Annotated in this window: 100 protein-coding genes (2 of these 100 cut by a window edge); 31 read left to right on the top strand and 69 right to left on the bottom strand. The window is 39.7% G+C overall.

The features are described 5' to 3' along the window. The 12 genes from ABJK37_RS12335 to ccoN form a co-directional block, all read right to left on the bottom strand. A protein-coding gene (locus tag ABJK37_RS12335) for a DUF1232 domain-containing protein (protein ID WP_215928106.1) crosses the window boundary here: on the bottom strand, positions 1-37 show its beginning. It extends 515 nt beyond the left edge of the window; only the first 37 of its 552 coding nucleotides appear in the window; it begins with the start codon at positions 35-37; the stop codon falls past the left edge of the window. 81 nt (positions 38-118) lie between these two features. Further along, entirely contained in the window at positions 119-1,129 is a 1,011-nt protein-coding gene (locus ABJK37_RS12330) for a patatin-like phospholipase family protein (protein WP_348353997.1), read from the bottom strand. A gap of 14 nt (positions 1,130-1,143) precedes the next feature. Next, positions 1,144-2,055 (bottom strand): tRNA 2-thiocytidine(32) synthetase TtcA, encoded by a 912-nt coding sequence (ttcA, locus tag ABJK37_RS12325; protein ID WP_348353994.1) that lies wholly within the window; start codon positions 2,053-2,055, stop codon positions 1,144-1,146. 185 nt (positions 2,056-2,240) lie between these two features. Next, positions 2,241-3,170 (bottom strand): universal stress protein UspE, encoded by a 930-nt coding sequence (gene uspE, locus ABJK37_RS12320; protein WP_348353991.1) that lies wholly within the window; start codon positions 3,168-3,170, stop codon positions 2,241-2,243. A gap of 102 nt (positions 3,171-3,272) precedes the next feature. Continuing rightward, positions 3,273-3,944 (bottom strand): sulfite exporter TauE/SafE family protein, encoded by a 672-nt coding sequence (locus tag ABJK37_RS12315; protein WP_348353988.1) that lies wholly within the window; start codon positions 3,942-3,944, stop codon positions 3,273-3,275. After that, positions 3,937-4,128, bottom strand: coding sequence for a cbb3-type cytochrome oxidase assembly protein CcoS (gene ccoS, locus ABJK37_RS12310; protein WP_348353985.1), 192 nt, complete (start codon positions 4,126-4,128; stop codon positions 3,937-3,939). The genes ABJK37_RS12315 and ccoS overlap by 8 nt, the downstream gene beginning before the upstream one ends. A gap of 12 nt (positions 4,129-4,140) precedes the next feature. Beyond that, positions 4,141-6,510, bottom strand: a complete 2,370-nt coding sequence (locus ABJK37_RS12305) for a heavy metal translocating P-type ATPase (protein ID WP_348353982.1) — start codon at positions 6,508-6,510, stop codon at positions 4,141-4,143. 4 nt (positions 6,511-6,514) lie between these two features. After that, complete coding sequence (locus tag ABJK37_RS12300; RefSeq protein WP_348353979.1) at positions 6,515-7,006, bottom strand: FixH family protein; 492 nt, start codon at positions 7,004-7,006, stop codon at positions 6,515-6,517. An 82-nt stretch (positions 7,007-7,088) separates the two neighbouring features. Continuing rightward, a complete protein-coding gene (gene ccoP, locus ABJK37_RS12295) occupies positions 7,089-8,045 on the bottom strand; it encodes a cytochrome-c oxidase, cbb3-type subunit III (RefSeq protein WP_348353977.1) in 957 nt (318 codons plus the stop codon). Continuing rightward, entirely contained in the window at positions 8,038-8,211 is a 174-nt protein-coding gene (locus tag ABJK37_RS12290; protein WP_348353974.1) for a cbb3-type cytochrome c oxidase subunit 3, read from the bottom strand. Before ABJK37_RS12290 ends, ccoP begins: the two co-directional genes overlap by 8 nt. A 1-nt stretch (position 8,212) precedes the next feature. After that, positions 8,213-8,818 (bottom strand): cytochrome-c oxidase, cbb3-type subunit II, encoded by a 606-nt coding sequence (ccoO, locus tag ABJK37_RS12285; protein WP_348353971.1) that lies wholly within the window; start codon positions 8,816-8,818, stop codon positions 8,213-8,215. 12 nt (positions 8,819-8,830) lie between these two features. After that, on the bottom strand, positions 8,831-10,261 hold the full coding sequence (gene ccoN, locus ABJK37_RS12280; RefSeq protein ID WP_348353968.1) for a cytochrome-c oxidase, cbb3-type subunit I: 1,431 nt from the start codon (positions 10,259-10,261) through the stop codon (positions 8,831-8,833). A gap of 303 nt (positions 10,262-10,564) precedes the next feature. On the opposite strand from ccoN, the gene ABJK37_RS12275 reads away from it, so the two are divergent. After that, positions 10,565-10,966, top strand: coding sequence for a hypothetical protein (locus ABJK37_RS12275; RefSeq protein WP_348353965.1), 402 nt, complete (start codon positions 10,565-10,567; stop codon positions 10,964-10,966). 37 nt (positions 10,967-11,003) lie between these two features. Here the strand turns inward: ABJK37_RS12275 and bfr (ABJK37_RS12270) are convergent, their stop codons facing one another. From bfr (ABJK37_RS12270) to ABJK37_RS12255, 4 genes are all read right to left on the bottom strand, one after another. Continuing rightward, positions 11,004-11,471 (bottom strand): bacterioferritin, encoded by a 468-nt coding sequence (gene bfr, locus ABJK37_RS12270; RefSeq protein ID WP_348353962.1) that lies wholly within the window; start codon positions 11,469-11,471, stop codon positions 11,004-11,006. 1 nt (position 11,472) lies between these two features. After that, positions 11,473-11,946 (bottom strand): bacterioferritin, encoded by a 474-nt coding sequence (bfr, locus tag ABJK37_RS12265; RefSeq protein WP_348353959.1) that lies wholly within the window; start codon positions 11,944-11,946, stop codon positions 11,473-11,475. 130 nt (positions 11,947-12,076) lie between these two features. Further along, on the bottom strand, positions 12,077-13,654 hold the full coding sequence (locus ABJK37_RS12260) for a cation:proton antiporter family protein (protein WP_348353956.1): 1,578 nt from the start codon (positions 13,652-13,654) through the stop codon (positions 12,077-12,079). Positions 13,655-13,758: 104 nt separating this feature from the next. Beyond that, complete coding sequence (locus ABJK37_RS12255; protein WP_348353953.1) at positions 13,759-14,124, bottom strand: hypothetical protein; 366 nt, start codon at positions 14,122-14,124, stop codon at positions 13,759-13,761. Between the two features lie 450 nt (positions 14,125-14,574). Between ABJK37_RS12255 and ABJK37_RS12250 the strand changes: the two genes are divergently transcribed. The 13 genes from ABJK37_RS12250 to ABJK37_RS12190 all read left to right on the top strand — a co-directional run bounded on the left by ABJK37_RS12250 (position 14,575) and on the right by ABJK37_RS12190 (position 27,237). Continuing rightward, positions 14,575-16,671, top strand: coding sequence for a type VI secretion system tip protein VgrG (locus tag ABJK37_RS12250; RefSeq protein ID WP_348353950.1), 2,097 nt, complete (start codon positions 14,575-14,577; stop codon positions 16,669-16,671). Between the two features lies 1 nt (position 16,672). Beyond that, entirely contained in the window at positions 16,673-17,140 is a 468-nt protein-coding gene (locus tag ABJK37_RS12245; RefSeq protein WP_348353947.1) for a hypothetical protein, read from the top strand. A 39-nt stretch (positions 17,141-17,179) separates the two neighbouring features. Beyond that, on the top strand, positions 17,180-17,638 hold the full coding sequence (locus tag ABJK37_RS12240) for a DUF4150 domain-containing protein (protein ID WP_348353944.1): 459 nt from the start codon (positions 17,180-17,182) through the stop codon (positions 17,636-17,638). A 2-nt stretch (positions 17,639-17,640) separates the two neighbouring features. Then, a complete protein-coding gene (locus ABJK37_RS12235; RefSeq protein ID WP_348353941.1) occupies positions 17,641-18,783 on the top strand; it encodes a hypothetical protein in 1,143 nt (380 codons plus the stop codon). Further along, positions 18,764-19,525, top strand: a complete 762-nt coding sequence (locus ABJK37_RS12230; protein ID WP_348353938.1) for an AHH domain-containing protein — start codon at positions 18,764-18,766, stop codon at positions 19,523-19,525. The genes ABJK37_RS12235 and ABJK37_RS12230 overlap by 20 nt, the downstream gene beginning before the upstream one ends. Before the next feature lie 26 nt (positions 19,526-19,551). Then, on the top strand, positions 19,552-20,130 hold the full coding sequence (locus ABJK37_RS12225; RefSeq protein ID WP_348353935.1) for a DUF1629 domain-containing protein: 579 nt from the start codon (positions 19,552-19,554) through the stop codon (positions 20,128-20,130). Positions 20,131-20,154: 24 nt separating this feature from the next. Then, positions 20,155-20,922 carry a hypothetical protein gene (locus tag ABJK37_RS12220; protein WP_348353933.1) on the top strand — a complete coding sequence of 256 codons (768 nt, stop codon included), beginning with the start codon at positions 20,155-20,157 and terminating at the stop codon, positions 20,920-20,922. A gap of 39 nt (positions 20,923-20,961) precedes the next feature. Continuing rightward, positions 20,962-22,308: a hypothetical protein gene (locus ABJK37_RS12215; protein ID WP_348353930.1), complete on the top strand. Its 1,347-nt coding sequence runs from the start codon at positions 20,962-20,964 to the stop codon at positions 22,306-22,308. Positions 22,309-22,423: 115 nt separating this feature from the next. Next, positions 22,424-22,585, top strand: coding sequence for a hypothetical protein (locus ABJK37_RS12210; protein ID WP_348353928.1), 162 nt, complete (start codon positions 22,424-22,426; stop codon positions 22,583-22,585). 12 nt (positions 22,586-22,597) lie between these two features. Beyond that, positions 22,598-23,659, top strand: coding sequence for a DUF2169 domain-containing protein (locus ABJK37_RS12205; protein WP_348353925.1), 1,062 nt, complete (start codon positions 22,598-22,600; stop codon positions 23,657-23,659). A gap of 228 nt (positions 23,660-23,887) precedes the next feature. Continuing rightward, positions 23,888-24,562, top strand: coding sequence for a hypothetical protein (locus ABJK37_RS12200; RefSeq protein WP_348353923.1), 675 nt, complete (start codon positions 23,888-23,890; stop codon positions 24,560-24,562). Between the two features lie 323 nt (positions 24,563-24,885). Next, positions 24,886-25,953: a magnesium/cobalt transporter CorA gene (gene corA, locus ABJK37_RS12195; RefSeq protein ID WP_348353920.1), complete on the top strand. Its 1,068-nt coding sequence runs from the start codon at positions 24,886-24,888 to the stop codon at positions 25,951-25,953. Between the two features lie 204 nt (positions 25,954-26,157). After that, positions 26,158-27,237, top strand: coding sequence for a mechanosensitive ion channel family protein (locus tag ABJK37_RS12190; RefSeq protein ID WP_348353917.1), 1,080 nt, complete (start codon positions 26,158-26,160; stop codon positions 27,235-27,237). A gap of 175 nt (positions 27,238-27,412) precedes the next feature. On the opposite strand, the gene ABJK37_RS12185 is transcribed toward ABJK37_RS12190, so the two are convergent. Both ABJK37_RS12185 and ABJK37_RS12180 read right to left on the bottom strand, forming a co-directional pair. After that, positions 27,413-27,691: a hypothetical protein gene (locus ABJK37_RS12185; RefSeq protein ID WP_348353914.1), complete on the bottom strand. Its 279-nt coding sequence runs from the start codon at positions 27,689-27,691 to the stop codon at positions 27,413-27,415. 20 nt (positions 27,692-27,711) lie between these two features. Beyond that, a complete protein-coding gene (locus ABJK37_RS12180) occupies positions 27,712-28,233 on the bottom strand; it encodes a GNAT family N-acetyltransferase (protein WP_348353911.1) in 522 nt (173 codons plus the stop codon). A 475-nt stretch (positions 28,234-28,708) separates the two neighbouring features. Between ABJK37_RS12180 and ABJK37_RS12175 the strand changes: the two genes are divergently transcribed. Next, positions 28,709-29,710, top strand: coding sequence for a sodium:calcium antiporter (locus ABJK37_RS12175; protein ID WP_348353909.1), 1,002 nt, complete (start codon positions 28,709-28,711; stop codon positions 29,708-29,710). 111 nt (positions 29,711-29,821) lie between these two features. After that, the gene (locus tag ABJK37_RS12170) at positions 29,822-31,786 is read left to right on the top strand and encodes an LTA synthase family protein (RefSeq protein WP_348353906.1); all 1,965 of its coding nucleotides are present in this window, start codon (positions 29,822-29,824) and stop codon (positions 31,784-31,786) included. Between the two features lie 71 nt (positions 31,787-31,857). Here ABJK37_RS12170 and ABJK37_RS12165 read toward each other — a convergent pair whose 3' ends face one another. From ABJK37_RS12165 to ABJK37_RS12150, 4 genes are read right to left on the bottom strand one after another with little or no spacing between them, the layout of a single operon-like run. Next, positions 31,858-32,214, bottom strand: a complete 357-nt coding sequence (locus ABJK37_RS12165) for a rhodanese-like domain-containing protein (RefSeq protein ID WP_348353903.1) — start codon at positions 32,212-32,214, stop codon at positions 31,858-31,860. Between the two features lie 28 nt (positions 32,215-32,242). Beyond that, complete coding sequence (locus tag ABJK37_RS12160) at positions 32,243-33,292, bottom strand: efflux RND transporter periplasmic adaptor subunit (RefSeq protein WP_348353900.1); 1,050 nt, start codon at positions 33,290-33,292, stop codon at positions 32,243-32,245. Further along, entirely contained in the window at positions 33,289-36,603 is a 3,315-nt protein-coding gene (locus ABJK37_RS12155) for an efflux RND transporter permease subunit (RefSeq protein ID WP_348353897.1), read from the bottom strand. The genes ABJK37_RS12160 and ABJK37_RS12155 overlap by 4 nt, the downstream gene beginning before the upstream one ends. Positions 36,604-36,612: 9 nt before the next feature. Beyond that, positions 36,613-36,912, bottom strand: coding sequence for a metalloregulator ArsR/SmtB family transcription factor (locus ABJK37_RS12150; protein ID WP_215928173.1), 300 nt, complete (start codon positions 36,910-36,912; stop codon positions 36,613-36,615). Between the two features lie 118 nt (positions 36,913-37,030). Between ABJK37_RS12150 and ABJK37_RS12145 the strand changes: the two genes are divergently transcribed. Beyond that, a complete protein-coding gene (locus ABJK37_RS12145) occupies positions 37,031-37,219 on the top strand; it encodes a DUF2892 domain-containing protein (RefSeq protein WP_348353894.1) in 189 nt (62 codons plus the stop codon). 129 nt (positions 37,220-37,348) lie between these two features. On the opposite strand, the gene ABJK37_RS12140 is transcribed toward ABJK37_RS12145, so the two are convergent. Together ABJK37_RS12140 and ABJK37_RS12135 are read right to left on the bottom strand one after the other, a co-directional pair. After that, the gene (locus tag ABJK37_RS12140; protein ID WP_348353891.1) at positions 37,349-37,774 is read right to left on the bottom strand and encodes a universal stress protein; all 426 of its coding nucleotides are present in this window, start codon (positions 37,772-37,774) and stop codon (positions 37,349-37,351) included. A 65-nt stretch (positions 37,775-37,839) separates the two neighbouring features. After that, positions 37,840-38,604, bottom strand: a complete 765-nt coding sequence (locus ABJK37_RS12135; protein WP_348353888.1) for a helix-turn-helix domain-containing protein — start codon at positions 38,602-38,604, stop codon at positions 37,840-37,842. Positions 38,605-38,846: 242 nt separating this feature from the next. Between ABJK37_RS12135 and ABJK37_RS12130 the strand changes: the two genes are divergently transcribed. From ABJK37_RS12130 to ABJK37_RS12095, 8 genes are all read left to right on the top strand, one after another. Further along, positions 38,847-40,052: an ATP-binding protein gene (locus ABJK37_RS12130; protein WP_348353885.1), complete on the top strand. Its 1,206-nt coding sequence runs from the start codon at positions 38,847-38,849 to the stop codon at positions 40,050-40,052. Further along, positions 40,045-40,692 (top strand): response regulator, encoded by a 648-nt coding sequence (locus ABJK37_RS12125; RefSeq protein WP_348353882.1) that lies wholly within the window; start codon positions 40,045-40,047, stop codon positions 40,690-40,692. The genes ABJK37_RS12130 and ABJK37_RS12125 overlap by 8 nt, the downstream gene beginning before the upstream one ends. Before the next feature lie 115 nt (positions 40,693-40,807). After that, positions 40,808-41,185 carry a response regulator gene (locus ABJK37_RS12120; RefSeq protein ID WP_348353880.1) on the top strand — a complete coding sequence of 126 codons (378 nt, stop codon included), beginning with the start codon at positions 40,808-40,810 and terminating at the stop codon, positions 41,183-41,185. A 35-nt stretch (positions 41,186-41,220) separates the two neighbouring features. Beyond that, positions 41,221-42,174, top strand: a complete 954-nt coding sequence (locus ABJK37_RS12115) for a DnaJ C-terminal domain-containing protein (protein ID WP_348353877.1) — start codon at positions 41,221-41,223, stop codon at positions 42,172-42,174. A gap of 2 nt (positions 42,175-42,176) precedes the next feature. Next, complete coding sequence (locus ABJK37_RS12110) at positions 42,177-42,476, top strand: chaperone modulator CbpM (protein WP_348353874.1); 300 nt, start codon at positions 42,177-42,179, stop codon at positions 42,474-42,476. 125 nt (positions 42,477-42,601) lie between these two features. Next, the gene (locus ABJK37_RS12105; protein WP_348353871.1) at positions 42,602-43,564 is read left to right on the top strand and encodes an HlyD family efflux transporter periplasmic adaptor subunit; all 963 of its coding nucleotides are present in this window, start codon (positions 42,602-42,604) and stop codon (positions 43,562-43,564) included. Continuing rightward, a complete protein-coding gene (locus tag ABJK37_RS12100; RefSeq protein ID WP_348353868.1) occupies positions 43,561-44,499 on the top strand; it encodes an ABC transporter ATP-binding protein in 939 nt (312 codons plus the stop codon). The genes ABJK37_RS12105 and ABJK37_RS12100 overlap by 4 nt, the downstream gene beginning before the upstream one ends. Further along, a complete protein-coding gene (locus tag ABJK37_RS12095) occupies positions 44,496-45,644 on the top strand; it encodes an ABC transporter permease (RefSeq protein ID WP_348353865.1) in 1,149 nt (382 codons plus the stop codon). The genes ABJK37_RS12100 and ABJK37_RS12095 overlap by 4 nt, the downstream gene beginning before the upstream one ends. 21 nt (positions 45,645-45,665) lie before the next feature. On the opposite strand, the gene ABJK37_RS12090 is transcribed toward ABJK37_RS12095, so the two are convergent. Further along, on the bottom strand, positions 45,666-46,703 hold the full coding sequence (locus tag ABJK37_RS12090; protein WP_348353862.1) for a mechanosensitive ion channel domain-containing protein: 1,038 nt from the start codon (positions 46,701-46,703) through the stop codon (positions 45,666-45,668). A 433-nt stretch (positions 46,704-47,136) separates the two neighbouring features. Between ABJK37_RS12090 and ABJK37_RS12085 the strand changes: the two genes are divergently transcribed. Further along, entirely contained in the window at positions 47,137-48,429 is a 1,293-nt protein-coding gene (locus ABJK37_RS12085) for an NAD(P)/FAD-dependent oxidoreductase (RefSeq protein ID WP_348353859.1), read from the top strand. A gap of 60 nt (positions 48,430-48,489) precedes the next feature. Here ABJK37_RS12085 and ABJK37_RS12080 read toward each other — a convergent pair whose 3' ends face one another. Both ABJK37_RS12080 and ABJK37_RS12075 read right to left on the bottom strand, forming a co-directional pair. Further along, complete coding sequence (locus ABJK37_RS12080) at positions 48,490-49,209, bottom strand: heparan-alpha-glucosaminide N-acetyltransferase (RefSeq protein WP_348353856.1); 720 nt, start codon at positions 49,207-49,209, stop codon at positions 48,490-48,492. Position 49,210: 1 nt separating this feature from the next. Further along, positions 49,211-49,462 carry a hypothetical protein gene (locus tag ABJK37_RS12075; RefSeq protein ID WP_348353853.1) on the bottom strand — a complete coding sequence of 84 codons (252 nt, stop codon included), beginning with the start codon at positions 49,460-49,462 and terminating at the stop codon, positions 49,211-49,213. A gap of 126 nt (positions 49,463-49,588) precedes the next feature. Here ABJK37_RS12075 and fabA point away from each other — a divergent pair, with 126 nt between their 5' ends. Then, positions 49,589-50,107: a 3-hydroxyacyl-[acyl-carrier-protein] dehydratase FabA gene (gene fabA, locus ABJK37_RS12070; RefSeq protein ID WP_348353850.1), complete on the top strand. Its 519-nt coding sequence runs from the start codon at positions 49,589-49,591 to the stop codon at positions 50,105-50,107. A 73-nt stretch (positions 50,108-50,180) separates the two neighbouring features. Here fabA and rmf read toward each other — a convergent pair whose 3' ends face one another. The 37 genes from rmf to ABJK37_RS11885 all read right to left on the bottom strand — a co-directional run bounded on the left by rmf (position 50,181) and on the right by ABJK37_RS11885 (position 104,285). Next, positions 50,181-50,357: a ribosome modulation factor gene (gene rmf, locus ABJK37_RS12065; protein WP_215928204.1), complete on the bottom strand. Its 177-nt coding sequence runs from the start codon at positions 50,355-50,357 to the stop codon at positions 50,181-50,183. 428 nt (positions 50,358-50,785) lie between these two features. Beyond that, on the bottom strand, positions 50,786-52,519 hold the full coding sequence (locus ABJK37_RS12060; RefSeq protein ID WP_348353845.1) for a DUF3466 family protein: 1,734 nt from the start codon (positions 52,517-52,519) through the stop codon (positions 50,786-50,788). A gap of 58 nt (positions 52,520-52,577) precedes the next feature. Continuing rightward, on the bottom strand, positions 52,578-54,479 hold the full coding sequence (locus tag ABJK37_RS12055) for an ABC transporter ATP-binding protein (RefSeq protein WP_348353842.1): 1,902 nt from the start codon (positions 54,477-54,479) through the stop codon (positions 52,578-52,580). Further along, complete coding sequence (locus tag ABJK37_RS12050) at positions 54,476-54,709, bottom strand: glutaredoxin family protein (protein ID WP_348353839.1); 234 nt, start codon at positions 54,707-54,709, stop codon at positions 54,476-54,478. The genes ABJK37_RS12055 and ABJK37_RS12050 overlap by 4 nt, the downstream gene beginning before the upstream one ends. 15 nt (positions 54,710-54,724) lie before the next feature. Beyond that, a complete protein-coding gene (gene rlmKL / locus ABJK37_RS12045; RefSeq protein WP_348353836.1) occupies positions 54,725-56,836 on the bottom strand; it encodes a bifunctional 23S rRNA (guanine(2069)-N(7))-methyltransferase RlmK/23S rRNA (guanine(2445)-N(2))-methyltransferase RlmL in 2,112 nt (703 codons plus the stop codon). Between the two features lie 138 nt (positions 56,837-56,974). After that, positions 56,975-57,484 (bottom strand): cell division protein ZapC domain-containing protein, encoded by a 510-nt coding sequence (locus tag ABJK37_RS12040; RefSeq protein WP_348353833.1) that lies wholly within the window; start codon positions 57,482-57,484, stop codon positions 56,975-56,977. 127 nt (positions 57,485-57,611) lie between these two features. Further along, positions 57,612-58,619: a quinone-dependent dihydroorotate dehydrogenase gene (gene pyrD, locus ABJK37_RS12035; protein WP_348353830.1), complete on the bottom strand. Its 1,008-nt coding sequence runs from the start codon at positions 58,617-58,619 to the stop codon at positions 57,612-57,614. A 133-nt stretch (positions 58,620-58,752) separates the two neighbouring features. After that, positions 58,753-63,591 carry an NAD-glutamate dehydrogenase gene (locus ABJK37_RS12030; protein ID WP_348353827.1) on the bottom strand — a complete coding sequence of 1,613 codons (4,839 nt, stop codon included), beginning with the start codon at positions 63,589-63,591 and terminating at the stop codon, positions 58,753-58,755. Between the two features lie 533 nt (positions 63,592-64,124). After that, positions 64,125-64,346, bottom strand: coding sequence for a DUF2835 family protein (locus ABJK37_RS12025; protein ID WP_348353824.1), 222 nt, complete (start codon positions 64,344-64,346; stop codon positions 64,125-64,127). 31 nt (positions 64,347-64,377) lie between these two features. After that, complete coding sequence (gene pepN, locus ABJK37_RS12020) at positions 64,378-66,993, bottom strand: aminopeptidase N (protein WP_348353821.1); 2,616 nt, start codon at positions 66,991-66,993, stop codon at positions 64,378-64,380. Between the two features lie 73 nt (positions 66,994-67,066). Continuing rightward, positions 67,067-68,566 carry a Na+/H+ antiporter NhaC gene (gene nhaC / locus ABJK37_RS12015; RefSeq protein WP_348353818.1) on the bottom strand — a complete coding sequence of 500 codons (1,500 nt, stop codon included), beginning with the start codon at positions 68,564-68,566 and terminating at the stop codon, positions 67,067-67,069. A gap of 37 nt (positions 68,567-68,603) precedes the next feature. After that, positions 68,604-69,941 (bottom strand): sodium-dependent transporter, encoded by a 1,338-nt coding sequence (locus ABJK37_RS12010; RefSeq protein ID WP_348353816.1) that lies wholly within the window; start codon positions 69,939-69,941, stop codon positions 68,604-68,606. A gap of 67 nt (positions 69,942-70,008) precedes the next feature. After that, positions 70,009-72,048 carry a carboxy terminal-processing peptidase gene (gene prc, locus ABJK37_RS12005; protein ID WP_348353813.1) on the bottom strand — a complete coding sequence of 680 codons (2,040 nt, stop codon included), beginning with the start codon at positions 72,046-72,048 and terminating at the stop codon, positions 70,009-70,011. 4 nt (positions 72,049-72,052) lie between these two features. Further along, positions 72,053-72,697, bottom strand: a complete 645-nt coding sequence (proQ, locus tag ABJK37_RS12000) for an RNA chaperone ProQ (RefSeq protein WP_348353810.1) — start codon at positions 72,695-72,697, stop codon at positions 72,053-72,055. Positions 72,698-72,717: 20 nt separating this feature from the next. Then, complete coding sequence (locus ABJK37_RS11995; RefSeq protein ID WP_348353807.1) at positions 72,718-73,005, bottom strand: hypothetical protein; 288 nt, start codon at positions 73,003-73,005, stop codon at positions 72,718-72,720. Between the two features lie 5 nt (positions 73,006-73,010). Next, complete coding sequence (locus tag ABJK37_RS11990; protein WP_348353804.1) at positions 73,011-73,502, bottom strand: GAF domain-containing protein; 492 nt, start codon at positions 73,500-73,502, stop codon at positions 73,011-73,013. A 28-nt stretch (positions 73,503-73,530) separates the two neighbouring features. Further along, positions 73,531-74,229, bottom strand: a complete 699-nt coding sequence (locus tag ABJK37_RS11985) for an SIMPL domain-containing protein (protein WP_348353800.1) — start codon at positions 74,227-74,229, stop codon at positions 73,531-73,533. Positions 74,230-74,373: 144 nt separating this feature from the next. Further along, positions 74,374-76,527: a prolyl oligopeptidase family serine peptidase gene (locus ABJK37_RS11980; protein WP_348353797.1), complete on the bottom strand. Its 2,154-nt coding sequence runs from the start codon at positions 76,525-76,527 to the stop codon at positions 74,374-74,376. A 46-nt stretch (positions 76,528-76,573) separates the two neighbouring features. Further along, positions 76,574-77,758: a 2-methylaconitate cis-trans isomerase PrpF gene (prpF, locus tag ABJK37_RS11975; protein ID WP_348353794.1), complete on the bottom strand. Its 1,185-nt coding sequence runs from the start codon at positions 77,756-77,758 to the stop codon at positions 76,574-76,576. Positions 77,759-77,770: 12 nt separating this feature from the next. Further along, on the bottom strand, positions 77,771-80,377 hold the full coding sequence (gene acnD, locus ABJK37_RS11970) for a Fe/S-dependent 2-methylisocitrate dehydratase AcnD (RefSeq protein ID WP_348353791.1): 2,607 nt from the start codon (positions 80,375-80,377) through the stop codon (positions 77,771-77,773). Between the two features lie 65 nt (positions 80,378-80,442). After that, complete coding sequence (prpC, locus tag ABJK37_RS11965) at positions 80,443-81,567, bottom strand: 2-methylcitrate synthase (RefSeq protein WP_348353788.1); 1,125 nt, start codon at positions 81,565-81,567, stop codon at positions 80,443-80,445. 92 nt (positions 81,568-81,659) lie between these two features. Beyond that, entirely contained in the window at positions 81,660-82,541 is an 882-nt protein-coding gene (prpB, locus tag ABJK37_RS11960) for a methylisocitrate lyase (RefSeq protein ID WP_348353785.1), read from the bottom strand. Next, a complete protein-coding gene (locus ABJK37_RS11955) occupies positions 82,538-83,212 on the bottom strand; it encodes a GntR family transcriptional regulator (protein ID WP_348353782.1) in 675 nt (224 codons plus the stop codon). The genes prpB and ABJK37_RS11955 overlap by 4 nt, the downstream gene beginning before the upstream one ends. Positions 83,213-83,313: 101 nt before the next feature. Beyond that, positions 83,314-84,438, bottom strand: a complete 1,125-nt coding sequence (locus ABJK37_RS11950; RefSeq protein ID WP_348353779.1) for an alanine--glyoxylate aminotransferase family protein — start codon at positions 84,436-84,438, stop codon at positions 83,314-83,316. Between the two features lie 364 nt (positions 84,439-84,802). Further along, positions 84,803-85,330 (bottom strand): gamma carbonic anhydrase family protein, encoded by a 528-nt coding sequence (locus ABJK37_RS11945; protein WP_348353777.1) that lies wholly within the window; start codon positions 85,328-85,330, stop codon positions 84,803-84,805. Further along, complete coding sequence (locus ABJK37_RS11940; protein ID WP_348353774.1) at positions 85,327-86,190, bottom strand: acyl-CoA thioesterase domain-containing protein; 864 nt, start codon at positions 86,188-86,190, stop codon at positions 85,327-85,329. Before ABJK37_RS11940 ends, ABJK37_RS11945 begins: the two co-directional genes overlap by 4 nt. 39 nt (positions 86,191-86,229) lie before the next feature. After that, positions 86,230-88,086, bottom strand: a complete 1,857-nt coding sequence (locus tag ABJK37_RS11935; RefSeq protein ID WP_348353772.1) for a protein kinase — start codon at positions 88,084-88,086, stop codon at positions 86,230-86,232. Positions 88,087-88,100: 14 nt separating this feature from the next. Next, complete coding sequence (gene rlmJ, locus ABJK37_RS11930) at positions 88,101-88,976, bottom strand: 23S rRNA (adenine(2030)-N(6))-methyltransferase RlmJ (protein WP_348353770.1); 876 nt, start codon at positions 88,974-88,976, stop codon at positions 88,101-88,103. 101 nt (positions 88,977-89,077) lie between these two features. Further along, the gene (locus ABJK37_RS11925) at positions 89,078-90,307 is read right to left on the bottom strand and encodes a 2-oxo acid dehydrogenase subunit E2 (RefSeq protein ID WP_348353767.1); all 1,230 of its coding nucleotides are present in this window, start codon (positions 90,305-90,307) and stop codon (positions 89,078-89,080) included. Positions 90,308-90,328: 21 nt separating this feature from the next. Further along, positions 90,329-91,306: a transketolase C-terminal domain-containing protein gene (locus ABJK37_RS11920; RefSeq protein ID WP_348353764.1), complete on the bottom strand. Its 978-nt coding sequence runs from the start codon at positions 91,304-91,306 to the stop codon at positions 90,329-90,331. Position 91,307: 1 nt separating this feature from the next. Beyond that, positions 91,308-92,492, bottom strand: coding sequence for a thiamine pyrophosphate-dependent dehydrogenase E1 component subunit alpha (locus ABJK37_RS11915; RefSeq protein ID WP_348353762.1), 1,185 nt, complete (start codon positions 92,490-92,492; stop codon positions 91,308-91,310). Positions 92,493-92,856: 364 nt separating this feature from the next. After that, entirely contained in the window at positions 92,857-95,727 is a 2,871-nt protein-coding gene (locus ABJK37_RS11910) for a TonB-dependent receptor (protein ID WP_348353759.1), read from the bottom strand. A gap of 117 nt (positions 95,728-95,844) precedes the next feature. Continuing rightward, a complete protein-coding gene (locus ABJK37_RS11905) occupies positions 95,845-96,897 on the bottom strand; it encodes a FecR domain-containing protein (RefSeq protein WP_348353756.1) in 1,053 nt (350 codons plus the stop codon). Further along, positions 96,894-97,454 carry an RNA polymerase sigma factor gene (locus ABJK37_RS11900; RefSeq protein ID WP_348353753.1) on the bottom strand — a complete coding sequence of 187 codons (561 nt, stop codon included), beginning with the start codon at positions 97,452-97,454 and terminating at the stop codon, positions 96,894-96,896. Before ABJK37_RS11900 ends, ABJK37_RS11905 begins: the two co-directional genes overlap by 4 nt. Before the next feature lie 151 nt (positions 97,455-97,605). Next, positions 97,606-100,179 carry a TonB-dependent receptor gene (locus ABJK37_RS11895; RefSeq protein ID WP_348353750.1) on the bottom strand — a complete coding sequence of 858 codons (2,574 nt, stop codon included), beginning with the start codon at positions 100,177-100,179 and terminating at the stop codon, positions 97,606-97,608. Positions 100,180-100,547: 368 nt separating this feature from the next. After that, positions 100,548-101,585: a protease SohB gene (gene sohB, locus ABJK37_RS11890; protein ID WP_348353747.1), complete on the bottom strand. Its 1,038-nt coding sequence runs from the start codon at positions 101,583-101,585 to the stop codon at positions 100,548-100,550. Positions 101,586-101,684: 99 nt separating this feature from the next. After that, positions 101,685-104,285, bottom strand: coding sequence for a VolA/Pla-1 family phospholipase (locus ABJK37_RS11885; protein WP_348353744.1), 2,601 nt, complete (start codon positions 104,283-104,285; stop codon positions 101,685-101,687). 277 nt (positions 104,286-104,562) lie between these two features. On the opposite strand from ABJK37_RS11885, the gene ABJK37_RS11880 reads away from it, so the two are divergent. Then, a complete protein-coding gene (locus tag ABJK37_RS11880; protein WP_348353741.1) occupies positions 104,563-105,306 on the top strand; it encodes a YciK family oxidoreductase in 744 nt (247 codons plus the stop codon). Positions 105,307-105,373: 67 nt separating this feature from the next. On the opposite strand, the gene glnS is transcribed toward ABJK37_RS11880, so the two are convergent. Beyond that, complete coding sequence (gene glnS, locus ABJK37_RS11875; protein WP_348353738.1) at positions 105,374-107,041, bottom strand: glutamine--tRNA ligase; 1,668 nt, start codon at positions 107,039-107,041, stop codon at positions 105,374-105,376. A gap of 248 nt (positions 107,042-107,289) precedes the next feature. Here glnS and ABJK37_RS11870 point away from each other — a divergent pair, with 248 nt between their 5' ends. Further along, positions 107,290-108,315 carry a LacI family DNA-binding transcriptional regulator gene (locus tag ABJK37_RS11870; RefSeq protein WP_348353735.1) on the top strand — a complete coding sequence of 342 codons (1,026 nt, stop codon included), beginning with the start codon at positions 107,290-107,292 and terminating at the stop codon, positions 108,313-108,315. A gap of 4 nt (positions 108,316-108,319) precedes the next feature. Here the strand turns inward: ABJK37_RS11870 and ABJK37_RS11865 are convergent, their stop codons facing one another. From ABJK37_RS11865 to ABJK37_RS11850, 4 genes are all read right to left on the bottom strand, one after another. Beyond that, positions 108,320-109,984: an alpha-amylase family glycosyl hydrolase gene (locus ABJK37_RS11865; RefSeq protein ID WP_348354435.1), complete on the bottom strand. Its 1,665-nt coding sequence runs from the start codon at positions 109,982-109,984 to the stop codon at positions 108,320-108,322. Between the two features lie 58 nt (positions 109,985-110,042). Continuing rightward, positions 110,043-111,551, bottom strand: coding sequence for an MFS transporter (locus tag ABJK37_RS11860; protein ID WP_348353732.1), 1,509 nt, complete (start codon positions 111,549-111,551; stop codon positions 110,043-110,045). A gap of 135 nt (positions 111,552-111,686) precedes the next feature. Further along, positions 111,687-112,154, bottom strand: a complete 468-nt coding sequence (locus ABJK37_RS11855; RefSeq protein ID WP_348353729.1) for a thioesterase family protein — start codon at positions 112,152-112,154, stop codon at positions 111,687-111,689. Between the two features lie 8 nt (positions 112,155-112,162). After that, positions 112,163-112,684 (bottom strand): rhomboid family intramembrane serine protease, encoded by a 522-nt coding sequence (locus ABJK37_RS11850; protein WP_348353726.1) that lies wholly within the window; start codon positions 112,682-112,684, stop codon positions 112,163-112,165. A 281-nt stretch (positions 112,685-112,965) separates the two neighbouring features. On the opposite strand from ABJK37_RS11850, the gene ABJK37_RS11845 reads away from it, so the two are divergent. Then, positions 112,966-113,475 carry a hypothetical protein gene (locus ABJK37_RS11845; RefSeq protein WP_348353724.1) on the top strand — a complete coding sequence of 170 codons (510 nt, stop codon included), beginning with the start codon at positions 112,966-112,968 and terminating at the stop codon, positions 113,473-113,475. A gap of 443 nt (positions 113,476-113,918) precedes the next feature. Further along, positions 113,919-115,343: the 5' portion of an SHOCT domain-containing protein gene (locus tag ABJK37_RS11840; protein WP_348353721.1), read on the top strand. The gene runs 570 nt beyond the window's last position; only the first 1,425 of its 1,995 coding nucleotides appear in the window; the start codon lies at positions 113,919-113,921; its stop codon lies beyond the right edge, outside the window.

Raw genomic sequence — 115,343 nt, 5'->3', positions numbered from 1 at the left:
CACTATCAGATAATTCAAAACTTATTTGAATGGGCATGGTTCTCAATCCTTATTTTATTTTAGTTGCATACCTTAAAGAGCAGCTAAGACTCTGTCAATCGTACTGATTAAATATCGCTTATTCAGAAGCTAATTGATACTTAATTTGTTCAGAAATTCTATGAACACTTGCGCGGCCATGTTCTATAAGTTCAGTTGCTCGATAAAACTCCATCATGCCAAAATCTCGCAGTTGGGGTTCAATTAGAATATCAGGAGGATCCCCTGCTAATCGGGAACGAGTCACCCTAGCGGCCAAAATATCCAATGACCCAGACATCGCGTTAATGATGGATGGGGCAGGAGGCACTTGCACTTCTGTTTGGTTTGGCAATCCTTCAGTATTTTGGTTTTCTACGTTGGTTGGTTCGATTATATCTAAGAAGTCTTGATCTTCAGAAGAGTTTGGTGAATTGTCTTCCTGACTAGAAATACCGTCTTTGGTAAACCATTGCCTAATTTGCTGTTTGCTACGTGTAAAAAACTCAGAGGTTTTCTTTTGATTATTGCCATGATCGATTTGATTATTGACGATGGATTGAGGTCTAAAATCTGCGCTTAGATTAACGGCAATGACAATATCAGCACCTAACATTCTGCACATATTGACTGGTACAGGATTAACCACGCCGCCATCTACTAGCCAACGGTTGTTATATAACAGCGGTGGGAAAAGACCTGGAATGGCGCAGGAGGCTTTTACAGCTTCCACTACTGAACCACTGGTAAAATTAACTTCACGGCCACTGTATAAATCTGTAGCAACGGCAGCAAATGGTTTATTTAATTGCTCAAAGTTATCATAACTAAAATCGTCTTGTAGCGCTTTAAACACCTTAAGACCACTGACTAAGCCTCCTTTATGGAAACCCACTCCCATTAACGCTATGACCTGCCACTCCGTAAGACTTGTAACCCACTGCGCTAACTCTGGTAATTTACCAGACGCATAAGCCGCTCCAACATAAGAGCCAATAGAACAACCAGATACAATATCTATTTGAATGCCCATTTCTTCTAAGGCTTGGATGACGCCAATATGAGCCCAACCACGGGCTGCGCCACTACCTAGTGCTAGTCCTATTTTCATTGTAGTCTTGGGTCCTAAATGTTGGTAACGTCGAGTGAATCAGCATGACGGTTTTTATTGACGGGAGTATTAACAAACTCAGGAGGATCAAACCCAATATCACCATCTACAAATGGCGCTGCTTGAGTTTTTAAGCCGATGAAGTCATATTGGCTACTATCGGCTAGGTGTGACGGAACCACATTCTGCAATGCTTTGGCCATAGACTCAATTCTTCCAGGGAACCGTTGCTGCCAATCTTGTAACATGCCTTTAATTACCTTTCTTTGTAGGTTTTCTTGGGAGCCGCATAAATTACAGGGGATAATTGGAAACTCCGAAAATTGTGAATATTCAGCGATATCTTTTTCGGCGCAATAAGCTAAAGGGCGAATAACTATCTGTTTTCCATCATCACTCACTAACTTTGGTGGCATAGCTTTAAGTTGTCCGCCATTGAACATGTTTAAAAATAATGTTTCTAACATGTCATCTCTATGATGGCCGAGAGCAATTTTAGTTGCTTGTAAGCGTGTTGCAGTTTTATACAAAATCCCACGACGAAGCCGGGAACATAATGAACAGGTCGTTTTACCTTCCGGTATTTTATCAATAACAATTGAATAGGTATCTTCTTCGACAACTTCAAAATCGACACCTAATTGCGTGAGGTATTGCGGTAACACGTGTTCCGGAAACCCAGGCTGTTTCTGGTCGAGGTTAACAGCAATTATGCTAAAAGATATCGGGGCCACTTTTTGCATGTGTAATAATATATCCAACATAGTGTAGCTATCCTTGCCACCCGATAAACACACCATTACCTTGTCGCCATCTTCGATCATATTAAAGTCAGCGATCGCTTTACCCGTATTATGCCTGATACGTTTTTGCAATTTAGTAAAGCTAGCAGAGTGTTTTTGATTAGTACTGGATAAATGATTCATGAATACGGCTTATATATCGTTTTGCGAAAAGGGCGGTTAAAGTTATTGCGCAATTATACTGAAAAAACTTCGCCTTTCTAAACTAAACCTCACTTTATTGAAGAGCATGTTACCTACGGATAGGTTTGAACTTAAAAAGTCCAAGTTATATTCAGCCAAAAACAAAAAATGTGTGAATTTTAATCCTAACATTTTACAGGAGAGACAAAACCTTCAGGCTTTATTGCTAAAACATCACAATTAAGTTTGTCTATAACATGTTCGGCTGTGTTACCTATCAATGCCGCAGAAATGCCTTGCCTACCTACGGTTCCCAGCACAACCAATTCAGCATCTAACTGTTCGGCGAATTTGGGAATAACATCTTCTGGTAGGCCTATATGAACATGACAGCAGTCATCGCTAATGTGATGTTTTTCACTGTGTATTTGCATACTGCGTTCATGGTGTTGCCTAGCGGATTCATCATAAGTAGTCGGATCAAACTCTGGAATTTCAATGACAATATTGGCAGGGGTGCCCGGATACGAATTGACTAAATGCACGTTTGAAGTTAATAATTTCCCAAAATGTAAAGCTTGTTTGGTTATTTCTTCATTTAAAGAAACGTGTTCTTCAACGTCAACACCTACGTTAATTGCAGCAATAATTTGACCACCAATTGGCCAATCATGCTCCTTAACGAGTAACACTGGAACTGGTGCTTTACGCATTATATGCCAGTCGGTAGGTGTAAATATGACAGATTTTAAAGAATCATGCTGCTGAGTACCCTTAACGATTAAATCAAAACCTTGTTCGATTACTTCATAAATAATGCTTTCGTAAGGCCTATTATGCCAAACAATTTTTACATCAATACTTACACCTTGATTACCAAAATTCTCAGAAACTAAATTAACTAACCAATCCGTTCTATCATCTATTACAGCCTGGCGCATATTTTCACGTTCATCCATGGATAACATGGTGGTCATTTCATATGAAAAATCATAGATAGTTAAGAATGCAGTAATGCTAGCACCATTCATCCGAGCTATTTCAATCGCTCTAGCTAAAGACTTTTGAGAAGAGAGTTCTGGTTCAATAACCGCGAGTATTTTCTGATAATTCATATCCGACCTGCACGTTAGATAGCTAAGAAGAACTAAGCTAAGCTTATGAAACTATTTAAAGTTTTACCAGCCAAAATGCAACACTATCAAAATGGGAGGTGTTTATTTAATGGAGCCAGACATGGCGTGGAATAATTGTATTGTGGCAAACAGCAGCAATAATACACCCATGAAAGTTTTGACTTTAGGCTTCTGAATGAGCGACTGAACTTTGTTGAAACCGGTCGCCATTAATATCATTATTGGCAAAGTACCTAATCCGAATCCAGCCATAATTTTTGCTCCCTGTATGGCAGATCCACTCGCTAAAGACCAAGTTAAAACTGAATACACTAAACCACATGGCAACCACCCCCAGACCATGCCATACGGTACGGCATGTAATGGACTCCTAAACGGTAAAAGTTTTTTTGACCAGGGCCGAATAACTTGCCAAAACTTGCTCCCTAATTTTTCTATTTTCGTTAGTCCTTGCCACCAACCTGCGATATATAAACCCAATAAAAATAGAAAAATACCACTAACAAACTCTAAAACCACAATCCCCATATTAACTTGTCGGGTGAATAAGTAACCAGCCCAACCTGTTAGGGCACCGGCTAGGGTATAACTGCATATTCGCCCCAAATTGTAGGCCAAAGTATAGGGGAGCATAGCGGCATTTTTAGGCACCGCATAGGCAAATGCGCCTACGATACCACCACACATTCCAACGCAATGAACACCTCCAGCTAAGCCAATAACAAAGGCTGAAAAAAAACTCAGGTCATTCATTAGCTTTATCGATGTCAGCTTGGGTTTTATTTACTTTTTTAGGTAAATCGTCGTCGAATAAAATACTGCTACCGTGACGCTCTAGATCCTCGAACTGATTTGATTTAACCGCCCAAAAAAATACCGCTACTGCGATAAACACAAGTAACAGTGCGATGGGGATCAACACATAAATAATACTCAAAACTACTCCTAGTTATTTTAAAAGCCTAATGGAGTTAACTACTACTATAAACGAACTCAACGACATACCTACAACAGCCATCCAAGGGCTCAACAAACCACACACAGCTAAAGGTAAAACTAAAAGGTTGTAAGCAATTGCCCAACTCATATTTTGGATAATCTTAACTTTGCAGCGTTTGGCAATCGTAAATACCAAGCTAATTTTTTCCAAAGAGTTATCCAGCAAAATTACATCGGCTGAGGACTTTGCCAAATCTGAACCTGCCCCTAAGGTCACAGACACATCTGCTTGTGCCAAAACTGGACCGTCATTAATGCCGTCGCCTACCATCAATACTACATGTTTCTGTGACTGGGCTTGTTTAATGAAATTTAATTTTTCTTCAGGTGTTTGTTGTGCCAACCAATTAGGGATCTTCAAAGTGTTAGCGACATCTTCAACCACACTTGGGATGTCGCCACTAAGCAAAGTTAAATGCTTAGATTTAATTTCTTCTAGAAAGGTTACACTGGTTGGACGAATTTTGTCAGTTAACAAAAAGCCGCATAGTACAAAGTGTTGGTTTGAAAGGAATACATTGCAACCTTGCATTTCTATTGGAATGTCTAAATTGACGTAGTTTAATGAACCGAGTTTATAACGGACATCACCAATGACTCCTGTTACACCTTGTCCAATTTTTGCAGAAAAATCGGACACTTGATATCCACTTGGTAGTTCTGTGAAAGCGTTGGCTATGGGGTGGGATGAATATTTTTCTAAACTTGCCGCCAATTCTAGACAGTGTTCTTTGTTGTGTGTTTTATCACAAAAACTGTCAACAATAGTGAATTTTCCTTCCGTCAAAGTGCCTGTCTTATCTAAGGCTATCCAATCTACTTGCGATATTTGTTCAAGGGCATCCGCACGCTTAAGCAATATTCCTTTACTATTTAAATGTGCAACAGCGCAGGATAGGGCAGACGGCGTGGCCAGTCCCAAAGCACAAGGGCAGGTGGCGATGAGAATGGAAATAGTGATCCACAAAGCTTGTGACGCGTCTATTTGCGTCCAAACAACATAACTACTCAAAGCAATGACCAACACTCCCACAACGAAATATTGTGAAAATTGATCTGCCAAGGTGGCTATTTTCGGCTTATCTAACAACGCTTTGTTTTGAAGAATATTGATCTGACTAAGCATAGATTGTTTTAAGGACTTATTAACCTTAATGGTTAAGGTACCTAACTGATTAACAGTGCCTGCATACACGGTTTCACCAATAGTTTTGCGAACCAATTCAAATTCACCCGTTAACAATGCTTCATCTAACTGCCCTTGCCCCTGAATTATTTCACCATCGACCGGTACCATTTCTCCAGACTTAACCAAAACGATTTGTTCTGCTACTAGTGACTTGGCTAATACCGGCAACAACTCGTTGCCCTCTATCAAAGTTGCAGTAGTTGGCATGTACTCCAACATGTTGGCTGAAAGTTGCGACGCTTTATAGCGAGAACTGTGCTCTAAATAACGACTGGTGAGCAAGAAAAACACAAACATACATAAAGATTCAAAATAGGTTTGCCCGCTATTTTGTACGGTGGCAAACACCCCAGACACATAAATTAGTGTGAGTGCCATGGTAATTGGCACGTCCATATTGACAACTTTGGCACGAAGCGCCCTGAATGCACTTGAGTAGAATTCAGAGGCAGAATAGAGAATAACAGGGGTAGTTAAGAACAAACTTATCCAATTGAAATATTGTTTAGTTTGCGCATCAATGTGCCCAAACAAGTCAAAAAACACCCCGATGTTTAGCATCATAACTTGCATAGTCATCAGACCGGCTAGACCAAGTCGCTTTAAAAACGCGTTATTTTCTTGTTTAAATGAGGCTTCGTGCTGTTCAATTTGAAACGGCTTGGCGTGATAACCAATCTTTTCAATATAACCCAATATTTGACTGAATTTTAATTTTTGATTGTCCCAAGAGACTGTGGCGCGTCTAGCTGATACGTTAACTCCTACTTTATTAATACCTTGTACTTTAGCAAGTTGTTTTTCGATTAACCAACCACAAGCAGCGCAATTAATACCGCTAATTGTTAGCTGGATTTCACTCCCGTTGGCACTTGATTCAGTAAATTCTTGTAAAATACTATCATCATCAAATACTTTGAGTTTAGCTAATAATTCATCTTCGTTTTCAGAGGCTTTCTCTGCAAATTCGCTACGATAATGATAATAATCCTCCAAACCATTGCTGATTATTGCTTCGGCTACCGCGCAACATCCCGGACAACAAAAGGTTTGTTGCTCTCCGAAAACCGTAGTGTGATAAGTAAACTCTGGGGGAACGTCTAAACCACAATGGAAACAATCAGTATGCATCGAGTCAGGGCTTTAAATCAAAGGCGTTAGTTTGTGGAAGAGCAACCATTTTTTGAATTTTCCAACTTCCGTCAAAGGGATGTAAACTCAATTGCCATTTACCTAAAACGTTATTATTCAGTGGTGCGCGGTATATTCCATTGGCATCACGTATCAAAGTCACTGAGAAGTCTTTAAATTTTTGAGTGGCATGCAAAAAGTCTAAGGTCAATGCTTCGCCATTTTCTGGACTCCCACTTATAAAAGTCACTTCCACATAATCCGTAAATACCTGAGTTTTAGTTACGATATTTAGGTTTTTGGCTTGTTGTAGCTTTTGGATTTTTAAATTGATTCCTTTACCTTCCTTGTAATAATCATCAATCACCATGCTATCTTCGCCGTTAAAAGCAAGGTTCATCATTGTAAAGCTGAGGATCATTGAAGTGACAGGCACAATTATTAGAAACCAAGGCCAGAATTGTTTGTACCAAATTTTTGGAAGTTCAGATTTCATGTAACGAAAATACTCAAGGTTAAAAGAACTAAAAAATAAAAAAGCCCCGTAATCACGGGGCTTCTAGTATATCACTTTGTGACTAATTTTTTTGCGACAAACTGTATACGTAGGCACCAACTAGGTGGATTTTCTTTTCACCTAATGTGTCTTTGAACGAAGGCATTACACCGTTACGTCCATAAGTCAGTGTTTCTGTAATTGCTTTGTTTGTTCCACCGTATAACCACGTTTGGTCAGTCAAATTAGGTGCGCCCAATAACTGATTGCCTTTGCCATCCTGACCATGGCAAGCAGCACAAATGGCAAACCTTGCTTGACCTGCATCTACTTTAGCTTTATTCAAGTCTGGTCTATCACTTAGGCTAAGTACATAAGCGACTAATTCCTGAATCCCTTTTTCACCCATGGCGTCAAGCTGTGCAGGCATCATCGCTTGGCGGCCATTAATTAGGGTTTCGGTAATTTTTTCAGGTGTACCACCGTATAACCAATCATCATCGGTTAAATTTGGAAACCCTCTTTGACCACGAGCATCAGAACCATGGCACTGAGAACAATTTTGACTAAATAATCGTTGACCAATTTTTAACGCCTCAGGATCTTTAGCTAATTCAGTGATGGGTTGTTTGTAATAATTATCAAAAATGGGAGCAAAAAGTTCATTCGCAAATTCGACTTCTCTATCATATTGATTAATTACACCATTAGTTTTATTTGCTTCAACAGCTGCTCTCGATTCTTCCAATGATTTAATCGTTTGGTTAGAGCTCTGCCAATTCCATAATCCTTTGTAGTTACCTAATCCAGGATATAAAACTAAGTAAATGACTCCCCAAACAATACAAATGTAAAATAAGATAGTCCACCATCTAGGCAACTGGTTGTTGAGTTCGACAATGCCATCAAACTCGTGATGCATATCATCACCTTCTTTAATGCCAGTGTGATTTTGCAAACACCAACGCAATAATAAATAACAACCTAATATTGACCCCAGTGTTATGACAGAGATCCAGATACTCCAAAAACTACTCATCTACTTTAGACTCCCGCTTGTCTTGCTGTGGCTCATCATCAAATATAAGCCTTTCAGCTTCGTCAAAATTGGCTTTTGACTTTTTACTATAGGCCCACAACACAATTCCAATAAAACATACGAACACTATTACAGTGTAGATACTGCCACTCATTGCATAGTCCATACTATTTCAACGCCGTGCCAAGAGATTGTAAATAAGCGATAAGCGCGACCATCTCAGTCTTGCCTTTAACCGCATCTTTTGCACCAGCAATATCTTCATCCGTATACGGCACACCAAAGTCTCTAAATACACTCATTTTCTTAGCAGTTAATTCACCATCAAGAGTATTTTCAAGTAACCATGGAAAACCTGGCATGTTAGATTCTGGTACCAAATCTCTAGGGTCAGTTAAGTGTATTCTATGCCAGTCATCGCTATAACGACCACCCACACGAGCTAAGTCTGGCCCCGTACGTTTTGAGCCCCATAAGAATGGATGCTCCCATACTGACTCACCTGCTACTGAATAGTGACCATAACGTTCTGTTTCAGAGCGGAAAGGGCGGATCATTTGGCTATGGCATCCTACGCACCCCTCACGAATATATATGTCGCGACCTTCCATTTGTAACGCTGTGTATGGTTTCAATCCATTTACCGGTTCCATGGTTTGTTGTTGAAACATCAGCGGAGTAATTTGCGCCATGCCACCTAAACTTATGGCAACTAGGATAAGGATAGTCAGTAGACCAACATTCTTTTCAATTAACTCATGTACATTCTTCATAATCTGACCTCCTTACGCTGGCTGAGCCGCTGGTTCGATAACAGCTTCGTTTTTATTTCTAATCGTTTTGTAAACGTTGTATGCCATGATTAGCATACCAACTAAGAACAACGCACCACCGATGAATCGAACTAAGTAGAAAGGTTTAGAAGCTTCAAGCGACTCTACAAAACTATAGGTTAGCGTACCGTCAGCGTTAATCGCGCGCCACATTAGACCCTGCAATACACCCGACATCCACATAGCAACTATGTACAACACGGTTCCAATAGTGGCCAACCAAAAATGAATATTAATGAGGTAAATACTGTGCATTCTTTCTTTATTAAATAACACAGGAATAAGGTGGTAAATGGAGCCAATAGATACCATTGCAACCCAACCCAAGGCACCAGAATGTACGTGACCGATCGTCCAATCTGTATAGTGTGACAATGCGTTAACTGTCTTGATTGCCATCATTGGTCCTTCAAATGTGGACATCCCGTAAAAAGAAAGGGAAACAACTAAGAAACGTAATATCGGATCGGTACGCAACTTATGCCAAGCACCCGACAGCGTCATAATTCCGTTTATCATACCGCCCCAAGAAGGTACGAATAAAATGATAGACATCACCATTCCCAAAGACTGAGTCCAATCGGGTAATGCGGTGTAATGAAGGTGGTGAGGTCCAGCCCAAATATACAGAGATATTAATGCCCAAAAATGTACAACAGATAAACGATAGCTATAAACCGGGCGTCCAGCCTGTTTTGGTACAAAGTAGTACATCATGCCTAAGAAACCAGCGGTTAAGAAAAAACCAACTGCGTTATGCCCGTACCACCACTGAATCATTGCATCAACAGCGCCGGCGTATATCGAATAAGATTTTGTTAAGGAAACTGGCACAGCCATACTGTTAGCAATATGCAATACCGCTACAGTTAGCATAAATGCCCCAAAGAACCAGTTCGCCACATATATATGCGACACTTTTCTGATGATCATGGTGCCGAAGAAATTAATAATATAAGCCAGCCAAACAATGGTTATCAATATATCAATTGGCCATTCAAGCTCGCCATATTCTTTTGAACTGGTTAATCCCATTGGAAGGGTTAAGGCTGCAAGCACGATTACTAATTGCCACCCCCAAAAGGTAAACGACGCTAACTTATCGCTAAACAGACGCACATTCGAAGTGCGCTGTACAACGTAAAAAGACGTTGCAAATAGAGCACATCCACCAAATGCGAAAATAACCGCATTGGTATGAAGAGGTCTTAACCTTGAAAAGGTTAGCCAAGGAGTATCAAAGTTCAATGCTGGCCAATACAGTTGTGCGGCGATTAATACCCCGACAGCCATACCAATAATTCCCCATACTACGGTCATCACCGCAAATTGCCGAACTACTTTATAGTTGTATTCGGGATGTACTTGAATAGCTTCACTCATTTAATGAATCTTCCACTCTTGTTAACGATAAATTTACAGGCTCTTTACAAACAAACATAATGTACGTTTGTTATCTAGTGTTGATAGCTAAGCAACTGATATTAAAAATAATATGAACTATAACCCTACTTATTTTAAGGTCATAGACTCGAAAAAGAAAGACAAAAACACACTTGCTAGTTATCTTTTTTTTTATCACACTTAACAGTAGTTTAGTTTAACTCTTGTGCCATTTTGAATCCTACTTTTTTTACCAAAATATTGCTTCCTTTGCTGGTTTTTGCGGCAATTATCGGTTTTTTTTTGAATTATACAGATTCAAATACGCTTAAACCCACAAAACAGTGCAATATTGATCTAACGCAAGAATGCATTGTTTTACATAGCAATCAGCAAATCTCTGTTCGATTTTTACAAGCAATTGAAGTAGAGGAAGAATTACTACTTAGCGTTTCGGTGCCCAGTGGCACAAACATTGAACAAATGTGGGTGCAAGGTATCAACATGTACATGGGTAAAACAGCAGTTTTGTCTGATTCAATTGAAATGGATGGGGAATCTAAGGTGTATAATGCGCGACTTTTCTTAGGGTCATGCAGTGAACCTAAGATGAAGTGGCAGTTGGTAGTTCAAACTATTGATGTTGAGGGGGTGCAACAGTCTTGGTTCTTCAATTTTTCAACTGATAGAAACCAAAAAAGCTGAACGAATATAATTCATTCAGCTTTTCAACGCTTTTATTTTACATCTGTGATTGTAGATAATTAGATAAACCTAAACGTTTTATCAGACCTAATTGTTGTTCAAGCCAATGTGCGTGATCCATTTCGGTGTCATCTAATAGCACTAACAACATATCTCTAGTAACGTAATCTTGCTCAGACTCACAAAGACTTATGGTATCTTTTAACGCCTGAGCAACCGCGTATTCAACACGTAAATCGCTTTCAAGCATAGAAGGTACATCAGTGCCAATTTGTAAACCGTCTCGATCCACCATATTAGGTGTGCCTTCTAAAAACAGCATACGTTCAATTAGCTTTGTTGCGTGGCCTTTTTCGTCATCAAATTCATGTGAGATACGTTCGTAGAGTTTATTTAAACCCCAGTCTTGATACATCTGTGAATGTATAAAATACTGATCCATCGCTGCTAATTCATAGGCGAGTAGGGCGTTGAGTTGCTCAATAACGACTTTTTTACCTTTCATGTTAATCCTCTTCTACTTGGCTTTGTAAATAATTTTCAAGACCTAAGTGTGTAATCTGGTGCTGTTGGGTTTCTATCCAATCAATGTGATCTTCTTCATAACTTAAAATTGATTCAATTAAATCTCGAGAGACAAAGTCCTGCAACTCTTCACAAATTTTAATCGCACTTTTTAATAAGGGTATTTGAGAGCTTTGGAATGCCATATCACAATCCAACATTTCGCGGGTCTCTTCACCAATCATTAATTTACCCAGCATTTGTAAGTTTGGTAATCCTTCCAAAAATAAAATGCGTTCAATTAGTTGATCCGCTTGTTTCATGTCTTTAATCGATTTTTTGTAAGCGGTGTTATTGAGTTTTTCAAATCCCCAATTTTTGAACATTCGCGCATGTAAAAAGTATTGATTAATTGATGTAAGTTCGAAAGTAAGAATTTCGTTAAGCACTGCTAGTACTTTTTTGTCACCTTTCATTGTTTGTTTCTCATGTAAAAACTCATGCACTGAGTATAGTCTTTAGTGGTCCATAAAACCACCAAAACATAAAAAATATCTTATAAAACAATGTGATAGTCAATGATAACGATTACTATTTTGATCTCTATTAAGACTTCAAATGTTCTGGAAGCAATTGCAAACTCTCCTCAGCAAAACCGGTTCCTGCTTCAGTAAAGAAGTTGAATACTTTGTCTGAGCCAGCATCGAGTAGCGGTTGAATTTGATCTTCATAGCGTGCTATTGATGCGATCTTTCCCGAATAATTGGCGTGTTGTAACTGTTCGGTGATGTTACAAATATCCTCAATAGAAGGTAAGGCCATTAAAATGAGTTCTACCTGACTCAAATCCATGTTTTCCCACAGGTCTGCGTCTTCACCATCACCAACCATGGCTTGATAACCCGCTTTTCTCAACGACCTTATACGAACAGGATCCGCATCCATTCCCCATACCTCTTTGCCTACCATTGAATTAAGTGACGTATAGGCACCTTTACCAACTCGACCAAGACCAATTACTACTATTTTTGCACCAATAGGTTGAACGTAAATATCTTCAGGTAAACGACTAGGGTTTTCAAAAGATTTAAGTCGGTCTTTGAACTTGGTGTATTGATTGTGAGATGTTTTATATACCAAGCTGGTTAGCACGAAAGAAAACGACACTGCCAATGCTAAAACCACTAACCACTCGGCGGTAAGCCATCCCAAACTGACCAATAAAGCCACAACAATTAAGCCAAATTCGCTATAATTAGATAATACTAGGCTAGCTAAATAACTTGTGCGTGCTCTTAGTTTTAAAAGCGTAAACAATCCAAAAAACAATACAAATTTGATTGGAATAAACAAGCAAAGCAATAGAGCCGTAAGGGTTAAGTCTAGGGTAGGGAGTGCACTAAACCCTATCGTTAGAAAAAAGCCAACAAGAAAGATATCTTTGAAGTTCATCAGTGCTTTAGACATTTCAGCAGACTTCACATGTGTTGCGATTATCATTCCAACGATTAACGCACCTAAATCACCTTTAATGCCAACCAATGAAAATAGTTCATACCCTCCAAAAGCGAAGATAAAACCTGACAAGATTAATAATTCACCATGACCTACACGCTCTAGAATACTTTTCCAAACGGGTCTGACGAAAAATAGAAGCAAAAGTAGTAAAGCCCATATTGAAGGAACCTTCCCGGTAGCAATGACTAAAAACAACACTGCAATGATGTCTTGCATTATCAACACGCCAATTGCTAACTTTCCATGGCGGGTTTTCATTTCACCGCTTTCTTCAAGTATTTTAACAATACACACTGTGCTACTAAAACTTAGCGAAAAGGCTAAAAGTGCCTGGGTAAACCAGTCCAAATTCGTAAAAGCATCAAGACCTATCCAAGTAACAATCAATAAAAGTAAATTAACAACCGTTACCCAGATACCTGTATGCAATAGACTGCCTAACCACACTTCTTTTTTATAAAGGTCGCGGACGTTGAGTTTTAGTCCAATGCTAAATAACATCAAGGTTATCCCTAAATTAGCAATGGTTTGTAAGGCTTCGGTTGACTCGAATCCCAAGTAATTAAGTGCGAATCCAGCTATTAGGTAACCTATCAATGGCGGTAAACCGAGCAATTTAAGGCCTAGGCCACAAACAAATGCTAAAAGGATAAAAGCGAATTCCATATGAAATCTTTAACTACTGATAAGTACTTAATATGGTAACAATTTTATTGAGGAAAGCTAGGTGAACAGTTAAACACCATTGTTATATTTAACGTTTATTTACTCTAGTTGAATTGTTTAGAGTCTAACAATTTGGACAGCTCATTGAGTTCTTCCATAAGTCTATTTTCTTTAATTTTTAGCTCTCCCAATTCGAACGTTATCGCTGTCTCTCGTTGTTTAACCTGCTCGTAAGTGAGTGCTTTTTTTAGCTGGTTTTTTTCTTGTTGCAACTGTTCAATACGCTTGGAACGGTCAGCTCTGTCTAGCAACTCGAGTTTTTCAGTAAAACGTGTCAAAGATATGAGATTAACGCTAATACCCACGTTGATACATTGTTCGTAGGTTTTCTGACAATCTTTATAATTATTAGCGCGGATCAGGTTTTTAATCATTTCCACTTTGTCAGAACGGGACTTGTCACTAAGCATTGGGTTAAATTTGCCTTTTACTCGCTAATTACAGATTAAGAACATTGATAGCATGCTTTGGTATTACAATAACGGAAATAGCAGCTAGTTCATATACAAGCTTAGGGTATCTAAAAATCATCTATTTGTAACGAAAACGGGGGTATCTACTGCCAAATTCAGTGAGCCTCAATTAACTATGTTTTTAAATTTAGATGTTGAACGCTAATTGAGCTTGCCTACTTGGTGTCACTATTGTTTTTTGTAATAATAACAGAAATCACATTTAACCTTAGACTAAATCTATCGATATTCGTCATGCGAAAATTGTTGACCGAAAACTAGTTTGCTCTATATTGTGATAACCGAATTTAGTACAACTTATTTAAACAAAGTGATGATTAAATACCTATCAATATTAATTATTTCTCAGTTTTGTTTAAATGTTAACTGGGCTAAGGGAATGAAAGGATGCTTGAACAAGAAAATCGCTTAATTGCTATCGCCACACCATTGGGTGATAACGAATTAGCGCTATATAAGGCAGAGATTAACGAAGAACTTGCCAGACCATTTTCGATAGACGTCGAGTTAGTCAGTGAAAATGACAATATTTCACTTGACGATATAATGGGGCAGAATGTCACGATTCGGTTGGATACAGCTGGTGATGTACGTTTTTTCAATGGCTATATTACTGAATTCCACCAGTTGCCTAACAATGACAGATTCAGTCGTTATGGTGCAACAATCCGACCTTGGCTTTGGTTAATGGACCTAAGCGAAAACTGCCGAATTTTTCAAGAGAAAAGCTACCCTGATATCGTGCAACTCATATTTAATGAATTAGGATTTTCGGATTACGAGAATAAACTAACCGGCACGTATCAACCTCAAGAATATGTAGTTCAATTCAACGAAAGTGACTTTAATTTTGTTACAAGACTGATGGAACAAGAGGGGATTTATTACTACTTTGAGCATGCCGATGGTAAACACACATTAATCTTATCTGATGACAGTACGACGCTACCAAACAGTGGCGATGTTGAGTTTCATCAACAAGGCGGCGCTAACGATGTCACGAATATCGAATCGATCACTAAGTGGGAGAACTACAGGAAGATAGTGACTGGGGGAATTCGCTTATCAGATTTCGATTTTGAGACCCCGTCGAAAAACTTGGAGTTTGTGTCTACTGATCCAAAAACAAGTTTGTTGTCGTCAGTCGAAAAATTCAATTATCCAGGCAAATATAAAGAGCGCGGCAAGGGCACAGAATACGTCCGTTTATTAATGGAAAAAGAAAATGTCGCCTACGAAACTAAAATTGCGAAAAGTAATGTGCGTACGTTGTCTATTGGTAGTCACTTTACATTAAAAGATCATCACCGCGACGATCAAAATAGCGAATACCTGATTACTAAATTCCGTTGCAACTTAAGCTCAGACGAATATATATCGAATGCTAATCTTGATGATTCTGACGTATTTAGCAGTGAATTTACCGCGATCCCTTCGGCAGTTGTTTATCGGCCTCAAGTTAGCGCAACTAAGCCTAAAATGGTTGGTCCGCAAACCGCTATGGTAGTCGGCAAAGCGGGTGAAGAAATTTGGACCGATAAATATGGTCGAGTCAAAGTTCACTTTCACTGGGACAGATATGGAAAAGGTGATGAACAAAGTTCTTGTTGGATCCGCGTAGCGCAAACCTGGGCCGGTAAAAACTGGGGTCAAATTCAAATTCCACGTATTGGACAAGAAGTATTAGTTGATTTTTTAGGTGGTGATCCAGACCGGCCTATTATTGTTGGTAGTGTATATAACGGTTCAACTATGCCTCCCTACGATTTACCTGCAAACGCCACCCAAAGTGGAATAAAAACCAGAAGTACCAAAGGTGGCAATGCGAGCAACTTTAACGAAATTCGCTTCGAAGATGAAAAAGGTAGCGAAGAGCTCTATATGCATGCTGAAAAAGATCAAAACACTGTAGTGGAAAACGATCATTCAGATACGATAGGTAGAAATCGAATGATTGAAGTGGGCGTTAACCATACGGAAATAATTGGCGAAGCGATGTCGTTGACTGTAGGTAGCACCAAAACTGAGTTGGTCAATGTTAACTCTACTGAAACCGTTGGAGTAGCGAAAACCGTTTCAGTAGGCAGTGCGTTAATGGTTACTGTAGGTGCTGCTTCAGCAGAAGTGGTCGGTGCCGCTAAGTCGGAAAGTGTTGGTGCTAGTAAGTCAGTCAATGTTGCACTTAACAACAGCTTAAATGTTGGTGGCGACTCTTCGACGGATATTAGTAAAAATAGCAATATTACAGTAGGCAAAGATCAAGAAATAAAAGTAGCAGGAAAACATATTGAAGAAATTGCTAAAGAGTATGGAGTGACTGCAAAAGAAATACAGCTGACGGCAAAAGATAAAATCACATTTAAAGTAGGAAAAGCCTCCATAACTATGTTGAAAAATGGTGATATTACTGTAAAAGGTAAAAAAATTAACATCAAGGGTAGTGGCGATATTGTGATGAAAGGCAGTAAGATTAAGGAGAATTAACATGAAGACTCAACTAAAATTAGTTGAAACAGCAGAAGTCCCAAATAATACCATCGGTTCCATCCATAGCTTTTCTGAGCAGGGACAAATTTCTATAATTTCTGAGTTTCACGTATTGCCAACTGCAGCTATTAGCACGCAATATTTTGCAGACCCCAACGCCTTAATTGGAGAAAAGGTACTGATATCGTTTATTGATAATGATGTCAACCAACCTGTTATTGTAGGCTTAGTTGCTCAGTCTGTGAAAAACGAAGTGTTGATTCAAAACCAGTCCAAACAACAAAAAAAGCTTTCGTTATCAGTAGAAACCTTTCAATTAACAGCTTCAGAAGAGATTGTGCTAAATGTCGGACGTAGCCAAGTCGTCTTAGATCGATTTGGCAAAGTTGTCATTAAAGGAAAAGATATTACTTCACGCGCGTCATCAAAAAACAAGATGAAGGGTGGAAATATTTCACTAAATTAGCGTTTTATTTTTAACTTTGAAATTACGAGATAATCTAGAATGAGTGTCACAGTTGGAGTCAATTTTCTATCGGTAGTTCATAAATCGAGTAGTGGAGTCACTATTGCGTTTCCTGACGTTTGCAAAACGCCTTCACCTGCAGGTCCAATTCCCATCCCTTACCCTAATATAGCCATGTCTTCTGATACGGCTAAAGGTACTAAAAAAGTAAAATGTGACGGGAATCCTGTTTGTGTAAAAGATTCAAATTTTAAAACTAGTACAGGTGATGAAGCGGGTACTGCTGGCGGTGGCATTATATCGAGCAAAACTAAGGGTAAAGCAGAATTCGTCAATTACTCATTTGACGTCAAGTTTGAAGGTAAAAATGTTGCTCGGGCGTTTGATTTGATGCTTCATAATGATAAAAACACACCACCTTTCCCTGTATTGCAAGGTCCAATTATCTCATCTGGTTCGGACAAAAGAACTTGTATCATCTGTAAAAAAGATTACTAGACATGCATTGTTTTGTTCCGCCTTCACCTGTTTATGTTAATGATACCGTCGTCATCAGTTCGGTTGGTAATACTTCTGAAACTACGGCTGCCTCACTACGAGCAGGCATCGCTCGTCCAGAACAGTTAGATGGATTCGCCGAGGAAACGGAAGACGGTGAAGAGAATATTGTTGGATACCCGATTAGATTGTTAACACATGGATTTGAAGGAGCAGGTCGCTATATTCAATTGATGCGAAGTGGTTTCGAACAGGTAGCCCAAAAAATATCTGCAGACGAACAAAACAGTCACAAGGATGAGTATAGAGAAATTTACTTATTAATGGCTGTGCCTGATGTCTCCAGATATTTACAAACGCTTGAAGTTGAAGAGCAGTTAGATGAAAACCCGTTTCAGTTTTATAATAAAGGCTGGGATGAGACTGTGAAAGTTGCATTGGATCAATCAGGATTGGGCGAATTATTATCAGGTTACACGGTGATTTCAGCAGCACCGTCTTCTATTAGTGAATTGATACAGCAAAGTGCTGCATTATTAACGCAAAAGCCAAATGCACTTGTTATTGCTGGTTTCGTAGATTCGCTAACTGATTTTGCAGGACTCACTTGGTTAAATAATATGGCTAGATTAAAATCAGCAAGCAATCCAGTGGGCCTGATCCCAGGAGAGGCAGTAAGCTACTTGTTTTTAACGTCTTTAGCTAAACCTGGATCAGTCGAAGTTATTTCAGTGAACACTACGGAAGAAGAACACCCTTTGCATAGTGACATCCATCCTGAAGGAAAAGCACTCAATCAATTACTTGTTGAATATAGCAAACAAAATCCTGTGCCAGTTGAGGGGGAATTTTGGAGTATAAACAACTTAACAGGTGAAGAAATACTGGCAATGGAATGGGGCAGAGCGCTTAATTTTTATCAAAAAGATACTAAAACCAATCCGGAACCAGACGTCTGGCTACCAAACGTATCACTGGGAGAAGTGGGGATTTGTTTTGTTTCTATCGCTATTGCTTGGGCACAACAAGCCTTCCGCAGAAATTACGCGCCAACACCCACTTGTGCAGTTGCGGTTTTTTGTTATTCAAATGTACGCACCCTATTAACCATTAAAGGAGTTATTGATGGCACAAGGACATACTAAGGGGGTTAAAAAAGGCAAGTTTTGTGCACAGCGAACGACCTCTAAAGCAAAATGTAAATGTGAATCTCCAAATAATTATGTAGACAATTGTGACATCACGGGAAATTTTTTTCTTCAGGGTAGAAAGAGAAAAGTTAAGAAAAAATTCGAAGCTCACCATTTGTTATGTATTGCCTCGGTCACTGAATTTGTTGGCAAGGATAAGAAAATTCAAGACATTGTTAAAGTGACTCGGTGGTGTATAAACGATAGCCACAATATGCTTGGCATGCCCTTATGGGGGCACACTATTAATCATTATTGCACTTTTATCGGTGCTCTTTTTTCAAAAGAAAGAGATGCGCCTTGGTTTGAAAATACTCCTATGCATGATTATGACCACAATAGTACAGATGGTTATAAGGATGAGTTAGATGACTCTTTAAAAGAATTAGCCAAGCAAATAAAAGCGCTTGCTGATAAAGAACATGAAATGCCAGAGAAAAAATTAGCTGATTCATTGGAAGCTAAATCAACGAGCTTTAGGAGTAAGCTCTTAGTAAGAGGTAAACGTTCTGGAGGAACACATAAAGCTTGGCAATTGGGTATGGAAAAACCAGATTCTGACTGGTATTTACCTTTTTCCATGGCAAAAACCAGAATGGTTGGAAAAAGACGTTTTGCCGCAAAAGGGTTTGATGATTCAGGAAAAATGGCAGAAAAAATGCAAAAAATGATGGATGCATTCAAACGTTGGGGATAGTTATTAATGTATAGAGGAATGAATAGATGACAAAAAGATATTTGGCGTGGGTCCACAAAATTGTTCCCAATGCTTGTTCATTATATCACTTTGAAGGTTTTGATAAATCTTACCTTCTTCATGAGGGAATAGAGCTAGCAAATAAGTTTCCCGATGATGTCTATTTTGATATGCATCCAGATAGGCCTCACGATACGTTACTCGTTGATAGCCTCTTTAATACTGATAAAGAACGCGTGATTTCAGAATCGTTAAAGAAATTTTTAGTCGCAAAAAAATCACCTAACCTAGAATTTCTACCGGTTAAAATAATGGATCACAAAGGCAAGTTTATTGAAGACAAGTACTTTATTATGAATGTACTCGACCACCAAAATTGTCTGGATTATGACGCCAGTGAAGCAGAGATATCTCTAATCAATGACAAAACAATTGACAGCGTGGAACAAATTGTCCTGCTTGATGAAAAAGTGAATGATAACTTTGATATTTTTAGAATTTGTGATTTCCCATCTGCAACCTTAGTGAGCGAGAGTTTAGCAAAAGAACTTGAAGACAATGGTTTTACCGGGATTGAATTTCTTCCATTAGATGAATTTGATTGAATATAAAATGGAAGCAAGTTACATATGAACTATAACGACGCTGCTGAAGCCATTGCTCATGATGCGATATTTTGGTCATTGGCTTTTGATGACGAAGAATATCCAGTAGAGCAGTTAGGCCCTTTAGCCCTAGAAACAGGGGAGAAATTTAGGGCTTTGGGTATTTTGGGCCTGTTGGCAACGGCAGATAAATCGCATCTTTACGTTAATCTGAGTCAGTCGGCGAGTTTACGTATTAAATACTTAGAAAAAGCTAGTGCTGAAAACAAGCAAGATGACCACCATTTTGTATTAGGTAGACTTGAACCAATATTAGATTTGCTAGCTTGCAAAGACTTTTCGTTGTTAGCTAAATTACAGCAACTTTCGCCTGTCGATTTTAGTAAAAATCGTGAATATATGGATGACTATTGCTATAGCAAAATACTTATGACCCTGGGACTAAACAAAGGCATGACTCAGTGTGCCAGCAAAGACGTACCAGCACTAGACGACTTGTTTAAAACGCTTGAATTACTAGAAAATTATTTAACAGAAGATTTGTTTTCCAGAGCAGCGCTTTGTAGAGCCCTACTTGAGAATAATGCTGGCGATTTCAGCGAGGCTTTTCATAATTTTATTGATCAAACCGTATTTGCGATTGATGAAGCCAAGGCAAACGAGCTGGAGACCGCGACTTTAGTTGCAAAACGCTCGATCTCAGTTGAAGCATTAGCGTTGCTTGCAGTTGCCCAACAACAAGGTTTCAATTTAAATCAAAATTTTCAACTTTGCCCGCTTATTGCTCAATGAATACAGCAATAACATGGAAACGGATTAAATTGGCAATTTATGGCTATTAGCGAAACCCAATTTTTGCATGACCTATTTGACGAACATGTAGATGAAGCCTCATTCTTGCATCAACAAAAGATATCGCAACTTAGAGCACAAGAAATTACCTGGGCGGAAATCCATGATGATGAACAGAGATTTGCAGCGCATGTTGATGCACTGATAATTAACGGGGTAGAAGCGGAACCCTATCTAGCTAAAAAGACAGGCGATTTCGATAGCGAACAACTATTTGTATATGTGAGTTTTCTTATTCGAGCTGATAAATTCGATAGGTTTCTAAATTTGCTTGAAGAAATCGATTTTGAAGATTTAGAGATTGTTGAAAACGTGTCATTAGCACTTGTTTTTGACATACCACTGCAATGGTTAGACAAGCTTAAAAATACTGACTTTAAAGCATACCCGCATTATTTACCCATTTTTTTACCTGCATTTGTGTTTAGGAATTCTGATTTGAATCCTGAATGGTTTTTGAATAACCAACATGTAACCTTGTCGGAGCAACCTTTAAACATAGAGGTGCTAGGTAAGAGTAACAGTCAGGTCGCTTCGGATATATTAGCGAAGCAATTACCTACAATGGAAGGTGGTATACGTAAGCTATGTATATCAGCGTTATTTAAATTGGGCCATGAAAATATTTTGGATTATATACAACAATGCAATCCACAAAAAGAATGGCCTTTTAGCGTTCTAGCACTAGGATGTGGTAGTTCTTTTGCTCAATATTGCAGAAACATAGCAACTGCCGATTATAATGAAGAATTAGTAGAAGCAATCGGTATTATTGGACTAACTGAAAACATCCCCTTGCTAATTACATTGCTGGAAGATGAAGCACTGGCGCAAAAAGCTGCAGAAGCAATTTATACTATTTCAGGTGCTAAATTTACGACAAAGGTATTTATTCCAGAAGAATGGGAGGAAACAGAATTATTCGATGATGAAAAAGCCAAATTTGAAGCAGGTGAAGGTCCATGTCACGCAGATGGACGACCCTTTGGAGAAACTATAGAACTTATTAGCCTCGAACCAAAAGATTGGACGCAATGGTGGCAACATAGTAAAGACAAATTTAACTCAGACCTTAGATATAGATTCGGTAGACCTGTATCTCCCATGACGCTTATCGATGTTGTTTCGTTGCCAAATATTACCAATAATATTCGTTCACTCTGCCTCGATGAATTAGAAATACGCTATGGTTTGCAGTGTTTTGTGCATTTAGAAAGTAGTTTTATTCAACAAGATTACTATTTGAAGCAATTAGCTAAATGGGGTGAAATTAATGACCATAAGTTTAAAGCTGGAGCATGGTATTTTAATGCTAAACAGATGTAAAAATTGACTGTGACATACCCAAAAACGAGGCGAGAAACCTCTAATTATAATCAGCTATCCGATATCAGTTTAGTTCGACTATTAGCTTAGTTACTCTATTCTCGGGAGAGTGAAAATGTATGCCATTACGATATTATACGCTACCTCAATCATTTTAATTATTTTGAGTGTTGCAACAAAAAATAAACCTGAAAAACAGTTGGCACGCAAAGTGTGGCTAAAAATTGCTGCTATGTTCATTGTCGTTGCATCAGTTACTTGGATGATGATTACATAAATAGGAATGTAAATGGGTCACCCCAATATTAACAATACTACCACTTTTCACTTTGAACCACTGTTTCTTCAAAATGAAGAGACACTTCCTCTGTTTGTGGGTCTGGTTAAAGCTGCATTTAGGATCCAACCCGATAATCTTGGCCCTGTAATTCCTTTGAAAGAGCAAGTGGCTCCCGTACTTGCAGGCGAACAATATGGCCCACCAGAAACCAGTAGCTACAAATATGAGCCAGAGTGTGTGCCTTTTAAGCAAAATACCGATATCGTTCTTATTGCCACAGCACGTGCACCAAAACAAAACATCACCGAATTTGATTGTGGTTTCAGGGTAGGGGACAACATACAAGTTGCACGTATTTTCGGTAATCGAGTCTGGCAAAAGGGTGCCGCAGGTATGCGTATTTCAGAGCCAGAAATAGTCTCCGAAATTCCCCTAAATTATGAAAATGCATTTGGTGGAGTGGATACCAGTGTAGAAACGAAACACGGTCATCCGTTTGAACAGAGGAACCCCGTTGGAAAGGGATATCATAAAAATAGTAAAGACTGCATTGAAAACTCACCGTTGCCTAACATTGAAGATCCCAACCATCTTATTACCCATTATACCGAATGTCCTACACCAATTGGTTTTGGATTTACATCTCCCAATTGGTTACCAAGGCGCTTACTAGCCGGTACCTATGACAAAAAATGGGAAGATACCAGATCGCCAAAGTTACCTTTAGACTTTAATCCATTATTTTTTAATGCTGCATCCAATAAGTTAATGGCTAAAGGTTACCTACAAGGTAACGAACCCGTTCAGGTATATAACGCATCACCGTGGCCTAAATTAAAGTTCTCTTTACCTGACGTATCGGCTCCCGTCATAACAGTAAAACTCAATAATGGTAACCTAATTGGATTACAAAGCGTTTTGGACACTGTAGTAGTCAACACCGACGACATGTTGCTGTTTCTTCACTATCGATGCAGTCATGTACTAAAGCGTGGTGCTCATGATATATCTACAATCGATGTAACTATTACCGACTACGAAAACAAGCTAAGTACTAAAAGAGACATATAGGATTGGTTTGTATAAATACCTAGCCAAACCATGTTTCATGATACATCACGTTTTTACCATTGTAGTTTCAACCTGACAGTACTCACAAATATCCAAGATATGATAAGCAATTCATAATACCCATTGCATAAATATAAATAAGTCGAAGTACAGACCAATTTCATGATGTATCATGAAATCAGACGATAAATCACATTCTTATAGGAAGCCTATTTATGTATATTATTAATGTTGGGAATGATGCTTAAACACCAGAAAATTGACTATGAATGGCAAATGTACCGAAAAAACGTCCTTGATTTTCTCACTGAATTAAAATCAGAGAGTTTTATTAAAATAGAGGATTCAGAAGCATTAACTACCCATATCCACTTGTTATGGGCTCAGGTTAAAGAGGCTCAAACAGCAAAACAAGCCTTCAAACTACTAAAATTGTACATTGCCGCTGACAAACTAGAAGTATTTAGAACCCGTTATAGAAGCTATAAATACAGATCAAGAAATAATAGAAAAACAATAGTCGTGTCAGAATTTATTAGGCAAAGGCTTAGTGACACCATGAAATCTATTAACTCAGAAAGTGTAGATGAATGCCTAGACTATTTAATGTCAGAGCTTTACATAGAGCATAGAGATGAAGCAGTAAATAACATTAGAAATAATGTTTATGGAAATGAAGTAGATGCTTTACATAGTTTAATGCAGCGAATTTCTTTTAGAGACAAGGAAGTAATAAAAGCCAGTATCGAAGCTTCATTTATGGCAGGTTGGGAGGCATCAAATACTTCGGTAAGTAGAAAAGCTGGCCATAAGGAGTTAGCCAGAAATCAGTATGTTGAAAAACAGGTATTATCAAAATTCATGGAAGACGGAAAATTAATAGCACCCGTAAAAAACAATTAAAAGAGCATTGGCAAGCAAACGAGTTCATTTACTGAATCGTTTGCTATTGAGAGGTTCTGGCAATCACAATACATTCAATTTAACATAATATACATTATAGGAACTTAGGTATATTTTAATTTGTGGACCTTTTACCGCTTAGAGTTTGCTTAACCACAATCAACGATTTTAATTTGCTTACTGAAAGTTGCTGATAGTCTCGTTTAAATAACAAACCAAATATAGCATAACAATAATTTTAACTGCTAATGCGTCATTGAAACCATGGGGTTTGCGCTGCATGATACTCAATAAGAAATGACATGATGTTTTAAGGATTTTATATGAAACTGTTTCATAAACGCTATCATCAGCCTGGTACTCGACCTGGAGAATTAGCTGCACCTAAAAGTGATATTTTTTCAGTTGATTTACTCAATTACGACGCAACAAGCATAACTGTTAACAAGCATATTAGCGTTCATGATTGCCGACCTTTTATTGACAGCCCGAGTGTATCTTGGATACATGTTCAAGGTGATCCAACACATGATACGTTGCTTACTCTCGCTAAAGGTTTGGACATTCACGATTTGTATGTTGAAGACATAGTTAATTCTGGTCAAAGACCTAAGGTCGAAATTAATGAAGAACAAATATTTGTAATTTTAAGTTTACCTGTTCATAGCGATAATCAAATTCGTATTGAACAAGTCAGTCTATTCTTGATAGGAAATACAGTCGTCACTTTTTGTTCTGGCGGATTTAATCCTTTTCAAAAAGTGATGGTTAGATTACAAAAAGTTGCGGGTAAATTACGCCACCGAAAAGCCGATTATCTCTTTTACAATCTCATTGATAGTGTCATAGATTTTGGCTTTCCATTGTTAGAATATTATTCTGAACGTATTGAGTCTATTGAAGATGAATTGTTACAAAAGTCTGACGCTGATGTGTTGAATCAAATACATAAGTTACGCAGGGAATTATTGCTCCTTAGAAGGCGTCTTTGGCCTCAACGTGAAGTGATAAGCGAAATATTACGAACTGACGAAAACACTCAACTTTCGTCAGAAACCAAGTTACATATCCGAGATTGTCACGACCATGTCATCGCTATTATGGAGTTACTCGAAACCTATCATGAAATGACATCGGGCTTGATGGAACTGTACATGACCAGTGTCAGCCTAAAGCTTAACGATGTGATGAAAGTGTTGACCATTATCGCTACAATTTTCATTCCTCCCACTTTTATCGTTGGAGTATATGGAATGAATTTTGACCCTCAAGTCAGTTCGCTCAATATGCCAGAAACACAGTGGCAATACGGCTATATCGCCGTTTGGTGCGTGATAGTAGTAATGATTTGCGGCATGTTAGCGTTGTTCAGAAAGCATAAATGGATTTGATTTTGACGATGTAAATCTTTAACCACAGAATATTTCAACTCCTGCTGTGTTTTAATTTTAGGATTAAATTAGCTTAAAATTCAAGATAGATTGTAGTCTACAAAACACTATCTAGTGTAGCCTAGATTTGAATCTCAATAGGTTTAAGAATTACGCACCTTTCCCTGATATAATCGTTACTATTACAGACCAAATAACAATCTTATGCTAGAGCAAATTCAGTCCTATTTAACACCAATCATAGAGTCCTATGCCGACAATCCTATTGTGCAGGCGTCGATTGTAATAGTGGTATTTTTTGTTATCGCTTCCATTTTTAAGTATATCGTTATTCTAGGATTAAAAAGGGTAATTGCTGGCGCAAAAATCACCCTCGGAAGCAATTTTTTGGACTTGTTGCATGCTCCGATTTATTACAGTGTTTTGCTAATAGGTCTAGCAACTGCTGCGACGCTCCTAAGGCCAGAGCCGCAATACTTATTCATTTTATCATCAATATTAAAGTCCATTGCCATGTTGATTTGGACTGTATTTTTGCTAAAGGCTAACAAAGAACTCTTAAATGGTTTAGTCGTGCACCCTACTCGTTTTACGAGTTTTAATAACAAAACGTTGCCGTTATTTCAGAATATGCTCAATATTATTATTATTGTGTTTGCTGTCTATTTAGTCTTTTCGATATGGAATGTCGATATGACTGCTTGGCTAGCGTCGGCAGGAATTGTTGGTATTGCCGTAGGATTCGCGGCCAAAGATACCTTAGCGAATTTGTTTTCTGGTGTGTTTATTATGGCCGATGCACCTTATAAAGTAGGTGACTATGTGGTTCTAGATTCTGGAGAACGCGGAGAAATTACCCATATCGGGATACGGAGCACTCGAATGTTTACCCGAGATCACATTGAAGTTACGATCCCTAATTCGGTCATGGGTAATTCAAAAATTACAAATGAATCAGGCGGTCCCAATGAAAGATCTCGCTGCCGTATCGCTGTTGGTGTTTCATACAATACTGACATAGATTTGGTTCGCTCAGTGTTGATGGCAATTGCAGCTAATCAAGAACTCGTTTGTGTCGACCCAGAACCAAGAGTACGGTTTCGAAGGTTTAGTGGTTCTGCATTAGATTTTGAATTATTGGTTTGGATTGATAAACCTGAGTTAAAAGGACGTCTCATCGATAGTATAAATAGTGAAATATATAAACAGTTTAAAGAAAACAGTATCGAAATCCCCTACTCCAAGCACGATTTGTATATCAAAGAGATGCCTATAAAAAAATAAACTATTAAGGCATCAACAATCTCAATTTACGCTCATTAGCTCTCTACCCAAATAAGGGCTGAGTTACCTATATTTCATATAAGCTAGATTCTTCTTCACGAACTTGTGACAATGAGCATTCTTAACGTATTGCGGCAATAACCCAAATAAGAAGTAGTTTCTAGCGGTTTAAAATCTAAAGAGATTTGCGAATACGTTGAAAACTTTTCATAATTTCTTCACCTAATAGTTTTGCTGCCGCAGATACATCTTCAGACGCACCTTTTGCCTCTTTTCCTACCTGCCCTGCTTTAGACTTGAAATGCTCCCATTGTTTATCAACTTTGTGCCATTCATCTCTTGCATCGGCTTTTAACAAATGCGCTTTGAGTACAATTTCATCTCTTTCTTGTTTAACTTGTTCAAGAATTTTATCGACTTCTTGTTTTGCGTTTTCAGCTATTTCATTTTTCATATATTCGCCTCAAGTTGATATTAAAGTGCTAATGAATAGATTACTTGATGAGAATCATCAGGATCTCTTTTCGCTAACATTCCTAGTTCTTTAGACAATGCACGCATTTGAGGGTTTTCAGCCAGTTCAACAGCATATAGAGTATGTATCCCATGACTTTTGGCGTATGACATTAAATATGTCATGAGCAACTTTCCTAAACCGCTATGCTGCCAGTCATCTGCTATGGTAAGGGCCATCTCATGAATGTCCGGATTTTCACTTAACACGTAACGACAAGCTCCGATTTCTACCACCTCCCCATTTCGATTTTCAGTAGCAATAAATGCCATTGAATTTTCACCATCTATATCACACAAGCTTTTCAACACAGCGTCTGACACCTGATTTATTGCCCCAAAAAAGCGATAATATTTAGTTTCTGGCGATAAATGATCGATAAAATCACGTTCAAGAGTCGTGTCTTGCAGGTTAACAGGACGAATAGTTATCGTTTTACCGGCCAACTGAACAATAGAACTTTGAGTCTGTTGTACTTGCATATAATCAATCCTAATATTTAGCTATGTAATACACACCTATTTAAACACTCAGCGCCACACCTTTCTCGCTAGTGAAAGGTAGTATAAGTAGAAGTAAATCTGCGAGTTTGACCTATATCAAACTTTATTCAGTCACTCGTAACGTCACACATGAGAATTGCAAGGTAACTTATGTCAAATTGCCCTTGATATAGTCAAGGTGTCTTTATGGCCAAAAATGAGAGAGCGTTACTAAATGTTCAATAACAGTATTAACTGAACTTTTTCTATTAAATTACATACCTATATAGGCTAACTGAAAAGGTTTGGAATAGGCTTTTCTAGAAGCAGACGGTTAGATGCGGATGCATACTGGTAAAAGGCATATTAACTCATTTGAGGTTAACCCTAAAACTAGCGAAAATAAAAATGCTCGCTGACATTCATTCACAACGTTGCCCTTGTTAAAGATAGAATTCAATACGTAAGGATCATAGTGTTATTAGAACTTGCTTATCTTTTATTTGTCATGACTATTGCTACAGCTATAGTGTGGAAGGCTTGCAAGTACCTTGAAGAGGCATGCCACGACCTTGCGCTTTATTATGGACTACCTGACTCAGTAAAAGGCTCTACAGTGATGGCGATCAGTTCAAGCTTTCCAGAGTTGGTTACTATTATTCTCGCAGCGGGAATTCATGGAGACTTTGAACTGGGTCTAGCAACCATTATTGGTTCGGCTGTTTTCAATATATTGGTCATTCCAGGCGCATCAGTTTTATTTCGTAAAGGCTCACTCGATGCTGGACGGGATCTCATATATAGAGAAGCACAGTTTTATTTAATCAGTGTTCTGATAGTCATGTTGACGTTATCCTTTGCACTTATTTACCACCCCATACCAAACACTTCTATGAGTGCAACACTTAACACTTCAATGGTGTTGCTACCACTACTGTTTTACGTGCTTTACATTTATATCCAATACCAAGAAGTTAGCGATCACAAAGCACACAAAAAGAGTCGAGATATTCTACTACTAAAGAGTTGGGGGAAATTACTAATCTCAATGATACTGGTGACTATAGCGGTAGAAGTTTTGATACAAATTGTGATTAAGCTTGGTGAAATGTTCGACACTCCTAGTTACTTTTGGGGGGCGACTATTTTGGCTGCCGCCACTAGTATCCCAGACTTATTTGTCAGTGTTAAAGCAGCAAAACGAACAGTCAATGCAGCCAGTTTAACTAACGCTTTCGGTAGCAATGTTTTTGACTTGTTGGTTGTATTGCCTGCTGGGGTATTAGTCGCAGGAGCAGTGGTATTCCATTACCCGAGCGTCATTCCGATGCTTTTGTTCCTGCTTGGGGCCACTGTATTTTTTCTAGTTGTCGCTCGCAACGGCTCCAAACTAACGAATAATAACGGTAAAGTACTCTTGTTGGCATACTGTGCATTTGTTATTTGGATGGGATATGAAAACCTAGTTATTCTGTAATTGTTTCCCTAGTTATCTTTTAGCATTTCAATTATTTGCGTTAGATTTAAGCCATTGTTAAGTTTCATTTATTAATCTCAAATCCGAGTTGTATTTGAGACATTAATAACCATGATCGCTGCTGTACTTAACTTAGTTCGTCCCTTTATTCTATTTTTCTTTCTATTAATTTTTATTTTGCTAGTTTCTAGAGTGGGGTTGGCGCTTTGGCAGTATGAGCACATCAAAAATGTACAGATTCTAATGTCGCTTGTATTCAGAGGGTTAAGAATAGACCTAAGTACAATGGGTTACCTTTTATTTGTACCCGCTACCTTGCATCCGTGGTTGATGTTGTCTCGATACCAACATTATTGGCTAAAAACACTGAAGATCGTATTTTTGATTACATTCTCTGCTGTTGTTTTTTTTGAACTTGCCACCCCCGCATTCATTACCGAATATGGCTTTCGTCCAAATAGATTGTTCATTGAATATATGGCATATCCAAATGAAGTGATGAAAATGTTATTCAACGGGCACCTCTTAACGTTAGTCTCCGTATTTATCATACTTATTACTTCAGCCTGTATAGTTACACCGCCAATAAACAGTATAATTAGGTCAAAAAAAGGGCACTGCCCCCCTAGCCCCTTACCTTCTTTGTTGTCATGTACTTTGATGTTACTAGTTTTGTTGTTGTGCGCAAGAGGCACAATTGGGCACAGGCCGATCAACCCGTCACTAGTATACTTTTCAACCGATTCCTTAGTTAACTCGTTAACCTTAAATTCAATCTACAGTGTCGCCCATGCCTATAAACAATTCGGTGATGAAAAAAATGCAGCCAAACTTTACGGAAAAATGGATAAAGAAAAAATCATTTCGCTTATTCGCAGTGAAACAGGGTTAGCGCTAGACTCGTTTACAAATAAATCTCAACCATCGTTAAGCACTCGCCAACCCGTATATCAAGGAAAGCCTAAAAATTTGGTGATTATTTTAGAGGAAGGTCTAGGCGCCCAATTTGTGTCTTCTCTAGGCGGTCTGCCACTGACTCCACAAATTGATAAAATGAATGATGAAGGTTGGGCATTCAAACAACTGTATGCAACTGGTACACGCTCAGTTAGAGGCATCGAGGCCGTCATTACAGGCTTTACCCCGACCCCAGCACGGTCGGTGGTTAAACTTGATAAATCACAGAGTCACTTTTTCACCATTGCTAGCCTTTTAAAAAAACAAGGATATACCACCCAATTTATTTATGGTGGTGAAAGCCATTTTGACAATATGAAAAGTTTTTTCTTGGGTAATGGCTTTACTGATATCGTAGATTTCAAAGATATTAACAAACCTAAATTTGTTGCATCTTGGGGTGCCAGTGACGGTGACTTATTTAGACAAGCAGATACTGAATTAACTCAACTACATAACCAAAATACACCTTTTTTTAGTTTCATCTTTTCTTCTAGCAATCATGATCCATTTGAAATTCCCGATGGTATCATAAGCCCTATTGAATATTCACAAGAGCAATTGTCACTTTATGATGAAAAAGAGCGGATGCGTCATAAAGCGGTGCAATATGCTGATTACGCTCTGGGTAAGTTTATCGACAAAGCCAAAACCCGCGCTTATTGGAAAGACACAGTATTTTTAATTGTCGCTGATCATGATGCTAGAGCATTGGGGAGTGATCTTGTACCAATAAAGAACTTTCATATTCCCGCCGTAATACTTAATTCATCGAAGCAGAGCTTCATTGATACCAGGGTGGTTAGTCAAATCGATTTAGCTCCCACATTGCTCTCACAAATTGGCATCATTAATCAATCCCCCATGCTGGGGCATGACCTTAGTGATACAAACGCATCTGGCCGCGCAATGATGCAATATGCTGATAACTTTGCCTACATGAAAGCTAATGAAGTAACGATACTTCAACCGCAGAAACCAGCTCTAAATTTTACCTATGATTTTAGGCTAAAAACGCTAGCCCCTAAACAGCCCAACCTTGAATTGTCAGATACCGCGTTAGCTCATGCGCTATGGGGTAGCTTAGCCTATGAAAATACATGGTATCGGTTCGAATAAAGACTAAGTTGTAATTAAAAATGATGCATAGTCACTAACAAAACAGTTTATCGCATTGTTTAATAGCATCGTTACTCACAATATTGGTGAATTTTATGCACTTCGTCCATTTTACAGGTTATAACACTGACATCTGAATAACCTACTCTTGCCAATTGTTCTGCCGCCAATACCGCCCTAAGAGATGACGCACAATGTAAATATATTGGGCGCTCAGGTTGTTTTTCTATTTCTAACATTTTCATTTCCAATACCCCTCTAGGTATATTGATAGCGCCAACTGCAGGTGACGCAGCATGCTCAGCTGGCTCCCGCACATCTATCAGCAATCCATGGTTTTTGCTCATTTCTAGCGCCGCTTGTTTCGCAGTGACTAGTTGCACGTTTTGTGATGCTTGTTGTAGCAATGATGGAAGCGTTTTCAGCATGGTAAATTCCTTAATGTATATGTCATGTTTAAATGGCACTCAAAACAAGCGTTTCACCCGAGTTGAGACCTGAAATAATTTCTACTTGATCACCTTGTGTTTTACCTACGCGCACAAAACGGCGATTAATTTCACCGTCTTGTAACAGCCATACCATATCAAGTTGCCCGTAACTTTTTAGGTAATTTGCGGGTATAGACAGCACTTCGCTTGTACCGTCTTCGATTAACATTCTGGCGAACATACCTGGTTTTAATTGTGGATCAAACTCGATTCCTGCTTTCACCAAGAAAGAGCGAGCATTGGGGTCAGCGGCAGGCACAATCTCTATTAAGGTAGCGTTAATATTTTTACCGAGAGAATCTATTTCAACAGATATTTTGCGTCCGACTTGTAGTTTGATGGCTAATGATTCACGTACATCGGCCTCAATTTGCAAAGTCAGAGGATCATACAAAGACAAAAGTAGCTGGCCTGGAGACGCCATGTTACCTGGCTCAGCCGCCCTTTCGACGACAACGCCAGAAAAAGGAGAAACGATTTTGGTATATTTAAGTGCAGTTTGCGCTGCTTGTTTGCGCTGTTTCGCGGCAACAACTTCAGAGTCGTATCGCCGGAAATTCGCAATGGCGTTATCAAGTACACTTTGTGAAATTAAACCTTTATCTTTAAGTACTTGCGTTCTTTCTAGAGTCTCTTGAGATTCAATTAAAGAAGCCTGAGCTGCTTCCTCCATAGCCACTACTTGAGCCAATTGTGCCTGTAGTGCAGCGCTTTCAAGGGTGACAAGTAACTGGCCTTGGGCCACACTTTCCCCGGCCCTGACATGCATTTTTTCAATTCTAGCTAGCACCTGACTGGACAATAGAGTTGCTTCTCTGGCTTTTATCCCAGCAGGAATAGACTCTACATTGGGTTGGCTGTTTGAAACAACGGTATAGATTGCGTTTGTGTTACTATTAGAACGGTCTAACAATCCCGGCGAAACACGACTACTAAACACTCCGGCCATCCACGCTACAACTAGCAGTAATCCCACAACAGTTAACAGTGGTATCCCCCATTTTTTAATACTCATATTTTGTGCTCCTGTAACTGTGGACTATCTTCAAATACTAAGTAATACACCATAGGTACCACAAACAATGAAAAAAGCGTCGATGCAATAATGCCGAAAATAATTGCCAGTGCTAAGCCGCTAAAAACGGGGTCAAGTGTAATCACTAAATTGCCCAACATAGTGGTACCCGCAGTGAGTAGTACTGGTCTCATTCTAACTTCGCCTGCTGCCAAAAGTGCTTGTTTAATATTCATGCCCTCGGCTCGAGCCAAAGTAATAAACTCCACTAATATTAAAGAATTTCTAACTACTATGCCCGCCAACGCAATCATGCCTATCATGGCGGTAGCCGTAAATAAAATAGGATCGGGAGCTCCTGCGATAGTCCGTTCTCCAAATTGATTCAATAGCCAAAATCCCGGCATAATGCCGATAATAGTTAAAGGGATTGCCGACATAATAATCAAGGCTAAAGCGGAGCTAGAAGTTTGTATTTTAAGTAGGAAAAAGATAGCCACTAAGGCAAACGCAAAAGCAATGCCCATATCTCTAAACACGTCCACTGTAATTTTCCACTCGCCTTCTCCAGAAAACGAGTAAGACGTACCCTTAGGTAATTGCCATGGCTCACCACCGCCCGGTTGCAAATAAGTTCGGTTTTTCCAATCTATTGGGCCGCTAGACTGATTCGAAGTGGAAACGTCATTCATTGAATTTAAATCTGAGCTTAAGTCTGCAACGACTTCTGCAGGTGTACGCCCTGATAATTCTGCTGTGACATAGATGACCGGCACCAGATCCTTGCGTAAAATAGGTTGAGATACTTGGGTTTGTTGCCAATGCCCAAGCTCTGCCAAACTAACCAAGGATTGTGGTGATGACTCTAATCCTACTCCATTGTTTTGTTGCGCTATTCCATTTTGCCCCAACACTTGAAGACTCAAAATATCAGTCAAAGATTGTCTATTTTTATAAGGCAGTTTTACTTCTATCGGGACTGGCGTCGCATCATTTTCGACTTGAAATATGCCGGCTCTTTTAGAATTAATAGCCACACCTAAGGCATTGTTAATGTCTACTGTGGAAATGCCAGAAAGTGCAGCCTTAGATTTATCAGTCACAAAACGCCAGATTTGTTGTTCACTGTTAATTGTTGAGTCTATTTCTACCACGTGGTCTTCTGATTTAAGACGTTGCATTAAATTTTGTGCGGCTTGTTGGTGTACTTGTGGACTCACAAATGGTTCCGCATAGACTTCTGCCACAAACGTACTCAATACCGGGGGACCAGGCGGTACTTCTACCACTTTTATTGTCAGATGTGTTTGTTGTAGTCTTGCTAGTTGTTCTCTAAGTCTTAGAACAATTGCATGAGATTGATGCTCACGCTCGGACTTATCTAATAAAGTCACACGTAATTCAGCAAGGTCAGGCGACTGCCGTAAATAATGTTGGCGTACCATACCGTTAAAATCAATTGGAGAGGGTTGACCAATGTAACTGGCTATGGCCTTCACTTCTGGTAAACGTTTAACGGTTTCTATCACTTCTTCGACTTTAGCCGAGGTTTGTTCTAATGATGTACCTTGTGGCATATCAATCAAAACCTGGATCTCGTTTTTATTATCAAAAGGCAATAATTTTAGCGGCACACTTCGCATTAATGGCAGTGCACAAGAAATGATAAACAACACTAGTACTATCCATAGGCCTAGTTTGCTGCGTCCCTTCTTGAGTATCAATGGGTTTAACAAACGCGAATAGAGCCCATGTTTGTTTTCATCTACTTGAGTGGTTGTCGGTTTTAACAGTTTCGCCGCTAACCAAGGTGTGATGGCAAAGGCGACGAAGGTTGAAATCATCACACTCACCGGAACATTAAACGCCATTGGAGCCATATAGGGTCCCATCATGCCTGTGATAAATGCCAGAGGAACAAAGGCTAGAATGATATTAATAGTTGACATAATAAGCGCGGGGCGTATTTCAGACATTCCGTTAACTATGTTGTCTTTTTTAGAGGTATTTTTATTACCCAAAAATCTTGTAATATTATCGATACCGGTGATCGGGTCATCCACTAATAAGCCAAGTGACAAAATCAAAGCAAATAGCGTTACTCTGTTGATGGTATAACCAAACGCAAAATCCAACATCAGAGTCAGCCCATAACAAATCGGTACCGCTAGCGCCACGACTATTGCTTGACGCCAGCCCAAAAACACACCAATAAACACCACCACAGTAAAGACTGCAAATGCCAAACTAGAGGTTAAATTGTTGACTTTTTCATTAGCGGTTTGCCCGTAATTTCTCAAGTACTCGTAGTGCACTTCTTGTGGCAATAACTGCGTTTCTAACTCACTCATTTTCGCCAATACATTGTTGGCAACTGTTACCGCGTTACTGCCTTTTTGTTTAGCGACACTGATGGTAACCATAGGGTACTTATCTAGTAGTTGGCTCTTAGAAGCACTAGCAAACTCTAACCATTGGTAACTTTCGGGCTCAGAGGGTGCATCTATAATTTGCGCGATATCCTTAAGCATCACCACTTTTCCATTGATGACATTAACTACAATATTCTTCAGCTCATCAAGATCGCGAATCACATCTCCTGACTCGATTATTATTGACTCTTGCCTAAGTTGTAGTTCTCCATGTCTAGAAAGCTGATTGGATATCGCCAATGCGTCAATGACGTTCATAACACTTGTTTGCCTTGCAGCAAGTGACTGGAGATCAAGCAGTATTTGTATCTCTCTTGCGCGGCCACCTACTATATTGACTTCACTGGTATCAGGTAAACTTTGAATGACCGTTGAAATTTCTTGCGACATTCTACGTAAATCGTAGTCCGAATAGAGATCTGGCGCAGTACTAAACAATGCAATCATAAGTATCGCAACATCATCAACTTCAATAGGTTTTACAATCCAATCTGTTACCACTTCGGGGATCTTATCTTGATTGGAATGAAGCTTATTGTAGGTATTGAGTAACGCCCGTTCTCTGTCTTCGCCTACCTCAAAGCGTAAGGTAACACTTAATCCACCATCACGAGACGTCGAGTATATATGCTCTATACCTGGTACTTGCTTAATCAGTTTTTCGAGGGTTATGGTGACTTGTCGCTCCACTTGACGGGCAGATAGATTGGGCACATCCACCCACACATCAATCATGGGCACTACAATTTGTGGTTCTTCTTCGCGTGGAGTGTAAGTAAGGGCAATCGCCCCTAAAAATAACGCAACAATAAACACAAACTGCGGAAAACCGCCATTTAAAGAATAAGCAACTAATCTATCTATTGGATGTTGTTTCATAGCCTTGTACTACTGTGTATCGCAGAAAAATTCATACATTTTTTCGATTATTTGTTTCACTTTTACATCTGTAACCGAGTAATAAATGGTTTGAGCTTGACGCCTAGTGGACACCATTCCAGCCTTTCTTAGAGCCGCTAAATGCTGTGATAAAGCCGATTGAGTCAGAGGAACTGATTCATTCAATTTGGTTACTGAGCATTCTCCGGCAACTAAGCTACATAGGATCATTAAGCGATTTTTATTCGCTATCATTTTTAGAAATGATTCTGCCTCAGACGCATTGGCTTTTATTTGATCTAGATCCAATTAAACACCCCCTGTTTGATTTGACTTCCCATAGTATACCCATTACATTAGATTTGTCTAATATTAGAAATAACTAATGTAATGGCATTTAAATTTAAACTTATTATAGAGGTATATAATGAACGTTAATCAAGCTTTAAGACTCGTCGCTGGGATCATGATTTTGGTCTCATTGTTACTGACCTATTACGTACATGGCAACTGGGTATTTTTTACGATATTTATTGCAGCTAATTTGATTCAGTCTGCTTTTACACAGTGGTGCCCCATGATGACCATACTCAGAAAATTAGGACTCCAAGATTAGTCTGCTTACTTAGGGAACACGTAAACATGTGCTCCCACCATTTCATTGTTAGCTATTCACGTCGTAATGTGGAAGCAACACACAACTATATATGCTTGGTTTGATTACTTCGCTGCACTAACGATTCGATTAAGCCATTTTAACGGCTAATACATCTTGTTTCGCACCGTGTAACACTGAGTTAGCTGTCGAGCCCAGTAACAGTTTAACCCCACTGCGTCCATGTGTTCCGATTACAATAAGATCAGCATGCATTTCATCAGCAAGTGTATGGATCTCATCAGCCGTGTTTCCAATAGGTAGATATATTTGTTTAATCGGTATTTGGTTTTTTGTGGCAATATCTTCTAAACATAGCTTTGCTTGTTTGTGGATCTCAGCGACATACTCACCTCCTACATCACTCATGTAAGGCTGAAAATAAGTAGTGGGTAAAGTGACAAAAAGCAGATTCAGATGAGCCTTATCTGTAGCAATAGACAAAGCTCTTTGAAGTACATAGTCATATTCAGAATAGATATCGATAGCCACTAAAATGCGTTGATACATTTTCATATTTATTCTCCAAAAAAGTGATTCTCACTCTCTATTGGTTTAGTTGTGATTGCAAAAACATCCCATCAGTTCATGGTCAAAATAGGTTTCTTTGAACTTGAATTAGTGGCGGCAGTCTTAGCACAAACATCGATTGATACACAGGCATTCAAAGCAGCGAAGTCAATGATGCTCAAAATACGTTGCTGTACGGCAATAATGTGTCGTTCTTGGAAACTTGAAAATATGCGACTGACAGTTTCAATCGCCATGCCCAAATAATTAGCGATATCAGTGCGCGTCATGCTAAGAATAAATTCTCCCGCTGATAGCCCCCTTTCAGAAAAGCTGATAGACAAATCCATTAAAAACCGTGCCACTTTTTGTTCACTTGAACAAGTACTAAGACACATCATCATGGCGCTATCACAGGCTAAGTTATGACTCATCGATTGCAAAATCGCAGCTCGAAAATTTTGGTCTGTGACCATTAACCTTTGCACTTGTGATGTTGTTATTAAGCACACACTGCTCGTTTCAAGAAAGCGTACCGATTGTGTATGCATATTCGCATCAAACCCATCAAGTCCTAACATATCACCTGGATAGAAGAATTTGGTAATATGCTCTTCTCCGTTTCTAGATGTAATAAATGCTTTGGCTGAACCTGAACGTAAGATATAAATACCTTCAAAGTAATCGCCAGCAGAAAACAAATTGTCCCTTCGCTGGAAAATACGATGAGAATGCCCCCTCGTTGAGTGATTATTGTTGTATTTAGGCGCACTATGATTACCGATAATTGGAGACTCGCTGAGATGATCATTCTTGGATTGATATGAACTTTTCATACTTTTAATGCCTCGTTAAACTTAGAGTATCAACTGACATACGGCATAATTGTCTAGCTGTCGCTTTCACTTCTTACTTAAATAATATAACTTAGCTACTCGCCCTCGCTATCCGAAATAGCGCGTAAAATGTTTCGGTAACTACCTATAACAATGGCGCTAATTAAGCAGAAAGTTACGCCTTGATAAATGACAGGTTCAGTGGCGTTTAAGGTATAGATAGAACTTTATGGGAACAACTCATGTCAGCATCTGACAGTACAAATTTGGGCCGCGTTTTAGCGGACAAGAGTGAACGTAAAGAAACCATTGACGACGCTAATGAAAGATTAATCGCCTTACTTGATGCGGCAGTTGATGGTCTGGTTATTATTGATAAAACAGGGAAGATTGAGCTTTTTAATAGCGCAGCTCAAAGAATGTTTTTGTACAGTAGTCAGGAAGTATTAGGCAAAAATATAAAGATGTTAATGCCTGCCCCATTTAGTCGCGAACATGATACTTATCTCTCCTCTTATATGACATCCGGCCAAGCAAAAATTATTGGAACAGGTAGAAAAGTAAAAGGAAAAAAATCTAACGGAGATGAATTTCCAATATTTCTCAGTGTAGGTGAGGTAAAGGGCTCCAGTCATATCCAGTTTGTCGGCATTATTAGGGATATATCAGAACAAGAACGCGATAAGATGGAAGCGCAAGACAATAGAAATCGTTTGTCTCACGCATCGAGGTTAAGCTCAATGGGTGAGCTTGCAGCGGGTATTGCTCATGAAATGAACCAACCACTTACTGCAATATCTAGTTATGCCCAAGCATCTAAACGATTATTGGCGTCTGGTTCACAACACAACGTTGAAAAAGTTGCGGCAACCTTGGATAAAATTTGTGACCAAGCCATTAGAGCCAGTGACGTTATTGATCGACTTAGAACCTTCGTTAAAAAACGCATATCACAACGTGAGTACGTTGATCTCAACGAGCTAATCAATAAAACAGTCAAGTTGGCCAAAGTCGATACGCGTATTTTAGATCATGAAGTCATAATAAAATTGGATACGATAAAAAAACCAGAATTGTTAGTTGATCCAGTGCAAATTCAACAGGTGTTATTGAATCTTATCCGCAACGGAATTGATTCAATGGAACATATAAAAGGCGCGCCTTTAATTATAAAAAGCCAATGGCTGTCGGATGAACTGATAGAAGTTTCTGTAAGTGATTGCGGCTTAGGTATTGATGTACAAACGATTGACAGTATATTTAACCCGTTTTTTACTACCAAGGAATCAGGAATGGGAATGGGGTTGTCAGTAAGTCAAACCATAATTCATGCACATGGCGGAAGAATCTACTTTGAGGCTAATCACCCATCTGGATGTACATTTTCGTTTCACTTACCTGCCACCTCTAAAAACCAAGAAAATACAGAGAATTCTGCAAATGAATAGAACCACCCAACTTGAGTCTTCTTCACCCATTGTGCATGTAGTTGATGATGATGAAGCCGTTTTAGATTCGGTCTCCATGCTGCTAGATAGCATCGGATTGAGTAATATATGCTACAAAAATGCTCAGGTGTTTTTGGATGCCTATGTTGAGGAAAGCTTCAATAAACACAATGGCTGCATAATGTTGGACATTCGAATGCCGCTAATCAGTGGAATAGAATGTCAGCACAGACTTGAAACGCTGGGATGTTGTCTGCCGATTATTTTTGTGACAGGTCATGGAGACGTGCCAACTGCTGTGGAAGCCATGAAACACGGCGCGATGGAATTTATCCAAAAACCTTTCCGAGAGCAACAACTTATAGATGCACTTCAAAAAGCCCTACAAGTTAATTTTAACGATCAACAAAAGCTCAAAAAAATACAACAAACCCAAGCAAAATTAGCATCTTTAACTAACCGTGAAACTCAAATACTTGAAGCGATAGTGTCAGGAAAAGCCAACAAAGTGATCGCCATTGATTTGCATCTAAGTCAGAGGACTGTTGAGATCCATAGGGCTCACGTTATGGATAAAATGGAGGTAAAGTCCTTAGCAGAGCTTGTTAAAGTGGTAATTGACGCCTCCGCTACTAATTAATTACGTATAAATGCTTATTGCCATTACCTGAGATAGACACCGATAATTATCGACACTAAATCGCAAGTCTAGAAAATAACAATTACAGTGTAATTTGGGTATCAATGGTAAAACAATGAGTACTTTTGAAAAACCAATCGTCTATTTAGTTGACGATGATCAAAGGTTAATGGAATCTCTTTCTGCAGTTCTAAGACTCAGTGGGCTGACAGTCGAAGTGTTTGAGTCAGCGGAACATTTTCTTAACAACAAATTAAGAAGTAGAGCATCTTGCCTAATCGTTGAGGTCAATTTACCGAACATGGACGGTATTGAGCTGCTCAAACATATGAACAGCCTTGGTTTAAGATTACCTACAATTGTCACGTCATCAAGCAGTAACGTCAGTGACGCTGTTCGCGCAATGCAGGCCAAAGCCATTGATTTTATTGAAAAGCCTTTCATAGAAAACACCCTTGTCAAAAAAGTATTAGAAGTAATTGAACGAACATAAACAGCTATATTTTAATTGATGTAAAGGAACCTATAATGGAGTTTAAAGATTACTATAAGATTTTGGGTGTGAATGAAGATGCCGAACTAAAAGAGATCAAAAAGGCTTACCGAAAACTGGCCCTTAAGTTTCACCCTGACATGAATCCAGACGTAGGTGCAGAAGAAAAATTTAAACAAGTAGCTGAAGCCTATGAAGTTTTAAAAGACCAGACCAAACGTGCTGAATACGATGAAATGAAACGTTATGGTTCTAACTCAGAACAAGGCTTTACACCTCCCCCGGGCTGGCAATCCTATGGAAGCAATCATAGCGCTAACAATGACTCCAGCGCAGACTTCTCTGACTTCTTCAATTCTGTTTTTGGCGGCCGAGCACAAGGTTTTGGAACTGGCGGCGCACAACAACATAAAGGTCAAGATCTGGAAATGGAAGTACCTGTCTTCCTAGAGGAATCAGTGACTGGCTTAACAAAGAGTTTAGAATATTCAATACCTGTTTTTGACGGTAAACAAAGCAAACAAATTAAAAAGTCTCTAAACGTCAAAATACCTGCTGGTATTGCAGATGGCGCTCGCATTAGAGTCAAAGGCCAAGGAGCGCCGGTTCATGGTGCATCCGATGATAACAGCCAATTCAACGGTGACTTATTCTTACATATTAGGTTAGTGCCCCACCCTTTATTTGATGTACAAGGTTTAAACCTATTATTGACAGTCCCAGTTACGCCTTGGGAAGCAGCTCTTGGGACAAAACTCGAAGTGCCTACTCTTAATGGTAAAATCAGTCTAAATATTCCTGCCAATTGTAATACTGGTAAAAAACTACGGATCAAAGGTAAAGGACTTAAAAACAAAACCGCCCAGGGTGATTTGCTAGTGTTGATTAAGATAGACATTCCACCTACAACTAATAATGAAACCAAAAAGCTATGGGAACAATTTGCAGAAATTGAGCAATACAACCCAAGGCAAGATTGGAGTAACTAAACATGACCCAAATCACTTTACATATACATCTAGACGAATTGTGCCTGAATCCGGATATCAACCAAGAAACAATACTAGAAGTCGTTGAATATGGCATTGTTTCCCCGATAAATGGAGACACTATCTCAGAGTGGGCATTCGATTTAGAAAGTGCTTACTGGATTAAGAAGGCCGTTAAACTTAGTCGAGAATTACAAATCGACTGGGTAGCAACGGCTATGGTGATAGAATTATTGAAATCAAAACAACAACTAGAAAAAGAAAATACTCAACTAAAATCTAGACTTAACCGGTTACTTTAAAGGTTTTAATAACGTTACTTACCTCTACATGTTTTTAAATGTTTGAATATTTATCGCAATAGAAAGTATTCGAAAATGAGGCTTACTTCACAACACAAGTTACAACATCAACCTGGATTTCATCAATGAAGAACCTGATAAACATGCCCAAGTTTAAGTATGTCTTTGTTACATTAATCATCCTTGTAGGTTGTGAAAATTACACCGCTAATTTTGCGTTAGGGACCCTAGAACGAGATCGTATTGCACATACAGCAACGGCAAACGAAGTGGTTGTTGCCCTACCTGTTGCTCGTGGCACTCGTGTTAGAGTTGGCGATGTACTAGTGCAATTGGATAATCGTCAGCAATCCGCACTAACGGATAAGGCACAAGCCTACGTCGCTGAAGCACAAGCTAACTTAGAAAAATATCGTAACGGCGCACGACCCGAAGAAGTCGCTGCAGCCAGCGCTAAATTACTTGGCGCGAAAGCCGCGTTAACAGAGAGTGAAGCTGCTTACCTAAGAACTAAAAATCTTGTTATTAAAGGGTTGCTCAGCCAAGCAAGTTTAGACCAGGCAATTGCGTCGAAAGATTCAAATCGAGCGGCTGTTCAAGCTGCGCAAGAAGCGTTATTACTCCTTACCAACGGTACTCGCCATGAGGACTTGTTAGTAGCGGCAGCAAACCTTGAAGTTATGCAAGCCGCCCTTGTTAGTGAGCGCAAGAAACTTGACGACTTAACTGTCACGGCAACAAGAGATGGAATACTCGACACCCTCCCTTGGAACTTAGGAGAAAGAGTCACATTGGGTAGCCCAGTGGCGGTAGTATTAGCTGGAGACGCCCCCTATGCGCGAATCTACGTTCCAGAACCGTATCGCGTTAAAATAGCGGCGGGTGATAAACTTGACATTCATGTAGACGGCCTTCCAGAAACCATCAGCGGCGAAGTTCGCTGGATTTCAAGTGAACCAGCTTTCACGCCCTACTATGCCCTAAATCAACAAGAGCGAGCTAGGTTAATGTATTTAGCCGAAGTCCAATTACCCGCTAACTATGCAGAGTTGCCCAATGGCGTAGCAGTACAAGTTGAACTTCCATGATTCGAACGAATAACCAAGATTATGTAATACAAGCTAAGGCGTTAAGTCGCCGTTTTGGCAACTTAAAAGCCATAGACAACTTAGATTTAAACGTTGATAAGAATCGCATTTATGGATTTTTGGGCCCTAATGGATGTGGAAAAACTACCGCAATTCGTATGTTAACAGGACTACTCAAACCGACTTCAGGTTCGATCAAAATCTTGGGATTGACCTTACCCAGAGATGCTGAAAAACTGCGTCTGAAAATGGGCTACATGACTCAAAAATTCTCTCTCTATAACGATTTAACAATCAAAGAAAATTTGCAGTTTATTGCCAAAATATACGGGATCGCAGGTGTTGCCCAAAAAACACGTATCGATGAATTGCTGTCTATTTACGCTCTCAATCAAAAACAATCGCAATTAGCCAGCAGCATGAGTGGAGGTCAACGGCAGCGCTTAGCGTTAGCAGCAGCGACTTTACATCGTCCTGATTTACTATTTTTAGATGAGCCCACATCCGCGGTAGATCCAGAGAACCGTCGCGAATTTTGGGAGCAATTATTTGACCTATGTGATCAAGGCACGACTATTTTAGTTTCCACTCATTACATGGATGAAGCTGAACGCTGCCATAAACTGGCGATACTTGAAAACGGAATAAAGCGAGCGGATGATACGCCACAACAACTGATGAAAAATATAGCCGCGCACGTAGTTGAAATAGAGGCAGAGGGTCTAAGGCATTTAAAACAACAATTAGCTAACTTACCCGAGATCATCAGCGCGGCACAATTAGGGGCAAGATTGCGAGTGTTGGTAAAAGATAGCGTGAGCCAGCCTATAGAATTTTTAAGTCATAGCAGTGCAATAGCGTCGAATAAAATCAGCATAGTGCGTCCTAGCCTCGAAGACGTATTTATTACTTGTACCGGAGAAACTGGTCAGTGATAAAAAGCCTATATCGTATACACGCAATCTTATTTAAAGAGTTGATGCAATTAAAGCGCGATAGAATGACATTCGCCATGGTTATTATGATCCCACTCGTGCAGCTAGTCTTGTTTGGTTACGCTATCAATACCAATGTACGCCACATACCTGTAGCAGTGGTTGACCATAGTCAAAGTGGGATAAGTCGAGTGTTGTTGCAAACAGTAGCTGCAACACAAGTGGTTACCTTTAGACACTATTTCAATGACATAAAACAGGCCCAGCAGGCGCTCGAACAAGGTAAAGTCCGCGCTATTTTTATTATTCCAGCAGATCTTAGTAAACGTATTGTTCGCCATCCTAGTGTTGGCTTTGGACTGCCAGCTTCAAGTGATGAAGAAACTAGTCGCCCAATAGCACAATGGCTAGTTGATGGCTCAGACACTATGATTGCCGCAGCAATCAAAGGCCTAAGAAATATGCCACTAGCTGAACTACTCAGTAAACCTGCCAATCGAGCAACGACTACCTTTGAAGTGACACTGTTTTACAATCCAGAACAAAGAACCGCTGTCAATATTGTGCCTGGCTTGGTGGGCATAATACTCACTATGACAATGATAATGTTCACATCGGCTGCTATCGTGCGCGAAAGGGAGCATGGTAATATGGAAATGTTAATTACGACCCCTATTCGCCCAATTGAATTAATGTTGGGCAAAATCATTCCCTACATATTTATTGGACTGATACAGGTTTCAATCATTTTAGGTATAGGTTATTCGATATTCAATGTGCCCATAAACGGTGGTCTAGCGTCACTGTTGTGCATTACGTTGTTGTTTATAGCTGCGACCTTAACCTTAGGATTAGTGATTTCAACCATTGCGACTAACCAATTGCAATCCATGCAAATGACAATATTTGTATTATTACCTTCGATTCTATTATCAGGTTTTATGTTCCCCTATGAAGGAATGCCCGAGATAGCTCAATACATAGCCGAGGCCCTACCAGCGACGCATTTCATGCGTTTAGTCAGAGGGGTCGTTTTAAGGGATGTGGTATTTACAGAAATGCTCAGTGATGTTTATTGGCTCAGTTTATTTACTGTCGCAGGGCTCATTTTAGCGTCGATTCGCTTTAGAAAAAACCTAGATTAGAAATGTAGCCCCTAGCCTGCTCTAGTCATTTTTAAGATCTTGCTCTTTTAGACGCTCTTTTTCTTCATTGAGTTGTACATTTAATATTTGTAACTTATCTTCAATTGCTTGCTGGTCTTGTGTGTTTAGGCTTTCTTTGCCTTGCTCTAATTCTGCGGTTAATTGGTCAATTGCAGTCTCTACCTTAGCCACCGAAGACGCCTTTTGCGCCTTTTCAAATGCTAACGTTTCTAACTTATTCTCGCTGTTCTCTTGCTCAACTCGTTGTGGTGTTGGAATAATTGGCTGTCCATTTATTGCTCTTGTATTCATAAAACTCGGTGAAACAATCTCGATATTATCAGCGTGCAAACGATCTAACACCGAACTGTGCAAATTTGCTCTAACCGAAATTAAGTTCGAGGTATCTTTTAAATGCCCCGCAATACGATAAGTGATAGAAAAATCCCCTAAATTTCGTATTTGAACAAACCCTTCTGATAAACCCGCATCTTCAGCAGCTAAACACAGTTGTTTACTTATCCGTTGTCGAGGTATGTCGTATCCTAACGATATATCGATAGAGACTATAGTCCCTGAACTGCGTACCACTTTTACGGGAAATGTCACCATATGGATATTTGGAATAGTGACTAAGTCACTTTGTTCTGTTTGTACTTCAACATGCAATAGGTTCATTTCTGTCGCGCGCCCTGTAATGTTATTGACAGTAATATAATCTCCTAGTTTGAAATTTCTAATGACGCGTAACATCACACCGGCAAGAATATTGCCGATAAAGGTAGTAGAGGCAAATGCAATTGCAGCACTGAGTAAAATACCGAATAGTGATAACAACTGTCCGCGTAATCCATCACTTAAAGGCAATACAATTATGACCACGACTATGGCAATAAAAGTAAGACAGAGCATTAACAGTTGGAACTGAAATTTGCGTTTTTCCCAATAACTTCTGAGGTATCGATTCAGTAATGCCAACAGAATAAAACTTAGAAAAATCGTAGTAAGTAACTTTACAACGCTACCAGAAGCTAAAAACAGGTCTAAAAAACTGCTCATCTTTACGTATCCCTCAATGGGTAAATACCGAACTTGGCACTACTTTATAGTGATTATACCCTTGATTATTTCATGATGAATATGATCGGTGCCAACAAAACCTCTCTTTTAGCTGTCAGCAACTAATTCAGTTATTTTGCTAACTTGCCTCAATCTAACTAACTTTGATCAATAATCTGTTATCTCATAGACTAATCGTTTCGCCCTTGAGTTATCAGCTTATAAAAAACAATGCCCTCATAGATAAACAAAAGTAGGGTTAATCTATATCCTATCTAGACAGCCAAAGAAGTTTTGTGCATGATCGTCACATCGCGTTTTATATTTGCAGTTGTTGTGATTATTTCGGTTATGTCTTTTCACGTTCTTTTTCATTCTTTGTTCACAAGACCCACAAACGCCCCCAGTTTTTACATTACTTTTAGGAAATATCATGCAGAAAATTGTTATTGTAGGCGGAGGCGCGGGTGGCTTAGAACTCGTTAGTAGACTGAGTAAAACATTAGGCAAAAAAAAACTGGCGCAAATCATTCTGGTTGACCGACAGCCTACCCATGTCTGGAAACCTCTGTTACATGAGGTTGCCGCGGGGGTAATTGATAAAAACTCTGATGGCGTGGATTATCGCATTCATGCTGCTAGGCACAACTATCAATTTCAGCTCGGCAACATGAGCGATATCGATACGTTAAACAAACAAATAACACTAGACCCTTTGTTCGATGAACAAGGGCAACTCCTGTTGCCTGATAGAGTGATTGACTATGATTATTTGGTGTTAGCAATTGGAAGTGTCAGCAATGATTTTGGTACACCTGGGGTAGCTAAACATGCCTATTTTCTGGACTCATTGGCTCAAGCCGAGCGGTTTCATAAAGCATTACTTAATCAATTGTTGCGGATCAATCAACAAACAGATAGCTCCAGCACTTTAAAAGTAGCTATTGTTGGCGCAGGTGCCACTGGAACAGAGCTGGCTGCTCAACTGCATCACGTAGCTAATTTGGCCCGCTCATACGGCATGCCTAGCATGTCTTCAAAGCGCTTAGAAATCTCTATTATTGAGGCAGGAAACCGGATATTACCCGCTTTACCGGAACGAATTGCATTATCGGCCAAAAAAGCTTTAACAAAATTAGGCATCAAAGTATTGGAAAGGACTCGTATAATTGAAGCTCAAAAGACGGGATTTGTTACTAACGACCAAGTATTAATTGAAGCAGACCTATTAGTATGGGCAGCTGGGATAAAGGCGCCAGATTTCATTCAAACACTCGATATATTTGAAACCAACAAAGTGCAGCAAGTGTTAGTCAATTCACATTTGCAAAGTACCGTTAGTGATCAAATATTTGTAATTGGTGATTGTTGTGGCTTTAAACAAGAAGACGGCTCATGGGTACCTCCGCGCGCGCAGTCTGCTCATCAGATGGCTAGTTTAGTGGCTACCAATTTACGTAATATCAGCAAAAACAAACCACTAGTCGATTACCGCTATACCGACTATGGTTCGTTGGTACATTTAAGTAAATACAGCACGGTTGGAAGTCTTATGGGTAGCCTAAGCAATAGCACCATGTTTATAGAAGGTCGCATAGCAAGATTGGTATATATTTCACTTTACAATATGCATCAGTTTGCAGTCCATGGTTGGCGTAAAGGGTTATTGGTATTACTGACTAGAAAATTAAGCAATATAGTAGGGCCCAAATTCAAACTGCATTAACAGCCTTTACAACATAAGAGGGGTAAATTGATTGTCAGTTTACCTCTCTTACCCCTCAATTTAACGTCCTAAGACGAAATCTGTGATACCAAATAAACCGTATAAAATAGGTTGATGCAGCAAATAAATAATTAAGGAATGTTGCCCTAAAAATACCAGTTTATTTAGTACCCTATTTGGCTTGACCCTTATGTTAAAAACATTCCTGTGCATAACAAATATTCCTATTAGCACCACTCCTATCCAAGGAAAAAAGCTCACGAGATCGACGGTAAAAGTAGGTATACCTATATTTAAAACACTCCATTCCCATAGCGGGTAAAGATCATAGAAATTAGTCCCATAACCCGCTATACACAAGATACCCAGAAATAATGCCAGGTTCGGAGCACGAACAAACAACACTGAAACCGGCAAGGCTATAGTAATAAAATGTATGATCCCAAAGTACACCCAAGTATTGGGATCCATTAATACACTGCCTAAGGTGATAAAAAGCGAGACGGCAAACAGCTTGGTGATTGTTTTAGCGAGTTTCTTTTTATTTACTGAGTGGTGATAAGCCAAATAACTACTCATACCCACAGCCAATAAAAAGCCGCTTACAATGATCGCTCTAAATACTCGCCATTCAAAATCTTCACTAGTACTAAAATATGCCCAATTAAATACGGTTAAATCGTAACTGAAGTGAAATATAACCATCAATATTATGGCTACACCTCGGAGTAAATCAGTTTCGTAATTTCTAGTATTCTTAGCGACTTCAGTGTTTGCCATTTTACTTTTCGTGATCCTTAAGCCATTCATTTAAAAGCTTAATTTGCCCACATTTATAAGCTGCATAGGTTATGCGTAACGCATTTGATAACATTTCACTGTCTGTCCAACCTGTTTTATCAGATAACTCAGCATAACAGTTCATGGCTTGGGGAGTGACATATCCCCTCACCTGTTTTTTTCCTTTGTCTTTTTGTTTTTCCCTGAACCGCCGTTGTTTTTCGGCATTAGCACTACGTTTAATTTGACTCATATCATTCAAAAAATCATTTCTTTAGGTTAATTTGCTCAAAAGTTGAAATATATCACTGTTCAGAGTTGTTTAGCTTACAAGTGTTCGCTAAATTACCCACCTCAGAATATTTAGGCAGTATATAGAATGACAGAACAACAAAATAGTTTCACAAAGGAAGAACTTTTATCTTGTAGTACCGGGGAATTATTCGGGCCCGGAAATAGCCAATTACCGGCACCGAATATGCTAATGATGGACCGCATTGTTGAAATATATGATACCGGCGGCACTTACGATAAAGGCTACATTATAGCCGAGCTTGATATTACTCCAGACCTTTGGTTCTTTGCTTGCCACTTTCCTGGTGACCCAGTCATGCCTGGTTGTCTAGGACTCGATGCAATGTGGCAATTAGTTGGATTTTTCTTGGGCTGGTCAGGTGGGCCAGGAAAAGGAAGAGCATTGGGTGTGGGTGAAGTTAAATTTACTGGACAAGTGTTACCCTCTGCTAAAAAAGTGACTTATCGAATTGATTTAAAACGTGTCATCAAACGTAAACTATTTATGGGTTTAGGTGACGGAACAGTGGCAGTTGACGGTAGAGTGATTTACCAAGCGAATGATTTGAAAGTTGGTTTATTCCAAGATACCAGTAGCTTTTAAATCGACTTAATAGCCACCATGAACGTATTATAAAAATTAAAGCCCCAAATTTGGGGCTTATTAATTTAACTATTTATCGACTAATGAGTCCAATACTTCTATCACCGATGGCCTCTCGCCACCCTCCTAACCACTCAGATCTTGTATTTGAAGTATGAAACGGGCAGTTCTCTTTTGAACGACCTGCTATGCCTGCTTGGTAACCTTTAGAATGCGCCCTTGAAAGTTTATCTCTTTTTTGTCTTTTCATTGAGTTTCCTCTTTTGAATGATTAATTACCTGTGGTGACTTGATGGCCACGTAATAGAGATAGTGGATAGTGGTGTTTGGTTCAATAGTAAATATCACTTAAATTATTTGACATTTTTTAACTGTTTGAAAAATTGTGTTTTTTGCCCATAAACTAAATTTGTATATAAAACCGGCTATTTTAACATTAATGTAATAATACAAATCTACCGTCATTTCCTACTTTAACTGTGGGTTTCATACCTCGATAGTGTCAATTTGACTCACTAATCTCATTTACTGTTTAGCTAGTGCCGCCTCAACAAATTCGAAGGTTTGACTTCTATTACCAATCCATAAACAAAGTGATCTTTGAGTCATTCTGTTTATAGGAGTAATAAACAAAAAAACCGCCTAAAGGCGGTTTTCTTTGTGATTACAATACGTTAGTTAGATTGTATTTCTACGTCTAAAACCTAACACTAACAAGCCAAGCCCCAATATCCAAGAAAGGTTGGCACCTTGCCTATCTCTATTTACTTCATCAGGTACATCACATGCTTCGATCTCACCACCTACTATTGGAACCAGTTTAACAGCGGTGACTAAGTCAACAATAATTTCACTACCAGCTGAATCGAGAACCACCTCTCCCATTGCATCCTTTGACGGCCCTTGATATCGGGCAGTTGCTACAATTTCTCCATTATCATTTATGCTATTGGCTTGCACGATTTTATAGGGTGAATCACAGTCAATTAGACCTTGCAGACCACTAAACTCTTGGGTTTGATGGTCATATATAAATCCTTCTGTACGACGTCCGGTTAGCGAGGCATCGATATCTCCATAACCTACGACTTGACCATTGTTATTGATATCCAAAGCTACGCTCGATGACCCCAAAAAGAAGTCATCAGGGAAAGTCAGTTCCGATAAATTCATGTCGTAAACGTAAAACTTGGTTCTATTGGTACCATTTACAGATTTAACTTGATAGCCCACTACTAAGTTATCGTTATTGATATCTTGAGCGGTACTAATAGTGTTTGAGGTTCTTGCCACTATACGTTCAGGATCGGGGGTTAAATTAATAATCTCGTCACCATCAAATATTACACCATAGTTACGGATGACAGTGACGTCACTCTCTGTATATTCCCCGTTTGAAATACCAACGGCAATACCATTATCATTAATTGCAATGGCCTGGCTACTATATACGGTAGTGTCTTCGGCTTCTGGCTCAAAAAGTAATCCGAGTTCTTTGGTATCTAACAAATTACCTTGGTCATCCAATTGCCAAATCAAGCCTCTAAGTTGCGCATAAGAGGTAACTGAGCTACTAAATGTACTCACGACGCTACTTATGCAAGACTCAATAGGAACGTCCCCTCTTGCCGGAAAATCAGTCGTATCAGGATCGTCGTCGTCTACTAGCTCTTCATCTTCACAACTTTCAATGGCTGTTTCTAACGTATCAGTCAAAAATGATGTTGAACCGTAACCTACAACCTGATTACTTTCGTTGATACCAAAGGCATCACTAAACCCCCCTGCGATTGTTTCAGGTGGGGGTAAATCTACTATTGTATTTCCCAAACTAACAAAACCGCGCGTGCCAAACTCGTGCACTATAAAAGTGACATCGTCACCGTCTTCAAAGGTATAGTCTACTTTATTGTAGAAACCTTCGCCGCTGCCTACAGCCATACCTGAATTATTGATATCCCTAACGTTCGTATTGGTAGCTATAGAAAATTCGTTACTGAAGTCGGTGAGTTGATCAAAACCAGTAATGTAATCTGTTTCATTTTCAGAGGCTAAAAAACTAATACGACTCGCTATTTGCTGCGAAGTTTGACTACCATCCGCTGAATCGATTAAGGCGAGTAACAACTGATAATCAACACTATTGAAATCACCATTGCTCGCTGCTTGAACATCAGTTAGCAAATTGACTAAAGTTTCAGATTCAAAATCTAATAAATCTAAATCAATAGGTATATTGAACGGCGAATTCACATTGACTGTAACATTGCCATCTTGATTGATTGCACTGGGAAAACTATTTTGTCCTTCGTCAGCTACAGGTAATTCAACCACTGTGTACTTAGCAGCTTCGCTACTAGGCGCTACTAAAAGGGCTAAAGATAATGCGGCGGCTAGCCTTGTTTTAGTCATGTATAATTAATCCTACTTACTACTAATATGTTAATTGTTATTTTCTTTTTATATTATGCTATTCGTTCAAAGCTTCAATTTCATCCCACCTTTCATAACTTTGATTTAGCAAGGCTTCTGTTTCAGCTAGTTCTGCAAGTATGGGGTCTGACTTTGCGGCTCCTTGGCTGAAAAAGTCAGGGGCATTTACTAGCTGTTGTAAATTCTCTATTTGATTTTCAAGCGTTTCTATCTTCAAAGGTAAAGATTCTAATTCAAGTTGTAATTTATATGATAACTTTTTACCTTTTACTTCCGTAGAAATGTTTTTAGGACTCTGTGTTTGAGGTTTAGTTGCAACTTTTGTCACTTTTTGTGACGTTTGTTGAGCGTACCAATCACTGATATCAGTGCAACCGCCAACAAATTCTCTGATTTTGCCATTACCTTCAAAGAAATAACTCGAGGTGACTACGTTATCAACAAACTCCCTGTCATGGCTAACTAATATGACCGTTCCAGGGTAACTACATATAGTATCTTCTAACAGCTCTAAGGTTTCTACATCTAAGTCATTTGTGGGCTCATCTAGAATAAGAATATTGCTAGGCTTTAACATTAATTTAGCCAACAACAATCGATTTTTTTCACCGCCAGACAGAGATTTTACAGGAGAGTTAACTCGTTCTGGCGTAAATAAATAATCTTGTAGATAACTCATGACATGTTTTGTTTTGCCATTGAGTGTGACTTCTCTTCTTCCATCAGCAATAGCATCTATAACTTTTAGCTCACCGTCTAATTGGTCTCTGTGTTGATCAAAATACGCCACTTCAAGCTTTGAGCCTGATTTAACTACACCTGAAGTCGGTGATAATTGTCCTAATAACAGTTTAATCAGGGTACTCTTACCACAACCGTTTGGTCCGACTAACGCTAATTTTTCACCTCGAAGAATAGTGGTAGATAACGACTCTACAATAAGTTTATCGGCAATGCTGTAATGTAAGTTTTCAGTTTCAAAGACAATTTTTCCTGAGCTTTTAGACTCGCTGACGCTTACTTTAGCCGTTCCTAATTTATTGGCCCTAAGTGAGCGTTCCGTTCTCAATGCTTTCAAGGCGCGTACTCGCCCTTCATTGCGGGTACGTCGCGCTTTAACACCTTGTCTTATCCATGCTTCTTCAATGCTTAACTTTTTGTCAAATAACGCATTCTGTGCTTCTTCAACTTCCAAATCATGCGCTTTTTGATCGAGATATGCTTGATAATTACCTGGATAACTCACTAAGTTTCCGCGGTCTAAATCGATGATACGACTGGCTACTCTGCGAATAAATGCCCTGTCATGACTGACAAATACTACCGCACCTGAATACCCCATAATGGCATCTTCAAGCCACTTGATCATATCAATATCTAAGTGGTTGGTAGGCTCATCTAAAAGTAGAATATCTGGCTCACTTGCCATCGCTTTTGCTAACGCGGCTTTTCTCCTCCAACCACCAGATAAATTGCTCAGTTGTTGATTCGGATCAAGCTGTAGTTTAGTTAAAACCTGTTGTATACGTTGCTCAAGCTGCCAACCATTGTGATGGTCAAGTTGCTGCTGGAAGAACTCTAACTTGGCCATATTCGCATCAGAGGGATCTTCTGCAACTAGATCTGCGGTATGAAAATATCCCTTTAGATACTCCCCTACCTCAGCCAACCCTTCGGCGACATAGTCGAACAAACTACATTGCACACTTGCTGGTGGATCTTGTGGTAAACGGGAAACCTTTACTTCTTTATTTATCAAACGTTGACCGTCATCCAATTTGATATCTGCTTCAATCACTCGAAGTAAAGTAGACTTACCACAACCATTGCGCCCAACCAGACATAATCTTTCTCCTGGATGTATGACTAGTTCAATACCATTTAATAGAGGGGGATGACCAAGAATGATACTGGCATTTTTTAACTGCAATAAACTCAACGTAAAAACTCACCTATTTGAAAAGAATCGAATGGCCAAGGTAATTCAGTTTGGTTATCTTCTCGGAATAAAACGGGGATCCGCGCACCAAACAAATGATACAAATTCGCGCTTGAACGCACATCGACTTTTTCAAGCTTAGATGCTGCGTGTTTATCCACTTCCTTAAGTAACGCTTCTGCCTGTTCACAAAGGCAGCAACCTTGGCCGGTATATAAAATTAAACTCATGAAATCTAACCAACCTTAGTGTTTAACAAGCGACCAACAATGGTGTATTTTTGGATTGCGCTGGAAATCTTCCGGTAAAGTTTCTTTGGATATGTCTCGGATTTTCAGCCCTAAACTATTCAGCGCCGCTTGATCTAACTTAAACTGGCGTAAGTTGTTTGAAAACAAAATTTCACCACCATGATTGAGGCAAGTTAACGCATCAGTGATTAAAGCGACATGATCTCTTTGTACATCCCAAGTTCCTTCCATTCGTTTTGAGTTGGAAAAAGAAGGTGGATCGATAAACATTAAATCGTACTTACCGTTGTGGCGACTCAACCAAGTTAAACAATCAGCTTGAATAAATTCGTAGGCTCCCGTTAACTTATTTAATTTAAAATTCTCTTTCGCCCAATCTATGTATGTATTTGACATATCCACTGTGGTGACCGATTTTGCTCCGCCCAATGCTGCGTGCACCGATACACTTCCGGTATAGGCAAACAAGTTGAGTACATCTTTAACTTTGGATTTTTTTTGAACCAATTGACGTGTCACCCTATGGTCTAGAAATAATCCAGTATCTAGGTAGTCATATAAGTTCACTTGAAATTTTGCACCGTTTTCAAACACTTCGATGGTTTCTTTACGTTGTGACACTTTTTGGTATTGGTTTTTACCTTTTTGTTGTTCTCTGACCTTAAGAATAATCTTATTTGCTGCTACCCCTGTAGCTTGAGGTAAAGACATCATCACGTCCTGTAGTCGCTTTTTCGCTTTTTGTTCAGGTACATCTTTAGGTGCTGAATACTCTTGCACTACTAGGTAATCGCCATATCTATCAACTGCAACATTGTATTCAGGTAAATCAGCGTCGTATATTCGATAACAATTAGTGTTTTGAGTTTTTAACCATTTTTTTGTCTTTACTAAGTTTTTAGAAATTCGATTGGCGAAATCATTATTAACGGTTTTATTTTCTCTAACTTGGCAATTTTTCTCATCTAATTCAAAGTTAACTAACGAACATTCCAATTTGCCATTCATTAATTTGTATTCTTTTTTAGCTGCTAACTTCATTTCCCGTAATAGATTGCGGTCGGATGTTAACAACGACAGATGCCACGTTTTAAACTCTTGCTTTAACCAAGTTCCCCACTTTTGGAACACAGGGATTAATTGCGTTGTTTCACTTAACCTTTCACCATATGGAGGGTTACTCACTATATATCCACTAGGTAAGTTTAATGAGGGTAAAGTACAAGCGTCTTGTTGACTAAATTTTATTAAGTTAGACACCCCTGCAGCGGCAGCATTTTCTTTGGCCACCGCGATTATTGAACGCTCAATATCATTCGCCCAAATCACGCCATCATGACTTCGACTGGCTTGCTCTGACTCATGAATTAATTGATCCCACGTAGACTTGTCATGTTGTTTCCAAGCTTCAAATCCCCAAGACTGGCGTTTTAGACCGGGTGCTATATTTGCAGCTATCATCGCGGCTTCAATAGCAACGGTACCAGAACCACACATAGGGTCTATGAGTGGCGCATGGGTATTCTTACACCAGCAGCTTCTTATTAACATGGCACTGGCTAAATGTTCCTTAACCGGAGCGATACCTGTTTTCGCTCTATAATGTCTTTGGTGTAGACTTTGCCCCGTTAAATCAATATAAATGCCTAGGATGCTGCGCCACATACGCGCTTGCACTCGTATGCTAGGAGATATTTTACTGACGGATGGTCGCTCATCGAAGAAAGTTGAAAACTGATCGACTATCGCATCCTTAACTTTCAACCCACCAAACTGGGTGTTATTAATGCTTTGATTTGTACCAGTAAAGTCGACCATAAAAGTATCAGTAACACTAAAATGGGTTGGCCAGTTAGCCTGATCTGCTACCTTATAAACATCATCAGCGCTATTCACTTCACCTTCGGCAAGCTTGACTAACACTCGATTTGCTAAACGAGACCAGATACACACCCTATATGCATCATCGAGATGACCGCTAAACAACACTTGTCCAGGTTTAGATTTTAGCGCCACATCTGGGCATATTTCTGCTATCTCTTCTAGCAGTAATCCGTCTAAGCCCTTAGACGTGGTGATTAAAAATTCGAACGTGGTTTGGCTCATTGTGCGACTCAAGATACTCTATGATTAAAACGGCCGCGATTATACGGTAATTGTCATCTAAGCGCATGTTTAATCGGTAAATAATAGGCAAGAGATATCGAACAGGAGAATTTCATAGAATAAGTTACGGTTACAATACTAAGCGGTTAATTGTGAACTTATTTCTGACAATAAAGGTTCAAGCCGATTTTTAGCCAGTTTAATCAATTCGAATTGCTTTATAAACTTGTTTTCATTTAACTGCAGTTGCGAGGAAATCAACATACAAGTTGCCAACGCCCCCTCGTCGGTCAAAACCAATACTACACCAGAATCAAAACGATTTGATATTCTCGCTAACCTATTGTGAGATCCAAAGGACTCTATTTCATCAAAAAACCAACTTTTCGGAGTGACAGGTTTATGAAACATTATCGCCGCTGTGGCATTAATCAGAATGTGAGTTAGTTGAGCATCAGAAAATCGGGCTCCACTGGCGACTAAATGATTGCCGAAGGATAAATAATATTCAGTATCACATAAACTGAACAGTTGAGATTTGGGTAAATCGATAATCTGTTTTTGTCCATACGCAGTGGTGCACTGCCATTCTTTTCCCATAGACAACATAAGCTGATTATTTTCAGAAAACCAAAACCAATCTGACATGGGTTGCAGCATAAACGAAACAAACTCAATAAATAACGAAGGCTAAAAACGTAACATATGTTTTTAGCCTTTGGGCAATTTATTACCTATTTATTTAGTATAAAAGAAACAGATCTTCGCAGGATCATTATATGGAATTAACGATCTCACTGATCACTTTTGGCCCCTGATAGATCAATGAAGAATACAATTGGATCAGAGTCGATCCGGCGTTGATCCTTTCGTTTGCGGTGCTAGCGGAGTGAATACCCCCTACGCCTATAACCGGTATCCTACCGCCAATCTGCTTGCAAAGCTTCTCAGTAACCGCCTGACTTTTGGAGCACAATACTTCACCACTGAGTCCTCCCATTTCATTTGAATATTGCTGCCCGTCAACACTTGTTTTATCCAAAGTAGTATTAGTTGCGATGACACCGTCGATCTTGGCATTGATCAAAGAATTCGACATGTCGACAATCTCCTGGTCAGTTAGATCAGGTGCGATCTTCACTAGGATCGGAACATACTTATTGTATGTAGTCTGCAACTGTTTTTGCTCTGCTTTGAGTCCGATAAGAAGCTCATCCAATGCTTGACCATGTTGTAAGTTTCTTAATCCTGGTGTATTTGGTGAGGAGATATTGACTGTAATATAGCTGGCATAGTTATATACTTTTTGCAGACAAATTAGGTAATCTTGTAGCGCCTGCTCTTCGGGCGTGTCTTTGTTTTTACCAATATTTATCCCCAATATTCCGCTATATTTTGCTCGTTTTACATTTTCAACTAGATTGTCTACTCCCTTATTATTAAATCCCATTCGATTAATAATCGCCTTTCCTTGGGGTAATCGAAACATTCTAGGTTTGTCGTTACCAGGTTGTGGCTTTGGTGTAACAGTTCCAATTTCTATAAAGCCAAACCCCATCGCTGCAAATGCATCGATACACTCGCCATTTTTATCTAAACCAGCAGCTAATCCCACCGGGTTTTTAAAGGTTAACCCAAACGCTGTAACCGGTTTGTCTGGTAAATTTTGTCGATATACACAATCCAGTAAACTGTTTTGAGTACGTTTGAGCCAGTTAATTGTGAAGTCGTGGCTCCATTCGGCATCTTGAGTAAACAATAATTTTTGTATAAGGGGATACATAATTTCTCTTTAAACATAAAAAAGCCCTGGCACGTATTAGCGAAAACCAGGGCGTTGTTAAACAAATCCCCATATCACTTTAACAATAAGTAACAAGTGTTATGGGTAGGTCCTATTTGAGTAGGTGCAAATATCAGCTACTGGCGTTGATGCTTAATAACATTAACTCCCTAAGCGCCACTGAAAACTTTGCAAACTCGTGTGTACTGCTGGTTTTAAATTCTGACATCATATGATACCAGCGATCGAGTAACACTTGGTTATTGTCCATCCAATTATTTAAAATTGATTCCGCATCTTTATTTTTTGGATCACCAGCCAATAATACTGAAGTAATAGACCTTTGTTGCCAATCGAGTTCTTCACGATATGAAGCCCGTGCTAATGCCTGCCAATGATTACTCACAGCTTGCCCATCGATTTGCGACAAGAACCAATGTAATTCAAGTTTTGAACCTAACTTAAAGTACAAGTTAGACACTAGTTTAATGTCACGATCTTCAGTTTCAGCAATTTGTGATAAATCCATACAAGGAAACATATTGCTAAGTGACGCCACTCTGTAAGCAATAGCATCTGGTACACCAGCGGATGTCAATTCTAAGCTCAAACTTTCAAGTTGTTGATATTCGCTTTCTACAAGGTAATCTTGAATATTCGCAAATAAGTCATCAAAGGTTGAACGGTAACTATCAATAGATTCTTGAATACTAAGAGTTTTGCTGCCATGACGTAAATACCAACGAGAAGCTCGGCGCATAGTTCTTCGCATACTATCTAACATTCGCAATTGCACGTCAGAGGATATCTTGTTATCTAGATCTTCAATATCATCCCACAAGCTTTGCATGCCAAAAATGCCTTTCACTACAGAATAGGCCGTGGCTATTTCATCAACACCCGCCCCTGTTTCTTCTTGGATCCTAAATACATAGTTCATACCCATATCGTTAATAATATTATTCGTTAACTTAGTGGCTATGATTTCGCTTCTTAGTGGATGTTGTTGCATCTGCTCTGAGAAATTTTCTTGTAGTTTCTTAGGAAAAGCTTCAATCAACAGTTTACCGTGATAGGGGTTATCGGTAATGGGAGCAACGTTAAATAGCTCTTTCATGACCATTTTTCCATAGGCAATCAATACTGATAACTCGGGTCTCGTTAAGCCACAGGATCTTGCTAACCTATCAGAAATTTCATCGTCTGCTGGAATGAATTCCAATTCTCGGTTTAAGTACCCTTCTCGCTCAAGAGCATGTATAAATCGCAGCTGTTCTCTTAATTGACCAACGCCACCGAGCGCGGAAATGGATATAGACTCAGTTTGACGGTAACAATCATGAATAACTAAATCGCCTACTTCATCAGTCATATCGTACAAAATCTTGTTACGTTGTTTAATGGTTAAATCGCCAGCATTTACTAAAGAATTAAGTAAAATTTTAATATTGACTTCGTTGTCTGAACAATCGACACCACCCACATTATCAATAAAATCAGTATTGACCTTGCCGCCATTTGCGGCAAACTCGATTCTACCTAATTGAGTCGCGCCTAAATTTCCACCTTCACCGATAATCTTAGCTTGTAATTGATTACCATTAACCCGAACATCGTCATTGGCTCTGTCGCCAACTTGGGCGTGACTCTCCTTAGTACTTTTAACGTAAGTACCAATGCCACCATTCCAAAGTAAATCGACGGGCATCTTTAAAACGTTATGGATAAGTTCGTTTGGCGTCATGCTTTGTTGTTTAGTACCCAACCATTTTTTCATTTCTGTTGTCAGCTTAATGGACTTAGCTGAGCGGTTGAAAATGCCTCCTCCTTTCGAAATTAGTTTACGGTCGTAATCGTCCCAACTAAGTGAAGGATTATCAAATAAACGTTTTCGTTCTTTATAGGTGGTTTCAATGTTAGGGCTGGGATCAAAAAAGATATGTAAATGATTAAATGCACAAATTAGTTTCGTGTGAGTAGATAACAACATGCCGTTGCCGAACACATCCCCAGCCATGTCACCAATAGCTACACATGTAAAATCGGTGGTTTGGCAATCTTTTCCCATTTCTCTGAAATGACGTTTAACTGATTCCCAGGCTCCTTTAGCAGTGATCCCCATTTTTTTGTGGTCGTATCCAATGCTACCACCTGATGCGAACGCATCGCCTAACCAGAAATTAAACTCTTCTGAAATTCCGTTGGCAATGTCAGAAAAGGTAGCAGTGCCCTTATCTGCAGCCACTACTAAATACGCATCATCTTCATCCAATCTGACCACATCCTTAGGATGCACCACTTTCCCTTCGACTATATTGTCAGTAATATCCAATAAACTGCGGATAAATATTTTGTAGCATTCTTGACCTTCTTTTTGAAATGCTTCACGTCCTTGATCCATTGGCAAGTTTTTACAAACAAAGCCTCCTTTGGCACCTACAGGTACTATCACTGTATTTTTGACTTGCTGGGCCTTAACTAAACCCAAAATTTCTGTTCTGAAGTCCTCTTGTCGGTCCGACCAACGCAACCCACCACGGGCCACTTTACCACCTCTTAAATGTACCCCTTCAATTCTCGGTGAATACACAAAAATTTCGAATTTCGGTCGTGGTAACGGCATGTCTGGGATAAGCTCAGGCAACATTTTGTAAGAAATGTATGACTTTTCTTTACCCTGCTCATCTTTTTGATAAAAATTGGTGCGCAATGTCGCCAAAATTAAATCCAGATAACGGCGAATGATCCTGTCATCATCTAGGTTAGACACGTTCTCAAGTTGTTCTTTAATACTATTGAGTGTGGCATCTTCCAATTTTTCACTGCGTTTAGTATTAGGATCAAATTTTTGATGGAATAGTTCTACAAGTAGCGTGGCAATATTGGGGTAGTTCGCCAGTGTGTTTGCAATATAATCACGGCTAAAAGAACTACCAATTTGACGCATATACTTAGCATACGAGCGTAGAATAGTGACATTTCTACCTGTTAACCCTGCTCCCAATACTAAACGATTAAAGGGATCATCTTCCAAAGCGTTGTACCATACTTTTGAAAACGCCGTTTGGAATAACGTCTGCGCCTGCTCCATATCCATATCATTGCTGGTGTTATGCAACATGGAGAAATCCATAATCCAATTAACTTGTTCTTCATTTGGACTGATCTTATAGGGACTTTCATCAATGACCCTAAGCCCAAAATTTTCTAGCATAGGCAATACAGCGGATAGATGAATTGGCTCATTTTTATGAAAAAGTTTTAGGCGAACCGCTTTACTCTCTGGACCCTCTTCTTGCGGTCGATAAAACAACATATCTAGAGTATGTTCAGTATTGAGTAACTCGAGCTTTTCGATATCGACTAATGCAGCGCTAGGAAGATTATATTCTTTGTAACTGCTAGGGAAAGCATTCACGTACCTTTGTTCAAGCCTCTTTCCTTTGGCCTCACCATGATTAGAACGGATCGAATTCGCTAGTCTGTCATCCCAGCTCTTAGTTAACTCTATGATGTTTTTCTCGATATCCTTCACATTATAATCCGCATTGTTGTTTTTCACTCTGGCAATGTAATGCGTTCTCGCATACACAGATTCTGAAAAGTAAGTCGTAAATTCCACTTCTTGTTCGCTGGCGAATGATTGTTGTAGAAGCGTTTGCGTGTCTTTTCGCAATTGAGTGTTATAGCGCTCTCTTGGAACATAAACTAAACAGGATATAAACCTTCCAAACACGTCTTTACGGGCGAATAACCTCGAAATCCCCCGCTCTTGCATTTGGAATATACCCAAAATAATCTGCGCTAATTCGGTTACGCTACCCTGCAATAATTCATCTCGTGGATAAGTTTCAATGATATTCAGAAACGCTTTATGACCGTGGGAGTCTGGATCAAATCCAGATAGTTTTGATATCGCATCGATTTTGTCCTGCAACACAGGCAATTGCGTCGCACTGCTATTATAAAATGATGCCGAATATAGACCGATAAATCTATCTTCACCCACCACTTTACCTTCATCATCAAAGCGCTTAATACCCACATAATCTAAATAGGCTGGTCGATGTACTCTAGAGCGCGAATTGGTTTTGGTGAGCATCAAGGGATTGTTACTCAGAGCCTCTTCCCTTGCTGAAGACGGAATATTAGATAACACTCTTTCTCGATTCGTTTTTGAGTTTTTCATCAATCCTAAACTAGAGTCATTATCTGCTACCCAACGGTAGTCACCTTTTATACCTTTGGCACTATAGGAGCGGTACCCCATCAAGGTGAAATTATGATCGTTTAACCATGTCAAAAAGTTTTCTGTTTGTTTCTTTTCTTGTGCTGAAATTGGACAATTACACTTAGGAAACTCATCGATGATTTGTTTTAATCTAGCTCGCATTGGCTGCCAGTCTTGCACAGCTAGAGACACGTCGTTTACCACAGACATTAACTCTTCGGTTAGTTGTGTTAATGCTTGCTTTGAGGTTTGCCTGTCTACTTCGATCAGGAATACTGTTTGCCTGATTATCTCTTTGTGTTTACTGTTGGAGTCCTCAAAAGAAACAAAAGAGTGTTGTTTGTCTCGTTTAAGACCTATTGGACAATGCAACAATAAGTGTGCGGTAATGCCCATTTTATTTAGTGCCATTCTCACCGAATCGACTAAAAATGGCATATCAGTGACGATAATCTCTACGATAGTGTGTGTAGATTGCCACCCATGCTTACTAATTGCAGGATTAAAAGCACGAATAAAGGGTGCGTCACCTTTATAGTCTACAAATTGATTCCATAGACTTAACGTCGCACCGTACAAATTGTCATCACTACGATTATCTAAGTCATCTCGCGCTATATTTTTAAATAATATTTTCGAAAAATTTGTCACTTGTTCGACTCGTTCAGGAGCCACTTTTTTATTAATTAGTTTAAAGACATTTTCAAGTAGAATTGAATGTTGGTTATCTGCAACCGTCATGTGTTTGCCCATTCTTTTATAACATGTGAGTGGTAGGAAAATTTGTCAATACTAAGCATACTAAGCTTTTAAACATTAGCCATACTAGATTAGACAAAAGACTGAGATATATACAGTTTTTTGTATTTTATAGGTTATTCTCGCTAAAATTATCGTGCAATAAAAGACTTATATTTACTTAATTTTAACAAAATTCATAGCTATGCAAATTCACAGCATAAAAAAGACAAAACATCGCTACAAGCTACAAATCACGCTAATAATTATGCAAATATTTTTTAATAAAATATTGGCCTAACCGCAGGAGTTTCACTACTTAATATTGGATGGGGGCAATTGTCTAATTTACCCGATGCTTAAGTTCAATCCTAGAAATATCTAAAATTAACGAGGCAGGGGTAAATCTTAGGTATCTGACCGATTAGTAGTAGGTAAAACCCACTGACATTTAATGACTTGTAATAAGCGTTAAAACGAAAACGTGCTGTGTTTGATTTTGAAATGCGTGAACTGCGGATGAGTAATGTAGAAGGTTATGCAATCTTCTCAAAACTCTTAATTTTATTATTACCGTCAATCATCAACCTGAAGCGCCCTTTGATACCAATTGGGCTGACATGGGGTCTTAAGTTCTTCACTGGTAACTGGATCCGTTTCCCATTGTCAGCCTGCATAATCACGGTATTAATGCCTGGTTTATAAAGTTGTTCACATAACTCATACTTGAGCGATAAGGTAAAATAGAAGGTTTCCATATTTATTTTCTTAAATTAAAAACCCACCACTCTATGGTAAACTTTTAGATATTTTTTCAAATAAATCTTTACTCAAATCTTGGGTATCTCCGATACGCATAAGCTGATGCTGCATAAGTTTTTGTCTGGTCTCATCCACTTTTTGCCATTGTATTAACGGCGTAATTATCCGTGCCGCCACTTGCGGGTTAACCTCATTTAATTTTATCAAATAATCAGCGACAAATTTGTAGCCTGAACCGTCAATATTGTGGAATCCCGCCACATTAAAAAAGCTAAATGTTCCGATTAAGGCACGCACTCTATTAGGATTACTGATAGTAAATTGACTGTGGCTCATCAACATAGTTATGCGTGACAGTATATCAGTACGATCGGTGTTCGCATGCAACGCAAACCATTTATCCAAAACGAGAGGATCAGCTTGCCACTTTTGTTCAAATTCCAACATTAAGTCTTCAAATAAGTTCAAATCTCCCAGTTGCGCCGCGTTAAGTACCCCTAGAGTATCAGTCATATTATCCGCTATGCTAAATTGTTGCCTCAAAAGATGTTTGGTATCTGAATGTTCAGACAACGTTAGATATTTAAGGGCCAAATTACGCATCTTTCTTTGTTCGACTTGTTTAGGTTCATAGGCATAGGCCTTCATTTCAAACTCAGAATATAAGGCGTGCCAGTCTTTTTGGAAGGTTTGTGCTAAGGCTGCATATAATCGTTTTCTTGACTGATTCAAGACATCGATATCAACACGATCTTTTTGTTGGAATAAGGTTTCGAAACTAGGGAGTGTCAGCATTTCAGCTTTTAATGCCAATGTAATATCTGTAGCTCGAAAAACAGGTTCGAACATAGCCACAGTTTCTTTAATTGACGCCTTTTGTTGCTCTTCAGTTTTAGTACCTAAGTTATGAATGCAGTCACTAAATAACATTTGTCCTGCGTCCCATCGCGCAAATTCGTCGGGTGAGCCCAACATCACGTTTTCCAATTGCTGTTGGGTGTATTCGTAATCGAGACGAACAGGCGCAGTGAACCCATGTAGTAGCGATGGAACTGGTTTAGAATTTACGTCCTTGAATTCTAAACCTTGTATTGTGTCTTTGAGTTCAATTGTGGTTTGTACCTCATTAGCATCATTGAGTTTCAACGCCTCGCGTTTATCATCGAGTAAACTAAATTGAATAGGTATCACCAAATTTTGCTTTTCTTTTTGATCAAAAGTGGCTGAATGGGACTGTTCAAAATCTATTCGATAGGTCTTAGTATTTGGATCATAAGCATCTTTTACGATTACCTGAGGGGTTCCAGATTGACTATACCAACGACGAAATTGAGAAAGATCCTTATTATTGGCATCTTGCATAGCTTGTACAAAATCATCACAGGTCACCGCTTGACCATCGAAGCGCTCAAAGTACAATTTTATGCCTGCTAAAAAACCAGATTTCCCCAACAAGGTGAATAACATTCTGATCACTTCAGACCCTTTGTCGTATACGGTCACAGTATAGAAATTATTCATTTCTATGACTTCGTCAGGCCTAATCGGATGCGACATCGCGCTAGCATCTTCAGCAAATTGACGCTCTCGAATAATTCTGACGTTTTGAATACGGTTAACGATTGAAGAGGACATATCAGCACTAAATTGCTGATCGCGAAAAACCGTCAAGCCTTCTTTCAAACTTAGCTGAAACCAATCTCGGCAAGTGACTCTATTCCCGGTCCAATTATGGAAATACTCATGGCCTATAACGGCTTCAATATTAAAATAATCTTCATCAGTAGCTGTTTCTGCATCAGCCAATACAAATTTGCTGTTAAATACATTTAGACCTTTGTTTTCCATCGCTCCCATATTAAAAAAGTCTACTGCAACTATCATATAAATATCGAGGTCGTATTCTAACGCAAACTCTTTTTCGTCCCACCTCATGGCATTCTTAAGTGAATCAAGTGCGTGCTGTCCTCGCCCAATCATGCCTTTATCTACAAATAGTTCTAAAGCAATAGTTCTGCCAGACTGGGTGACAAAAGAATCTTTCAACAGATCGAAATCACCTGCAACCAAAGCAAATAAATAACAAGGTTTATAAAAAGGGTCTGACCATTTTACCCAGTGTTTTCCATCTGATAAGTCGCCATAATCGATTTTATTACCATTGGAGAGCAAATAGGGAAACGCCTTTTTATCTGCGATAATCGTGACATCATATTTGGCTAGCACATCTGGTCGGTCTAAGAAGTAGGTTATTTTTCTAAATCCCTCAGCCTCGCATTGCGTACAATATGCACCAGCTGAAAGATAGAGTCCTTCTAAGCTAGAGTTTTCTTTTGGGTTGAGGGTATTTTCGATACGCAATTCAAATTCATTACAACCATTATCTAAATCGATAGTCAACGTGGTCTCTGTTAGCTGATACGAAGTGATGGTTACGCCATTTATTTGAACCGAATTTAGACTTATTCCTTCGCCATCTAAAACAAGAGCTTTGTTATGTTGACCATTTCTTGTTACTTGTGAAATACACACTACTTTTGTATTTGTTTCTAATAGCGTAAATTCGAGATCGACATGATTGATTGAGAAATCTGGTTGTTGATAATCAGCACGTTTTTTTACAGCGGGAAGTATAGTGGACATTATATCCTCAATAATGAAAATGAATTAACAAGAGAAACTTAAATTGCTGCCTGCAAAGCAGCAATTTTGCACTTTATGCCTTGGTTTCTGCCGGCTCTGAGGGTAATTCAGCGTCAGCGTTAACCTCTGGAACGGGTATACGCAAAATCTTAATGCCAAGATACGCATAGATAATAGCTAACACGGGGTTAATTAAATTAAAAAACGTATAAAATATATAATCTAACGGGTTAACAGCTAATACACCGTGCATATATACACCACAAGTATTCCATGGAATAAGAGGTGACGTTAGAGTCCCACCATCTTCTAAACTACGGGATAAATTTAGCTGATGAAGACCACGTTTTTCAAATTCATTTTTGTACATCCTACCAGGCATAACAATTGCCATATATTGATCGGCAGTGATTATGTTAGTGCCAATACTCGTCAAAATTGTTCGGGTAATCATATCTCCAGCTGATTTGGCACCCTTTAAAAATGCACTAACCGCTCGTTTAAGTAAACCTACTCTTTCTAATACGGCTCCGAAGGTCATGGCACACATGATTAACCAAATGGTATTTAGCATGCTTGACATACCTCCTCGGCTTAACAAATCATTCAAAGTGTCACTTGGTGTAGAAAAGGATACGCCATCAAACAGTGCCGTCCAAACCACAACAATCGAACCTCGAAGTGCACTTATGCCCTCTCCGGCTAAACTGGCGATAACTTCCGGTTGAAATATCGCAGCCCATACTCCGCCTAATAATGCCCCGATTGCAACAGCGGGAAACGCTGGCACTTTTTTAATGGCCATAGTTAACAAAACCAATAGTGGCACTAACATATGCAAACCCAAATTAAATTCTTGCTGCAACAAGGTTTGCATTTCTTGAATACCGCTGGCAGTTTCGGGTAAATCTGCGCCTAAGCCAATCACAACGAACAAAATCAGTGTCAGTACAATACTGGGGACCGTTGTCCACAACATATATTGGATATGTTCAAATAAATTAGTGCCGGCTATAGCGGGTGCCAAATTCGTGGTTTCTGAAAGTGGCGAGATTTTATCTCCAAAATAAGCCCCCGATATGATTGCGCCGGCGGTGATTGCTTCAGACATTCCCATACCTATAGACACACCCATTAGCGCCACACCAACAGTTGCAGCCGTTGTCCAAGAACTACCGATACTCATAGCGACGACGGCACAAATAAGACAACTTGCCGCGTAAAACATCGACGGATTGAGCAAATCCAATCCATAATAAATGAGTGTGGGAACCGTCCCCGCTAACATCCAAGTACCAATTAGCGAACCAACCGCTAACAAAATAAGAATTGCACCTAAGGATCGAGAGATCCCTTTAATTATACCCTGTTCAATATCATCCCAACTATAACCATTCTTTAATCCGATTATTGCCGCAATACCCATGGCTATTAATAAGGCGATTTGATTGGGCCCAAATGAGGAATTATCTTCAAATAAGTATACAGAACCACCTAACAGCGCAACTAAAATGACGATAGGTATCAAGGCATCAGATAATGAAGCTTCGGCTTTTGTTTTTTCAATTGTCATAAATTTAAACTATCCTGAAAAGTCTAGATAAGGTGGATTAACCAGCGATAGAACGATAAAACATAATGGCTATTACTACTGGACAAACAAAACGCACATACCACGGCCAAATTTTCCAGAAAATACTATGCTCAGCTTGTTCATTACCTAGTTTTAATTCCGCCAATATTTGATCACGTTTCCAGACCCACCCAGCAAATATACATAACACTAAACCAAGTAGCGGCTGACTATATTTAGTAGTTAAATCAATGACCAACCCAAACAAATTCCCCATATTTAATGCAATTGTAGAACTCAGAGCAAAGATAATCAGAGTTAATGTCCAAACTGCTCGCTTTCTACCGATGCCCTTACTTTCAACAACAAAAGCAACCGGTACTTCAAGCATAGATATTGAAGAGGTTAACGCCGCGATTATCATTAACGCAAAAAAGACAAAGGCCACATAAATACCAACTGTTCCCATGGTTTCGAACAAAGAAGGTAGTACCGCAAATATTAGATTAGGGCCTTCAATTAATGCCCCAGTATCAGAAAATATTTTCACTCCGTTATGTAGAGCTACGTACATAGCAGGAATAATTAGCATACCTGCCAAAATTGCAACACCTATATCGACTAGTGCCACTGAGGCTCCGAGTGTAGGTAAGTTTTCGTTTTTACTGACATAGGAACCGTATACCAACATAGTACCGACCCCTAACGACATAGAGAAAAACGCTTGCCCCATTGCACTAATCAACAGATCTGGTTCCATGATTAAACTGAAATTAGGGAGTAAATAGGCTTTCCAACCTGCTGCGGCACCATCTAGAGTAGAGACATAGATGATTAATAATCCAATGATTAAGAAAAGAGCTGGCATTAATCGAACTGACCAAAGTTCAATCCCTTGTTTAACCCCCCCCGTAACTATACTGGCGGTTAAACATAAAAAGATACCTGAGAAAAGTATGTCTCTGGTGTACGAAGAAGAGATTAACCAAGTTGAAATCGTTTCTTGACCAACCATATTACTAATAGTTTGCAAAAAGTGCGATAACATCCAACCGGCTACCAAGGCATAAAACGAAAGGATCAAGGAAACCGTCACAAATCCCCACACCCCTGTAGCGCGCCCTATCTTACTGCCAGATATTTTGCCCAAAGCATCAACCATATTTGAGCGTGTCGCTCTACCTATGATTAACTCTGCCATCAGCACCGGATAGGCGAGAAGAAAAGCGAGTATGATATACACTAAAACAAATGCCGCGCCGCCATTGCTGGCAACTTGGGTAGGAAACCCCCAAATATTACCGAGACCTACTGCTGAACCAGCAGCAGCCAGCACAAACCCCATTCGAGACGAAAACTCTCCGCGTACTGCCATGTGTTGCCCTTATTATTTTTATTATTATATTTTAAAATATTTAAAGGCTGCGTAATGCAGCCTCTTTTTAATTTTTGTCGCTATTTATGGCGTACTTACCCATAGCTAAAACGTCATAGGTAATATTCGCCGCTTCTTCTAAAAACGGGTCGACCGATTCTAATTCTTCAGGTAAGTCATCCAAACTCTCTACTTTTTCTAATCCTAAACGCGCTAGTCGTTCATTCGTGCGCATTAGGTTACGTTTTTCATTTTCATTTTTTTCTTGAAGGCGCTCTGCTTCAACCAACGAAATGGTTTTATCTTCCTTCTTAATTCTGTAGCGCTCTAAATCTTCATATATGTAATTAAATTCCTTTTTAATTCTTTGATTATGTAGTTCTGTTAAACCTTTTACGGTATTTTTGTTTTCACCAAATGTAGTGTAATTGGCTCTAGCAATACTGTCCCAAGGTAAAGCGTTTTCTTCTTGGCTTTCCCCCCAATCAGCATGTTCTATTACAGACGGGAATAAAATATCCGGAATCACTCCTTTGTGCTGGGTACTGCCACCATTGATTCTGTAAAACTTCGCGATAGTAAACTGAACACTACCTAGAGGATTCTCGTACAAGTCATAGATACGTCCTAGTGGACGATGCTGTTGCACTGTACCTTTACCAAAAGTTTGTTCGCCTAGGATCAATGCGCGATTATAATCCTGCATCGCTGCAGCAAAAATTTCTGATGCCGAAGCACTATATCTGTCCACTAAAACAGTCAAAGGCCCATCATAAAAAACCTTGCCATCTACATCTTTTTCGAGTCGAATACGCCCTGCTCCATCGCGTATTTGCACTACTGGACCTTTATCAATAAACAAGCCCGATAGTAAAGTGGCTTCAGTTAACGAGCCACCGCCATTGCCACGCAGATCAACAATCACGCCTAAAACACCTTGCTCGTTAAGGCTGTCAATTTCCTTCTTAACGTCTTTGTGCAAGTTATTGTAGAAAGAAGGAATTGAAATAACCCCTAACTTCTGATCTTTATGAGGACCATCTTTAGGAATATAAACTTCAGATTTGGCTGCCCTGTCTTCTAACTTAATTTTGTCTCGGGTTAACTTAACCACGACAGGCACTGAAGATTCAGAGGAGCCTTTGACCACTTGTAATTTTACAATGCTACCTTTAGGCCCTTTAATAAGTTCGACAACTTCGTCCAAACGCCAGCCAATAACGTCAACAAACTCATCGTCGTCTTGGGCAACACCCACTATTTTGTCTTCAGGCTTAATATTGTTTGACAAATCTGCAGGCCCGCCAGGCACCACACTTCGTATAACAGTAAAATCATCTTCACTAAGCAGCACTGCGCCAATCCCTTCGAAAGAAAGGTTCATTTCCATTTGAAAACGTTCAGCGTTTCTCGGCGACAAATAACTGGTATGCGCTTCTATACTGCGCGCAAATGAATTCATTACCGTTTGAAAAACATCTTCACTAGAGGTCTGCGTTAGACGCTTGATGGCGCGCTCGTAGCGCTTGGTCAGTAATTCTTGCGTTTTAGGCCAATCTTTACCTGCTAATTTCAAATTAAGAGCGTCGTACTTCACTCTTTGACGCCATAACTCATTTAATTCTTCAGTATTTTTCGCCCAAGGCGCCTCTTCACGATCGTAAGTAAATTTATCGTTAGCAAGAGCAAAATTAAATTCTTTGTCTAATAAGGTTAAAGCATACTCGTATCTTTGTGCACGTCGCTGCATATTGAGTTGATAAATCTCATAAGCAATACTTAAATTACCTCGCTCAATCGCATCATCAAATTTACTCTTATATGCTTCAAAACTCTTGATATCTTCAGCAGTAAACACGTTGCGATTGAAGTCTAAAGACCGAATAAAGCGGTCAAATATTTTAAGCGACAACGCATCATCTAAATCAATCTGTTTATAGTGGGCTCGTAAAAATTGCGACGAGACCCTTTTTGCTGCTGCCACATGTTGTGACTCTTGTGCCAATTTGGGTAAGTCTTTGACACCCAAACTACTCTCTATTGCTATAGAGCCAGAACTCATCACCAATAAAGCTGATGCCACAGATATACGAATTGATTTAATCATTATTTTACCTTTTAGAACGAGCCAACCTCAGGTTTTCCAACTGAACTTTGACAACCATTCCTGTATCAAGTTGCACTTGAATGCCATCTTTACTGACATCAGTAATAGTCGCGGGCATGGGACTCTTGCCAATTTTCACGGTTACAGCGGTTCCTGCTACAATATGTTGTTGTTCCAATCGTTCGGCGGGAGGCTGCTTTACCTTTGTTTGTTCTTGTTTAACGACCTTAGAAGTAGGTTTAAATTTAGGCGCATCTTTCTTTTTAAACGCCTTTTTTACCTCAGCACCCGTTGCCTTTTGTTCTTTACGCTTTTCTGCCACCTTAGCTTTACTCTCGTCAAGCTGCTTTTTAGCGTGTTCGATATGCTCTTCTTCAATAGCTGCAACTTCATTGCCATCTAAATCGATGCGTTTCGCACCTTTTTTGATGCAATGCAAATAACGCCAACTATTGGTGTAATGCCTTAATGACGAACGTAGCAATGTTTTACTGACGCGCTCTTCGTTTTCCAATCGTTCAGCTAAGTCTTGAAAAATACCAATTTTTAAAGGTTTAGCGTCGCCCTTGTTACTAAAACAGGCGGGGAATTGTTCGACTAGGAAGCCAATGACTTCTTTGCTGTTCGTAAATTTCTGTAGATTGTCCATTCAGTCTTCTAGTTAGTTCGTTAACGGGGTTCTTGGTGCTCATCATCCCAAGTTGCTAGAAGTTGGTCAACCCAGTCATACAAATCATCTTCATCAATATCGAGTAAATGCGCATCTTCTCGCCAATTTTCCCAAATATATTGGATCATATTCTCTAATGACGTCGAATTTATGTCTTCATCAGCTTTATCATAAAGCATATGAAGAATAGTATTTATCCTATCCGTCGCGTCAAAAGCTCGATCATCCCAAAAATCCATGTCGTCAACTGTCGCCAATACGACTTGGATATCTATACTGCTTTTCACTAAGTTTAACTCCTTAGAATATCTTCTGCGTCATTGACCAAACTCGCCTGCAGTATATCAACGATGCGACTGAGTCCGGTTTGGTCATCAAGATCGAACCTAGCAATCTCAGGACTGTCGATATCTAGAACGCCAATAATCTGGTTTTCTTTTAAAATAGGTAACACAATTTCCGAATTTGAAGCGGCATCACAGGCAATGTGTCCCGAAAACTGATGCACATCTTCTATTAATTGAATGGAATTTTCTGAAACAGCGGTACCACATACCCCCGTGCCAATTGGAATACGTATACAAGCAGGTTGTCCATGAAATGGTCCCAAAACTAATTGCTTGTCTTTTAATAAATAAAACCCTGCCCAATTTACTTTTTCTAATCCCCAATAAAGTATTGCACTTATGTTCGCCATATTGGCGATTAAATCTTGCTCACCAGCAACTATTGCTTCGATTTGTTGTGCCAATTGCACATAGTGTTGCTGTTTATTTTCTGCCATCAATTTCAACCTAATATAAATTTACTTTCTATTTAGAAGCGTTTTGCAAAGCAAAGACAACCTTCACCCTTGCCTCGGTTAACATTTCTCCAGCTTGGTAACTTTCAGACGCTTGGAATTGCCGCGCTTTAGCCATTATTGGCGCTGGCTGCCCTGATGTTTGCTCTAATATGGATATGACACCAGATAATTTCAAGCCCAATACCTTAGCCATATCCGCTGCTCGTTGTTGTGCGTTTAATAACGCTTGTTGCAACGCAGCTTGGTAATGCTCATCACTTTGGCTATTTGAAAAACGAAATTGATTAATATGGCTCACACCAAGGTTTAGAACGGCATCTATTGACTGTTCGTATTTGGTTAACGAATCTAAGGTTACCGTTATCTGTCTGGTTAGAATAAAACCTTTTTGTTCTTGGGTGTTATTTTTATACTCTATCCAAGGATTAAATCGTATTTGTAAAGATTGCACCTGTTGCTTATCGACACCTATTTCGAATAGAGCTTGGATTACCGAGTTTGTCTTTTCAATAATGGCTTGATTAAGGAGGGCTGCAACTTTTCCCTTTTCCTCAATAGACAAACTAAAACTAAAGCGATCTGGGACACTTTGTATGCTTCCCGCACCAAAAACCTCAATAGTCCTGTGTTGCTTAACGTTAGAACTTTCTTGAGCAAAGGTATTGCCAATCAAAAGTGTGAAACAAAATAGTAGACAAATTCGCATATAAAAAACCTCAATAGGGGACATTTCAAATTCAAAGAGGCGCTATCATAAATATAGAGAAATGAATAAAGTATGAACCAATTGCAATGCAGACATGATTAAACAACATATGGCAGCAACTCATTGTTGCTGCCATGCAGCCATTTAGTCCATTAATTTTTGCGATAAAAATGTATATTCCAAGGCTGTTCGTTTCGCTGTTTCACGCAAATTAGCTGACGCAGAATGCCCACCATCTATATTTTCATAATATTCAAAATCATGACCATAGTTTTCCAATAGATAAGCCATTTTTCTAGCATGAGCGGGGTGCACCCTATCGTCTTTAGTCGAAGTAACAAATAATATTGATGGGTAATCCCCTTTAGGATCAATATTATGCAGTGGAGATATCTTTTCTAAAAATTCTCTCTCATTTGGAATATCAGGACTACCATATTCACCCACCCAAGACGCACCTGCCAACAACTTGTGATACCGCAACATATCTAACAAAGGAACCTGACAAACAACGGCATTCCAAAGATCTGGCCTTTGGGTATACATGACCCCCATTAACAACCCCCCGTTTGAGCCACCCATTATCCCTAAATGTTCGGGTGAGGTGATTTTCTTAGCAATAATATCTTCGCCAACCGCGATCATGTCATCATAGATAACCTGACGCTTGGTTTTTAGTCCGGCTTGATGCCAATTAGGTCCAAACTCTCCTCCCCCGCGAATGTTGGCCAACACATACACACCGCCTTGCTCAAGCCAATTTTTACCCAGTATTCCAGAATAACTAGGCTTTAGAGAAACCTGAAAGCCACCATAGGCATACTGCAAGGTTGGGTTAGATCCATCGTATTTGATATCTTTTTGCCTAACCACAAAATAAGGTATTTTTTCGCCATCTTTAGAACTGGCTTGAAATTGTTCAACGACAATATTTGAAGCGTCAAAACGAGCAGGAATAGATTTTATTTCCGTGATATCCAAATTGTTAACATCTACTTTAAACAAGGTGTCTGGTGCAACAAAACTCTCCTGATTAACAAAAATGATATCGCTGTCTCGATTAACCGATGAAACTGACATCGAACCATTTTCTGGCATAGCTAACTTTACATGGGACCACTTAGTATCAAAGTCATACAAATAGAGGTTACTTTTGACATTTTCTAACAGTGTTAACACAACTTTGTTAGCAGAAATAGACACGCCATCAACAGTGGATCGTTGGTCAGGATGATATAATAGTTGTAAATTTTTAATTTGTTGCTTTTCTAGCCAATGACTCAAATCAAAAGAAGCTAAATCCCCGCTTTCAAAGGTTTGCTGGGAACCAGTCGGTGACCACTGTTGATTGAGAGACAAAACGAGTTGCCCCTTAAACACACCTTCTACACTTACTTTTGAAGGCAAAGGTAATTGCTTTGCTTCGCTTCCATCATCAGGAAGCCAAAAATATTCTGATTCATAAAAAGTACGCGCACGTACCAGCATGTTAAGGTTTTGCTCACCGAGTTTTACGGAAAAAGGAAACACCCCAACGTCGGTTTGTTCACCAGAAAAAACATGTTTGGCCTCAGCGAGTGGTTGCCCTCTTTGTAAGGTTTTAACAATATATGGATAACCACTTTCAGTTAAGGAGTTTTCTCCCCAGTCAGTGGCAATGTTAAGATTATTGATATCTTTCCAATTGAAGTCCGTTTTTGCTTCAGGAAGTGTAAAACCTTCTTCCAAAAAGGTCTGCGAGCTGTGGTCCCATTCGCGTATTTCTACAGAGTCTTTTCCTCCATTAGACAAGGAAATAAGGCATCGATCGTAATTACCTTCAAAACACTTAGAGCCTTTATATACCCAATTTTTTTCCTCTAGTGCTGCTAGGTTATCTATGCTGAGTAAATTTTCCCATTTCGGTTGTGCTTTAGCGTATTCGTCTAGTGTTGTTCTTCTTAATAAGCCTCGAACGTTATCTTCATCTTGCCAAAAGTTGTAAACATAGCCTCCTCTATAAGTACCATAGGGAATTTTATCTTTTGAGTTAACAATTTCTAATCCTGCATCGAAGTATTGCTGATAACGCTTGTCCGCCATCAACTTCTCTAGAGTAGTATCATTCCATTGGTTGACCTTAGTTAAGGCTTGTTCGCCTTCAACCTCCTCTAGCCATAATGGCGCATCGGTAGCCTTTTTAGTCATAAGGGGAGTTTGTTGTTCCATGTTTTTTTGTTGCTCTGGTTCAGGATTGTTACAGCCAGCTAGTATACATGTACTTGCAATAACAACCGTGGTTAGTAAGTTTGCTTTCATTATTACCCCTTAGGTATGTGTTTGTTTAACCATGCTAACCTAAAAATTACTTTAACGATGCATCAGATGGAATAAAGACCTCTCCTTTCATTAACTTTCTCGCACTTCTACTCATGGATACCTTTTTGACTTTCCATACGCCATTTTCAAACTGTGTATGAGCCCCCACCTTCAAGGTGCCTGAAGGATGACCAAAAGTAACTGTCTGCATTTCTTCTCCACCCGCGGCTAAATTTACTAACGTGCCTGGAATAGCAGCTGCTGTGCCTATTGCAACAGCGGCGGTTCCCATCATCGCATGATGCAACTTGCCCATTGAAAGTGCTCTCACAGATAAATCGATACTCTGAGCATTAATAGTTTTACCACTAGAAGTTAAATACTGTTGCGGTGGCGCAACAAATGCAATCTTAGGCGTATGTTGACTGGTTTCGGCTTCATCTAGATGTTTGATAAGGCCCATTTTTAATGCCCCGTATGCGCGTATGGTTTCAAATCGATTAAGGGCGACATCATCACTATTAATCGCTTCTTGCAACTCGGTACCAACATAACCTAGAGCCGTTGCTTCTAGAAAAATGGTGGGGATACCTGCGTTGATCATGGTGGCTTTAAAATCTCCAATTTCAGGTACATGCAAATCATCGATAACGTTTCCTGTCGGAAACATTGCTTCATCGCCATCTACAGGCTCAACAAATTCAACTTTGACTTCGGCGGCTGGAAACGTCACACCATCTAACTCAAAATCACCGGTTTCCTGAACCTGACCATCTGTGATAGGTACATGGGCTATGATGGTTTTATTGATATTTGCTTGCCAAATACGTACCAAACACACGCCATCTTTGGGGATACGCTTTGCATCAACCAAACCATTGGATATAGCAAATGAGCCCACTGCAGCGGTTAAGTTGCCACAATTCCCGCTCCAATCTACAAAGGGTTTATCAATGGACACTTGGCCAAACAAATAGTCAACATCGTGATCCTTGTGATCACTTTTCGACAAAATAACGGTTTTGCTAGTGCTTGATGTTGCACCTCCCATACCGTCTGTTTGTTTTCCATAAGGGTCAGGACTACCAATCACTCTTAACAACAAACGATCTCGAGACGGACCTGGCTGTTGCGCTGATTCAGGTAAATCATCAAGGCTAAAAAATACGCCTTTGCTGGTGCCACCACGCATATAGGTGGCAGTAACAGCAAGTTGTTGACTATGACTCATATTGATAAATCCTTATTCTGAGACCGCAGACTCAAGAAAATCCTGTGCAAAACGTTGTAGTACTCCGCCTGCTTCGTAAACTCGCACTTCCTCTGCAGTATCTAAGCGACATGTCATCGGAACGTGAACTTGTGAACCGTCTTTTCTGGTGATACGTAAAGTTAAGGTTTCGCCTGCAGCATAATCACCGATAACGTCATAGGTTTCGGTGCCATCTATACTTAAAGTATGCCGAGTTGTGCCGGGTTTAAACTCAAGAGGCAACACCCCCATCCCCACTAAGTTTGTGCGGTGAATTCGTTCAAAACCTTCAGCCGCTATAACTTCAACTCCTGCCAAACGCACACCTTTAGCGGCCCAATCTCTAGAAGAACCTTGCCCGTAATCAGCACCAGCAACAATAATCAGAGGTTGTTTACGTTGCATATAGGTTTCTATGGTTTCCCACATACGCATGACTTTGCCCTCAGGCTCTAGTCTAGCTAAGGATCCTTGCTGCACTTTTGCGTCTTTCAATACCATTTCGTTTAACAATTTGGGATTAGCAAAAGTGGCACGTTGCGCCGTAAGGTGGTCGCCCCTGTGTGTAGCATAAGAATTAAAGTCGACTTCAGGCACGCCCATTTTATCTAAATACTCACCTGCCGCACTGTCTAACATAATGGCGTTGGAAGGTGATAAATGGTCAGTTGTAATATTGTCACCTAACACGGCTAAAGGACGCATGCCCTTCATGGTGCGCTCTCCTGCAAGGGCTCCTTCCCAATAGGGAGGTCTGCGGATGTAAGTACTTTGTGGTCGCCAGTCATATAATGGACTTTTGGCGGCTTCAAAGGAGCCTAAATCAAACATCGGGGTGTACACTTTTTTAAACTGTTCTGGTTTAACATACTCAGAAACTATGGCATCAATTTGCTCGTCACTGGGCCAGATATCTTTTAGTGTAATGGCATGGTTATTTTTATCATAACCCAGTACATCTTTTTCAATGTCGAAACGTATAGTTCCGGCAATAGCATAGGCCACCACTAAAGGTGGTGATGCTAAAAATGCCTGTTTTGCATAGGGATGAATTCGCCCGTCAAAATTTCGGTTACCAGATAATACGGCTGTTGTGTATAGGTCGCGCTCTACCGCTTCTTTTTGAATAACAGGATCTAAGGCGCCACTCATGCCGTTACAGGTGGTGCAAGCGTATCCCACAATACCAAAGCCTAATTTTTCCATTTCTGGTAATAAGCCTGATTCCTCTAAATAGAATTTAGCGACTTTAGAGCCTGGTGCGAAGGATGATTTCACCCAAGGTTTTCGAAGAAGTCCCAATTCATTGGCTTTTTTGGCTATTAAACCAGCCGCCACAACATTACGAGGATTACTAGTATTGGTACAACTAGTAATCGCCGCAATGATCACTGCCCCGTCAGGCATTTGACCTTCTTTTTGTTCAACACTGTACGCAATGCCTTTTAAAGCCAGGTCACTGGTGGCTACTCGGCTATGGGGGCTTGAAGGGCCAGCCATGTTGCGGCCAACTGTCGATAAATCAAATTCCAAAACTCGTTGATACTGCGCTTCTTTTAGGTCATCAGCCCACAGGCCGGTATGTTTAGCATAGGTTTCTACCAACTCCACTTGTTCTGGCTCGCGGCCTGTCATTTTAAGATAATCAATGGTTTGCTGATCGATATAAAACATGCCCGCTGATGCACCATATTCTGGCGTCATATTTGAAATGGTTGCGCGGTCACCAATGGTTAATTCAGATGCACCCTCGCCAAAAAATTCAAGGTAAGCAGACACAACTTTGGCATTACGTAAAAATTCTGTTATCGCTAATACAATATCAGTCGCAGTGATCCCACTTTGTCGTTTACCTGAAAGTTTTACGCCAACAATATTAGGTAATCGCATCATGGATGGGCGACCAAGCATCACGGTTTCAGCTTCTAGCCCACCAACTCCAATTGCAATTACGCCTAGTGCGTCTACATGGGGAGTATGACTATCTGTGCCTACACATGTATCTGGAAATGCCACTCCATCACGCAACTGAATGACAGGAGACATTTTTTCCAAATTAATTTGATGCATAATGCCGTTGCCAGCAGGGATCACATCCACATTTTTAAAAGCGGTTTTGGTCCATTCGATGAAATCGAATCTGTCTTCATTACGTCTGTCTTCTATGGCTCTGTTTTTATTAAAAGCATCATGATCATTTCCATCGTGTTCAACTGCTAAAGAATGGTCCACAATCAACTGTGTAGGAACAACAGGATTCACCTTAGCAGGATCGCCACCTTGATCTGCAATAGCATCTCGTAGTCCGGCCAAGTCAACCAAAGCGGTTTGGCCTAAAATATCATGACATACAACTCGAGCCGGATACCACGGAAAATCTAATTCTTGTTTGTTGTGGATTATTTGTTTTAAGCAATCATTGAGTGAATCTGGCTCACACTTTCTGACAAGTTGTTCGGCTAACACTCGTGAGGTATAAGGTAATTTGGCATAAGCCCCTTGGCTAATTGCTTCTATCGCTTCACGGGTATCAAAGTAGTCAACATTGACGCCACCGATTGAGTAACCGGGAAGAGGTTTGCGATGTTCGTAATTCATAAAGGTATCCAGAGTTTAAAGAAGGACGTCAGGCCGAAATGTTTCGACCTGTTACTAGTAGGTCTTTATCGTTGGCTAATTGCGGTTACTTTTCTTGGTTCTGATCCAACGTAATCAGCACTTGGTCTAATAATACGATTGTTCGAGCGTTGTTCCATAATATGCGCTGCCCAACCTGTTAAACGTGAACACACAAATATCGGGGTAAACAATTTAGTGGGTATGCCCATAAAGTGATAGGCCGAAGCATGGAAGAAGTCTGCATTACAGAATAACTTTTTGGTATCCCACATAAATTCTTCACAAGCTACTGAAATGTCATAGAGTGAACTATCACCAAATTCCTCTGCTAATTTCGCTGACCACGCTTTGATAATGACATTACGTGGGTCAGACTCACGATATATAGCGTGTCCAAATCCCATAATTTTCTCTTTACGCTCTAACATGCCAGCCATTTGTTGTTTTGCGTCAGACGGCGAGCTGAATTTTTGGATCATATCCATAGCCGCTTCGTTTGCACCTCCATGCAGAGGACCTCGAAGCGATCCAATCGCGCCAGTCACACAAGAATACATATCAGATAACGTAGAAGCACACACACGAGCCGTGAAAGTAGAGGCATTAAATTCATGCTCTGCATATAAAATGAGAGATACATCCATCACTTTACTGTGCAGTTCAGATGGGGAATCTCCGGTTAGTAATTTGAGGAAATGCCCACCTAAAGAATCTTCGTCAGTCACACAATCTATTTCAATACCGTCATGACTGTATCTGTACCAAAAACACATGATGGCCGGAAAAGCGGCTAACAATCTATTGGCTGCTTTATTTTGTTCACTAAAGTCTACTTCTGGCTCAAGGTTACCTAAAAAAGAACAACCTGTGCGCATCACATCCATGGGGTGCGCATCAGCAGGAATAAGTTTCAATACTTCTTTTAACGCGGGCGGCAAATCTCTGTGTTTAAGTAACTCTGCCTTGTAACTGTCAAGTTGCTGTTGATTCGGAAGTTCACCGTTAAACAACAGATAAGCCACTTCTTCAAAGGTGGCGTTGTCTGCCAAATCTGATACATCATATCCACAATAAGTAAGGCCAGATCCTGACTTACCGACAGTACATAATTTAGTTTCACCCGCACTTTGACCTCGAAGGCCCGCACCACTTAATTTTTTATCAGTCATATTTATGTCCAACTTATATATTTAAACCCTTGTTCTACGCACAAAGGTTGTAAGGTTTATCGTGATCTAATGTGTACAAATTCTCTAGATAGTTACTTATTTTTACCTTCAGAAAACAGCGAGTCTAGTTTCTGCTCGTAAGCATGATAACCAAGATAATCATATAACTGAGAACGGGTTTGCATGGTGTCAATCACCGCTTTTTGGTCGCCATTATTCAAAATAGACTGATACACATTTTCAGCCGCTTTATTCATTGCTCTAAATGCGCTAAGTGGATAAAGCACCATATCAGCCCCCCACTCACCTAATTGCTTTTTATTCCAGAGTTCGGTTTGCCCAAACTCAGTAATATTTGCCAGAATAGGCACTTCTAATGCTTCTGCAAAGGCTCGGTAGTGTTGCTCTGTTTTAATTGCTTCAGCGAAGATCCCATCAGCGCCAGCGGCTACATAGGCTTTTGCTCTATCGATTGCCGCTTCTAGACCTTCTTGTGCAAATGAATCAGTGCGCGCCATGATAAAAAAATCGGGGTCGCTACGTGCATCAACCGCTGCTTTAATTCGATCAACCATTTCTTCAGTAGAAACAATCTCTTTATTGGGGCGATGACCACAGCGTTTCTGTGCAACCTGATCTTCCATATGTACCGCAGCCGCGCCGGCTTTTTCCATATCACGAATGGTTTTTGCGATGTTAAATGCTCCCCCCCATCCGGTATCAATATCAATCAACAATGGTAGGTCACAAGCCGCAGTAATGCGCTGTACGTCCACCAATACATCGTTTAAAGAGGTCATACCGAGATCGGGTAATCCATAAGATGCGTTAGCTACGCCTCCACCGGATAAATAGATAGCTTGATGTCCGATTTGTTTTGCCATCATTGCTGAATACGCGTTAATAGTGCCAACAATTTGTAGAGGGCGGTTGTCTTTTAAAGCTTGACGAAAGCGTTGTCCGGGAGTTTTCATAAGGTATTCATCCGTTTTTCGACGTTTTTACGTGATGCTGAAATATGCCTACGCATAAGAATTTCAGCCAGTTCTCCATCTCGATCTTCGATGGCTTGAATAATGTGATGGTGTTCAGAAAATGCTTTTTTGGCTCTAGGACTGGCCATACCGAATTGATATCGGTACATGCGTACTAGGTAATATAACTCTTCACACAATAGGCGGATTAACAATTTATTGCCGCTACCCATTACAATTCTAAAGTGAAAGTCTACATCCCCTTCTTGTTGTATATAGGCTTCACCTTGTTGCAAAGATTCATGTTTGTTGTGCACATCGAGAAGGTATTTTAGATCTGCAATTTGTTTTACACTCATGTTCTGCGCCGCTAAGCGACACGCCATACCTTCTAACGATTCTCTGACTCGAAAAATTTCTAATAACTTTTCTGTAGACAACGTCACCACGCGATAGCCAATGTTTGCTTTACGCTCAAGTAAGCCACACCCTTCTAACCGTGATAATGCGTCGCGGAGTGTTGAACGGCTAATTTCGTAATATTTGGACAGTTCCGGCTCACTTAACTTTGAACCCGTTTGAACATCACCCTCAACGATGCGTTGACGAAGATCGATAAAAACCGTGTCAGCACGTGTAAGGCTAGGAGAAATGTTGTTTGATGTTTGCAATATCTTTATTGTCGACAATAATTACTAATGACATTCATAATAAAGCTTATAACAGAAATATCAAGCTAAAACTGTCGACAATAAAACAATTCACAAAATTATTAGTTGAGTACTGCTTCTAAACTAGAGAGACAATAACCGACATTCTTTTGGCTTGAACCACATCCCATCAGCCCAATTCTCCACACTTTGCCAGCCAAACTACCTAGGCCAGCGCCTATCTCTAAATTAAACTCATTTAATAATCGATTGCGTACCTTGGCATCATCAACACCATCAGGGATTAGCACCATATTTAATTGTGGTAATCGATACTTTTCTTCAACCAGAAGTGCTAATCCAAGTTTTTCCAATCCCTCTTTTAAACTGATGTGGTTTCTATGATGTCTTTCCCAAGCTTTTTGCAAGCCTTCTTGTTGCAGAATGAGTAACGATTCATGTAAGGCATAGATACTGTTAACAGGTGCAGTATGATGATAGGCGCGTTTCGCACCTTGCCCCCAGTAACCCATTACTAAATCCATATCAAGAAACCAACTTTGCACCGGATGTGTTCGCTGTTTAATGACAGCAATAGCCCTCTCACTAAAAGACACCGGAGATAAGCCAGGTATGCAGGAAAGACATTTCTGAGTACCAGAATAAATTGCATCAATATTCCAATCATCAACCCGTAACTCGCTTCCCCCCAGAGATGTAACAGCGTCAACTATACTTAAGCAGTCGAACTCTCTTGCTAGTTCGCATAACGCTTTAGCATCGTTTAAGACACCCGTTGATGTTTCAGCGTGAACAAAGGCTAAGGCTTTTACGTCAGGATTAGCTTGTAGGGTTTCCCTGACTTTATTGAGATCAGTGGGTTTCCCCCAATCGTCTTGCACCATGATAGCTTGACCACCACAACGCTCTACATTCTGTTGCATTCGACCGCCAAACACGCCATTTTGACAAACAATAACCTTGTCCCCCGGCTCAACTAAATTCACAAAAACAGACTCCATACCTGCAGAGCCCGGTGCCGAAATAGGCATAGTTAAGGAGTTTTCAGTTTGAAACGCGTATTGTAATAACTGTTTTACCTCATCCATTAGATCAACAAACTTAGGATCTAAATGACCTATTGTTGGCCTAGCCAATGCGGTTAGTACTTCAGGGTAAACGTCAGATGGGCCAGGACCCATTAGAATGCGAGTAGGTGGTGTAAAGGATGAAAATGACTGTGTCATGTAAGCTCCAAAATTTGGTGAATCATTAAGGGGGATTTTTACAGTATTAACTCTCTGCTACAACATAGGTAAATGTATGCTGAGCATAAAAAAGATAAATACTCAAAAGCCCCTACATTTTTAGTTTGAATAAGGTTTTACAACTTTGCTTGAACTGGAAATTTCGAAGAATGTCTAACCCATTGATTTTAATGTTTTTTAAAAATCAATTTTAAATCAACTACTATTTATTCAAACTTGTTCTACAATTATAAATCTAGCTTTAATAGTGTTTGTATTGATTTATTAAGTTTTAACAGTTAGCGCACGGCTCTAATAAGAGCCATTCCCCTAAGCCCGGTCTAGCAATAGATTCGGGCCTTTTTTATGGTGTTTTTTCTGGTTTTAAATGTTGCAAGAACCGTTTCGCATTTTGCACGTAATGTTCGGCTGATTGCTCTAGCATTTTTTGCTGTTTTTCTGGAATCGTTTTAATAACTTTGGCTGGTGAGCCCATTACCAAAGAACCATCGGGAATTTGCATATTTTCGGTTATTAAACTGTTAGCACCTATAACACAGTACTGACCGATTTTTGCCCCGTTTAACACCACACTATTGATACCAATTAAACTGTAATCGCCTATCTCGCAACCATGTAACATGACCTTGTGACCTACGGTTACACCTTTACCGATAATAAGTGGAATACCAAAATCTGTATGTAAAACTGAGCCGTCTTGTATATTGCTGTCTTCACCAATAGTAATCAAATCACAGTCTCCACGTACTACCGTGTTAAACCAAACACTACTATTGGCTTTCATAACAACTTTACCAATAACATGACTACCAGGAGCGACAAAAACTCCCGTAGCCAAAGAGACCTTGTCATCGCCTAAAGAATAAATCACTGTTTCTCTCCAACTAAACGTATCAGACCTTCTTGCATAGTTGACGCAACCAACTTGCCTTGTCGATTAAAAAACTGGCCTTTGACTAATCCCCTCGCACCACCAGAAAACGGGCTTTGCGTCGCATATAATAACCAGTCATCAAAATCAAACGGATGATGGAACCACATTGAGTGATCAATAGTAGCAATACGTAAATTTTTATCCGAATTCGCTACACAATGGGGATGCAGGGCGGTTGATAAAAAATGATAGTCCGATGCGTAAGCCAACATGACTTGATTGAGATTGATATTTCCTGACAACACTTCTTGAGCTTTCATCCAAATATAACGTTTGGGTACTTGCTTTGTTGCCTTGTCTAGCTCAACAAAATTAACCGTGCGCATATCAATGGGTTTATGGTACCCGCTATTATCACACATGTGTTGCGACGAACTTAACGGGTTTTCTGTTAATTTAATATCTGATTCTATTTCTTCAGGTTGTGGCACATTTGGCATTTCAGCATATTGATGTTCAAGACCCTCTTCAGGAGCTTGAAAAGAGGCTGTCATATAAAAAATATTTCTGCCATTTTGAATCGCCTTTATTCTTCTAGTCGAAAAGCTGCGCCCATCACGCACGTTTTCAACATCAAACACCACCGGCTTATTTGCATCTCCTGGCAGCAAAAAATAGCTATGAAATGAATGAGTAATACGACCTTCTGGCAAAGTTAATTGTGCTGCAGCTAGCGCTTGACCTAATACTTGCCCACCAAATAAGGCTCTGAAACCTAAATCCCAACTTTGCCCTCGAAACAAACCTTCTTCTAATTTATCTAGGGTCAACAATTCTACTAATTTTACTTCTGGCATACATACCCTACTTGTTTAATACGATTTTGATATTTTACCCTAAGTTTCTCGACGAGGGTTCTTAGGATAAAATCTATCAGGTAATTGACTTTGATGGGTAAAAAATCTGGTGTCTTTATAAGGTAACTTCATAAAACCTGAAATGCCAAGGCCTTCTATTGTCGGAATAAGGTCAATGACATCTTTTAGCAAACTCTTAAATTCCAGTTCCATACTATGATTTAACAACTTGTAATCACTATGTATTTTAAGGTGAGTCGGTAAAGATTCAAATATAATACAACCCGTATGATGAATGCTATTTAATTGCCTGATCACGGCCATTAACGCTTTTGGCAAAGTTAATAACTCATCTGGATCATCACCGTCTTCAAAATATGAATGCATGCGACTGTCATGTTCAGAAAGAGAGACGTCGCTGAGTTCAAAGGGTATTTGCATAGATTTTTCAGGTTTAAATACACTGGTTTCATCTTTACGTTCAACATGTAATGTGTCTCGCGCATTAAACATACAACACTTGAATACACCCACGCGATTTATAGCTCTAGCAAAATGCACGATATTATTAAGAGACGCTTCAAAAGACTTTAGCAAAGTTAAATCGTATAAATTGAGGCTAGAATCGATGTAAACACCGGTTTTTTCCCATCTAACCGCCAAACCACCTACCACCGGATATTTACCTAAGCGACTAACAGCAGCTACAAAGGCTTTCTCGGTGTCTCCCATACCCTGCATAAAGTTTTTATAATAACGTTCAAATTGCGCATCATCGATTAACCTAAGCTCCTCTTCGACATCATAGGATTCGATCCTTAAAAAAGACTTTCTAGAACTGTAAACTACTGTATCTATCTCTTTCGAATAGGTGCTCACTCTAGACGGAATGAGAGATACATGCGCAGGATGTAACTGGTCATTCAATACAACATTTTTCATAAATTGCATGTTTTGAATAAAATAATCCCCGCCTTTTTGCCGCAATTCGGGTGAATCACTCATCATAGCGGTTAAGGTTTTAGCCAGCTCTTTAGGTAACCCCATCGAGTTTGGCGTGATAACCTTATGTCCAAAACGACTAGATTGCCCTGATGCCAAAGCATATAAGGTACTCGCTAATCCTTGCTCATCAAATCTTACGGATGACAGACCTCCGCTAAGCTGCTCCTCTCCGATAAAATATACATCCCCAAGACGAGCATTGGTTTGTTGCATATCACTCGACATCAAATCCATGACATTGTTACCTACAAATTGCCCTTGCTGGTCAATTTGTGCAAAAACTGAGGACCCCCAATCTATCAGACCCACTTCTTCGCTATTTTCATCAAACACAATATTAGAGGGTTTAATATCTCCATGAACGATTGGTTTACTTTGACCTTGTTGTTGGTGACTGCGGAGGTACAAAAGAATATCAGCAAGTTGCGCCGCTATTTTTATTACCAGACGCACTGATAGTGGACCATATTTAAGAGATATTTTTTCGAGATCCTCGCCCTTGGCTCTTTCCATCACCAAAACAGACTGCTTTTTAATTTTTTGATATTCGATTAATCGTGGAACGTGAGGGTGATGCACCAAACTTAGCATGTACGCCTCTTCTTCTAGTCTGTCTTGTACATGTTGTGGTAGATTAATTCGAGAAAACTTAAACACCTGTTGCTGACGTTGCAAGGTATCTTGAGCGCTATTTTGCTTAGCAACCGTTCCCGAAAAAGCAAATCCAAACGCTCCTTTGCCGATTAATTCAATGTCTTGGTAACCGAGCAACTGCAATTGTTCGGTACATAGTTTAAACCAATCTTTTAATTTCTTGGCGTCCTTATGGGATAACAAATAAATAGACTGTTCATCTGGAATATAAAAATGTTTTATATTTTCAGCTGTCATCTTTAAAGCGCCATTTACTCTGCAATTAACCAATCAACACTGAAAGATGCGCTATCGTTTTGCGCCATTAATGGTGTCAACTCAACTAGTGCTTCCTGCACCCTGTGATCGAATTGCCAAGGAGCGTTAATTATCGCCATGCCTGAACCATACATGCCTGCAGCCTGCTCGCCCTTAGTTACGCGTAACTCAACCTTAAGTAAATTTTTGAAAGGATGTTGCTGCAAGCCCTCAAGCATTGATTCGCTTTTACCTTGCTTACTATTACTACTGCTGAAACTAGGATCCGCAGCGGCTCTGTCAGCTATTAAAGGATACCAAATGGCATAGATGGCTGAATTCCATTTTTTATAAGCAGATATCACAGTATCAACTACCTGCTGGTATTCACTGGCTACTTCATAAGAAGGGTCAATTAACACTATGCCACGTTGCATTTCTGGTGGGGTTAAGGCTAACAATCCTTCATAACCATCTCTATGATGAATCGCGATGTTTTTACCACCCATATTACTTCTTAAATTTTGTATTTCCTGGTTATGCAATTCTATCAACACTAGTTTGTCTTGAGGCCGTAACATTGATTTGGCGATTTCAGGAGAGCCTGGGTACTGCATGAATTTTCGATAACTCGAAACTAACGACAAATAGTCGCTAACAGTTTGATTTTGAGTTGATTTTCCTACTAAACAATCAATGCCTTGTTGAAATTCTTTAGTTTTAAGTGCTTCATCAGAATCTAATTGATAGATCCCTGCTCCGCTATGCGTATCAATATAACAAAAGCCTTTATTTTTACTTTTTAATTTGTCAATTAGTAACATTTGGCTAATGTGTTTTAGTACGTCACCATGATTACCTGCATGAAAACTATGTCGATAACTTAACAATAGTGAAATCCTTAATGTAGCAGTAGTATTTATTATATTGGCCTTAATCTTAAAGCAAAAATAAACCCGCTGTTAGCGGGTTTATCATTAAATTTAATTCACTATCGAGTATTAGCTAACATTGTGAGAGGATTTTCCAAATAAGATTTCCAAAGGTTATTGAATCTCACCATTGTCGCTCCATCAATAATACGATGATCACCAGACCAACTCACATGCATGATGTTTACAGCTTTTACCACATCATTCTCACCAAACCTTGGCAGGCGTTGGATCTTGCCCAAAGCTACAATGGCTGATTCTGGCGCATTGATAACGGGTGTAGCAACAGTGCCCCCTAGCACACCAATATTAGAGATACTAATGGTACCACCTTTAAGATCCGAGTTACTTAACTTACCTTGACGAGCTAGGTCTACCAACTCGTTTGATCTTTTTGCAACATCAAACAAAGATAAATTTTGCACACCTTTTATATTTGGCACCACTAAACCAACTTTGGAGTCTACCGCTACACCGATGTTATGATCGTCGAAATAGGTCACTTGTGAACAATCAGCATTAACTTGACTGTTAATTACTGGGAATTGTTGTAGTGCTAACGACATCGCTTTAATGAAAAATGGCATAAAACTCAGTTTTACCCCTTCTTTCTCAAAAGAGGGTTTAAGTTGCTCCCTAGCCAAAATCAAACTATCCATTTCAATTTCTTCACTGACACTGAAATGTGGCACAGTAAAAACTGAATGCATCATATGTTTAGCCATTGCAGCTTGTATTCCACGAATAGGTTCAACTCGTGTTCCACCACCAACTAATGGAACAGCGGAACTAGGTTGCGTAGTTGAAGACGAAAACCCACTGAGATCTTCTTTTAATACACGCCCTTTTTCTCCGCTGCCGTTAACTTGTGATAAATCTATTTCTAATTCTCTTGCCAACCTTCTGACCGCAGGGCTTGCTAGCGCTTTACCCGACGCGGGTTTGATACCCCCCCTATCATTTGGGCTACTATCGAGTTGGTTATCTGTTGTTTTAACTTCATCGTTAGGTTCGTTTGCCACCACTGTCAGTTGTAGCTCTCCCTCTCCTTCGCCATCTATCTGCATTTCAAACAACGGTGAATGTACTTTCGCAATATCCCCCTCTACATAATATAACTTGGTGACTACGCCACTATACTTTGCTGGAATTTCTACTAAGGCCTTGTCTGTCATGACTTCAACGACCGCTTGGTCTTCGGTAATAGTTTCACCTTGAGCCACTAACCACTTAACCACTTCGCATTCCACAATGCCCTCGCCAATATCCGGCAGAATAAAATCTTGCATAACTTGCTCCTTAATATTGAGCTAAAAATTGACGTTGCGTTTAATCGCTTCGAAGGTTTTAAGATGGTCAGGCATATACTCTTTTTCATGTGCCAAGGGATAAGGCGTATCTAAGCCGCACACTCTACAAATAGGTGATTCGAGGTTTAGAAAACACCTTTCTTGCACACTTGCCGCAATCTCGCTGGCGAAACCTGCTGTCAGTGGTGCTTCATGATTAATCAATAATCGACCAGTTTTTGCAACAGAATGACAAACCGTCTCAATATCCCATGGCAAAATGCTCTGTAAATCTATTACCTCACATGAAATTCCCTGTTCTTCAGCTAATACCGCAGCTTTTTCGATAATTTCCACTTGCGCTCCCCAAGCCAATAAAGTGATGTCGGTTCCTTGTGTAATCACTTCGGCTTTACCCAGAGGTAATTCATAATCGTCTTCAGGAACTTCACCAACCGACGCCCTATACAGACGTTTGGGCTCCATAAACAACACAGGGTTATCATCACGAATTGAGGCCAACAATAAACCTTTTGCTTGATAAGGATTACGAGGAACTATGACCTTAATACCAGGAACATGAGCAAAGAACGCTTCAGGTGATTGAGAATGATAGTGACCACCGGCGATACCGCCGCCATAAGGGGTGCGAATAGTCAGCGTTCCGCAAGAGAATTGACCACCGCTGCGGTATCGAAACTTAGCAGTCTCATTCACAATTTGATCGAAAGCAGGAAAAATATAATCGGCGAATTGAATCTCAGCAATAGGCACTGAACCTTGTGCAGCCAGTCCAGTAGCAAAACCGATGATTCCTTGTTCAGTTAAGGGGGTATTAAAACATCGTCCTTTTCCAAAGGTTTGTTGAAGATTACTCGTCGCTCTAAACACCCCACCAAAATGGCCTACATCTTCACCAAATACCATGACTTTTTCATCGTCATTCATGGCAGTGATGAGGGCGTTGTTTACTGCTTGCAGCATATTCATTTTAGCCATGTTAAGACCTCCCTGCAGTTTTTGGGTAGGATTCTGGATACTTTTCAATATGCGTCTTTAAGTCTGCTAATTGGGCCCTTAAATGCCATGGCGGCGTATCGTAAACGTCCTCTATAATTTGCTCTACCGCGCAAATTGGTACTTGTTCTGCTAACTTAAGCTCTTTTAAAATATCTTGCCTTGTCTGTTCGATAAAATTCACATTGTTCGCTTGATTCAGCCATCCTTTAGAATCTAACCAATTCTTGAATCTTTGCAGAGGATCTTTTAAACGCCATCGTTCTTCCTCATCTTTGGAACGGTATCCTGTGGGATCATCAGAGGTTGAATGTGCTGCCAATCTATAGGTCATCGCCTCGATCAAAACTGGACATTGTTGCTCAATCGCGATTTTTCTTGCCTGCTCTGTCGCTGCATAAACCGCAAGTACATCGTTTCCATCAACACGGATTGTTCTAACGCCATAACCTAATCCTCTGGAAGCAATGCCATCACCAGCAAATTGTTCTTCTGATGGAGTTGAAATTGCGTAACCATTGTTACGACAAAAGAATATTACAGGGCAATTTAAAACCGCAGCCATATTGAGTCCTGCGTGAAAATCACCCTCAGAAGCGGCGCCTTCACCAAAATAACAAATAGTAACCGCATCCAGTCCAGCCATTTTCTGGCCGTAAGCGTAGCCACTTGCTTGGGGAATTTGCGTGCCTAAAGGTGAAGATATGGTCATAAAATTAAGTGCTTTAGAGCCATAGTGAATCGGCATTTGACGCCCTTTATTCAGCTCATTTTGATTGCTGAACATTTGATCCATGAATTCTTTACTCGTAAACCCTCGAAAAGCGAGCGCTCCTTGCTCTCTATATTGCGACATGATCATATCTTGTGGCGCTAGCGCGGCTGCACTACCAATCGTAGAGGCCTCTTCACCAGTACAAGCAAGATAAAAACTAATTCTACCTTGACGCTGAGCCGCAACCATTCTCTCGTCTAATAGCCTTATATATTGCATAGTCTCTAGCATTTTTATGCAGCATGGTTCACTGATATCTGGTAAGTCTGCTTCTGGATGAACGGAACCATCTGGTCGCAGAACTTGCAGCATTGGAATATCAATCAATCCATCCTCAACGATTTTAACCTGATGAATCAGCCCAACCTTGGCTAAATGATTTCTGTCTTTCATTTATCGCCCCAAAACGATACAAACCCGCGCGGCAGGTTTGTAGATTATTTGTAATTAGGATGTAAATAGTAGATGAATATTAAAAACTTGATCTTGCCAAATAGAGTTTTTAGCATGTTAAAATGAGAATGATACTTCTAAAAGAGTATTAATTATGTGATATCTATCCTACGTTCGGATAAGCAAAGCTGTTTTAATTAATAACAATCAAACAATTCATATCGACAGTAAATCCAAACAGATAACGCAGCACAATATTACAACTACCATACTAATAGAAAGATATGGAGTACGCAGTCTATCAATACTAAGATTTTCGACCTAACCTTTGATTGAACACTGGTTAAGGAACATTCATTGTTAGTTAAAAATCATATATGCCACGCAAATAGTAGAAACCACCATTAATTCCAATAGGAGAAGTAGCTGGGTACAAAGAGCCTGCTTCGCCACTATAAGGGTTGTTGTCAGGACGGTTATCCAATAAATTTTTCGCGCCTAATGATAGTTTAAAGTGGCTATTGATTTGGTAACTTAAGTCTGCGTCTATGGTAAATTCTGAACCGGCATAAATATCCAATCCCGCAGCCGCATCTAAGTGGTCTTCGTAAAAGCCTCCGTAATAATTAAGTCTGATATTACTGTTGAGTCTGTTAAACACTTGCACCATCGAAAAACTCAAACGATTAGCTGGCAGGTTATCTTCAAGCATATGTATTCTCTGGGGAGTAAGGTTTGATTCAACATAAGTGCTTCCATCATCCCGAATTCGTGTATATTGGTTAACTCTAACCACTTGAGTATCTGTCCAGTTGTACGTCAGCATTAAACGACTGGGAATGTTAAATAGGTAGGTTTCATAATTGACCACTAAATCCAATCCCTGAGTTTTAGTGTCAAAATCGTTAGTGAAATATTTCGCACTTCCATAACTAATCGCTTCTGTATTTCCCGCAGCAACGAGAGTTTGGATATCCTGCTGACTCAAAGGTAACGCAGAAGTAGTACTGATTCGATCATGAAGTTGAATATTGAAATAATCCATAGTGAAATAGAACTGTTTACTGAGCTCTCCGACCATGCCAAAACTAACATTGACAGACTCCTCTGGGAGTAGAGGGCTAGCCCCAAGCTGAATTGAAATTGCGTTGGTTGGCGGCAACGTTGCTTGGTCTTCCAAACCATCAGGTGAGAACGCCGTCGTCACGTTGACTACATTACTTTGTCCTACAGTAGGGGCTTTAAAGCCAGTACTCACCGAGCCACGTAACGTTAAACTATCATTTAAGATCATACGTGCTGAGACTTTACCATCGAATGTAGAGCCAAAATCAGTAAAGTCTTCGTATCTAGCTGCCAAGCCAAATAAAAAGGCATCACTCATATGTACTTCAAAATCACTATAGACAGCCCAATTTCCCCTACTCCACTTGCCAGCCGATTGAGCGTTATATCCTGTAAAACCATTTGAACCTACACCAAACCCCTGAGATACACCCGAATTTGGATCATAGGCCAAGCTACCCACTGAATAGGATGCTAATTCCCCTTCTTTTTGGCGATAACTTTCTCTCCTCCACTCAACACCTGTCGCAAAGTTAATTTGGTACTTTTTATTGAAGTGAAATTGTTTGAACAAGTCTAAATTAAGATTTTTTTCTAATTGACTGGCCAATCCTGGGTTAAAAGAAAATGGGGTGTTCGGCCCGAGTGATGGATTAACCGTATGCGTTATCTGGTAGTCAATTTCTGAGTAGCCTAAACCAACACTTAAATCGTACTCCCACTGTGACAACGTCTGCCCTTTGATACCCATTACCCAAGATGCGTCGCTTATAACACCACCAAATTGTGGCGTAAAACCACCAGGAAATATTTCGTTGAAGGCAAAACAATTTTGACCTACTCGGGTCGAATCATCAGCAATGAGCAGATAATCGTTGTCATCTAAAATATTACTGTCTGTTATTAGAACTTCCGGGCAACTGGTACCTTGATCAATACCATCTAAGTCAGCAACCAAGAGAGTAGGTATTCCATTTTCATTCGGCAAACCTTCAAACACCCCGTCTCGCGAGTGTGGGTTACGAAAATAAAAACCTCCCAGGGTTTTTCTACGTGCTAGATTACTAAAGGAGTACAGTTCGCTAGACGTATCGAGCTGATAACCCATATTAACTAAAAACTTCAGATCGGAGTCAACTTTGGGGCTTCCCCAGACTTGCACCGGGTCATTAACAGCTGTGTTTCCAGCGCCTATTAAGTCCAACGCATCATCTCTTTGTATGCTTCTATTTGTCGCTCCGTGTTGTTTATATTCACTACTAATATTCACAAAGCCTTGGGCACCAAGGGGGAAACCTAAACTGCTAACGAGTTGTATTAGTTCCCCATCTCCTTCACCATACTGGCCGACTCTAGCTTCAAACATGCCGCCTTGGTTATTGTCATCAAGAACAAAGTTAATCACTCCAGCTATTGCGTCTGAACCATACTGAGCCGCGGCGCCATCCCTGAGGATCTCAATTTGTTGCAATGAAGACGCAGGTATATTACTAATATCGACTCCTTGTGCCCCATCTGATAAACCGCCTCCTAAAAACGTAATTGCGGCGGATCTATGGCGTCTTTTCCCGTTCACTAGAATCAAAGTATGATCTGAAGCCATTCCCCTTAAGTTTGCAGGTCTGACTAAACTAGACGCATCATTGATGGGTTGATCATTAACATTGAACGAAGGAATTAAGGTTGAAAGCATCGATGTTACATCTGTGGAACCTTGCTGGGTAAATTCGGCTACACCAATAATATCTAAAGGAACAGGTGAATCAATAACAGATCGAGGAGCAGACCGAGTACCAACCACGGCTATCTTTTCCATGTTATTGGAAGTGTTAAAACTCTCTTTCTTATCGGTATTTTCAAATGGTTGTGATGAAGATGAATCAACTCTACTTATGGCTTTTACACTTAAACCTTGTTTATCCCTATCAGGGTATAAGCCAGTGCCTTCCAGTAACTTAACTAAAGCCAGATCAACAGAATAGTAGCCTTTTAACTCATTAGTGACCTCTTGCTCAGCAAGCTCAATTGGAAATAAAAGCGTGGTATTGGCTTGTTGTGCAAACATAATAAGAGATTTATCAGCAGCTTGCGAAGGAATGTCAAATTGATACTTATTTTGGGCAAGCGCCTGAAATGAAATAATAGCTATTACGACAATAAGTACACGCATAAAAATATAAGAAAACTGAATACACTTCGATAAGTTAGTCTACCACGTTGATATAATTTGGAAAATGGCCCAAATAAACGCTACCCAGTTACCTAAATAGACTGCTTATAGATACTCTTACTTTCCTGTAGACAGCACTATTGTTTGTTTATCTGTTTTTGAATAAACAATATTAAAATTATTCTCAAGGGCAAACAGTAACCCTTGAATATCACCAGCTTTAAAATATCCTGCAACCCTTTGCTGTCTCACTTGCTGGTCTGCTAATTTAAAATTAACTAATGTATAACGGCTAATTTCCTGTAACGCGTCAGCAAGAGGTTCACCGTGAAAAACCAACATTCCTTGTTGCCACGCTAAATCATTCTGAACTTGCTGTTGCGTCAATGTAACGGGTTGAATCGCCTGTTGACTAATCAATGCCTTTTGTCCTGCTATCATTAACTCGCCCGAACCATCGAGGGTTTGTGAACGGTTATCAATAGAGACTTTGGCTAGGTCATCAGTCTTATTTTTAACTAATACTTTTCCGTCAGTTACCAACAATTCAAACTGTTCTGCATTGGTCAATTGCACATTAAAGGCCGTTCCTACAGCCGTCACTGTATTAGTTGCCGCTTTAACAATAAATGGTCGAGTTTCATCATGAGCGACCTCAAAGTGTGCTTCACCACGCAATAAATGGACATTCCTTAAAGCGTCAGAAAAATTAATCGAAACTAAACTATCTGTATTTAAATGGATAACTGAACCATCAGCTAAGGAAATAACGCGTTGCTCACCAACCGATGTTTCAGCGTTGAGAGCCACTATGGAAGGATCTACGGTGCCTGTCATAAATTCTGGATGAGTTAACCAAGCAAAGCTACTAACAATTACAAATATAACACTAGCTGCAATGCCCATTACTTTTCTATTTAAAGATATTTTTGTGTTGCGCACATGGTTATCACGTAGTGGAAATAACGAGCTTAATTCATTTAAAACACTTAGTTCATCCCAAGTTTGTGCTACTGAAAATAAACTTTGTCTATGAAAACTACTGAGATTGACCCAATCTGAAAAAGCTTGGTCTTCACCTTCACTTAAGCCACGGTCAAAACGACTGATCCATTCGCAAGCTTGCTTGTGAATATCTTGTTTACTGCTAAATGTCTTAACGTTGTTCATTTTTTGATTGTTTCACCGTGTTTCAATATCGAAGTTACTTGTTGAGTGTCTGGTTCGACTAATTGCTGTAAATAGAGAGAACATTGGTATAATCCCTTGGCAACATGTTTTTCAACTGTGCTTTCACTTATTCCAATGTGCCCAGCGATATCCTTCTGACTCATTCCATAGACTTTTTTTAGTAAAAACACTCTCTTAACCTCTACTGATAAAGTATCAGTAGCACGGCAAAAATTTAAAAAACGCTCTTTACTTTCAATCTGACTTTCAAGACTTTTACTGGTTAGGTCACCAGGTAAATCTTTCATCTCATCTAATGATTGGTTTTTGCGTTCACTTGCTTTTGAAATATGATTTAGCGCTAGATTTCTAGCGGTTTTAAGCATGTAGGTTCGTTCAAACTTTATTTCTTGCTTTAGACCTGCTTCATAACTTTTTATAAAAGTTTCTTGAACAATATCTTCAACATCTTCATTTTTAACAATGCCACCTATAACCTTCGCTAATAGCGCGCTACATTTCACATAGGTAGATTCCATTGTCGATTTATACTGCATTGATTGACCCAAAAAAATGACCAGAGTAATGGTTCTATTTCATCACTTGCCGAAAATATGTATTACTGCTCATAAGCAACCTAATACTACCATCTATAACCGCAACAAAAAGCCTTGCCATAAATGACAAGGCTTTATTATTTACAACTGTTTAAAAGTTATAGGTAGCTTTCAGATAGTAAAAACCGCCATTATAGTCAAACGGTCCACTTTCATAGAATACGCCCCCTACTACAGCTCTTGCTTCAAGCTGCAAGCGTTCAGCATTTTGGTCAAACAAATTGTTTGCCCCAGCAGTAATAGTCACTTGATCACTTACGAAAAAGTTCACTTCAACATCAACAGTAACCGCTGCACTCGCCATTTCAGACCAAGTATCAGAGGTATCATCGGCATGGGTTGCATAGTACTCTCCAAAATAATTGGTGCGAACAAACATGCTTAATGCATCCCAGCTTTGCGAAATCGTAAAGGTCGCTCTATGGTTAGGCACACCTTTTTCTAATCTGCGTACTTTACCATCACTAGTTGTGTCAGGGTTGAATTTATCAACACTTGTTTCGTTCCAGTTGTAGGCCAAAGAAAAATCGGTATCACTACTATCAAAAATTTCCATTGAGTAATTTGCTACAACATCTACACCTTGTGTAGTTGTATCAAAATCGTTAGCAAAATAGGTAACGGCCGATATCAACTCAGGATTTTGCACACCAAGCGCTTCTAGTTCAGCGTAATCTTCAGCCAAAACACTAATTTGGCTAGATTGGGTAATACGATCTTCAACTTCAATATTGTAGTAATCAAGAGTGAAGAAAAAATCACCTGATTGGTAAACACCACCGAATGCAAAACTAGTTGAATCTTCTGGCGTCAACTCCTTACCACCATAAAATGAAGCCAACGGATCTGTAGGAGGAGCAGTAAAGCTTTGAATCAAATTGCCTTCAACTATCGAAGTTGCAGTATTAACCACATTGGCTTGACCTACTGTTGGTGCTCTAAATCCTGTGCTACTCGAACCTCGAATCGAAAATTCATCTGACACAGCATATTGTAAGGTTAACTTATAGTTAGTGGTGTCCCCAAAACTAGAAAAATCTTCGTAACGAATTGCGCCACCCAACAACAAATCTTCAGTTACATAAGCTTCAACATCAATGTAAGCGGCAATATTATGGCGAGAATTTTTACCTGCGGCTTCTGGGCCGAACCCCTTAAATCCATGAGAACCAATATTGAATCCTTGATCTGCATAAGGACCTGCCAACCATGAAGCTTCTTCACCAGCTACAATCTCAAAGGATTCACTGCGCCACTCTAATCCGCCAGCTACGTTAATTGGCTCATAAAGACCCGCTTCAACACTTTTAACCAAATCTAGGTTGACGGTTTTTTCCAACTGAATATAGCTACCTGTATCAAACTCAGTAGGAGTACTTAAACCTAAGGAAGGATTCAGCGTATTGGTAAGATTAAATGATGATTCACTCTTACCAATGCTACCACTTAAGTCAAAAAATACGTCGGCTAAGAAGCCTTCTTTTATTTCACCTTTTGTTCCAAAAGCTAGAGATGTGTCTGTGATAGTTCCGCCAAACGCCGGAGTATATCCGCCAGGGAAGATTTGATTCATCGCAAAACAATTGGGATCCGCAACCATAGCTTGATAGGCATCTGTTTCAAGTACGTTTGGAACGTTTGCTGGTACAACTGCACAAGTACGCTCAGCTCCTTGGGATTGCGCAACATCTCCTACCAATAGCGTTTCACCACCATCAATAGAATACACATTGCCACGATTGTGGGGATTCCGGTAATAGAACCCACCTATTGCATCTCGTTCGGAAAAGTTACCAAACATATACACTTCTTTATCGTCACCTAAATCAATACCTGCATTTGCAAAAATAGTAAGATCGTCATTAATTTCTGGATTACCCCAAATTTGCGCAGGGTCGCCGATAGAGGTGTTGCCAGCAGCGATTAGTGCGGCAGCGTCAGTGCGTTGCCTACTGCGACTAGTAGCATCTGCATTTTTTAACTGAAAGCTTAAGTTGACAAAACCGTCTTCTGTTAATGGTAAGCCTACATTGCCATCGATAATGGTAGCGGTACCATCACCTTCATAATACTCCCCATGTTTAATTGACAAAGAGCCGCCGTCAGCCGCATCTTTAAGCACAAAGTTCATCACACCGGCTATAGCGTCAGATCCATATTGTGCGGCCGCTCCGTCCCTAAGGACCTCAACCTGCTTTAATGCTGCACTTGGAATGACTGAAATATCTGGGCCTTGAGCACCATCATTAATACCACCGCCTTGAAACGCAATAACAGAGGCTCTATGGCGACGCTTACCATTTACCAAAATTAAGGTACTATCCGAAGACAAACCTCTTAAATTAATGGGTCGAATTAGAGTGGCCGCATCAGAAATTGGTTGAGCTCGTGAATTAAAAGACGGAACCGAACTGATTAACATGTCTAACATGTCAACTGAACCTGACTTAGACAATTCATCACCACCGATAATATCGACAGGTACTGGTGAATCAGCTACCGAGCGAGGTGCGGCTCGAGAGCCTACAACTGCAATTTTCTCGACACTTTCTTCTGTTTCGGCTTCTTGCGCTAGTGCAGGTGATACAGAAATGACACTAACTGCCGCAGAGGCAGCTATAACATAGCGAATATTTTTCGCTAGCTTTGTGATTGACGTTTTCATAGTTGTTTTCCAGCTTAATAATTTTTTATAATGCTTAAAGGCTGTCAGGTAAAAATATTTAACCTTTATTAGCCATTAAGTGCTTACTTAGTGTGTCCTGTAAACGCCTAAATAAAGGATAGGCGCAGATAATTTATATACCTGACACGAAGGAAAAACAAACTAATTACTGAAAATAAAAAATATATTTTTTTTGATAGAGGATTTTACTTTTTGCTTTGTCTATAAGGGTTGCGGAGGTGTATTGTGGAGCGACGCAAGCTCAAATTGACTGGATTAGCGGTAAATTAATTGGTCTGCGAGGGGGTGCTGTGATTACCTCTAAATACGGAGAAGGTTGAGTCACCTTCTCCGCTAACTAAATTATTTTATCTAAAGTTAGTTTCACTTTTATTCCAGAGTTTCATCAGTAGTGATTCAATCGACAGACTCGCTGCCAAACCAAGTCTTTCTGGTAAACTCTTTTTCATGCTGTATTTAACGGTAAATATTTTTTTGTTTTCGTTCGCGCTCAAAACGTAGTCATCTGATGTTTGGATTTTGTCCACTAAGCCCAATTCTTTCGCTTTAATTCCATACCAATACTCGCCTGTTGCTACTTTGCCTATTTCCAACTCAGGCCTTTGAGATTGCACAAAGTCCTTAAACATATGGTGTACGTCTTCCAATTCCGCTTTGAATTTTTCTCTACCTTGATCGTTATTTTCTCCAAACATGGTTAAGGTACGTTTGAATTCTCCGGCTGTGTGTTGTTCAAAATCGATATTACTTTTTTTCAACAACTTATTAAAATTCGGTAACTGAGCGATTACACCAATAGAACCAATGATCGCAAACTTAGCCGCTAACACCTGATCAGCAACACAAGCCATCATGTAGCCGCCACTTGCCGCCACTTTATCAACAGAAATGGTGAGTTTGATCTTTTTGTCTTTAATTCTCTGTAACTGAGAGGCGGCTAACCCATAGCCGTGCACGACTCCTCCACCACTTTCAAGCCTAACTAATACCTCATCTTCAGGTTTAGCCACACAAAGAATAGCGGTAATTTCCTCTCTCAGGTAGTCCACTTCGTGCGCGTCCATAGAGCCAGAAAAATCAACTACAAAAAGTCGACCTTGCTCCGCATCGACTGTATCTTGGTTTTTACGTTGCTTTTTCTTGGATTTTTGTGCCTTTTTCTGCTCTTTATGAAATTGTTTCAGTTCGTCCTTGTTTAACAACTCACTTCTAGCAAACTCAGTGATTGACTCCAACTTGTCTGATAGCGAGTTTATTTCAAGGTGCCCCTTCCCTTGTTTTTGTTTACTGACTAATCCAATGATACCGCCAAGCGCCAGTAGGATGGCCACAACAATTGTTACCGCTTTAGCGATAAATAGTCCATATTCGTATAAAAATTCCAAAAGCCTTTTCTCCTCAAAATGTTTCCGGTGATATGGGGATAAAAAATCACAAAAAAAGCCAAGTGTTTAAACTTGGCTTTGAAAAATGCTTAAATCGCCTTAGTTTTCAACAACTGAGGTATCTGAAACCACAATACTTTCACCGTCAGAAACGATAAATGATACGGCTTGATTTTGCATTTCCGTGGTAGTAGCAACACTATCCAATGGACTCAAAAACGAAGAGTGACTGCCTGAGATAAATCGAACCACACCACTTCCCAAAGACGACGATGACACTTGAGATAACCCCATAATATCTGCCAATGGCTGCCCACCTACTAAGGGCAATGAGGTAGTAACTGGGTTAACTTGATCTGTCAAAGCCACACTACCATCATCGTTAATTCCCCCTCCTACGACTAACTGCACCAATGTTGGGGTACGACTAGTCAACTCACTTGCAAAACTAATTGGATCAGATGCATCCATCACAGTTTGTGCTGCAAAAGCGAATGCCGTAAAGGTACCATTAATCACGGCAGCTTGTTCTGCGCCCAGCAATTCAAAGAAAGCAGTATAAGCTGGACCAATTGCCGCTTCAGCAGTGATACCGTTTTGGGCTGCAAATCCAGCAAGAAATTCTACAAACTCGTTTGATGTAGTTGCCAGTAGTGAACCTTTAATACCCGGCCCGATACTAGGTGAATCAAATAAGCCCGCACCTAAACCACCAGTGGGTACATTAATTACCGCGGTTTGGAACGCATACATTGAATCAAATGCAGCTAAATCCCCGGCTAAACTTTGATTTGCAATGGCAGTCGCTCCCGTTCCATAAATGGCGCCTAAACTCTGTCCAATGAAATGCACTTCTGACACATTCAAATCTACTAAACCGGTAGTATCATTAATATTGTTTAGGGCTAACCTAAACGCAACAATATCTGCAATACTTTGGCGAGTGTTATCACGAGCCGTTAATAAACTTAATAGGTTGAGATACTCATCACTACCATAACTTTTATCATCTAGGGTAATGACCCGATCACCATGCAGCGGATGATCAATCGCTGCCGAAGCATATCCAGCCATTGCCAAAGCTGAAGCAACCAACAGCGCATTACTTTTTGACTGACCAATTCCATGTTGAAACACCACTACAGGCCAACCATTTTCTGGCTTAGTTAGCGCGGGTACCGCACCCGACGTCGCGGCAGAAATAAGCCCAATGACAGACTCATCAGGAACCGTAAACAGGACACTTACCTTTTCGGACCCGGCTTCATTATATAATGTTGTTTCATCATCGGTTTGACGGCCTTGTGACACAGGAATTGGACTAAACTTAGTTAAATTTCTTGGGTCACCCATCCCTAAACTAGTTAGATCCAAATCAAACAAGACGCCATCAGAGGCCAACTGACATAAAGCGTTATTAGCACCTACTTGACCCGCTTGAACTAAACCAGTCACGACTTCTGCGCCTAGTGATTGCAACGTAGCACCGCTAGTGCAAGCGCTTTTCCACCAATCACTGGCAGGGCTAGTTGTACTTGAGTAATAAGGTAAATTCACTTCACCATCAACAATAGTGGCATTACAAAATAAGCCGACTTGTGAAAAGGTTGTGGTTGCTTGTGCGTGTAACTCAGAATCAGGATCCGAGACTGCGGCAATTAGTCCGTCACAAGTATCGAGACCGACACTTGCCAATCCAGCTAGCTCAGCTTCAGTCAGTAATAAAGAAGCAAAGTTCTCAAATACATTATCTAAGTTTTCAGTCAAATCTGTGGTGATAAGAGGTAAGTATTGCGAAGCAAACGCTTTGGCAGTTGCTAAATCAGCGCCACTCGCTAAAGTTTGTTGATATGCCTGAGCATAAGAGGCGATATTTAGGGTTTTGATTGTACTTAATACTTCACCACTGGATTGTGTTGAAAAATAAGCGGCATATGAAACGTCAGAAGCAGGTAGACCTTGTGGCGCTAATACATTGACTAAAGCGTTTACCAAACCCTGCAGTTGCAATAGATCATCCGAGCCTAAAGGGTTTGTCGTGATATTTTGACGTGCTAATTCCCAACTTATAGATCCTTTGACTGCCCGGCCATCGGTCGACTTTAATTCTTCGGTGACAACCAGCATATGGCCTTGGGCAGATTTTAATGGTTTTAGAGGAATAACACTAATCGCTCCGGTTCCAGCAACGTATGAAGCGACAAAATCGACTCCATAAGTTAATTCCCTGCCTAATTCACATGGAACGCCGGGGGCGCCAATAGTTGCAGCTAAGCCTTGGCAATTTTCGGACGCTCCTTCAAGGGCCTGTGTCGCTTCAAAGATTCTTATAGATGCGCCGGATACACTTGTTGCATCGATATCCAAGTCATCTGGTAACGCAACACGAATAGCAAAAGGCATATGGGTGGACCATCCGTCTAATGCACTGAGAGTATGTAAGGGGTCGGCTGGGTCAAACTCACTGTCCCCTTCCGTATTTAAAGTAAAATCAAAAAAATCCCCGTTAGGGATCATCAAAAAATCATTTGGAACGTTTAAATCAGCGGTGGCAGGATTAAATACAACCCTGACATAGGGCTTTTCTAACACAACCTCTTCTGTTTCGTCGATTACCTGTATGTCGTCCGGCAGATCACCTCCGCAAGCGGACAAGCCGAATAGTGAAATGAGCCCTGACATAAGTAGTGTTTTTTTCATTATTTACCCCTGTTTTGCGTCTGTTCATTTATTATTTTAGATAGTTGTCATTAAAAGCTTTTACACTCTTTAAATTTGCACGCACTTTAAAAAAATGTAAGTGAGTTGTGTAAATGGTGTGACCAGTTGAGTTGTTTGTATACTATTCTTTTATTTGTTAGTTGCAACGTTTAGATAATAAACTCACACTAAAATCGCACACAACTTTAAGCTGTGACTTTCGTAGCGCAGTACAACAGTGATACCATTAGTCTATTGACTGATTTAGATGTTTATTATGCATTCCTATACACCAGAAAAAAACTATTTAGAGAAAAAAACTATCCTTGTTACTGGAGCCGGAGACGGTATCGGTAGACAAGCGGCTCTACATTACGCCAAATATGGCGCTACTGTGATTCTACTTGGAAAAACCGTTGCAAAGTTAGAAAGTGTTTATGACGAAATCATCAACAACGAAGGCAACGAACCGGCGATAGTTCCGTTAGATTTGCAAGGAGCAACAGCTCAACACTACCGTGATATGGCAAATACAATAAGTGATCAATTCGGCTGTTTAGATGGATTATTACACAATGCGAGTCTGCTAGGTCATCTAGGACCATTTGCACAAATAAGCGAACAAGATTGGCAGAACGTTCTGCAGGTCAATGTTACTAGCCAATTTTTAATGACTCAAGCCTTACTGGCGGTTTTGCGAAAAGCGCAGCAATCTTCAGTTATTTTTACAACCTCTAGTGTTGGAATCAAAGGCCGAGCTTATTGGGGTCCTTATTCTATTTCAAAGTTTGCGACGCAAGGCATGATGGAAGTGTTGGCAGATGAATATGAAAACAGCAACATTCGTTTTAATTGTATTAATCCTGGTGCCACAAAAACAGCAATGCGCGCTAAAGCCTACCCTGCTGAAAATGCCGATCAAGTCACTCCACCACATCAAATAATGCCGCTGTACTTGTATCTAATGGATAGTCAATCTAAAGCGGCAAATGGACAAACCTTCGAAGCGCAACCTAAATGAAGTAAAAATGTTGACTCAAAAAAAACGGACGTTCACGTCCGTTTTTTTGCGTCTATTTACTGTTTTTCTAGCTTTGGTTCATTTTCGCCCAAGTATCTCTTAGCCCAACTGCTCGATTGAACACTAAATTGTTTGCAACGCTATCTTGGTCTTTGCAAAAGTATCCAGTTCGTTCAAATTGCATCGGGGTGCTAAGTGGCGCGTCAACAAGGCTAGCTTCAACGATACCTTGCTTAACAACTAAAGACTGTTCGTTGATACTCCCTAAGAAATCTTGTTCTGCTGCCGGATTAGGTACCTTAAATAATCGATCGTACAAACGAATTTCTGCAGGAACGCCATGAGAAGCAGACACCCAATGGATCACGCCCTTTACTTTCCTACCATCAGCGGGATCTTTACCTAACGTATCTTTATCATAGCTACAATAAACCGTTGTAATGTTCCCTTGTTGATCTTTTTCTACTCGCTCAGCTTTAATTACGTAAGCATTTCTTAAACGTACTTCTTTACCTAAAACTAAGCGTTTAAACTTCTTATTGGCTTCTTCTTTGAAATCTTCGGCTTCAATAAAGATCTCTCTACCAAATGGCACTTCTCTGGCGCCCATTAATTCGTTTGAAGGGTGATTCGCCGCCTTTAAGCTTTCAACTTCACTGCCTTTATAGTTTTCAATTACCAACTTTAGGGGTTCAAGCACTGCCATTGCCCTTGGCGCATCGGCATTTAATTCTTCTCTTAAACAGGCTTCCAATACAGACATTTCAACCATATTGTCCATTTTAGTTACCCCAATACGCTTACAAAACTCACGTATCGACGCCGATGTATATCCACGACGACGTAAACCAGCAACAGTTGGCATGCGAGGATCATCCCAGCCACTGACTTGTTCATCCTCAACTAATTGGATTAGTTTACGTTTACTCAATACCGTGTACTCAAGGTTTAATCTTGAAAACTCATATTGATGAGGTGTGCTGTCAATAGTGATATTGCTTAACACCCAATCATATAAACGTCTATTGTCTTGAAACTCTAAGGTACACAATGAATGTGTAATGCCCTCAATTGCATCCGAAATACAGTGAGTAAAATCGTACATCGGATAGATACACCATTTATCACCGGTTTGGTGATGGTGAGCAAATCTAACACGATACAATGCAGGATCACGCATACACATAAAAGGGGAGCTCATATCAATTTTAGCTCTAAGCAAACACTCGCCTTCTTTAAATTCACCATTTCGCATTTTTTCGAATAGAGCTAAATTCTCAGTGGCACTGGTATCACGATATTGGCTATTTTTACCAGGCTCCTTTAAGGTTCCGCGCAACTCACGCATTTGTTCTTGAGTAGAAAAATCGACATAAGCCAACCCTTTATTAATTAATTCCACCGCAAATGCGTAAAGTTGATCAAAGTAATTAGATGAATAGCGCACTTCGCCACTCCAGCTAAAACCTAACCAATTGACATCTTGTTGAATCGAATTAACGTAGTCTATGTCTTCTTTCTCAGGGTTAGTATCGTCAAATCTAAGGTTACATTGACCATGATAATCCTGTGCGATGCCAAAATTTAAACAAATAGATTTAGCATGGCCAATATGCAGATACCCATTTGGCTCTGGTGGAAAACGAGTCTGGATTGTTGTATGCAAACCGTCATTAATATCTTTATCTATGATTTGACGAATAAAATTGGTCGGACGGCTGTCGGTCTCGGCCATTAATGCACCCTCTTGGTAAAAGTTACGAATAATAAGCCGGATATTATACCAGTATCGAATATCAAGATAACAATTTTTACTCCACAAATAGTTATATATTACTTACCACCAAGATTGATTTTGAAATGATCGAAGTCGAAGCCATAAAAAGTCGATGTTAAATTGTTACAAAACAATCTAAGATACTGGCACATATAGAAATTGTTAGTAATTTCAAGTTTTAGTTAGGAAGGCAGTAGCCGTTAATTATGAGAGATAAAGCCACTTCTTTTGATATTGCCCATCGAGCAGGCGTATCCCAGTCTACAGTATCTCGAGCGCTGCGTAATAGCCCGTTAGTGAATAAGGAAACACGTGACAAAATTCAGGCCATTGCCAGCGAGCTCAACTACAAAGTTGATAAAAACGCCAGTAATTTGCGACGTCAACACAGCTTAACCCTAGCTCTGTTGTTATTTGAAGATCCTACTTCCGACGATTCTCTTATCAATCCATTTTTTCTATCGATGCTTGGTAGTATTACCAAGGCAAGCACCAAAGCTGGTTATGATTTATTGGTGTCTTTTCAAAATTTAAATGATGATTGGCATGCAGAATACGAAGATTCTAACAAGGCCGACGGTTTGATTTTGTTGGGCTACGGCGATTATACGGACTACCGCGACAAGCTCTCAAAGTTAGAAGAACAAGGCACTCACTTTGTTCGCTGGGGAGCTCACGACGTTGACCATCCCGGCGTCTCGATTGGCTGTAATAATATGCAAGGTGGGTTTGATGTTACCCAACATATATTAAAAATGCAGCGCAACAAATTTGCATTTATTGGTGAAGCTGGCAGTCAAGCACCTGAATTTAAAGAGCGATACTTAGGGCATTGCCAAGCATTAAAGGATTCAGGCTTAAGAGTAGAGGAAGACATGCAATTTGACGCAATTTCTACTGAGCAATCTGGTTATCAAGCAGTACAAAGGCTACTAAAAACAGGATATGAATTTGATGCGTTATTTTGTGCCAGTGACTTAATTGCCTTAGGAGCGATGCGGTGTTTACAAGAAAATGGCCTTAGTATTCCAAATGATGTAGCCATTGCTGGTTTTGATAACATCCCAATTTCTAGCTTTGCAAACCCAGCATTAACCACTGTGCATCAAAATACAAAATTGGCTGGAGAGATATTAGTCGATAGTCTGCTTAAATTAATTAGTGGGGAAGATGTCCCCCACTATCTAATGCCCGTTGATTTAGTCGTACGCCAATCAAGCGGCACTGCTTGAGCAACTATTTGTTTTTCATCAACCGTTGCAACTCTTCTATTAAAAGCGCATTTGAGATCTCGCCCTCACGAAGCCAAACTGCGACAGAATGGGCTGCGACCTGTGTTTTTAATTGCAAATTCGACTGATTAATAGTGATTTCATCATCACTCATTTGGCTGATCCAGTCACCTTTTTGCATGTACTTATTGACTTTAAAATCCACTGGCTGTTCACCCTTATTTAGTAACACTAAGGCTGTTTGTGAGATCCCGTCTACCACCAGTACACGATAAAAAGCAGCTTTATTTCCATCTAATTCAACATTAACTTGTAATCCACTTTGTAACGCAGGAACCTTTTTTCGCACATTGGCGACTCTAGATAACGCGTCATGTATTTTATGTTTCTTAGCCAGCTCTATATTATCTTGCCCAAAATAATTTCTGTTACCCATATGCTCAGATTTTCCACGCATAAATGCCATTTCAGAGCCTTGATAAATAACAGGAATGCCGCGACTGGTAAATAACCAATTATGTACATCGATAAACCCTTCATCTGTAGCATTTAATCGGGGCATATCGTGATTATCGTAAAAAGTCGTCAATTCATAAGGATTAACGTAAGGACCGTGAGTTAAATATAAATAGTCTGCCAATTTCCCATAATCACTTTCCGGATTTTCAAAGGTTTCTACCAAAGCACTTTTACCAACAAAGTCTAATACACTGATACCGCCATTTTTAGCTAAAGTATGTTGTGCTAAAAAGTTTGCATCGTGATTAAAGCTCTCACCAAACATAAAAAAGTCTGGATGTTTAGCTCTCACTCTATCGGACATAATCCGCCAAAAATGGTGAGGTACGTGTTTAATAGTATCAATACGAAACGCATCTGCTCCCTGCTCTATCCAATATAAATAGGAATTAATTAGATACTCCTGTAATGCAGGAGACCTATCATTGAGATTAGAAAGTTGCATGATATCTGGCGTCGTATGGAACATCTGTTGGAGCGGATTATTGACATCCAGTTCTTCAGGTCTAAGATTTTGATGATCAGCCACTAAGTTCCCTTCAATGTCATACAACTCACCAAATTTTGGCTGATCTATCGGCATATCAAAAGAGGGAGAACCGTGATTTGCTACAATATCAAAAACAGATTTTAGACTAAATTGTTGTCGCATTTGTTGCGTGTATTCTTTGTACCCTAAGTTAACTGAAGGATAATGTTCGTCTATTTGATAAAAATTATTGGCCCAATAGCCATGATAACCTGTTTTTCCTCCATCCTTAAAAGCACCGCCAAATTCAATAATTTCACCGCCAGAAAAGGCTTGATCAGGGTTATCCAAAATTGGCGTTAACCAAACCGCCGTAAATCCCATATCGCTAATGTATTGACCGTTATCTAATACTCCTCTTAAATCTCCGCCTAAATAGCCTACATTGGCAGATTCTCCGTTGTCACCCATCAAAGGAATGTCAAAGGTCGGCCATTGACCTCCTTGCTGCATCTGATTATTGCTTGGGTCTCCGTCAACAAAACGGTCAGTCATCACAAAATATACGGTTTCTTTCGCAAAAGGGTGTTTTGTTCCATAAAATTCTGTTGCAGCAGTATTTGCCGAAGCAACCTTGTTGTCTTTAATATTGTTTTCGGGTTGGCAAGACGACATCAACATACAAGACATCAATGCCGTAGCCACTAAATGATTATTTGTTCTTAGCACAGTTTAATTCCTAATCTGGGATTTTTACGCGTAGCGTCATTATGCCCGCGATTAACATACTGCAACCGCCGATTACTAGTGCGTATACAGGTTGATTATCAAATATTTTAGTAACTAAAAAACCTAAAATACTGGCAGCTAAAATCTGTGGAATGACAATAAAAAAGTTAAATATCCCCATATATACACCCATTTTTTTAGCGGGCAAAACGTTAGACAATATGGCATAGGGAACCGACAAAATAGAGGCCCACGCAAATCCAACTCCAACCATAGATAGCACTAACCAAGCAGGATCTTTAATAAATATGAAAGATATGAATCCCACTCCACCTAAAGATAAATTAATCAAGTGAGCAAATTGTAAATTTGAAAATCGTACAATTACGGGAATAATAATAGCGGCAAATATGGATACTCCATTATAGGTAGCCATAAGGATTGACACCCAATCCGCCCCCTCATTATATACCGCTGACGTAACATCAGTGCTGGAATAATGGAATGAAGTTACTGCGGAATTGGTATAGATCCACATAGCAAACAGCGGAAACCACGAAAAAAACTGCACGACAGCCAATTGTCGCATCGCTTGAGGCATAGCAAACAAATCGTTCATGACTTCAGAAAAACCATTAGTCGCCACTGAGTTTTTACTTAGATATCCAGCAATGAGCTGGCAAAGTCCAAAGACACCTAAGCCACCGGCCATTATATATAAGTTCTTATCGAGATTATCGATATTGCCAGCAATAACAAAATATAAGCCAATTCCTATAGCCAAATAGATAGACCCTCCGCGAAAATAAGCGTGACTCGAGCGGGGAATGCGTGGTTCGCTAGGAGTACCTTCTTTAGAAGATTGTGCTTCTTCATAAGCTTCAAGTAATTCTGGTGAATATTCCTTAGTAGAAAACACAGTCCAAAGTACCGCTACTAAAAATATACTGCCACCTGCATAAAATGAAAACTTAACTGAATCTGGTATCATTCCAAGTGGTGCAACATTACTGATATCAAACCAATTGGTCATCATCCACGGCAAGGCAGAGGCCACAACTGCCCCAACACCTATAAAAAAGGTTTGCATCGCATACCCCATGGCCCGCTGCTTTTTAGGTAACATATCTCCCACAAAAGCTCTAAAGGGTTCCATAGAAACATTAATTGATGCATCCATAATCCATAGCATGCCCGCAGCTAACCACAGAGTTGGCGAATTCGGCATAATGAACAACGACAAACTAGCAGCAATTGCACCCCATAAAAAATATGGCCGTCTGCGCCCTAAACGATTCCAAGTGTTGTCACTCAAATATCCAATAATTGGCTGCACTACTAAGCCTGTGATTGGTGCCGCAACCCACAGAATGGCTAAATTACTATAGTCTGCGCCTAAGGCTTCAAAGATACGGCTAACGTTAGAATTCTGTAAGGCAAAACCAAATTGAATACCTAAAAATCCAAAACACATGTTCCAGATTTGCCAAAAATTTAATTGGGGTTTTGTTTTGTGCATTAAACATTCTCTAATACATATGTGGTGATTTGCGAGAAAGCAGAACCACCACACCTGTTAATAAAAAGTAAATTGTTAGCGCAGAGAGTACCTTGATTACAAGTAAATCAACAACTTAATGCATACGTATTCAGGCTAACTAATAACGCCTGATTGATTCACCAGGGGTAAAGGTTCGGCATTACAAAGCTTGTCCCTTAACCAATCTGGAACGGGGGTTTTCTGATAGGTTTTAGTGTCGACCATCACGTATGTGATACGACAATTGGCGATATTTATTTTTGAATCGGCATTAACGATAGTCAACTCAAAACTATAGGATGTGTTACCGACTTTATTTGTCGCAACATTGATTTCTAACACATCATCGAATCGTGCGGAGGAAAGCCAATCAATCTGCAAACTGACTACTTGGTTATCTAAGCCTTTATCTAATAAAGTCTGAAAACCGCCCACTGCTTCTCTGAAATATTCAGTCATCGCAACATCGACATAATCTGCATAACGCGCATTGAATACCACTTGTTGCGCATCACATTCGCCATATCGAACCCTCATAAGAACAGTGAAATTAGATTTTAGGTCCGAATGTATATTTGGCATTATATTCCTTAGTGCAGTCTCTGATGTGTTTGTATTTCTGATGATATATCAACTTGCCACGGCTCTTCTTGATCTATTTCTGAGTCATCGTCTTGACCTTCCCATTCATAGCGTTCAACTTGTGGTTTAGGATCATTGTTACGCCAAATTAGTGCTGCAATAACGCCAGCTAAGGCGCCAAAAAAATGGTACTCAAAGGAAATGCCCTCTTCTCTGGGGAATATCGTCATTGTCATTCCACCATACAGTAAGAATGCAATCATCATAATGGCCACAGAGCTTTTATCACGCCGAAACATGCTAACCACAAACATAAAGAAAAACATGCCATGAGTTAGACCGCTTGCTCCAATGTGGCTTGCCTCCCGAGCGAATAACCACACCCCAATTCCTGATAAAACCCAGACCAATCCTATAACCTTCCACCAAGATTTTGGATAACCATAATATAAGAAACTCGTTAATATCAGGATCGCAAAGGTATTGTTAAACAGATGTTCCAAAGAGCCATGAATTAACGGTGCTGTCATGATCCCTACCAACCCCATTGTTTGCAAAGGGACTAACCCCAAGCCACTCAGGTTTAGGTTGAATAATATTTGTGCCGATTTAATGCACCATAAAATGCCTATAAAACACAAGGTATAGAAAATGCTTTGTTTAAGTCTAGTGTTATCTTTCATGACAGTGATATTGGGTAGAACATTTTATTTTAAAGGAGGTTGTCTTTAATTATTCAGCTAAAGTTCATATACTCGGTTTCAAAATGTGCACAAAGATCATCGTGGCAGTTGCCCAAAGGGATCAACAAATGAAACTTACTACAGTTACCTATTTAGTCATTTTATTAGGGTTTTCTCACCTTTCTTACTCACAATCCTGTGGAAAACTAATTGCTAATTCCATGGTTACACAGGGCGATTTTGCCGTCACTTTAGAAAAGCACAACGGTGATCGGTTAACGTTCCCGAAGCAAGCCGGAATAGCGAAAACCCCCTTTGAATCTAGCGGTTTTGCAACATTTTCACTCTCACCTGGTGTTCATGAATTTACTGGTTACGCCATTTGTACAAGTGGAATATGCAATAAGTCTCGTTTACTTGGCGGTGGTGACGCCGATGGAGTCAAATTTGCAATCGATATTGAGGCTGGTAAAAGTTATAAGATTGCAGCAAAACCTGCCCTTAAAGCCAGTCTGATCCCTGGTAAACGTTTTGATATTTTTGTGATGACTGAAAGGGAAATCCAATGTGAAGGTGAAGCGAAAGCGGCGTTGACAAACGACCATTACAACCCAGAGATAGTTTTAGTCTCAAAATAAAACTACCTCTTTAATTGACAGCGTTATTTATTGACCGACCATTCGTAAAATCTAGTGTACGGCTTCTATTAATAACAAATGACGAGCTAGCATGTCATCATTTAGCACGTTTACAAATACAAAAACGTCGCTTAACCGCCTGATTTCTAATAAAGCGCTGCCACCTGTAAACTTCAATGATGTATTAAAAAATTCTTGACCAAAATACTTTTGTGTCCTTTACAGCAAGTTAAAATTTGACAAACCCTCACTTTTTCAAGTTAAATAACTGATTTTAATTGCAAAATAAAAAATCAATACGCAAATAGGACAATAAGGTTTGTGTAGTCGAGTCTATTAAGAACAACTTTATCGAGAGTTGACAGATTAAATTGGATAATCGAATTAAAATTAAGTGTTTAAAGAGCTATTTGGGCATAGTCGAACTTACGATGGCAATGTGTTTGGCATTTATCACAAACACGGTCCAGGCCGAAGAATATCAAATAGAATTACTCGCTGATTTTAGCCACTTGAACCAAACAAGTAATGATACTCAGTGGTTGAACCCTTTGGCTGGTGTCATTGATGACGAATATTTCCTCGCACAAGACAATGGTATTGTATATTTGATTAGGACCGGAGAGAGCAATAAACAAAATGCCATTCTAAATATTTCTATACATAATCCGTCATTTATTTCCCTTAGTGCTATCAGTTTACACCCAAGTTTTTCTTTGCCTGAAGAGCCCGGATACGCCACTTTCTATACTGCACACACTGTAAAGTTCTCTCCTGAAAAGTTCGCTAATCGTGTTGCCGTTGAGGGCAGTAGCTTAGCATTCGGGTATGAGTCAGTGATCACCGCTTGGACATATGATTTTGAGAAACACCAACTCGATCCAAAAACTCAAAGAGAAGTACTGCGCATTCCTATTCCCTCGCCTAATCATGGCATCCAACAACTAAAATTTGAGCCTTACCTTAAGCCGTGGAATGCGAATTATGGCTTACTGTATTTTTCCTTAAAGTATGTAGAGCAACTAAAAGAGTACCCGTTGTATTCAGGTGGAATACTACGTATTTCACCTCTGATTTTTGGCGCTAGAAATTACACGGTTTCCCAGACTAATCCATTCTTAAAAACGCCCGAAATAAATGACGAAATAGTTGTAATGGGTGGTCATGATATAACTCATTTTTTCTGGGCTAAATATAGCCATGAATCGATTTTTATCCATCACTATATTGACAAGCAACATTGGCTTAGCAAATCAAGAATAGGGGTTAATTTGCAAGAGCAAAGCTTGTCTGACAATTTATGGCTTTCACCAAACGAAATCTCTTCATCTATACTTTATCAAGGACGTAAATTTTTAAGCCTTAGAAATAAGATGGTGTTTTTTACGCAGCACAAAAATCAATGGCAGTTAAATTCAATTGGTCTGGACTCTTTAAATATAGAAACACCAACAATCGAAAAAGTGATTGGGTCAGAACAAATACCCACAAATTCTCATTTAATTATTCACCAAAACAATCACAATGAAATCGTAATTTTTGACACTATTCAGAGTAAACTGTATTTATTGCAACCAACCAATGTAACGGTGATTGATGAAAAAAGTCCCGAGCCCGATCTCCAAGATTTAGGATCGAAGTATGTAATTCTTTTGGTATTGTTATTAGCGGTGTTGGGCGTCGCTTTCATTTACACTTTCCGTAAAAATGCAGCATATAAGCGCGCTATTTATCCTTTAGATAAGGGCTATGTACGATTTGAGTACGAGCTAAGAAAAGAAACCGTACATCTGTTTAAAATTAAACAGAAAAAAGCCCATAAAACCCTGCATGTAAAAGAGATCAGTCGTTGCGAAATATTATTAAAT

The organism is Paraglaciecola sp. (assembly GCF_039964565.1).
GTDB lineage: Bacteria > Pseudomonadota > Gammaproteobacteria > Enterobacterales > Alteromonadaceae > Paraglaciecola.
This window is presented reverse-complemented; position numbering and strand designations above follow the sequence as displayed.

Excerpts from the sequence above, each read along its gene's own strand:
- ABJK37_RS12330 (WP_348353997.1), bottom strand. The coding sequence starts at position 1,129 with ATGAAAATAGGACTAGCACTAGGTAGTGGCGCAGCCCGTGGTTGGGCT.
- ttcA (WP_348353994.1), bottom strand. The coding sequence starts at position 2,055 with ATGAATCATTTATCCAGTACTAATCAAAAACACTCTGCTAGCTTTACT.
- uspE (WP_348353991.1), bottom strand. The coding sequence starts at position 3,170 with ATGAATTATCAGAAAATACTCGCGGTTATTGAACCAGAACTCTCTTCT.
- ABJK37_RS12315 (WP_348353988.1), bottom strand. The coding sequence starts at position 3,944 with ATGAATGACCTGAGTTTTTTTTCAGCCTTTGTTATTGGCTTAGCTGGA.
- ABJK37_RS12305 (WP_348353982.1), bottom strand. The coding sequence starts at position 6,510 with ATGCATACTGATTGTTTCCATTGTGGTTTAGACGTTCCCCCAGAGTTT.
- ABJK37_RS12300 (WP_348353979.1), bottom strand. The coding sequence starts at position 7,006 with ATGAAATCTGAACTTCCAAAAATTTGGTACAAACAATTCTGGCCTTGG.
- ccoP (WP_348353977.1), bottom strand. The coding sequence starts at position 8,045 with ATGAGTAGTTTTTGGAGTATCTGGATCTCTGTCATAACACTGGGGTCA.
- ABJK37_RS12290 (WP_348353974.1), bottom strand. The coding sequence starts at position 8,211 with ATGGACTATGCAATGAGTGGCAGTATCTACACTGTAATAGTGTTCGTA.
- ccoO (WP_348353971.1), bottom strand. The coding sequence starts at position 8,818 with ATGAAGAATGTACATGAGTTAATTGAAAAGAATGTTGGTCTACTGACT.
- ccoN (WP_348353968.1), bottom strand. The coding sequence starts at position 10,261 with ATGAGTGAAGCTATTCAAGTACATCCCGAATACAACTATAAAGTAGTT.
- bfr (WP_348353962.1), bottom strand. The coding sequence starts at position 11,471 with ATGAAAGGTAAAAAAGTCGTTATTGAGCAACTCAACGCCCTACTCGCC.
- bfr (WP_348353959.1), bottom strand. The coding sequence starts at position 11,946 with ATGAAAGGTGACAAAAAAGTACTAGCAGTGCTTAACGAAATTCTTACT.
- ABJK37_RS12260 (WP_348353956.1), bottom strand. The coding sequence starts at position 13,654 with ATGGAATTCGCTTTTATCCTTTTAGCATTTGTTTGTGGCCTAGGCCTT.
- ABJK37_RS12255 (WP_348353953.1), bottom strand. The coding sequence starts at position 14,124 with ATGCTTAGTGACAAGTCCCGTTCTGACAAAGTGGAAATGATTAAAAAC.
- ABJK37_RS12250 (WP_348353950.1), top strand. The coding sequence starts at position 14,575 with ATGCTTGAACAAGAAAATCGCTTAATTGCTATCGCCACACCATTGGGT.
- ABJK37_RS12245 (WP_348353947.1), top strand. The coding sequence starts at position 16,673 with ATGAAGACTCAACTAAAATTAGTTGAAACAGCAGAAGTCCCAAATAAT.
- ABJK37_RS12240 (WP_348353944.1), top strand. The coding sequence starts at position 17,180 with ATGAGTGTCACAGTTGGAGTCAATTTTCTATCGGTAGTTCATAAATCG.
- ABJK37_RS12235 (WP_348353941.1), top strand. The coding sequence starts at position 17,641 with ATGCATTGTTTTGTTCCGCCTTCACCTGTTTATGTTAATGATACCGTC.
- ABJK37_RS12230 (WP_348353938.1), top strand. The coding sequence starts at position 18,764 with ATGGCACAAGGACATACTAAGGGGGTTAAAAAAGGCAAGTTTTGTGCA.
- ABJK37_RS12225 (WP_348353935.1), top strand. The coding sequence starts at position 19,552 with ATGACAAAAAGATATTTGGCGTGGGTCCACAAAATTGTTCCCAATGCT.
- ABJK37_RS12220 (WP_348353933.1), top strand. The coding sequence starts at position 20,155 with ATGAACTATAACGACGCTGCTGAAGCCATTGCTCATGATGCGATATTT.
- ABJK37_RS12215 (WP_348353930.1), top strand. The coding sequence starts at position 20,962 with ATGGCTATTAGCGAAACCCAATTTTTGCATGACCTATTTGACGAACAT.
- ABJK37_RS12210 (WP_348353928.1), top strand. The coding sequence starts at position 22,424 with ATGTATGCCATTACGATATTATACGCTACCTCAATCATTTTAATTATT.
- ABJK37_RS12205 (WP_348353925.1), top strand. The coding sequence starts at position 22,598 with ATGGGTCACCCCAATATTAACAATACTACCACTTTTCACTTTGAACCA.
- ABJK37_RS12200 (WP_348353923.1), top strand. The coding sequence starts at position 23,888 with ATGTTGGGAATGATGCTTAAACACCAGAAAATTGACTATGAATGGCAA.
- corA (WP_348353920.1), top strand. The coding sequence starts at position 24,886 with ATGAAACTGTTTCATAAACGCTATCATCAGCCTGGTACTCGACCTGGA.
- ABJK37_RS12190 (WP_348353917.1), top strand. The coding sequence starts at position 26,158 with ATGCTAGAGCAAATTCAGTCCTATTTAACACCAATCATAGAGTCCTAT.
- ABJK37_RS12185 (WP_348353914.1), bottom strand. The coding sequence starts at position 27,691 with ATGAAAAATGAAATAGCTGAAAACGCAAAACAAGAAGTCGATAAAATT.
- ABJK37_RS12180 (WP_348353911.1), bottom strand. The coding sequence starts at position 28,233 with ATGCAAGTACAACAGACTCAAAGTTCTATTGTTCAGTTGGCCGGTAAA.
- ABJK37_RS12170 (WP_348353906.1), top strand. The coding sequence starts at position 29,822 with ATGATCGCTGCTGTACTTAACTTAGTTCGTCCCTTTATTCTATTTTTC.
- ABJK37_RS12165 (WP_348353903.1), bottom strand. The coding sequence starts at position 32,214 with ATGCTGAAAACGCTTCCATCATTGCTACAACAAGCATCACAAAACGTG.
- ABJK37_RS12160 (WP_348353900.1), bottom strand. The coding sequence starts at position 33,292 with ATGAGTATTAAAAAATGGGGGATACCACTGTTAACTGTTGTGGGATTA.
- ABJK37_RS12155 (WP_348353897.1), bottom strand. The coding sequence starts at position 36,603 with ATGAAACAACATCCAATAGATAGATTAGTTGCTTATTCTTTAAATGGC.
- ABJK37_RS12145 (WP_348353894.1), top strand. The coding sequence starts at position 37,031 with ATGAACGTTAATCAAGCTTTAAGACTCGTCGCTGGGATCATGATTTTG.
- ABJK37_RS12140 (WP_348353891.1), bottom strand. The coding sequence starts at position 37,774 with ATGAAAATGTATCAACGCATTTTAGTGGCTATCGATATCTATTCTGAA.
- ABJK37_RS12135 (WP_348353888.1), bottom strand. The coding sequence starts at position 38,604 with ATGAAAAGTTCATATCAATCCAAGAATGATCATCTCAGCGAGTCTCCA.
- ABJK37_RS12130 (WP_348353885.1), top strand. The coding sequence starts at position 38,847 with ATGTCAGCATCTGACAGTACAAATTTGGGCCGCGTTTTAGCGGACAAG.
- ABJK37_RS12125 (WP_348353882.1), top strand. The coding sequence starts at position 40,045 with ATGAATAGAACCACCCAACTTGAGTCTTCTTCACCCATTGTGCATGTA.
- ABJK37_RS12120 (WP_348353880.1), top strand. The coding sequence starts at position 40,808 with ATGAGTACTTTTGAAAAACCAATCGTCTATTTAGTTGACGATGATCAA.
- ABJK37_RS12115 (WP_348353877.1), top strand. The coding sequence starts at position 41,221 with ATGGAGTTTAAAGATTACTATAAGATTTTGGGTGTGAATGAAGATGCC.
- ABJK37_RS12110 (WP_348353874.1), top strand. The coding sequence starts at position 42,177 with ATGACCCAAATCACTTTACATATACATCTAGACGAATTGTGCCTGAAT.
- ABJK37_RS12105 (WP_348353871.1), top strand. The coding sequence starts at position 42,602 with ATGAAGAACCTGATAAACATGCCCAAGTTTAAGTATGTCTTTGTTACA.
- ABJK37_RS12100 (WP_348353868.1), top strand. The coding sequence starts at position 43,561 with ATGATTCGAACGAATAACCAAGATTATGTAATACAAGCTAAGGCGTTA.
- ABJK37_RS12090 (WP_348353862.1), bottom strand. The coding sequence starts at position 46,703 with ATGAGCAGTTTTTTAGACCTGTTTTTAGCTTCTGGTAGCGTTGTAAAG.
- ABJK37_RS12085 (WP_348353859.1), top strand. The coding sequence starts at position 47,137 with ATGCAGAAAATTGTTATTGTAGGCGGAGGCGCGGGTGGCTTAGAACTC.
- ABJK37_RS12080 (WP_348353856.1), bottom strand. The coding sequence starts at position 49,209 with ATGGCAAACACTGAAGTCGCTAAGAATACTAGAAATTACGAAACTGAT.
- ABJK37_RS12075 (WP_348353853.1), bottom strand. The coding sequence starts at position 49,462 with ATGAGTCAAATTAAACGTAGTGCTAATGCCGAAAAACAACGGCGGTTC.
- fabA (WP_348353850.1), top strand. The coding sequence starts at position 49,589 with ATGACAGAACAACAAAATAGTTTCACAAAGGAAGAACTTTTATCTTGT.
- rmf (WP_215928204.1), bottom strand. The coding sequence starts at position 50,357 with ATGAAAAGACAAAAAAGAGATAAACTTTCAAGGGCGCATTCTAAAGGT.
- ABJK37_RS12060 (WP_348353845.1), bottom strand. The coding sequence starts at position 52,519 with ATGACTAAAACAAGGCTAGCCGCCGCATTATCTTTAGCCCTTTTAGTA.
- ABJK37_RS12050 (WP_348353839.1), bottom strand. The coding sequence starts at position 54,709 with ATGAGTTTAATTTTATATACCGGCCAAGGTTGCTGCCTTTGTGAACAG.
- rlmKL (WP_348353836.1), bottom strand. The coding sequence starts at position 56,836 with ATGAGCCAAACCACGTTCGAATTTTTAATCACCACGTCTAAGGGCTTA.
- ABJK37_RS12040 (WP_348353833.1), bottom strand. The coding sequence starts at position 57,484 with ATGTCAGATTGGTTTTGGTTTTCTGAAAATAATCAGCTTATGTTGTCT.
- pyrD (WP_348353830.1), bottom strand. The coding sequence starts at position 58,619 with ATGTATCCCCTTATACAAAAATTATTGTTTACTCAAGATGCCGAATGG.
- ABJK37_RS12030 (WP_348353827.1), bottom strand. The coding sequence starts at position 63,591 with ATGACGGTTGCAGATAACCAACATTCAATTCTACTTGAAAATGTCTTT.
- ABJK37_RS12025 (WP_348353824.1), bottom strand. The coding sequence starts at position 64,346 with ATGGAAACCTTCTATTTTACCTTATCGCTCAAGTATGAGTTATGTGAA.
- pepN (WP_348353821.1), bottom strand. The coding sequence starts at position 66,993 with ATGTCCACTATACTTCCCGCTGTAAAAAAACGTGCTGATTATCAACAA.
- nhaC (WP_348353818.1), bottom strand. The coding sequence starts at position 68,566 with ATGACAATTGAAAAAACAAAAGCCGAAGCTTCATTATCTGATGCCTTG.
- ABJK37_RS12010 (WP_348353816.1), bottom strand. The coding sequence starts at position 69,941 with ATGGCAGTACGCGGAGAGTTTTCGTCTCGAATGGGGTTTGTGCTGGCT.
- prc (WP_348353813.1), bottom strand. The coding sequence starts at position 72,048 with ATGATTAAATCAATTCGTATATCTGTGGCATCAGCTTTATTGGTGATG.
- proQ (WP_348353810.1), bottom strand. The coding sequence starts at position 72,697 with ATGGACAATCTACAGAAATTTACGAACAGCAAAGAAGTCATTGGCTTC.
- ABJK37_RS11990 (WP_348353804.1), bottom strand. The coding sequence starts at position 73,502 with ATGGCAGAAAATAAACAGCAACACTATGTGCAATTGGCACAACAAATC.
- ABJK37_RS11985 (WP_348353800.1), bottom strand. The coding sequence starts at position 74,229 with ATGCGAATTTGTCTACTATTTTGTTTCACACTTTTGATTGGCAATACC.
- ABJK37_RS11980 (WP_348353797.1), bottom strand. The coding sequence starts at position 76,527 with ATGAAAGCAAACTTACTAACCACGGTTGTTATTGCAAGTACATGTATA.
- prpF (WP_348353794.1), bottom strand. The coding sequence starts at position 77,758 with ATGAGTCATAGTCAACAACTTGCTGTTACTGCCACCTATATGCGTGGT.
- acnD (WP_348353791.1), bottom strand. The coding sequence starts at position 80,377 with ATGAATTACGAACATCGCAAACCTCTTCCCGGTTACTCAATCGGTGGC.
- prpC (WP_348353788.1), bottom strand. The coding sequence starts at position 81,567 with ATGACTGATAAAAAATTAAGTGGTGCGGGCCTTCGAGGTCAAAGTGCG.
- prpB (WP_348353785.1), bottom strand. The coding sequence starts at position 82,541 with ATGAAAACTCCCGGACAACGCTTTCGTCAAGCTTTAAAAGACAACCGC.
- ABJK37_RS11950 (WP_348353779.1), bottom strand. The coding sequence starts at position 84,438 with ATGACACAGTCATTTTCATCCTTTACACCACCTACTCGCATTCTAATG.
- ABJK37_RS11940 (WP_348353774.1), bottom strand. The coding sequence starts at position 86,190 with ATGCCAGAAGTAAAATTAGTAGAATTGTTGACCCTAGATAAATTAGAA.
- ABJK37_RS11935 (WP_348353772.1), bottom strand. The coding sequence starts at position 88,086 with ATGACAGCTGAAAATATAAAACATTTTTATATTCCAGATGAACAGTCT.
- ABJK37_RS11925 (WP_348353767.1), bottom strand. The coding sequence starts at position 90,307 with ATGCAAGATTTTATTCTGCCGGATATTGGCGAGGGCATTGTGGAATGC.
- ABJK37_RS11920 (WP_348353764.1), bottom strand. The coding sequence starts at position 91,306 with ATGGCTAAAATGAATATGCTGCAAGCAGTAAACAACGCCCTCATCACT.
- ABJK37_RS11915 (WP_348353762.1), bottom strand. The coding sequence starts at position 92,492 with ATGAAAGACAGAAATCATTTAGCCAAGGTTGGGCTGATTCATCAGGTT.
- ABJK37_RS11910 (WP_348353759.1), bottom strand. The coding sequence starts at position 95,727 with ATGCGTGTACTTATTGTCGTAATAGCTATTATTTCATTTCAGGCGCTT.
- ABJK37_RS11905 (WP_348353756.1), bottom strand. The coding sequence starts at position 96,897 with ATGAACAACGTTAAGACATTTAGCAGTAAACAAGATATTCACAAGCAA.
- ABJK37_RS11900 (WP_348353753.1), bottom strand. The coding sequence starts at position 97,454 with ATGCAGTATAAATCGACAATGGAATCTACCTATGTGAAATGTAGCGCG.
- ABJK37_RS11895 (WP_348353750.1), bottom strand. The coding sequence starts at position 100,179 with ATGAAAACGTCAATCACAAAGCTAGCGAAAAATATTCGCTATGTTATA.
- ABJK37_RS11885 (WP_348353744.1), bottom strand. The coding sequence starts at position 104,285 with ATGAAAAAAACACTACTTATGTCAGGGCTCATTTCACTATTCGGCTTG.
- ABJK37_RS11880 (WP_348353741.1), top strand. The coding sequence starts at position 104,563 with ATGCATTCCTATACACCAGAAAAAAACTATTTAGAGAAAAAAACTATC.
- glnS (WP_348353738.1), bottom strand. The coding sequence starts at position 107,041 with ATGGCCGAGACCGACAGCCGTCCGACCAATTTTATTCGTCAAATCATA.
- ABJK37_RS11870 (WP_348353735.1), top strand. The coding sequence starts at position 107,290 with ATGAGAGATAAAGCCACTTCTTTTGATATTGCCCATCGAGCAGGCGTA.
- ABJK37_RS11865 (WP_348354435.1), bottom strand. The coding sequence starts at position 109,984 with ATGTTGATGTCGTCTTGCCAACCCGAAAACAATATTAAAGACAACAAG.
- ABJK37_RS11860 (WP_348353732.1), bottom strand. The coding sequence starts at position 111,551 with ATGCACAAAACAAAACCCCAATTAAATTTTTGGCAAATCTGGAACATG.
- ABJK37_RS11855 (WP_348353729.1), bottom strand. The coding sequence starts at position 112,154 with ATGCCAAATATACATTCGGACCTAAAATCTAATTTCACTGTTCTTATG.
- ABJK37_RS11850 (WP_348353726.1), bottom strand. The coding sequence starts at position 112,684 with ATGACAGCACCGTTAATTCATGGCTCTTTGGAACATCTGTTTAACAAT.
- ABJK37_RS11845 (WP_348353724.1), top strand. The coding sequence starts at position 112,966 with ATGAAACTTACTACAGTTACCTATTTAGTCATTTTATTAGGGTTTTCT.